Origin of the sequence: Priestia sp. 179-F W1.4 NHS (assembly GCF_045369295.1) — a bacterium.
Classification (GTDB): domain Bacteria; phylum Bacillota; class Bacilli; order Bacillales; family Bacillaceae_H; genus Priestia; species Priestia zanthoxyli.
Genome location: NZ_JBIQFF010000001.1, coordinates 1 through 115,343 on the forward strand (window position 1 = coordinate 1; position 115,343 = coordinate 115,343).

113 protein-coding genes, 1 tRNA gene, 2 riboswitches and 2 other annotated features (1 of these 118 running past the window's edge) are annotated in these 115,343 nt (G+C 38.5%); of the genes, 80 read left to right on the forward strand and 34 right to left on the reverse strand.

Going from position 1 to position 115,343, the window contains the following annotated elements; all coding sequences use genetic code 11:
- The first annotated feature begins 97 nt into the window (after window positions 1–97).
- The 6 genes from ACH0CI_RS00005 (at window position 98) to ACH0CI_RS00030 (ending at window position 8,427) form a co-directional block, all read left to right on the forward strand.
- Window positions 98–169 (forward strand) — tRNA-Glu (locus ACH0CI_RS00005).
- Between the two features lie 294 nt (window positions 170–463).
- Window positions 464–2,425: a 1,4-alpha-glucan branching protein GlgB gene (glgB, locus tag ACH0CI_RS00010; RefSeq protein WP_033579577.1), complete on the forward strand. Its 1,962-nt coding sequence runs from the start codon at window positions 464–466 to the stop codon at window positions 2,423–2,425.
- Window positions 2,376–3,527, forward strand: coding sequence for a glucose-1-phosphate adenylyltransferase (locus tag ACH0CI_RS00015; RefSeq protein WP_016765788.1), 1,152 nt, complete (start codon window positions 2,376–2,378; stop codon window positions 3,525–3,527). The genes glgB and ACH0CI_RS00015 overlap by 50 nt, the downstream gene beginning before the upstream one ends.
- A 22-nt stretch (window positions 3,528–3,549) precedes the next feature.
- The gene (locus ACH0CI_RS00020) at window positions 3,550–4,575 is read left to right on the forward strand and encodes a glucose-1-phosphate adenylyltransferase family protein (RefSeq protein WP_257042256.1); all 1,026 of its coding nucleotides are present in this window, start codon (window positions 3,550–3,552) and stop codon (window positions 4,573–4,575) included.
- Entirely contained in the window at window positions 4,572–6,002 is a 1,431-nt protein-coding gene (gene glgA, locus ACH0CI_RS00025; RefSeq protein ID WP_033579578.1) for a glycogen synthase GlgA, read from the forward strand. Before ACH0CI_RS00020 ends, glgA begins: the two co-directional genes overlap by 4 nt.
- A gap of 13 nt (window positions 6,003–6,015) precedes the next feature.
- Window positions 6,016–8,427 (forward strand): glycogen/starch/alpha-glucan phosphorylase, encoded by a 2,412-nt coding sequence (locus ACH0CI_RS00030; RefSeq protein ID WP_028411871.1) that lies wholly within the window; start codon window positions 6,016–6,018, stop codon window positions 8,425–8,427.
- A gap of 38 nt (window positions 8,428–8,465) precedes the next feature.
- On the opposite strand, the gene ACH0CI_RS00035 is transcribed toward ACH0CI_RS00030, so the two are convergent.
- Complete coding sequence (locus tag ACH0CI_RS00035) at window positions 8,466–9,263, reverse strand: TIGR00266 family protein (protein ID WP_013059569.1); 798 nt, start codon at window positions 9,261–9,263, stop codon at window positions 8,466–8,468.
- 94 nt (window positions 9,264–9,357) lie between these two features.
- Window positions 9,358–10,110, reverse strand: a complete 753-nt coding sequence (locus tag ACH0CI_RS00040) for a TraR/DksA C4-type zinc finger protein (RefSeq protein ID WP_406900736.1) — start codon at window positions 10,108–10,110, stop codon at window positions 9,358–9,360.
- Window positions 10,111–10,463: 353 nt separating this feature from the next.
- Here ACH0CI_RS00040 and ACH0CI_RS00045 point away from each other — a divergent pair, with 353 nt between their 5' ends.
- The 8 genes from ACH0CI_RS00045 (at window position 10,464) to ACH0CI_RS00080 (ending at window position 21,828) form a co-directional block, all read left to right on the forward strand.
- Window positions 10,464–11,885, forward strand: coding sequence for an isochorismate synthase (locus tag ACH0CI_RS00045; RefSeq protein WP_047749710.1), 1,422 nt, complete (start codon window positions 10,464–10,466; stop codon window positions 11,883–11,885).
- Complete coding sequence (gene menD, locus ACH0CI_RS00050) at window positions 11,872–13,626, forward strand: 2-succinyl-5-enolpyruvyl-6-hydroxy-3-cyclohexene-1-carboxylic-acid synthase (protein WP_033579580.1); 1,755 nt, start codon at window positions 11,872–11,874, stop codon at window positions 13,624–13,626. The genes ACH0CI_RS00045 and menD overlap by 14 nt, the downstream gene beginning before the upstream one ends.
- Before the next feature lie 3 nt (window positions 13,627–13,629).
- On the forward strand, window positions 13,630–14,439 hold the full coding sequence (menH, locus tag ACH0CI_RS00055) for a 2-succinyl-6-hydroxy-2,4-cyclohexadiene-1-carboxylate synthase (RefSeq protein WP_406900738.1): 810 nt from the start codon (window positions 13,630–13,632) through the stop codon (window positions 14,437–14,439).
- A 16-nt stretch (window positions 14,440–14,455) separates the two neighbouring features.
- The gene (menB, locus tag ACH0CI_RS00060) at window positions 14,456–15,274 is read left to right on the forward strand and encodes a 1,4-dihydroxy-2-naphthoyl-CoA synthase (RefSeq protein WP_013085280.1); all 819 of its coding nucleotides are present in this window, start codon (window positions 14,456–14,458) and stop codon (window positions 15,272–15,274) included.
- 82 nt (window positions 15,275–15,356) lie between these two features.
- Window positions 15,357–16,820, forward strand: a complete 1,464-nt coding sequence (locus tag ACH0CI_RS00065; RefSeq protein WP_335707169.1) for an o-succinylbenzoate--CoA ligase — start codon at window positions 15,357–15,359, stop codon at window positions 16,818–16,820.
- A 3-nt stretch (window positions 16,821–16,823) separates the two neighbouring features.
- Window positions 16,824–17,927: an o-succinylbenzoate synthase gene (menC, locus tag ACH0CI_RS00070; protein WP_406900740.1), complete on the forward strand. Its 1,104-nt coding sequence runs from the start codon at window positions 16,824–16,826 to the stop codon at window positions 17,925–17,927.
- A 278-nt stretch (window positions 17,928–18,205) separates the two neighbouring features.
- Window positions 18,206–18,391, forward strand: a riboswitch (cobalamin riboswitch).
- Window positions 18,392–18,524: 133 nt separating this feature from the next.
- Window positions 18,525–20,768: a ribonucleoside-diphosphate reductase subunit alpha gene (locus tag ACH0CI_RS00075; protein ID WP_028411864.1), complete on the forward strand. Its 2,244-nt coding sequence runs from the start codon at window positions 18,525–18,527 to the stop codon at window positions 20,766–20,768.
- A gap of 16 nt (window positions 20,769–20,784) precedes the next feature.
- The gene (locus tag ACH0CI_RS00080) at window positions 20,785–21,828 is read left to right on the forward strand and encodes a ribonucleotide-diphosphate reductase subunit beta (protein ID WP_013059560.1); all 1,044 of its coding nucleotides are present in this window, start codon (window positions 20,785–20,787) and stop codon (window positions 21,826–21,828) included.
- 29 nt (window positions 21,829–21,857) lie between these two features.
- Here the strand turns inward: ACH0CI_RS00080 and ACH0CI_RS00085 are convergent, their stop codons facing one another.
- Window positions 21,858–22,061 (reverse strand): hypothetical protein, encoded by a 204-nt coding sequence (locus tag ACH0CI_RS00085; protein WP_013059559.1) that lies wholly within the window; start codon window positions 22,059–22,061, stop codon window positions 21,858–21,860.
- Window positions 22,062–22,127: 66 nt separating this feature from the next.
- Window positions 22,128–22,286, reverse strand: coding sequence for a DUF1540 domain-containing protein (locus ACH0CI_RS00090; RefSeq protein ID WP_013059558.1), 159 nt, complete (start codon window positions 22,284–22,286; stop codon window positions 22,128–22,130).
- 207 nt (window positions 22,287–22,493) lie between these two features.
- On the opposite strand from ACH0CI_RS00090, the gene ACH0CI_RS00095 reads away from it, so the two are divergent.
- Genes ACH0CI_RS00095 through ACH0CI_RS00105 form a run of 3 tightly spaced genes read left to right on the forward strand, consistent with a single transcriptional unit; the run spans window position 22,494 to window position 24,059 of the window.
- Window positions 22,494–22,775: a DUF2325 domain-containing protein gene (locus ACH0CI_RS00095; protein WP_028411863.1), complete on the forward strand. Its 282-nt coding sequence runs from the start codon at window positions 22,494–22,496 to the stop codon at window positions 22,773–22,775.
- Between the two features lie 54 nt (window positions 22,776–22,829).
- Window positions 22,830–23,585 carry a hypothetical protein gene (locus tag ACH0CI_RS00100; RefSeq protein WP_406900741.1) on the forward strand — a complete coding sequence of 252 codons (756 nt, stop codon included), beginning with the start codon at window positions 22,830–22,832 and terminating at the stop codon, window positions 23,583–23,585.
- 15 nt (window positions 23,586–23,600) lie between these two features.
- Window positions 23,601–24,059: a flavodoxin gene (locus ACH0CI_RS00105; RefSeq protein ID WP_034271367.1), complete on the forward strand. Its 459-nt coding sequence runs from the start codon at window positions 23,601–23,603 to the stop codon at window positions 24,057–24,059.
- Between the two features lie 29 nt (window positions 24,060–24,088).
- On the opposite strand, the gene ACH0CI_RS00110 is transcribed toward ACH0CI_RS00105, so the two are convergent.
- Window positions 24,089–25,126, reverse strand: coding sequence for a cytochrome d ubiquinol oxidase subunit II (locus tag ACH0CI_RS00110; protein WP_028411860.1), 1,038 nt, complete (start codon window positions 25,124–25,126; stop codon window positions 24,089–24,091).
- 15 nt (window positions 25,127–25,141) lie between these two features.
- Entirely contained in the window at window positions 25,142–26,476 is a 1,335-nt protein-coding gene (locus ACH0CI_RS00115) for a cytochrome ubiquinol oxidase subunit I (RefSeq protein WP_028411859.1), read from the reverse strand.
- A gap of 152 nt (window positions 26,477–26,628) precedes the next feature.
- Here ACH0CI_RS00115 and ACH0CI_RS00120 point away from each other — a divergent pair, with 152 nt between their 5' ends.
- Window positions 26,629–26,874, forward strand: a complete 246-nt coding sequence (locus ACH0CI_RS00120; RefSeq protein WP_013059552.1) for a type B 50S ribosomal protein L31 — start codon at window positions 26,629–26,631, stop codon at window positions 26,872–26,874.
- A 29-nt stretch (window positions 26,875–26,903) separates the two neighbouring features.
- Here ACH0CI_RS00120 and ACH0CI_RS00125 read toward each other — a convergent pair whose 3' ends face one another.
- Both ACH0CI_RS00125 and ACH0CI_RS00130 read right to left on the reverse strand, forming a co-directional pair.
- The gene (locus tag ACH0CI_RS00125) at window positions 26,904–27,863 is read right to left on the reverse strand and encodes a metal ABC transporter solute-binding protein, Zn/Mn family (RefSeq protein WP_028411857.1); all 960 of its coding nucleotides are present in this window, start codon (window positions 27,861–27,863) and stop codon (window positions 26,904–26,906) included.
- Window positions 27,864–27,946: 83 nt separating this feature from the next.
- Window positions 27,947–29,134 carry a GTP-binding protein gene (locus ACH0CI_RS00130; RefSeq protein WP_406900743.1) on the reverse strand — a complete coding sequence of 396 codons (1,188 nt, stop codon included), beginning with the start codon at window positions 29,132–29,134 and terminating at the stop codon, window positions 27,947–27,949.
- A gap of 119 nt (window positions 29,135–29,253) precedes the next feature.
- Here ACH0CI_RS00130 and ACH0CI_RS00135 point away from each other — a divergent pair, with 119 nt between their 5' ends.
- Window positions 29,254–29,826, forward strand: a complete 573-nt coding sequence (locus ACH0CI_RS00135; RefSeq protein ID WP_028411855.1) for a beta-class carbonic anhydrase — start codon at window positions 29,254–29,256, stop codon at window positions 29,824–29,826.
- Between the two features lie 3 nt (window positions 29,827–29,829).
- Here ACH0CI_RS00135 and yidD read toward each other — a convergent pair whose 3' ends face one another.
- Window positions 29,830–30,057, reverse strand: coding sequence for a membrane protein insertion efficiency factor YidD (yidD, locus tag ACH0CI_RS00140; protein WP_080754454.1), 228 nt, complete (start codon window positions 30,055–30,057; stop codon window positions 29,830–29,832).
- Window positions 30,058–30,207: 150 nt separating this feature from the next.
- On the opposite strand from yidD, the gene ACH0CI_RS00145 reads away from it, so the two are divergent.
- The 5 genes from ACH0CI_RS00145 (at window position 30,208) to ytkD (ending at window position 32,762) form a co-directional block, all read left to right on the forward strand.
- Complete coding sequence (locus ACH0CI_RS00145; protein WP_013059547.1) at window positions 30,208–30,681, forward strand: S-ribosylhomocysteine lyase; 474 nt, start codon at window positions 30,208–30,210, stop codon at window positions 30,679–30,681.
- Window positions 30,682–30,844: 163 nt separating this feature from the next.
- Window positions 30,845–31,285: a Dps family protein gene (locus ACH0CI_RS00150; protein ID WP_013059546.1), complete on the forward strand. Its 441-nt coding sequence runs from the start codon at window positions 30,845–30,847 to the stop codon at window positions 31,283–31,285.
- A gap of 81 nt (window positions 31,286–31,366) precedes the next feature.
- Window positions 31,367–31,792 (forward strand): phage holin family protein, encoded by a 426-nt coding sequence (locus ACH0CI_RS00155; protein ID WP_014457957.1) that lies wholly within the window; start codon window positions 31,367–31,369, stop codon window positions 31,790–31,792.
- 74 nt (window positions 31,793–31,866) lie between these two features.
- On the forward strand, window positions 31,867–32,187 hold the full coding sequence (locus ACH0CI_RS00160) for a hypothetical protein (protein WP_033579584.1): 321 nt from the start codon (window positions 31,867–31,869) through the stop codon (window positions 32,185–32,187).
- 104 nt (window positions 32,188–32,291) lie between these two features.
- The gene (ytkD, locus tag ACH0CI_RS00165; protein ID WP_034271379.1) at window positions 32,292–32,762 is read left to right on the forward strand and encodes an RNA deprotection pyrophosphohydrolase; all 471 of its coding nucleotides are present in this window, start codon (window positions 32,292–32,294) and stop codon (window positions 32,760–32,762) included.
- Between the two features lie 46 nt (window positions 32,763–32,808).
- Here ytkD and ACH0CI_RS00170 read toward each other — a convergent pair whose 3' ends face one another.
- From ACH0CI_RS00170 to ACH0CI_RS00180, 3 genes are read right to left on the reverse strand one after another with little or no spacing between them, the layout of a single operon-like run.
- Complete coding sequence (locus tag ACH0CI_RS00170; RefSeq protein ID WP_033579585.1) at window positions 32,809–33,615, reverse strand: ABC transporter permease; 807 nt, start codon at window positions 33,613–33,615, stop codon at window positions 32,809–32,811.
- On the reverse strand, window positions 33,602–34,372 hold the full coding sequence (locus ACH0CI_RS00175) for an ABC transporter ATP-binding protein (RefSeq protein WP_025750714.1): 771 nt from the start codon (window positions 34,370–34,372) through the stop codon (window positions 33,602–33,604). The genes ACH0CI_RS00170 and ACH0CI_RS00175 overlap by 14 nt, the downstream gene beginning before the upstream one ends.
- A gap of 1 nt (window position 34,373) precedes the next feature.
- Window positions 34,374–35,372: an ABC transporter substrate-binding protein gene (locus ACH0CI_RS00180; RefSeq protein ID WP_028411851.1), complete on the reverse strand. Its 999-nt coding sequence runs from the start codon at window positions 35,370–35,372 to the stop codon at window positions 34,374–34,376.
- Between the two features lie 172 nt (window positions 35,373–35,544).
- Between ACH0CI_RS00180 and ACH0CI_RS00185 the strand changes: the two genes are divergently transcribed.
- Both ACH0CI_RS00185 and ACH0CI_RS00190 read left to right on the forward strand, forming a co-directional pair.
- A complete protein-coding gene (locus tag ACH0CI_RS00185; protein WP_028411850.1) occupies window positions 35,545–36,327 on the forward strand; it encodes an alpha/beta hydrolase family protein in 783 nt (260 codons plus the stop codon).
- A gap of 54 nt (window positions 36,328–36,381) precedes the next feature.
- Entirely contained in the window at window positions 36,382–36,624 is a 243-nt protein-coding gene (locus ACH0CI_RS00190; protein WP_028411849.1) for a DUF2584 domain-containing protein, read from the forward strand.
- A gap of 34 nt (window positions 36,625–36,658) precedes the next feature.
- On the opposite strand, the gene pckA is transcribed toward ACH0CI_RS00190, so the two are convergent.
- Window positions 36,659–38,248 (reverse strand): phosphoenolpyruvate carboxykinase (ATP), encoded by a 1,590-nt coding sequence (gene pckA, locus ACH0CI_RS00195; RefSeq protein WP_028411848.1) that lies wholly within the window; start codon window positions 38,246–38,248, stop codon window positions 36,659–36,661.
- Between the two features lie 374 nt (window positions 38,249–38,622).
- Window positions 38,623–38,740, forward strand: a riboswitch (SAM riboswitch).
- Between the two features lie 132 nt (window positions 38,741–38,872).
- On the opposite strand from pckA, the gene metK reads away from it, so the two are divergent.
- Window positions 38,873–40,075 carry a methionine adenosyltransferase gene (gene metK / locus ACH0CI_RS00200; RefSeq protein ID WP_013059536.1) on the forward strand — a complete coding sequence of 401 codons (1,203 nt, stop codon included), beginning with the start codon at window positions 38,873–38,875 and terminating at the stop codon, window positions 40,073–40,075.
- A 33-nt stretch (window positions 40,076–40,108) separates the two neighbouring features.
- On the opposite strand, the gene ACH0CI_RS00205 is transcribed toward metK, so the two are convergent.
- From ACH0CI_RS00205 to ACH0CI_RS00215, 3 genes are all read right to left on the reverse strand, one after another.
- Window positions 40,109–41,254, reverse strand: a complete 1,146-nt coding sequence (locus ACH0CI_RS00205; RefSeq protein WP_406900744.1) for a glycosyltransferase family 4 protein — start codon at window positions 41,252–41,254, stop codon at window positions 40,109–40,111.
- Between the two features lie 18 nt (window positions 41,255–41,272).
- A complete protein-coding gene (locus ACH0CI_RS00210; RefSeq protein ID WP_028411846.1) occupies window positions 41,273–41,797 on the reverse strand; it encodes a phosphatase PAP2 family protein in 525 nt (174 codons plus the stop codon).
- A 191-nt stretch (window positions 41,798–41,988) separates the two neighbouring features.
- Window positions 41,989–42,516, reverse strand: a complete 528-nt coding sequence (locus ACH0CI_RS00215) for a gamma carbonic anhydrase (RefSeq protein WP_028411845.1) — start codon at window positions 42,514–42,516, stop codon at window positions 41,989–41,991.
- Between the two features lie 107 nt (window positions 42,517–42,623).
- Between ACH0CI_RS00215 and ACH0CI_RS00220 the strand changes: the two genes are divergently transcribed.
- Complete coding sequence (locus ACH0CI_RS00220) at window positions 42,624–43,400, forward strand: alpha/beta fold hydrolase (protein ID WP_013059532.1); 777 nt, start codon at window positions 42,624–42,626, stop codon at window positions 43,398–43,400.
- Window positions 43,401–43,431: 31 nt separating this feature from the next.
- Window positions 43,432–44,490 (forward strand): tetraprenyl-beta-curcumene synthase family protein, encoded by a 1,059-nt coding sequence (locus tag ACH0CI_RS00225; RefSeq protein ID WP_028411844.1) that lies wholly within the window; start codon window positions 43,432–43,434, stop codon window positions 44,488–44,490.
- Between the two features lie 12 nt (window positions 44,491–44,502).
- Here the strand turns inward: ACH0CI_RS00225 and mnmM are convergent, their stop codons facing one another.
- Both mnmM and mnmL read right to left on the reverse strand, forming a co-directional pair.
- Window positions 44,503–45,072 (reverse strand): tRNA 5-(aminomethyl)-2-thiouridylate-methyltransferase MnmM, encoded by a 570-nt coding sequence (gene mnmM / locus ACH0CI_RS00230; protein ID WP_406900745.1) that lies wholly within the window; start codon window positions 45,070–45,072, stop codon window positions 44,503–44,505.
- Window positions 45,069–46,031: a tRNA modification radical SAM protein MnmL/YtqA gene (gene mnmL, locus ACH0CI_RS00235; protein ID WP_406900746.1), complete on the reverse strand. Its 963-nt coding sequence runs from the start codon at window positions 46,029–46,031 to the stop codon at window positions 45,069–45,071. Before mnmL ends, mnmM begins: the two co-directional genes overlap by 4 nt.
- 169 nt (window positions 46,032–46,200) lie before the next feature.
- On the opposite strand from mnmL, the gene ACH0CI_RS00240 reads away from it, so the two are divergent.
- From ACH0CI_RS00240 to ACH0CI_RS00270, 7 genes are all read left to right on the forward strand, one after another.
- Window positions 46,201–46,464 (forward strand): YtzC family protein, encoded by a 264-nt coding sequence (locus ACH0CI_RS00240; RefSeq protein ID WP_013059528.1) that lies wholly within the window; start codon window positions 46,201–46,203, stop codon window positions 46,462–46,464.
- A 12-nt stretch (window positions 46,465–46,476) separates the two neighbouring features.
- On the forward strand, window positions 46,477–46,632 hold the full coding sequence (locus ACH0CI_RS00245; RefSeq protein ID WP_013059527.1) for a hypothetical protein: 156 nt from the start codon (window positions 46,477–46,479) through the stop codon (window positions 46,630–46,632).
- Window positions 46,633–46,790: 158 nt separating this feature from the next.
- A complete protein-coding gene (locus ACH0CI_RS00250; protein ID WP_221831915.1) occupies window positions 46,791–47,978 on the forward strand; it encodes an MDR family MFS transporter in 1,188 nt (395 codons plus the stop codon).
- Between the two features lie 157 nt (window positions 47,979–48,135).
- A complete protein-coding gene (locus tag ACH0CI_RS00255; RefSeq protein ID WP_406900747.1) occupies window positions 48,136–49,458 on the forward strand; it encodes a GntP family permease in 1,323 nt (440 codons plus the stop codon).
- A 411-nt stretch (window positions 49,459–49,869) separates the two neighbouring features.
- Window positions 49,870–50,088: a binding site (T-box leader), on the forward strand.
- A gap of 64 nt (window positions 50,089–50,152) precedes the next feature.
- Window positions 50,153–52,567, forward strand: a complete 2,415-nt coding sequence (gene leuS, locus ACH0CI_RS00260; RefSeq protein ID WP_028411839.1) for a leucine--tRNA ligase — start codon at window positions 50,153–50,155, stop codon at window positions 52,565–52,567.
- Between the two features lie 239 nt (window positions 52,568–52,806).
- Complete coding sequence (locus ACH0CI_RS00265; RefSeq protein ID WP_028411838.1) at window positions 52,807–53,118, forward strand: rhodanese-like domain-containing protein; 312 nt, start codon at window positions 52,807–52,809, stop codon at window positions 53,116–53,118.
- A 214-nt stretch (window positions 53,119–53,332) separates the two neighbouring features.
- The gene (locus ACH0CI_RS00270) at window positions 53,333–53,512 is read left to right on the forward strand and encodes a sporulation protein Cse60 (RefSeq protein WP_013059521.1); all 180 of its coding nucleotides are present in this window, start codon (window positions 53,333–53,335) and stop codon (window positions 53,510–53,512) included.
- Between the two features lie 4 nt (window positions 53,513–53,516).
- Here the strand turns inward: ACH0CI_RS00270 and ACH0CI_RS00275 are convergent, their stop codons facing one another.
- Entirely contained in the window at window positions 53,517–54,788 is a 1,272-nt protein-coding gene (locus ACH0CI_RS00275; protein WP_033579591.1) for a BaiN/RdsA family NAD(P)/FAD-dependent oxidoreductase, read from the reverse strand.
- Window positions 54,789–54,998: 210 nt separating this feature from the next.
- On the opposite strand from ACH0CI_RS00275, the gene ACH0CI_RS00280 reads away from it, so the two are divergent.
- Complete coding sequence (locus ACH0CI_RS00280; protein WP_028411836.1) at window positions 54,999–56,642, forward strand: putative polysaccharide biosynthesis protein; 1,644 nt, start codon at window positions 54,999–55,001, stop codon at window positions 56,640–56,642.
- Between the two features lie 50 nt (window positions 56,643–56,692).
- The gene (locus tag ACH0CI_RS00285) at window positions 56,693–57,409 is read left to right on the forward strand and encodes a pseudouridine synthase (protein ID WP_221831918.1); all 717 of its coding nucleotides are present in this window, start codon (window positions 56,693–56,695) and stop codon (window positions 57,407–57,409) included.
- 222 nt (window positions 57,410–57,631) lie between these two features.
- Here ACH0CI_RS00285 and ACH0CI_RS00290 read toward each other — a convergent pair whose 3' ends face one another.
- Window positions 57,632–57,853 (reverse strand): DeoR family transcriptional regulator, encoded by a 222-nt coding sequence (locus ACH0CI_RS00290; RefSeq protein ID WP_013059517.1) that lies wholly within the window; start codon window positions 57,851–57,853, stop codon window positions 57,632–57,634.
- A gap of 408 nt (window positions 57,854–58,261) precedes the next feature.
- On the opposite strand from ACH0CI_RS00290, the gene pepV reads away from it, so the two are divergent.
- Complete coding sequence (pepV, locus tag ACH0CI_RS00295; RefSeq protein ID WP_406900748.1) at window positions 58,262–59,665, forward strand: dipeptidase PepV; 1,404 nt, start codon at window positions 58,262–58,264, stop codon at window positions 59,663–59,665.
- Here the strand turns inward: pepV and ACH0CI_RS00300 are convergent.
- Both ACH0CI_RS00300 and cysK read right to left on the reverse strand, forming a co-directional pair.
- Window positions 59,658–59,873, reverse strand: a complete 216-nt coding sequence (locus ACH0CI_RS00300; RefSeq protein WP_165635093.1) for a hypothetical protein — start codon at window positions 59,871–59,873, stop codon at window positions 59,658–59,660. The genes pepV and ACH0CI_RS00300 overlap by 8 nt on opposite strands.
- A 126-nt stretch (window positions 59,874–59,999) precedes the next feature.
- Window positions 60,000–60,932 carry a cysteine synthase A gene (gene cysK, locus ACH0CI_RS00305; protein WP_168761351.1) on the reverse strand — a complete coding sequence of 311 codons (933 nt, stop codon included), beginning with the start codon at window positions 60,930–60,932 and terminating at the stop codon, window positions 60,000–60,002.
- Between the two features lie 189 nt (window positions 60,933–61,121).
- Here cysK and thpR point away from each other — a divergent pair, with 189 nt between their 5' ends.
- The 4 genes from thpR (at window position 61,122) to ACH0CI_RS00325 (ending at window position 65,958) form a co-directional block, all read left to right on the forward strand.
- The gene (thpR, locus tag ACH0CI_RS00310) at window positions 61,122–61,676 is read left to right on the forward strand and encodes an RNA 2',3'-cyclic phosphodiesterase (RefSeq protein WP_257042281.1); all 555 of its coding nucleotides are present in this window, start codon (window positions 61,122–61,124) and stop codon (window positions 61,674–61,676) included.
- Between the two features lie 135 nt (window positions 61,677–61,811).
- Window positions 61,812–62,738 carry a hypothetical protein gene (locus tag ACH0CI_RS00315; RefSeq protein ID WP_028411831.1) on the forward strand — a complete coding sequence of 309 codons (927 nt, stop codon included), beginning with the start codon at window positions 61,812–61,814 and terminating at the stop codon, window positions 62,736–62,738.
- A 92-nt stretch (window positions 62,739–62,830) separates the two neighbouring features.
- Window positions 62,831–64,972: a type I pullulanase gene (gene pulA / locus ACH0CI_RS00320; RefSeq protein WP_033579596.1), complete on the forward strand. Its 2,142-nt coding sequence runs from the start codon at window positions 62,831–62,833 to the stop codon at window positions 64,970–64,972.
- Window positions 64,973–65,133: 161 nt separating this feature from the next.
- Window positions 65,134–65,958: a phosphotransferase family protein gene (locus ACH0CI_RS00325; RefSeq protein WP_176344694.1), complete on the forward strand. Its 825-nt coding sequence runs from the start codon at window positions 65,134–65,136 to the stop codon at window positions 65,956–65,958.
- A 6-nt stretch (window positions 65,959–65,964) separates the two neighbouring features.
- On the opposite strand, the gene ACH0CI_RS00330 is transcribed toward ACH0CI_RS00325, so the two are convergent.
- Entirely contained in the window at window positions 65,965–66,243 is a 279-nt protein-coding gene (locus tag ACH0CI_RS00330) for a YtzH-like family protein (protein WP_028411828.1), read from the reverse strand.
- A 127-nt stretch (window positions 66,244–66,370) separates the two neighbouring features.
- Between ACH0CI_RS00330 and trmB the strand changes: the two genes are divergently transcribed.
- Window positions 66,371–67,021, forward strand: a complete 651-nt coding sequence (gene trmB, locus ACH0CI_RS00335) for a tRNA (guanosine(46)-N7)-methyltransferase TrmB (protein WP_028411827.1) — start codon at window positions 66,371–66,373, stop codon at window positions 67,019–67,021.
- A gap of 75 nt (window positions 67,022–67,096) precedes the next feature.
- Window positions 67,097–67,954, forward strand: coding sequence for a YtnP family quorum-quenching lactonase (locus ACH0CI_RS00340; protein ID WP_028411826.1), 858 nt, complete (start codon window positions 67,097–67,099; stop codon window positions 67,952–67,954).
- Here the strand turns inward: ACH0CI_RS00340 and ACH0CI_RS00345 are convergent.
- Entirely contained in the window at window positions 67,923–68,234 is a 312-nt protein-coding gene (locus tag ACH0CI_RS00345; protein WP_335707161.1) for a PepSY domain-containing protein, read from the reverse strand. The two genes, ACH0CI_RS00340 and ACH0CI_RS00345, sit on opposite strands and share 32 nt — an antisense overlap.
- Before the next feature lie 152 nt (window positions 68,235–68,386).
- Between ACH0CI_RS00345 and ACH0CI_RS00350 the strand changes: the two genes are divergently transcribed.
- The 8 genes from ACH0CI_RS00350 to murC all read left to right on the forward strand — a co-directional run bounded on the left by ACH0CI_RS00350 (window position 68,387) and on the right by murC (window position 78,019).
- Window positions 68,387–69,460 (forward strand): M42 family metallopeptidase, encoded by a 1,074-nt coding sequence (locus ACH0CI_RS00350; protein ID WP_013059506.1) that lies wholly within the window; start codon window positions 68,387–68,389, stop codon window positions 69,458–69,460.
- 58 nt (window positions 69,461–69,518) lie between these two features.
- Complete coding sequence (locus ACH0CI_RS00355) at window positions 69,519–70,043, forward strand: DUF84 family protein (RefSeq protein ID WP_034271430.1); 525 nt, start codon at window positions 69,519–69,521, stop codon at window positions 70,041–70,043.
- Between the two features lie 153 nt (window positions 70,044–70,196).
- Window positions 70,197–70,514: a thioredoxin family protein gene (locus ACH0CI_RS00360; RefSeq protein WP_406900749.1), complete on the forward strand. Its 318-nt coding sequence runs from the start codon at window positions 70,197–70,199 to the stop codon at window positions 70,512–70,514.
- Between the two features lie 72 nt (window positions 70,515–70,586).
- Window positions 70,587–71,399 carry a DUF1444 domain-containing protein gene (locus ACH0CI_RS00365; RefSeq protein WP_014457994.1) on the forward strand — a complete coding sequence of 271 codons (813 nt, stop codon included), beginning with the start codon at window positions 70,587–70,589 and terminating at the stop codon, window positions 71,397–71,399.
- 2 nt (window positions 71,400–71,401) lie between these two features.
- Entirely contained in the window at window positions 71,402–72,007 is a 606-nt protein-coding gene (gene ytpR, locus ACH0CI_RS00370; protein WP_028411821.1) for a YtpR family tRNA-binding protein, read from the forward strand.
- Window positions 72,008–72,436: 429 nt separating this feature from the next.
- Window positions 72,437–75,538, forward strand: coding sequence for a DNA translocase FtsK (locus tag ACH0CI_RS00375; protein WP_406900750.1), 3,102 nt, complete (start codon window positions 72,437–72,439; stop codon window positions 75,536–75,538).
- Between the two features lie 340 nt (window positions 75,539–75,878).
- The gene (locus tag ACH0CI_RS00380) at window positions 75,879–76,532 is read left to right on the forward strand and encodes a nicotinate phosphoribosyltransferase (protein WP_406900751.1); all 654 of its coding nucleotides are present in this window, start codon (window positions 75,879–75,881) and stop codon (window positions 76,530–76,532) included.
- Window positions 76,533–76,717: 185 nt separating this feature from the next.
- Window positions 76,718–78,019 carry a UDP-N-acetylmuramate--L-alanine ligase gene (murC, locus tag ACH0CI_RS00385; protein WP_013059499.1) on the forward strand — a complete coding sequence of 434 codons (1,302 nt, stop codon included), beginning with the start codon at window positions 76,718–76,720 and terminating at the stop codon, window positions 78,017–78,019.
- Between the two features lie 42 nt (window positions 78,020–78,061).
- Here the strand turns inward: murC and ACH0CI_RS00390 are convergent, their stop codons facing one another.
- Window positions 78,062–79,177, reverse strand: a complete 1,116-nt coding sequence (locus tag ACH0CI_RS00390; protein WP_406900752.1) for an aminopeptidase — start codon at window positions 79,175–79,177, stop codon at window positions 78,062–78,064.
- Window positions 79,178–79,459: 282 nt separating this feature from the next.
- On the opposite strand from ACH0CI_RS00390, the gene ACH0CI_RS00395 reads away from it, so the two are divergent.
- The 7 genes from ACH0CI_RS00395 to motS all read left to right on the forward strand — a co-directional run bounded on the left by ACH0CI_RS00395 (window position 79,460) and on the right by motS (window position 85,367).
- Window positions 79,460–79,945 (forward strand): DUF948 domain-containing protein, encoded by a 486-nt coding sequence (locus tag ACH0CI_RS00395; protein ID WP_071270272.1) that lies wholly within the window; start codon window positions 79,460–79,462, stop codon window positions 79,943–79,945.
- A gap of 27 nt (window positions 79,946–79,972) precedes the next feature.
- Window positions 79,973–80,428: a YtxH domain-containing protein gene (locus tag ACH0CI_RS00400; RefSeq protein ID WP_071270275.1), complete on the forward strand. Its 456-nt coding sequence runs from the start codon at window positions 79,973–79,975 to the stop codon at window positions 80,426–80,428.
- A gap of 250 nt (window positions 80,429–80,678) precedes the next feature.
- Window positions 80,679–81,002, forward strand: coding sequence for a bacillithiol system redox-active protein YtxJ (ytxJ, locus tag ACH0CI_RS00405; protein ID WP_028411816.1), 324 nt, complete (start codon window positions 80,679–80,681; stop codon window positions 81,000–81,002).
- A 227-nt stretch (window positions 81,003–81,229) separates the two neighbouring features.
- On the forward strand, window positions 81,230–82,306 hold the full coding sequence (locus ACH0CI_RS00410; RefSeq protein WP_033579601.1) for a bifunctional 3-deoxy-7-phosphoheptulonate synthase/chorismate mutase: 1,077 nt from the start codon (window positions 81,230–81,232) through the stop codon (window positions 82,304–82,306).
- A 559-nt stretch (window positions 82,307–82,865) separates the two neighbouring features.
- Complete coding sequence (gene ccpA / locus ACH0CI_RS00415; RefSeq protein ID WP_013059493.1) at window positions 82,866–83,864, forward strand: catabolite control protein A; 999 nt, start codon at window positions 82,866–82,868, stop codon at window positions 83,862–83,864.
- A 53-nt stretch (window positions 83,865–83,917) separates the two neighbouring features.
- Window positions 83,918–84,721, forward strand: coding sequence for a flagellar motor protein MotP (gene motP / locus ACH0CI_RS00420; RefSeq protein WP_335707158.1), 804 nt, complete (start codon window positions 83,918–83,920; stop codon window positions 84,719–84,721).
- Window positions 84,711–85,367, forward strand: a complete 657-nt coding sequence (motS, locus tag ACH0CI_RS00425) for a flagellar motor protein MotS (protein WP_028411813.1) — start codon at window positions 84,711–84,713, stop codon at window positions 85,365–85,367. The genes motP and motS overlap by 11 nt, the downstream gene beginning before the upstream one ends.
- Before the next feature lie 29 nt (window positions 85,368–85,396).
- On the opposite strand, the gene ACH0CI_RS00430 is transcribed toward motS, so the two are convergent.
- Genes ACH0CI_RS00430 through ACH0CI_RS00440 form a run of 3 tightly spaced genes read right to left on the reverse strand, consistent with a single transcriptional unit; the run spans window position 85,397 to window position 87,864 of the window.
- Window positions 85,397–86,560 carry an acetoin utilization protein AcuC gene (locus ACH0CI_RS00430; protein ID WP_028411812.1) on the reverse strand — a complete coding sequence of 388 codons (1,164 nt, stop codon included), beginning with the start codon at window positions 86,558–86,560 and terminating at the stop codon, window positions 85,397–85,399.
- Window positions 86,560–87,201 (reverse strand): acetoin utilization AcuB family protein, encoded by a 642-nt coding sequence (locus ACH0CI_RS00435; protein ID WP_028411811.1) that lies wholly within the window; start codon window positions 87,199–87,201, stop codon window positions 86,560–86,562. The genes ACH0CI_RS00430 and ACH0CI_RS00435 overlap by 1 nt, the downstream gene beginning before the upstream one ends.
- Before the next feature lie 30 nt (window positions 87,202–87,231).
- Window positions 87,232–87,864 (reverse strand): N-acetyltransferase, encoded by a 633-nt coding sequence (locus ACH0CI_RS00440; protein ID WP_406900753.1) that lies wholly within the window; start codon window positions 87,862–87,864, stop codon window positions 87,232–87,234.
- 284 nt (window positions 87,865–88,148) lie between these two features.
- Here ACH0CI_RS00440 and acsA point away from each other — a divergent pair, with 284 nt between their 5' ends.
- A complete protein-coding gene (acsA, locus tag ACH0CI_RS00445; protein ID WP_028411809.1) occupies window positions 88,149–89,864 on the forward strand; it encodes an acetate--CoA ligase in 1,716 nt (571 codons plus the stop codon).
- A 139-nt stretch (window positions 89,865–90,003) separates the two neighbouring features.
- Window positions 90,004–90,214 (forward strand) — a binding site (T-box leader).
- A gap of 73 nt (window positions 90,215–90,287) precedes the next feature.
- On the forward strand, window positions 90,288–91,547 hold the full coding sequence (gene tyrS, locus ACH0CI_RS00450; RefSeq protein WP_028411808.1) for a tyrosine--tRNA ligase: 1,260 nt from the start codon (window positions 90,288–90,290) through the stop codon (window positions 91,545–91,547).
- Window positions 91,548–91,619: 72 nt separating this feature from the next.
- On the opposite strand, the gene rpsD is transcribed toward tyrS, so the two are convergent.
- Both rpsD and ACH0CI_RS00460 read right to left on the reverse strand, forming a co-directional pair.
- Window positions 91,620–92,222 carry a 30S ribosomal protein S4 gene (rpsD, locus tag ACH0CI_RS00455; protein ID WP_013059485.1) on the reverse strand — a complete coding sequence of 201 codons (603 nt, stop codon included), beginning with the start codon at window positions 92,220–92,222 and terminating at the stop codon, window positions 91,620–91,622.
- Between the two features lie 416 nt (window positions 92,223–92,638).
- Entirely contained in the window at window positions 92,639–93,118 is a 480-nt protein-coding gene (locus tag ACH0CI_RS00460; protein ID WP_014458011.1) for a GAF domain-containing protein, read from the reverse strand.
- 217 nt (window positions 93,119–93,335) lie between these two features.
- Here ACH0CI_RS00460 and refZ point away from each other — a divergent pair, with 217 nt between their 5' ends.
- Window positions 93,336–93,983 (forward strand): forespore capture DNA-binding protein RefZ, encoded by a 648-nt coding sequence (refZ, locus tag ACH0CI_RS00465; protein WP_013059482.1) that lies wholly within the window; start codon window positions 93,336–93,338, stop codon window positions 93,981–93,983.
- Here refZ and hisJ read toward each other — a convergent pair.
- Entirely contained in the window at window positions 93,975–94,769 is a 795-nt protein-coding gene (gene hisJ, locus ACH0CI_RS00470; protein ID WP_047749742.1) for a histidinol-phosphatase HisJ, read from the reverse strand. The two genes, refZ and hisJ, sit on opposite strands and share 9 nt — an antisense overlap.
- A gap of 213 nt (window positions 94,770–94,982) precedes the next feature.
- Between hisJ and ezrA the strand changes: the two genes are divergently transcribed.
- Window positions 94,983–96,674, forward strand: a complete 1,692-nt coding sequence (gene ezrA, locus ACH0CI_RS00475; protein WP_335707040.1) for a septation ring formation regulator EzrA — start codon at window positions 94,983–94,985, stop codon at window positions 96,672–96,674.
- A 30-nt stretch (window positions 96,675–96,704) separates the two neighbouring features.
- On the opposite strand, the gene brnQ is transcribed toward ezrA, so the two are convergent.
- Window positions 96,705–98,060, reverse strand: a complete 1,356-nt coding sequence (gene brnQ / locus ACH0CI_RS00480) for a branched-chain amino acid transport system II carrier protein (protein ID WP_033579604.1) — start codon at window positions 98,058–98,060, stop codon at window positions 96,705–96,707.
- 222 nt (window positions 98,061–98,282) lie between these two features.
- Between brnQ and ACH0CI_RS00485 the strand changes: the two genes are divergently transcribed.
- The 4 genes from ACH0CI_RS00485 to ACH0CI_RS00500 all read left to right on the forward strand — a co-directional run bounded on the left by ACH0CI_RS00485 (window position 98,283) and on the right by ACH0CI_RS00500 (window position 102,637).
- Window positions 98,283–99,425, forward strand: a complete 1,143-nt coding sequence (locus tag ACH0CI_RS00485) for a cysteine desulfurase family protein (protein WP_028411806.1) — start codon at window positions 98,283–98,285, stop codon at window positions 99,423–99,425.
- 6 nt (window positions 99,426–99,431) lie between these two features.
- Window positions 99,432–100,643, forward strand: coding sequence for a tRNA uracil 4-sulfurtransferase ThiI (gene thiI / locus ACH0CI_RS00490; RefSeq protein WP_028411805.1), 1,212 nt, complete (start codon window positions 99,432–99,434; stop codon window positions 100,641–100,643).
- Window positions 100,644–100,732: 89 nt separating this feature from the next.
- Window positions 100,733–100,921, forward strand: a complete 189-nt coding sequence (locus ACH0CI_RS00495; protein WP_013059477.1) for an alpha/beta-type small acid-soluble spore protein — start codon at window positions 100,733–100,735, stop codon at window positions 100,919–100,921.
- Window positions 100,922–101,044: 123 nt separating this feature from the next.
- Window positions 101,045–102,637, forward strand: coding sequence for an amidohydrolase (locus ACH0CI_RS00500; RefSeq protein ID WP_406900754.1), 1,593 nt, complete (start codon window positions 101,045–101,047; stop codon window positions 102,635–102,637).
- 23 nt (window positions 102,638–102,660) lie between these two features.
- Here ACH0CI_RS00500 and ACH0CI_RS00505 read toward each other — a convergent pair whose 3' ends face one another.
- Entirely contained in the window at window positions 102,661–103,461 is an 801-nt protein-coding gene (locus ACH0CI_RS00505) for an NAD kinase (RefSeq protein WP_406900756.1), read from the reverse strand.
- 149 nt (window positions 103,462–103,610) lie between these two features.
- Between ACH0CI_RS00505 and sppA the strand changes: the two genes are divergently transcribed.
- The 8 genes from sppA to ACH0CI_RS00545 all read left to right on the forward strand — a co-directional run bounded on the left by sppA (window position 103,611) and on the right by ACH0CI_RS00545 (window position 110,823).
- Complete coding sequence (sppA, locus tag ACH0CI_RS00510) at window positions 103,611–104,621, forward strand: signal peptide peptidase SppA (RefSeq protein ID WP_406900758.1); 1,011 nt, start codon at window positions 103,611–103,613, stop codon at window positions 104,619–104,621.
- A 10-nt stretch (window positions 104,622–104,631) separates the two neighbouring features.
- Entirely contained in the window at window positions 104,632–105,135 is a 504-nt protein-coding gene (locus ACH0CI_RS00515) for an RDD family protein (RefSeq protein WP_335707035.1), read from the forward strand.
- Between the two features lie 235 nt (window positions 105,136–105,370).
- A complete protein-coding gene (locus ACH0CI_RS00520) occupies window positions 105,371–106,069 on the forward strand; it encodes a DUF2953 domain-containing protein (RefSeq protein WP_028411799.1) in 699 nt (232 codons plus the stop codon).
- A gap of 13 nt (window positions 106,070–106,082) precedes the next feature.
- Complete coding sequence (gene ytfJ, locus ACH0CI_RS00525) at window positions 106,083–106,550, forward strand: GerW family sporulation protein (protein ID WP_028411798.1); 468 nt, start codon at window positions 106,083–106,085, stop codon at window positions 106,548–106,550.
- A gap of 138 nt (window positions 106,551–106,688) precedes the next feature.
- A complete protein-coding gene (gene tpx, locus ACH0CI_RS00530; protein WP_045291207.1) occupies window positions 106,689–107,222 on the forward strand; it encodes a thiol peroxidase in 534 nt (177 codons plus the stop codon).
- 147 nt (window positions 107,223–107,369) lie between these two features.
- Window positions 107,370–108,362, forward strand: coding sequence for a class I SAM-dependent methyltransferase (locus ACH0CI_RS00535; protein ID WP_048019688.1), 993 nt, complete (start codon window positions 107,370–107,372; stop codon window positions 108,360–108,362).
- Between the two features lie 196 nt (window positions 108,363–108,558).
- Window positions 108,559–109,749, forward strand: coding sequence for an acetate kinase (locus ACH0CI_RS00540; protein ID WP_013059468.1), 1,191 nt, complete (start codon window positions 108,559–108,561; stop codon window positions 109,747–109,749).
- A 231-nt stretch (window positions 109,750–109,980) separates the two neighbouring features.
- Window positions 109,981–110,823 (forward strand): EcsC family protein, encoded by an 843-nt coding sequence (locus ACH0CI_RS00545; protein ID WP_335707034.1) that lies wholly within the window; start codon window positions 109,981–109,983, stop codon window positions 110,821–110,823.
- A gap of 25 nt (window positions 110,824–110,848) precedes the next feature.
- Here the strand turns inward: ACH0CI_RS00545 and ACH0CI_RS00550 are convergent, their stop codons facing one another.
- Entirely contained in the window at window positions 110,849–111,163 is a 315-nt protein-coding gene (locus ACH0CI_RS00550; protein WP_099331323.1) for a hypothetical protein, read from the reverse strand.
- Window positions 111,164–111,477: 314 nt separating this feature from the next.
- On the opposite strand from ACH0CI_RS00550, the gene ACH0CI_RS00555 reads away from it, so the two are divergent.
- The 4 genes from ACH0CI_RS00555 to ald form a co-directional block, all read left to right on the forward strand.
- Window positions 111,478–112,686 (forward strand): argininosuccinate synthase, encoded by a 1,209-nt coding sequence (locus tag ACH0CI_RS00555; RefSeq protein ID WP_406900759.1) that lies wholly within the window; start codon window positions 111,478–111,480, stop codon window positions 112,684–112,686.
- Window positions 112,683–114,071, forward strand: coding sequence for an argininosuccinate lyase (gene argH, locus ACH0CI_RS00560; RefSeq protein ID WP_014458026.1), 1,389 nt, complete (start codon window positions 112,683–112,685; stop codon window positions 114,069–114,071). Before ACH0CI_RS00555 ends, argH begins: the two co-directional genes overlap by 4 nt.
- A gap of 164 nt (window positions 114,072–114,235) precedes the next feature.
- Complete coding sequence (locus ACH0CI_RS00565; protein WP_013059463.1) at window positions 114,236–114,403, forward strand: hypothetical protein; 168 nt, start codon at window positions 114,236–114,238, stop codon at window positions 114,401–114,403.
- A gap of 150 nt (window positions 114,404–114,553) precedes the next feature.
- Window positions 114,554–115,343 carry the 5' portion of an alanine dehydrogenase gene (ald, locus tag ACH0CI_RS00570; protein ID WP_406900761.1) on the forward strand. It continues 332 nt past the right edge of the window, so 790 of the gene's 1,122 nt are visible here — the first part of the coding sequence; it begins with the start codon at window positions 114,554–114,556; its stop codon lies off the right edge, out of view.

Below are 115,343 nucleotides of genomic sequence, written 5' to 3' on the forward strand. Positions count from 1 at the left end.
GTGGCTGAAGAGGCGCCCCTGCTAAGGGTGTAGGTCGTGTAAGCGGCGCGAGGGTTCAAATCCCTCCTTCTCCGCCAGTCGTTTTAAATTTAAATATGGCCCGTTGGTCAAGCGGTTAAGACACCGCCCTTTCACGGCGGTAACACGGGTTCGAATCCCGTACGGGTCATCTTAAAAAGGTTTGCATATATGCAAACCTTTTTTTATTTGCGCTTTTTTAAAGATTAAGTAAACAGGAATAATAGTTAGGAATAATTACCATGAATTTTCAGAATAAAAAGTAAGTTTTAAGCAGGATTTTCCCTATATCATATGGAATTATTCATAAAGTAATAAAGTATGAAGAGTATGGAATAAAGAGTAATTTTAAAGAACATTTATTCTATTATATTTGTAGAAAAGGTTTATGTTTTTACTATAAAAGGGAATGAGTGGTAAGAAGCGTATATTATGTGCGTATATTATGTTTGAAGTTAAAGGGGTGGCAAAAGTGAATCTAGCGGTTCAGCCTACTGAATTTGATGTTCATTTGTATCACGAAGGAAACTTATTTCGCAGTTACTCTATTTTCGGTGCGCATCAGGTAACGGTAGAAGGAATTGAAGGCGTACGATTTTGCGTGTGGGCACCTCATGCAAAGGGTGTAAGCGTTGTAGGTGATTTTAATAAATGGAACGGTTTTCAACATTCAATGGTTAAAGTTAATGAAGAAGGTATTTGGATGACATTTATCCCTGAATTAGAACAAGGGACTATTTATAAATATGAAATCATCACACAAAGCAATCAAAAAAAATTAAAAGCAGATCCATACGCTTTCTTCAGTGAAGTTCGTCCAAACACTGCGTCTATTGTTTACTCATTGGATGGGTACAAATGGAACGACCAATATTGGCGTAGAAAGAAAAAACAGCAAAATATATATGAAAGACCACTGTGTATTTACGAGCTGCATGCAGGGTCTTGGAGGACTCATGAAGATGGCAGCCTTTATACATACAGTGAATTAGCACAGGAGCTTATTCCTTATATTGCTGAACAAGGTTTTACACATATTGAGTTATTACCAGTCATTGAGCATCCGCTCGACCGATCCTGGGGATATCAAGGAACTGGATACTATTCTGCTACCAGTCGATACGGTACACCTAAAGAGTTGATGAACTTTATAGATGAGTGTCATCAAAATAATATAGGCGTTCTTTTAGACTGGGTACCCGGGCATTTTTGTAAGGATGAACATGGTCTGTATATGTTCGATGGAGAACCTACTTATGAATACAAAAAAGAACCCGACCGTGAAAACTATGTTTGGGGAACAGCTAATTTCGATTTAGGCAAGCCTGAAGTACAAAGTTTTCTCATTTCGAACGCTTTGTTTTGGTTGGAGTACTTCCACATAGATGGATTTCGAGTAGATGCTGTAGCTAATATGCTTTATTGGCAAAATTCTTCTGGAAAAGCAGTAAATGATGGAGCTGTCAGCTTCTTAAAAAAATTGAATGAAGCTGTTTTTAAATCTGATGAAACGATATTAATGATGGCAGAAGATTCAACGGATTGGCCCCTTGTTACAGCACCTACGTATGAGGGCGGTTTAGGCTTTAATTATAAGTGGAACATGGGATGGATGAATGACGTTTTAACGTACATGGAAGCTGGAGTGGAAAGACGTCCCTATCTTCACGATAAAATGACCTTTTCACTAATGTATGCGTTTAACGAAAACTTTATTTTGCCGCTTTCTCATGATGAAGTCGTACATGGGAAAAAATCATTGCTTAATAAGATGCCAGGTGATTACTGGCGCAAGTTTGCACAGCTTCGACTGCTATATGGATATTTCTTTGCACACCCTGGAAAAAAGCTTTTATTTATGGGCGGAGAGTTTGGCCAATTTGATGAGTGGAAAGATTTAGAAGAGTTAGACTGGATGCTTTATGACTTTGACATGCATCGCAATCTTAACGGATATATGAAGGATCTCATCAAGATTTATAAAAGAAGCAAGCCTTTATATGAATTAGACCATAATCCAGATGGATTTGAATGGATTGATGTTAACAATCATCATCAACAAATTTTCTCCTTTATTCGCAAGTCGAAAGAAAATCAGGAGATTTTTATAGTTGTTAGCAATTTTTCTGAGCATCCATATCATTCTTACAAAGTTGGAGTTCCAGTTGAGACAGAGTACATTGAAGTTATTAACAGTGATGACGAAGTGTACGGCGGTTCAGGCATTGTAAATAAAAAGGCATTAAAATCAGTGGATGAATCGTTTCACGGTCAACCTTTTTGCATTGAAATGAATATTCCGCCGTTTGGCATTAGTATACTACGAGCAAAGAGAAAACGAGGGGAGAGAAAACAACATGTTAAAAAAGAAATGCGTAGCGATGTTATTGGCAGGAGGAAAAGGTAGTCGGCTAAGTTCGCTTACAAAAAATCTAGCAAAGCCAGCTGTACCATTTGGTGGTAAGTATCGAATTATTGATTTTGCTTTAAGTAATTGTACAAATTCAGGTATTGAAACAGTGGGTGTATTAACACAATATCAACCGCTAGTTCTCAATTCATACATTGGAATTGGAAGCGCTTGGGATTTGGACCGACGGAATGGTGGCGTCACAGTATTGCCTCCATACGCGGAGTCAGATGGAGTAAAGTGGTATAAAGGCACGGCTAGCGCTATTTATGAAAACTTAAACTATTTGACACAATATGATCCTGAGTACGTACTGATTCTATCAGGTGATCACATTTATAAAATGAACTATGAAAATATGCTTGATTATCATATAAACAAAGAAGCAGATGTAACGATTTCTGTTATTGAAGTACCTTGGGAAGAAGCGAGCCGTTTTGGTATTTTAAATACAAATAGTGACCTAGATGTAATGGAGTTCGATGAAAAGCCACAGCGTCCTAAAAATAATCTAGCGTCCATGGGGATTTATATTTTTAAATGGAGTATTTTAAAAGAATATTTAGAAATGGATGCACGCAATCCATACTCAAGCCATGATTTTGGTAAAGATGTTATTCCGCTTTTACTAGATGAAAAGAAAAAGCTAATTGCATATCCATTCCAAGGTTATTGGAAAGATGTAGGAACTGTAAAAAGCTTATGGGAAGCGAATATGGATTTGTTATGTGATAAAGACGAGCTTAATTTATTTGACTCTTCATGGAAAGTATACTCTGTTAACCCTAATCAGCCTCCTCAATATATTGCGCCAAACGCCTGCGTGGTGGAGTCATTAGTAAATGAAGGGTGCGTTGTCGAAGGAAACGTAGAGCAGTCCGTGTTATTTCCAGGTGTACAAATCGGTTCAGGCTCTGAAGTTAAGAAAACGGTTGTCATGCCTACTGCAAAGATAGGCTCTAACGTATATATTGAAAACGCAATTGTTCCATCGGACATTGAAGTTCCAGACGGTACTATCATTCGACCGACCAAAGGAAGCGAAGAAGTAATTCTTGTTACTCAAGAATTGATTGAATCAGTTGCTAAATGCATTTAACGAACAGAGAGGATGAACGACATTGAATAATCAAATGCTTGGTATTATTGATGCTTGTACAAACACAACAGCGCTGCAGCCTTTAACCTTTTATAGATCGATTGCTGCCATTCCTTTTGCAGGGCGCTATCGATTAATCGATTTTACGCTTTCTAATATGGTGAACTCTGGAATTTCGAGCGTTGCCATTTTTCCTCGTGATCGCTATCGCGCATTGATGGATCATATAGGTTCAGGAAAAGAATGGGATTTGGATCGGAAGCGAGATGGATTGTTTATCTTCCCTCCTATGACAAGTGATTTACACTTAGAGAGTCCATCACTATTCACGCAGTTCCGTTATCATATTGATTATTTCTTAAGAAGTAAGCAGGAATACGTATTAATTGCTAATAGTTATACGATATGTACAGTTGACTTTGAGCACGTGCTGCAGCGTCATATTGCTTCAAATGCAGATATTACTGAAATGAAGCAGGATGATAAATCGCTTAATATGTATATTATTAATAAATCTATTCTAGTTAATATTTTGCAAAATGAATCGCATGATTTTTATACGATTAAAGAAATGGTTCGATATATGGCACAATCTCATCGTGTAGAAAAGTACGAGCACCATGGATATACGGCTGAGATTTCTAGCTTAGATGCCTACTATAAAACAAGTATGGAAATTTTATCTCCAGATGTTTGGAAGCAGTTATTTATCAACGAACGTCCTGTTTTCACTAAAGTAAAAGATGAACCGCCTACTCGTTACGCAAAAAAAGCGGTTGTGAAAAACTCAATGATCGCAAACGGGTGCGTGATTGAAGGACATGTGGAAAATAGTATTATCTTCCGAGGCGTTAAAATTGGAAAAGGTACTGTCGTTAAGAATAGCATTGTGATGCAAAAAGGCGTTATTTTAGAAAATAGTGTATTAGAAAATGTTGTTTTAGACAAAGATGTGAAAATAGGAAGTAATGAAACGTTGCTAGGTGAGTCAGGTCTACCTAGAGTCATTGCTAAAGGAACAACTCAAGGAGCGTTGATGAAGTCGTGAATGTATTATTTGCTGTATCAGAATGTGTACCTTTTATTAAAACAGGAGGATTAGCAGACGTAGCAGGTGCCCTGCCTAAAGAATTAAAAAAGTTAGGAACGAACGTATGTGTAGTCATGCCAAAGTACGGAACCATTCCTCAACATTATCAAGATGAAATGGTGCTTGAGAAAGTTATTCATGTGCAGGTTGGGTGGAGAAGACAGTACTGCGGGATTGAATCGTTAACGATGGATGGCGTTAAATATATTTTCATTGATAATGAATATTATTTTAAAAGAGATAGCTTATATGGGCACTACGATGACGCTGAACGATTTGCTTTCTTCAGCAGAGCTGTGCTTGAAGCTATCCCATTTTTAGAGAATGAGCCTGATATTATTCATTGTCACGATTGGCATACGGCTATGATTCCATTTTTACTTCGTGCTAATTATGATATGTATGATCATATCCAGACGGTCTTTACGATTCATAACTTGCAATTCCAAGGAATTTTCCCTAAAAGCAATTTATATGAGTTATTAAATTTAAATGATTATTATTTTACTACAAGCCAGCTCGAGTTTTATGGGAATATTAATTTTATGAAAGCGGCTCTTGTATCAGCTGATAAAATTACCACGGTAAGTCCTACATATCGAGATGAAATTCAAATGCCCTATTACGGAGAAAGTTTAGATGGATTATTGCGTCAGCGAAATCAAGATTTAATTGGGATTGTAAATGGAATCGATGAAGAAGCTTATAGCCCAGACGCAGATCAGCTTATATCTTATCCTTATTCGGTAGAAGAGATTGAAGGGAAATATAAAAATAAAAAAGAGCTCCAGCGCTATCTTGAATTAGAAGAAAATAAGGATGTTCCAATTATTTCGATGGTTACAAGGTTAACCCAGCAGAAGGGATTGGATTTAGTTAAGCACGTTTTCCATGAGACGGTTAACTTAGGAGCCCAAATTGTTATTTTAGGAACTGGCGAACACGAGTTTGAGCAGTTTTTCCGTGAGATGGAAGATACGTACCCGCAACAAGTAAAAGCCATTATTGGTTTTAATGAGGAACTTGCTCATAAAGTTTATGCCGGTACGGATTTATTTTTAATGCCTTCCCGTTTTGAGCCTTGCGGACTCGGACAATTAATAGCCTTAAAGTATGGAACCATTCCAGTCGTGCGTGAAACGGGCGGCCTGAATGACACGGTTAAAGCTTATAATGAATATAGTGGAGAGGGAAATGGCTTCTCTTTTAAGAATTATAATGCTCATGACATGCTTCATACGTTAGAAAGAGCTGTTTCATTTTATCACCAGAAAGATGTATGGAAAAAATTAATGATGGATGCTATGAGTCAGGATTATAGCTGGGGGCAATCGGCATTTAAATATAATCAATTGTATTCAAATTTGACATCTACTCCATCGTGAAAGGGTGAGCAGATTGTTCTCTGATAAAAAAAGCTTTCAAGAGGCTTTTTTAAAAAAGCTGGAAATGACATATGGAAAGAGCTTTAAAGAATCTACTGTTCAAGATCACTATCATACATTAGGAAATATGGTGCGAGAGTATATTAGCAGCGATTGGATTTCAACCAATGAAATTCACAGGTCTTCACATACAAAGCAAGTGTATTATCTTTCTATCGAATTTTTGTTAGGCAGACTGTTGGGTCAAAATCTGTTGAACTTAGGAATTCGGGAAGTTGTAAAAGAAGGATTAAGTGATCTGAATATTTCACTTGAAAATATTGAGGAAATCGAAGTAGACGCAGGATTAGGAAACGGGGGATTAGGTAGGCTTGCTGCTTGTTTTTTAGATTCTCTTGCTTCACTTAATCTTCCTGGTCACGGTTATGGGATTCGCTATAAACACGGTTTGTTTGATCAAAAGATTGTAAATGGCTTTCAAATTGAGCTCCCAGAACAATGGTTAAGGCATGGGAATTCATGGGAAGTACGCAAGTTAGATCAAGCAATCGAAGTGAACTTTTGGGGCGAAGTTGAAATGGTGCAGGAAGACGGAACATTCTCTTTTCGTCATGTAAAAGGAGAACCCGTCTCTGCTGTTCCTTATGACATCCCGGTTATCGGGTATAAAACAGATACAGTGAATACACTTCGCCTTTGGAATGCGGAGCCTTCATCATTTCCAGTACATAAAGATGTGATGGAGTATAAGCGTCAAACAGAGGCTGTATCAGAATTTTTATATCCGGATGATACACATGAAGATGGTAAAATATTAAGGTTGAAACAGCAATATTTTCTTGTGTCAGCTAGCTTACAAAGTATTATCAGAGCACATCGAAATACCTATCAAACACTTACAAACTTTCACGAAAAAGTAGCCATTCATATTAACGATACGCATCCTGTACTTGCGATTCCTGAGCTAATGAGAATTTTACTGGATGAAGAAAAAATGGAATGGGAAGATGCATGGCATATTACGTCCAATACCATTTCATACACAAACCATACGACTCTTTCTGAAGCCCTTGAGAAATGGCCGATTGATTTATTTCAACCCTTGCTTCCACGCGTGTATATGATTATTGAAGAAATTAATGAGCGCTTTTGTAAAGAATTATGGGAAGCATATCCAGGAGACTGGCAGCGGATTGAAAATATGGCTATTTTAGCGCACGGGCTAGTAAAGATGGCTCATTTAGCAATTGTAGGAAGTTATAAAGTAAACGGCGTGGCAAAGATTCATACTGATATTTTAAAAGAACGAGAAATGAAAGATTTTTATCAGTTTTATCCTGCTAAATTTAACAATAAAACGAATGGAATTACCCATCGGCGCTGGTTGTTAAAAGCTAACCCGCAGCTTTCCTCTCTTATTACCGAGGTGATAGGAGATAAATGGATTAAACAGCCGCATTCTCTTATAAAGCTCCAAGAGTATGTGGAAGATCCAAGCTTTTTACAAGGACTAAAAACAGTAAAACAACAGCGTAAAAAGCTGCTTGCCGATATTATTCAAGAGCAAACGGGAATTAAAATAGATTCACATTCTATTTTTGATGTACAGGTTAAAAGGCTTCATGCTTATAAAAGACAGCTTTTAAATGTACTGCACATTATGTATTTGTACAATCGATTAAAAGAAGACCCTAATTTTCAAATCGTGCCTCGTACATTTATTTTTGGTGCGAAAGCTTCTCCCGGCTATTATTATGCAAAAAAAGTCATCAAGCTAATTAATTCTGTAGCTGATGTTGTCAATCATGATCCACAAACATCACCGTTTTTAAAAGTCGTTTTCTTAGAAAACTATCGAGTGTCACTTGCTGAGTATATCTTTCCTGCAGCGGATGTCAGCGAACAGATTTCAACCGCCAGCAAAGAAGCTTCGGGAACGGGAAATATGAAATTCATGATGAATGGAGCGTTAACTCTTGGTACGATGGACGGAGCGAACGTCGAAATTAGCGAGGCAGTAGGAAAAGATAATGTCTTTATTTTTGGGTTGAAAGCCGAAGAAGTATTGAGCTATCAGCAAAATGGAGGATACCGTGCCTATGATTATTACCATCATGATAAGCGGATTCGACAAGTGCTCGAGCAGCTCACAAACGGCTTCTTACCTGACACATATGACTTATTCGAGCCTATATATGATTCATTATTAATGCAAAATGATGAATACTACGTACTCCGTGACTTTGACTCATACGTTACGGCACAGCAAAAAGTAAACGAAGCTTATGGAAATGAAAATAAATGGCTTCAAATGAGTGCGACGAACATTGCACATTCCGGCTTTTTTTCTAGTGACCGAACGATTGAGGAATATGCATCTGATATTTGGGGAATTCATTCCACTAAAAATTTATTAAATCAATAAATAAAAAAGGTGTAGTCAACGACTACACCTTTTTTATTTTATCTGTTGTCACCGTTTAAGAAATCACCTAAAGAACCAAGGATACTGCCTTCACCTTTACCTCCCGTTGGTGAAACTGCACTTGATAAAACGCGATCGGCTAGTCGACTAAAAGGAAGAGATTGAATCCAAACTGTTCCCGGTCCTGACAGAGTAGCAAAAAACATGCCTTCTCCTCCAAACAGAGCTGTTTTAATTTTTCCTACATATTCGATGTTGTAATTTACATCACGGGTCATGGCCACTAAACAGCCAGTATCCACACGAAGGCGTTCACCCGGCTGCAGCTGTCTCTTATGAATGGTGCCGCCTGCATGCAAAAATGCGAGGCCATTGCCTTCTAATTTTTGCATAATAAAACCTTCACCGCCAAAGAAGCCAGTTCCTAGTTTTTTTTGAAAGTCAATACCAACGGATACGCCTTTGGCAGCGCATAAAAAGGAGCTTTTTTGACAAATAATTTTATGATCGAGCTGCTCTAAATCGACAGGAATAATTTTACCTGGAAAAGGTGAAGCGAAAGATACTTTTCGCTTGTGATATCCGTTATTTGTATATACCGTCATAAATAAACTTTCACCAGTTAATACGCGTTTCCCAGCACCTTTTAGTTTATTAAAAAGTCCGCTGCTGTTGGAGGAAGAACCGTCACCAAAAATGGTTTCCATCTCAATATCATCTTCCATCATCATCATTCCTCCAGCTTCTGCTATCACACTTTCTGAAGGATCTAATTCAATTTCAACAAACTGCATGTCATCTCCATACAATTTATAATCAATTTCATGTGCATTCATTATTTTCACCTCATTATTAATTCTAATCTCCTATTCATTCGATGTCATCTCCCATAGCTCCTACTAAAAATAGAAAAAAGAGTAGTATGAAGAACTACTCCTTTTCAGTGTATGGATCTTTCTCATAGGCCGGTAAATCTCCAAATATGGTCATCGTACCTTCTTCATCCAGTGCATTTTCATATCGCTCATGCTCTTTTGAAGGGTAAATAGCAAGAGGCTGTCCATATAAATCGGTAGCGGCAAAGTTTTCATAATCTTCAACGTACCCGATAGCTTCATCCGCCTCAATATAGGTTTCACTATAGTTAGACGTATCTTCTATAAAATCAGAAGGAGATTCAGACGTCCCGTAACGCGCAACGTCTTGCCAAGAATCTTCTGCGTCGTATCCTGTCGTCTCGGTATCGTCATAGTCGTATTGACCAAATGGGTGATGGAGAACATTTTCTTCTACAGGTCTGTGCTTTGGAATATCCTGTGATGGGCTATGTTCTTTACAGTATAAAGTAGTTGGTACAGCCTGAAGTCTTTCAAACGAGATATCTGCTCCACATACTTTGCATGTTCCATACGTGCTGTGAGCGATTGCCTGCAGTGCTTCTTCTATTTCATGTAGCTCTTGTTTTGCATGTTCATTTAGTGCAAGGTCTTTTTCACGCTCGTATGTTTCTGTGGCTGTGTCACCAGGGTGGTTATCGTAGCTTGAAAGTTCTCCTACAGCATCGTGAGCGTCGCTTCGAGTTAGACCAAAATGATCATTTTGATCAAAGTGCGATTGAATATCAGCCTGCTGCTGCTGTAAATTTTGTTTTAACTGACTGATTTCTTGTTTTGAAAGTGTCATGAAGCTCCCCCTTAAAAATTTAGTGTGCTTTTGTAGTATGTGTTAAAAATTCAAAAAAACACGATTCATATTAGGAGGATTTGGGGTATTCATGAAGCTAAGAGAGAAATGGAGTGGAAAATTAAAGAAAGGTAAAGGTTATAGAAAAGGGTATGATAAAAATAACGTTCTTGAGGGCTAAAGAGTACTAAATAGATCATAAAGATTTTTTTATTGGTTTACTGAAAAGGCGTAATTTAGACAAGCGAAATTAATTTTTGCTCATGAATCGCAATGCTAGATTTTTTTGAACTGAAAGTTTATAATAAGTTAGTTACAGACTTAAGAAAAAAAGATGAACGGGGGGACGTAGTGTGATTGCAACGACCGAACAGTTAGTACAAGAATACATTAAAGATGCGATTGAGTGTGCAAAAAATGAAAATCAGCCAAAATTGGTCAGTTTAGTGAAAAAAGTAAGACCTATTGACCCCCTTATTTTTTATGCGAACGGACATGACCAGTTTTATAAAGAACGCTTTTTTTGGAAAGATCCCAACAGTTATTATACATTTGTTGGATTAGGATATGCGCATACTATTTGCACCAATGCGGCAAAAGAACGTTATTTCCACATTGAAAATGAATGGAAGCGCTTTATAAAAGAAGACTTTTATAAAAATAACCAAATTTCCCCTGATGGGACAGGTCCTCTTTTATTTGGAGGATTTTCATTTGACCCAAATCAGTATCGAGAAAACTATTGGAGTGATTTCCCGAGTTCAAAATTTATGATTCCAACTGTGTTATATACCCAGGTAAATAAAGAAGGATATCTTACCGTTAATATGATGGTTAAAGGACAAGATTCTGTAAAAGAGCACATCAATTATTTCGAAGAGGTCCAAAAACTTGTTCTTTGTGAAGAGTACGACGGGGAATCTCATATTTCACCTTTGCTGTTGGAAAAAGAAGAAATTGGGGTAGAGAAATTTAAAGGAAATATTGAAAGAGCTACTACTTTAATTAAGCAACAGGTTATAGAGAAAGTGGTTCTTGCTCGCCAATTAAAAGTAAAATTTAATGAAGATATTTCTACTGAATACGTGCTTCAGCGTCTGTTAAAGGAACAGCCAACTAGCTACACATATATTTTAGAGGGAGAGCATCAGCATTTTATCGGCGCTTCCCCAGAAAGACTAGTACAAAAGCAAGGAGATTACGTGTTTTCCACTTGTTTAGCGGGTTCGATTCCAAGAGGAAAGACAAGGCAGGAAGATCACGAACTAGGTGAGGAATTGCTTCAGGATCCTAAGAACTTAATTGAGCACGATGTTGTTGTTCATATGATTAAAGAAGCGATGAATTCTTATTGTTATGAAGTAGAAATTCCAAGTAAGCCAAGTTTATATAAAACAAAGCATATTCAACATTTGTATACACCTGTGAAAGGGCGTATAAAGGAAGATGTGACGCTATTTTCATTTATTCAAAAGCTCCATCCAACACCAGCGTTAGGAGGATATCCTCAACAGGAGGCCTTGCCTATTATTCGAAAGCTAGAATCCTTTGACCGAGGGTGGTACGCAGCTCCTTTAGGATGGATGGATATCAATGGAAACGGTGAATTTATAGTAGGAATCCGCTCGGCTGTTATTCAGCAAAAAGAAGCTGTTTTATTTGCGGGCTGTGGAATTGTAGCAGATTCTACGCCTGAAAGTGAATATGAAGAAACAAAAATTAAATTCAACCCGATGCTTTCAGCTTTAGGAGGGATTATGCGTGGAACACATTAAATCATTAACAACGTATATTGCGTCATTCGTGGATGAATTAGTAGAAGCAAATGTTGAAGAAGTAGTGGTCAGTCCAGGGTCACGTTCAACGCCTATTGCGATGCTTATGGCTGAGCACCCTGATATTCATGTGCACTTAAACATTGATGAACGTTCTGCCGGCTTTTTTGCTCTAGGAATAGCAAAAGCAAAGAAAAAACCAGTGGCGCTTGTATGTACATCTGGAACAGCTGCAGCGAATTATTATCCTGCAGTAATTGAAGCTCACTACTCACGCATTCCTTTAGTCGTTATCACAGCCGATCGGCCGCACGAGTTAAGGGATATAGGTGCCCCGCAGGCGATTAATCAGAATCATCTTTTCGGTCAGTATGCGAAGTGGTTTGTAGATACAGCTTTACCAGAAGAAAGTGCAGATATGAATCGTTATATTCGAACAGTAGCTTCAAGGGCTGTTCATACAGCTCAAGCTATACCGAGCGGTCCTGTACACATTAACGTACCTTTACGTGAACCGATTGTACCAGATTTGTCTATTGAAGATTTATGGAGTCAGGGGAAACGCGGTAAATCATATGTGGCTGCTATTCATGGAGAAGCATCTCTATCTGAAAAAGGATTCGAAGAAATTGCGAAGCGCCTAGAGGGAACAACAAAAGGACTTATTATATGCGGAGATCAAATGTCTTTAAAAGCAGTAGACAGCGTATGCCGTTTAGCTGACGCTTTAAGCTTTCCGGTGCTCGCAGATCCGTTATCACAATTAAGAAGCGGCAAGCATTCAAAAGAAAATGTAATAGAGACATATGATACATTTTTAAAAAGTGATAAGGTTGATGAGCGTTTTTACCCCGAAGTTGTCATTCGTTTTGGCGCGATGCCGGTATCGAAACCGCTATTGCAATTTTTAAAAGCACACGAGCCGAAAGAAATGTTTGTAGTTGACCAAGGTAAAGGCTGGAGAGATCCTACTTTGCGTTCAACAGTGATGATTGAAGCCAATGAAACATTATTTTGTGAAGAACTGATCAAGCGCCTTTCAGCGAATCAAGAGGAGTCTACTTCATGGCTGAGTCTATGGAAAAAGATTAATGCTCAAACTGCACAGGCTCTCAAAACATTAACTTCTGGCCAGGAATGGTTCGAAGGACAAGTAGTTCAAGAAATTGTGGATGTAGTACCTGAAGGCACGGCTTTGTTTGTTGGAAATTCAATGCCTGTTCGAGATATTGATTCTTTCTTCTTAAATACGGAGAAAGATATTCCACTTTTTGTAAACCGAGGAGCAAATGGAATTGATGGTGTGGTTTCGTCTGCTCTAGGCGTAAGCACGGCTTACGATCACACCGTTTTATTTATTGGTGACCTATCTTTTTATCACGATTTAAATGGTCTGCTGGCAGCTAAGATGCATAATTTAAATTTAACCGTTGTGCTAGTTAACAATGACGGCGGAGGAATTTTTTCATTTTTACCGCAGTCAAAACAAGAAAAGCACTTTGAATTTTTATTCGGTACGCCAACTGGATTGAATTTTGAGCATGCCACTCGTCTGTATGATGGCACATTTTCTTCAGCAAGCAGCTGGGAAGAATTTCGACATGCAATGAACCATGCTTTCACAAAAGGCGGGTTACATGTTGTAGAGATTCGCACAACTCGTACAGAAAATGTAGAGACTCATCGCAGTTTGTGGAAACTTGTTTCCGAGGAAATAAATTTGTCAAACGGTGAGGAATAAGCAATGATGTATCAATTAAATGGTGTATCTTACTATGTGCACACCGAGGGAAAAGGAGAGCCGCTGCTGCTTCTTCACGGCTTTACCGGTTCTTCTCAAACCTGGAGTACCTTTATGAAGAAATTCGTTAAAGACTATCAAGTGATTGCTGTTGATATTATTGGTCATGGCCAATCAGCAGCTCCGAAAGAAATCAAACCATATTCAATGGAAGCAGTTGTTGAAGCACTGCATGAGCTGCTTCAACAGCTATCTCTATCACAGGTGAATGTAATTGGATATTCGATGGGAGGAAGGCTTGCTCTCTCATTTGCTCAGCGATATCCACACCTTGTGAAAAAGTTGGTATTAGAAAGCGCATCGCCTGGTTTAAAAACGCGAGAAGAACAAAAGCTAAGAAAAGAAAAAGATGAGCAGATGGCGAGCCGTATTGTGAAAAATGGAATTGAAGAATTTGTGAACTTTTGGGAGGAAATCCCTCTTTTTCGTTCTCAAAAGCAATTGCCTAGCTATGTTCAAGAAGCGGTGCGTCAAGAAAGACTTTCGCATACAGAAATCGGCCTTTCCAACAGTTTGAAAGGAATGGGAACAGGAGTCCAGCCGTCCCTTTGGGAGAAGCTGGACGATCTGTTGATGCCGGTTTTGCTTATTACAGGAGAAGTAGATCAAAAGTTTTGTTTAATTTCCAAAGAAATGCAAACATTAATACCAAATGCTACTTCTAAAATTATTTTAGGGACAGGCCATGCAATTCACGTGGAACAACCCGAGATTTTTGGTAGAATAGTAAGTGAGTTCTTAGCTACTACATAATTAGGAGGAAATAAAGATGACAGTTGAATGGACATCAGTACGTCAATATGAAGACATTTTATACGAAACATATAACGGAATCGCTAAAATTACGATTAACCGTCCGGAAGTGCACAATGCATTCCGTCCAAAAACAGTAATGGAATTGATCGATGCATTTGCTTATGCTCGTGACGATGCAAGCGTTGGAGTAATTGTATTAGCAGGTGCTGGGGATAAAGCATTTTGCTCAGGCGGAGACCAAAGAGTTCGCGGTCACGGCGGCTATGTAGGAGAAGATGAAATTCCACGTCTAAACGTTCTAGATTTACAGCGTTTAATTCGCGTAATTCCAAAGCCGGTTGTTGCAATGGTATCAGGCTATGCAATTGGTGGAGGCCACGTTCTTCACGTTGTATGTGACTTAACAATTGCAGCGGATAACGCAGTCTTTGGACAAACAGGTCCTAAAGTTGGAAGCTTCGATGCAGGATATGGCTCTGGTTACTTAGCTCGCATCGTAGGCCATAAGAAAGCACGTGAGATCTGGTTCTTATGCCGTCAGTACAACGCTCAAGAAGCACTAGACATGGGATTAGTAAACACGGTCGTTCCATTAGAGCAGCTTGAAGCTGAAACAATTCAATGGTGTGAAGAGATGTTAGAAAAAAGTCCAACCGCTCTTCGTTTCTTAAAAGCAGCATTTAATGCTGATACGGACGGCTTAGCTGGTATCCAGCAATTTGCGGGTGACGCAACGCTTCTTTATTACACAACGGACGAGGCAAAAGAAGGTCGCGATGCATTTAAGGAAAAACGCAATCCAGACTTCCAACAGTTCCCACGTTTCCCTTAAACAGCTGAAACAGCTTGGTGATTATCATCAGGCTGTTTTTTCAATTTGATTTAGTTAATTAGTATAAAAAGGAGAGAAATTTATGAGTGGCCAAACGATTCCTAATGGGCTTATGCAAAGAGCATATTTGACGCCAAACCGAGTGGCGGTAGAAACACTGCAAACGTCGCTTACTTTTCAAGAGCTTCATAAGCGTGTTCAAAAAGTAGCGCAGCAGCTTTCGTTTAACGGTGTAAAGCAAGGTGATACCATTGCTTTATGCATGAAAAACAGCGTGGAGTTTATTGAGATTTTACATGCGGTTTCTTATATTGGCGCTCGGGTGCTGCTCGTCAATACGCGTTTGACAAATGAAGAAATCAATTATCAGCTAACAGATGCAAACGTGTCGTTGCTTATTACGGATGAAGCATTTTTAACGAGAGAGTTCCAAAGTTCCATTACTCAGCTTCCTTTATCTTCTTTAAAAAGTTCTCCAGAAACAGAAACGTATTTTCAGAAAACGTGGAATCTCGAGGAGACGTTCACCATTATGTATACGTCTGGAACAACAGGTAATCCAAAAGGAGTGCTGCAGACATATGGAAATCACTGGTGGAGTTCCATTGGTTCAGCTCTTAATTTAGGATTAAATGAAAAAGACTGCTGGCTTATAGCGGTTCCTTTGTTTCATATTAGCGGATTATCCATTTTAATGCGGAGCGTCTTTTACGGAATGAAAATCATTTTAGAAGAACGATTTAAAGCAAGAGCGGTGAATGAAGCCATTGAAAACAAAGGAGTAACAATTATTTCGGTTGTCACTTCCATGCTATCGAATATGCTGGATGAATTAGCTGAACGTAAATACCCAAATACATTTCGCTGTATGCTTTTAGGAGGAGGACCCGCACCGCTTACTATTTTAGAGGCTTGTGTGAATAAAGAAATTCCTGTTTATCAAACGTATGGAATGACAGAAACATCTTCACAGTTCGTTACGCTTTCACCTGAAGATAGTTTGCGAAAACTGGGATCAGCAGGTAAACCATTATTTCCGTGTGCAATGAAAATTGTAGATGAGAATGGAAATGAAACACGTGAAGCAGGAGAAATCATTGTTAAAGGTCCAAATGTTACAAAAGGATATTTAAATAAACCTGAAGCTACTAAAAAAGCCCTTCAACAAGGCTGGTTCTATACAGGAGATATCGGGAAAGTGGATGAAGAAGGTTTTCTATATGTATTAGACAGACGTTCGGACCTTATTATTTCAGGTGGAGAAAATGTATATCCAGCTGAAATTGAAAATGTTTTGTTGAAGCATCCCGCTGTTAAAGAGGCCGGTGTAACGGGAGTAGCCGATGGAAAATGGGGACAAGTTCCTGCAGCATGCATTGTTATAAACGAAGACGTTTCAGATGAAGAGTTATCTTTACACATTCAACAATTTTTAGCAAAGTACAAACTTCCAAAGTATTTCGTTCGAGTAGAGGAGCTGCCGCGAACGGCCTCTAATAAAATCATACGCCGGAAGCTATCATCGTTCATACAGAAAGGAATTTAATCGATGATTATCAAAAAAGTACATCTTTATAAAATTGACATGAAGCTTCTTTCTCCTTTTTCAACAAGCTATGGTACGGTCCAGGATCGAGAATTGATTTTGCTTGAAGTAGAAGATGAAAAAGGATTTACAGGATGGGGAGAAGTCGTTGCTTTTTCATCTCCTTGGTATACGGAAGAAACGATTCAGACATGTTTTCATATGTTAGACGATTTTTTAATTCCTTCGCTTCTTCACCAGCAGCTTCAAAAACCAGAGGATGTTCAAAAGTTATTCAAACCTCTAAAGCGGAACAACATGGCTAAAGCAGCTTTGGACTGTGCTGTATGGGATTTGTATGCAAAGCGCCAAAATAAGCCCTTAGCTGAAGTAATTGGCGGAGTAAGGCCTGCTGTAGAAGCTGGAGTGGTAGTTGGCTTAAACGATATTTCCATCATGAAAGAACAAATAAAGACTTATATGAAAGATGGTTATAAGCGCTTTAAAGTGAAAATTAAGCCAGGCGCTGACTATGAGCTACTGAAACAAATTCGAGATGAATTTCCAAGCATTCCTCTTATGGCTGATGCCAATTCAGCCTATACGTTAAGCGATAGTGATTCATTGAAAAAACTAGATGAATTGAATTTAATGATGATCGAACAGCCGTTAAGTTCGGATGATATCCTTGATCATCGATTATTACAAAAGCAAATGAAGACGCCGATTTGCTTAGATGAAAGCATTGTGAGCTATGAAGATGCACGTCATGCAATCGAACAAAAAAGCTGCAAGATTATCAATGTGAAAATCGGTCGAGTTGGCGGAATGTCTGTAGCAAAAAAAATTCATGATTTATGCTCCCTACACGGTGTAAGGCTTTGGGTTGGCGGAATGTTAGAAGCCGGGATTTCACGAGCTCATAACATCGCCCTTGCCACACTGCCTTCTTTCACGATACCAGGTGACATTTCTGCGTCGTCTCGCTATTGGGAAAAAGATATTATTAAGCCCGAAGTAGAGGTAGAAGCCGGAGTAATAAAGGTGAAGGAAAAACCGGGGATCGGATACGATATTGATAAAAAGTTTATCAAAACAATCACAGCATTTGAAAAAGAATACAAATAATTAAAAACCGTTTTTTATGAAAAACGGTTTTTTTATTGATGTTGGCAATGTTTAGTAGAAAAATAGGACAAATTTTTTAAAAAGAGCACATTGTTCCATCAAGCGTGTCAAAACATGTTATGATGGAGTAGTTTGATGAAAAAAGTCGAAGGATTTTATCGTAAAAAACAAAATTATTTTTGAAAATAGGTTGATAGTTTTCTAAGTTGTCCTATATAATGTGTTTATAACATAACACAATATGTTGTTTGTTAAACAATAATAAAATACTATATTTTGTGTTTTCCAGTGAAAAAGGTGTCTGATAAAAAGACTTAAAAGGGAATTTGGTGAAAATCCAAAGCTGTCCCCGCAACTGTGAATGCTGATGAAATAAGGAGATCCACTGTGAGTAAACATCATGGGAAGGCCTTAAAGTAAAAAGAAGCATAAGTCAGGAGACCTGCCTTTTTTATGTCGTTTTATCTTCTTCGGGAGGTGAGAGGGTAGAGCGAGGATTGAGAAAAGACTTAGTGTCTTCTTCTATCTTCGTTCTATTCGCTCACCGAGGTACGGTGAGCGATTTTTTATTTTGAAGTGAAGAGAGGAGCCATATTTATGGTGAATACATTAAAGCCTACAATTCTACATGAATTAACTGCATATATTGAACGTTTAAAAAAAGAATTTACGCAGCTTGATTTTTCTTTGTATGAGGAAAAGGTTATTCAAACTGTTACAGTAAAGGAAAATATGACGGACGAAAAGGTTGCAAACGTACTAATTTTGGCAGCCCTAGAGCGTATTTCAATGGAAGAACCAGATTGGACGTACGTGGCGGCAGACGTCTACTTAAACGAACTATATCGAAAAGCAGCGGACAACCGAGGTTATGATAAAAAAGAGAAGTACGGTTCGTTTTATCAGCTTATTCAAGAACTAACAAAAATCGGCATTTATAATAAACAGCTATTAAAAACATATACAGAAGAAGAAATTAATGAAATTGCTTCAGTCATTATTCCTGAACGCGATCGTTTATTTACATACATTGGATTGCTGACATTAGCAGATCGCTATTTAGCGACATCACATGATAAGCGTGTATACGAATTACCGCAAGAACGTTTTCTTATCATTGCTATGACGCTGATGTCTCAAGAAAAGAAAGAAAATCGAACAGCATTAGTAAAAGAAGCGTACTGGGCGCTTTCTAGTCTATATATGACGGTTGCCACACCAACACTCTCAAACGCAGGAAAGAGCTACGGACAGCTATCTAGCTGCTTTATTGATACGATTGATGACAGCTTACGCGGTATTTATGATAGCAATACAGATTTGGCCACGCTTAGTAAAAATGGAGGCGGAATTGGTGTCTACCTCGGTCATATTAGAAGCCGAGGAAGTGATATAAAAGGTTTTAAAGGCGTATCATCAGGAACAATTCCATGGATGAAACAGCTAAATAATACGGCTGTAAGTGTCGATCAGCTAGGTCAACGACAAGGAGCTATTGCCGTATATTTAGACGTTTGGCATAAAGACATTTTTTCATTCTTAGACGCGCGTTTGAACAATGGTGATGAACGCCAGCGCACGCATGATTTATTCACTGGCGTATGTTTGCCAGATTTGTTTATGGAAAAAGTAGAAGCACGTGAAGACTGGCACTTATTCGATCCTCACGAAGTTCGTACGCTGATGGGCTACTCGTTAGAAGATTTTTATGATGAAGAAGAAGGCAGCGGTTCGTTCCGCACTCGTTACGCTGAGTGTGTAAACAATGAACAGCTTTCAAGAGAAACAGTGCCTGCTATTGAGATCTTCAAGCGCATTATGCTTTCGCAGCTTGAAACCGGAACTCCTTATATGTTCTATCGTGATACGGTTAACCGAGCTAATCAAAACCGACACGCGGGCATGATTTACTGCAGTAACTTATGTACAGAAATCACGCAAAACCAAAGTACAACGGTCGTAACAGAGGAAATTACGGAAGACGGAAAAATTATTATTACAAAGAATCCGGGCGATTTTGTTGTATGTAATCTTTCTTCTATTAACTTAGCGAGAGCCGTAACTGAAGATGTACTTGAACGTTTAATTCCAATTCAAGTACGCATGCTTGATAATGTTATTGAGTTAAATGATTTGCCGGTACTTCAAGCAAAGCTAACGAATCAAAAGTACCGCGCAGTAGGGCTTGGCACATTTGGCTGGAACCATTTGCTTGCCTTAAAGAAAATAGCATGGGAGACAGATGAAGCGGTAGCATATTGCGATGAATTGTATGAACAAATTTCTTACTTAACCGTGCAGGCAAGCATGAACTTAGCTAAAGAAAAAGGCGCATATCCATTATTTAAAGGCTCAGATTTTGAGTCAGGCGCTTATTTTGAAACACGTGAATACACGAGCGAAGCGTGGAGTGAACTGCGTAGCGAAGTTCAAAGCAATGGGATAAGAAATGGATATTTAATGGCTGTAGCACCTAATTCATCAACATCTATTATCGCGGGTTCTACGGCAAGTATTGATCCGATTTTCCGTAAGTTTTATTCAGAGGAAAAGAAAAACTATAAAATCCCAGTGACGGCACCAGATTTATCGCCAGCAACAAACTGGTATTATAAGTCCGTTTATTTAATTGATCAGCACTGGAGCATTAAGCAAAACGCCAAGCGCCAGCGTCATATTGATCAATCTATTTCATTCAATTTATATGTACAAAATGATATCCGAGCAAAAGAGCTGCTGGATCTTCATATGACGGCATGGAAAGAAAAATTAAAAACGACCTATTACGTACGTTCAACATCAAGTGAAGTCATTGAAGAATGTGAAAGCTGTCATAGTTAAAAGGAGTGAATAATTGATGACAAGCATGTTAAAACGAGAATTAATGAACGAAACAGCTCCGAACCGTTCGACAGGAATCATCAACGGCAAGAGCTCCAATATTCTAAACTGGGATGACGTCCGATTTTCATGGGCGTTCCCTAAATACAAGCGTATGCTAGCTAATTTCTGGACGCCGTTTGAAATTAATATGGGGCAAGATATTAAACAGTTCCCTCAGTTAACCGCTGACGAACAAGAGAGCTTTCTAAAAATTATTGGCCTGCTGGCGCTACTGGACAGTATTCAATCAGATTATGCTAGCAAAGTAGCTGACTATGTAACCGATTCTTCGATTAACGCTCTAATGATTATTTTAGCGCAGCAAGAAGTGGTTCATAATCATTCGTATTCATATGTTTTATCAAGTCTTGTACCAAAAGGAAAACAAGATGAAGTATTTGAATACTGGCGTACAGACGAAAAGCTTCGCGCACGAAATGACTTTATTACAAACGGATATAAAGCATTTAGCGAAGAAGCAACGGTTGAAAACTTTTTGAAGTCTATGGTATATGATGTTATTTTAGAAGGACTTTTCTTCTATAGCGGATTTGCGTTCTTCTATAATCTTGCGAGAAATCAAAAGATGGTGGCGACATCTACGATGATTAATTATATCAATCGTGATGAACAGCTTCACGTTGGGTTATTTGAAAAGATTTTCAAGGAAGTACTAAATGAAAATCCAGCTTATCGTACGGAGGAGCTAGAAACGTTTGTAGTTGAAACGTTCCAAGAGGCAGCTCGTCTTGAAATTGAATGGGCGGAATCTGTTATTGGAGAAAAATTCGACGGCATTACGATGAAAGAACTGCAGCAGTACATTGAATATATGGCGAATAAACGCTGTAATCAGTTAGGCTTCGGTCGAGCTGCTTTCCCAGAAGCACCGATTGAAAATCCTCTTCGTTGGATTATTGCTTATCAAGAGGTAGATTTAGGGAAAACCGATTTCTTTGAACAGAAATCACGACAATATACAAAAGCATCAGATGCAAATGGATTTGATGATCTATAAACACAAAAGCTGACTAATTTCCTTATTGATTAGTCAGCTTTTTTTAAGTGAATAAGTCCAAGTTCTAACGCACGTGTGGTAATTAAGTCATCAATTTCTTCTGGAATGTTTTCAAGTGTTCCCCATTTGTATGTCCATAAATGAGTAAATGATTGTACATAGATTGGAAAGGTTTGTTCATTTGCTTTTATGGCTTCTTCTTTAAAAAAATGAATCAGTTGTTCAGTCTTCATACTAGTCTCCTTTTTTATAATCTTGAAGAGAGAAAAAAGACAACCCAGAGGCTGTCCTTTTGCGGGTTACGCTTCAGTTGGCTTGAACGTTTTACAGTCTGTTTCATAGCTGCTTGCTGCATGTTTTCCGCTATGACTTACTACGTAAATTTCTTCTGCACTGCAGTGATTTCCATTTTTCCAAAAGTGACAGTTGTTTACTTCACAAAGAATGTTTTGTTCCAACGTTAACCCTCCTTTGTATGTGATAGCTATAGTATGGTCAAAATTCAACTAACTTATAAGAAAGGTGGTAGACTTTCATTTTAATTGAGAATTTTTATCAATTAAACATTGACAAAGAGAATCATTCTCAATTAAACTGTATATATAGTAAAGAATACAGGTTGTTGTCAAATCATTAAATGAATAATTAATTGGGAGGGAACAAACATGTCATCAGTCATGGTTGTAGGAGGAGACAGGTTAAAGCATATTACAGATCGTCTAGCGGGAGAAGGGTTTAATGAAGTAATTCATTTAGATGGCCGTAAAAGCAATATGGTGAAGCGAGAAATTCCCGAACATATTGGGTTTGTATTAGTTATTACGGATTTTATTAATCACAATATGGCAAAAGTCATTAAAGAGAAAGCAAAAAAACAGCAAAAACCAATTTATTTCGTCAAACATTCATGGAGTGCTATTCGTAAAGTGATTGAGCAAATTTCATGATTTAATTTTTGATCATTATTGAGAATGAATTTCAATTATGGTGGTGAGACATAGATGGAACCGATGAAAGTGCATATAAAGACACTCTCCAATAACCACATCGAACAATTTATTCGATGTCCGTACAAATTTTATCAGCAGCAGCTTCTTTTGAAAAAGACATCTATAGATTGGAAACAGCATGTTCAAGTAACCGTCCATCAAATCATTAAAACATACTATAGCAAGCCAGTTGAGTATCGCTCAAACCTCTATGTTTTACAGCTTATTGAAAAATATTGGCGTCTAAAGCCAAATATGTTTTCATCACCCATTCACTATTACGATGTGTTAGCTAAAGTAAGTGATTATTTACTGAGGTTTTTAGGCGAGAAAACACATGTGGAGCTACCACTTTTTGTGTTTGAGAAATACAGCGTTTATGTAGAAGAAATTCAAAGCAACCTTTCTCTGACCATTGATTTTGCTGCATGGACAGAGAAGTCTTATACGGTAACAAAATTCATTCTAGATGACCATGAAGAAGTAAAGAACGCAATGAAAGACTTTATTATCGTTTTTTCGAAACAAGCTTTTAAAAAGGTTCCTGAACAAATTCGTTTTTATTCATTATTAACCGGAGAAACAACAACTTATTATATTGCAACAGGCGATTATGAAAAAGCCATACTTCAACTACATATTGTCAAAAGTGTGTTAATGGAACCAAAACATTTTCAAAAGAACTATGCATCCAGTGAGTGTGAAAACTGTCCTCTTAAGCAAGAATGTGATGAAGAAGGGGATGTGCGGTCCACACTGCTGGTGTAAAGGAGCGTCATTTACATGAAGGAAATCTTACTAGCTTATGCGAGTATGTCAGGCAACACAGAAGCAATAGCCGATTTGATCGAAGAAGAATTAGTCAAGCATGGATTGCATGTGAAACGAGCAGAAGTATATGACATTGATGCTTCGGACCTTGTATTGGCAGAATCTATTATCTTTGGAGCTTATACGTGGGGAGATGGAGAGCTGCCAGATGATTTTTTAGATCTTTATGATGAAATGGATGATATAGATCTCAGTCAAAAGCAGATGGCTGTATTTGGTTCAGGTGATTCATCATATGATGTTTTTTGCGGAGCAGTTGATTTAATTGAAGAAAAAATAAAGGGACGCAACGGAAATATAGCTGTTCCTGGTTTGAAAATCGAGCTTTCTCCCTTTGGAGAAGATGTAGAAAAATGTAAGGTATTTGCTAAAGACTTTGCTGAAGTAGTGGCAAAATCTGCTGCTTCATAAGAAAACCCGGTCAAGTGCTGACCGGGTTTTTAATATGGCTTCTTTTTGCTGTATTCTTTATTATCTTTCATAAATAGACGCCAGAAATAAAAGAAGCCAGGAAATAAAATCGCAAAGCCAACAATATACACAATAAATAACGAATGGAACGCATCGGGATGTGTAAATCCATTCTCAATCGTTACGTTTGGATACACGACATACGGTAAATGACTTCGTCCGTATACGTAACTTGCTAAGAAATATTGGAGGACGATTGATACCACGGCTAAACGAGGCATTCCTTTTCCTTTTTGAGAAGGCAGCAGCAGAGCAATACCAGCTACTACAAATAGACCTACAGACCCGTAAAGAAGAGGCTTAAACTGCATCATTTTATCATATAACCAGCTGGCTTCTGATTGCATTGTAATCATAATAAAGATAGCCATTAGCAGTGAAAGAGGTCCTGTAATGAGCGCATCGCGCCGATAGACCGCATAAGCTTCCATTTCGTCAGATGACTTCGAGTAATCTGCTAATAAAAGAGACGACAGAAACAGGGAAGAGGTAATGGCAAAACCAATAAATGAATAGACGTGCGGACTTGAAAACACTCTTGCTAAATTTAATCGCTGCGTTCCGTCAATTACATCAATAAATCCACCTTGACTTACGGGCAGTACGGCGATTAAAAAAGCAGGAATTAATACGCCAGATATACCAGATACATAAACCAACGCTCTCCGATATTTGAAACTGCCAGCATAGTGTGAAAACACTAAAAATCCGCTTCGAATAGATAAGAGAAGTAAAATGATACTCCCCGGTACTAGTAGCACTGTTCCAAGCGTAAATGTAGCTCGCGGAAAAAAGCTAAACAGCGCAACAACAATCGCAACGATAAATACATTGGTTACTTCCCAAGTAGGCGATAGATATCTGTTTGCTACATCTGTAGCATTTGTTTTCGTACGGTTAATATAGACCATCGACCAAAAACCAGCTCCAAAGTCCATCGTTCCCATTACAGCATAGATAAAAATGAAGCCCCATATTACAGTAATTGCTAGTAATGAATCACCCATATTCTCACATCCTTTTTAATCTGCTTGCGCAGCAAGCTCTTTAGAAAGCGGATTTCGTCTAAAATAAAACACCAGTACAAGGGCGACTGCGGCCACGAGTACGATATAAACAAGCAAAAACAAGAAAAATAAAATATGCAAATTAGCAGAAGTAGTAACGGCTTCTGATGTACGCATGATGCGGTAAATGACCCAGGGTTGTCTGCCTGTACATGCGAAAATCCATCCGAATTCAATGCCCATGATCGCGAGAGGGCCCGTTGCGACAAAAGCCCACATGAAAACTTTAGGGAAGCTTTTCTTCTTTAAAAACTTGTACCAAACAACGCCCACTAGCGCCACTAAAATTAAAATCGATCCGATAATGACCATACCGTTAAACAAGGTATGCACAAAAAGCGGCGGCCAATAATCTCTAGGGAAGTCATTGAGTCCAGTAATCACTGTATTAAAGCTATTACCCGACAAGAAGCTGAGCATCCATGGAAACTCAATGCCATACTTGACTCGCTGTTCTTTTTCATCTGTAAATCCGCCTAAAGCTAATGGCGCATGATCTTGCGTTTCAAATAGACCTTCAGCTGCTGCAAGTTTTTCGGGTTGATATTCGTATACTTTTTGCATCGATTCATGTCCATTCAAAGCTGTTACAAAAGAAAAAATCCCGCCGATTACTAATCCCATCATCAATGCTTTATGATGGAATTTATATTCTCTTGGGTTATGTTTTCGCGCACGAAGCATTTTAAAGGCAGCGACTGAAGCAATGACAAAGCCTCCGGTTGTATAAGCAGAAACGGCTACGTGACCGGACGTTACAAAGAAACTCGGATTAAAGAAAGCTGCCCAAGGATCTACGCTTACAATTTCGCCATTTAAAATTCGAAAGCCAGCAGGTGTTCCTTCAAATGCGTGCACGTTTGTAATTAAAACGGCAGAGGCAAGAGCGCCTATTGCTACTAAAATGAGACTGATAATCCTCATTTTTCGAGAAATACGGTCCGCTGCGTATACGTAAATAGAGAGAAAAAGAGCCTCAATAAAGAAAGCATAAATTTCAATTTGAAAAGGAAGAGCCATCACTTTTCCTACGATTTCCATAAAACCCGGCCAAAGCAACGCTAATTGCACACCAGCAATCGTTCCCGTAGGAATAGCGACTCCAAGCAGGACAGCAGCTCCTTTTGTCCAGCGCTGTGCCATAAGTTCATAATCTTTATCTTTTGTTTTGTAGTAAAGAATTTCAGCCAATAAAATCATGAGAGGAATGCCGACGCCAAGAGTGGCAAAAATGATATGTACTCCCATGTTCAGACCAAACATTGAACGTGCAGTAACTAAATGATCCATTCATTTTTCAACCTTTCCAGTAAAGTATTGATAAACCTTATTGTCCACTTTTTACCACGCTTTATGCATCAGAATTGGTAAAACATATAACTTGAAAATAGTAATCATTACGATTATAATAAGTATATATTGTTTTAAAGGAGAGATATTTAATGAAAACAAATATTCATCCAGACTATCGTAAAGTTGTATTTATGGATACAAATAGCGGAACATCATTTTTATCAGGATCTACAAAACAATCAAATGAGACCGTTCAATGGGAAGATGGCAACACATATCCGCTCTTAAAAGTTGAAATTAGTTCGGATACACATCCATTTTATACAGGAAAACAAAAATTTGCTGATAAAGGCGGCCGTGTGGAACGCTTTAAGCAAAAATATAAATTACAATAAAAAAACTAGCCGAGAGGCTAGTTTTTTTATTAATATAATGCTTTTTTCAACGTATCAATGTTGTGTTGCATAATGGAGAAATAATCTTCTTTATTTTTAACATCGTTTTTCGTTAATGACTCTAAGTTATGAAGTGTTAAAGCTTGAGCTCCCACTTCATTTTTTACAAGCGTAGACACTTTAGGCTTTAAATTTTGGTCAAAGATAAAGTATTTGATATGGTCTTTTTTTGCTTGTTTTACGATGTTTTCTAATTGTTTTTGAGACGGCTCATTTGTAGGAGATAAACCCGCTACGCTAATTTGCTTTAATCCGTATCGTTTTTCCCAGTAGCCGTAGGCTGCATGTGATACTAAAATTTCTTTATGAGGTGCGTCGCCAATCGTTGTTTTTAACTCTTGGTTCACATCTTCAAGCTGAGTCTTTAAGGATTGGAAGTTCTTTTCAAATTCTGCTTTTTTATCCGGTTTTAATTCAACAAGTTCATTTTTAATATTTTCTGCTAATTGAATAGCTAAAATAGGATCAAGCCAAACGTGAGGGTCTGTATCTCCGTGGTGATGCTCTTCTTCATGTGCATGTTCGTCCTCGTGGGCATGCTCATCTTCAGAACTCTTTGCTAGTTCAATTCCTTTTGCAGCTTCTACTAAAGCGACATCTTCATTCTTTAGCGTAGACTGTGCTTTATCTGCAAAGCCTTCAAGCCCAATTCCTGAGTAAACGAATGCGTCCGCGTTTGCGATTTTGACCATTGTTTTTGTGGTAGGTTCAAATGAGTGAGCATCTACACCGGTTGGTAAAATGCTTTTAGCTTCTACATATTTTCCACCGATTTTTTCAGTGAAATCCTGTAAAGGGTAAATTGTTGTGTAAACTTCTAATTTTTTATTTTTATTATCAGATGCGTTATTTGCACTGCTTGAACTGCACCCTGCAAGGGCTGTTCCAATTCCTAATGCCAGCACCATTAAAAGTGGTTTGAATTTCATTATGTTGCTCCTTCCGTTCGTATCGTAACCATTTATGACCTATGTTATTATATCGTAATTATTACGATTTGAAAACTAAAAATTTACGCACTTACTGTAAACTTAGGAAGGGGGTCTTTGAAAGTAGCCCAATCTTGATTCATTTCCTCATTTGTCAGCAAACAGTGGTCTAAAGTTTCAATTATTTCAGCTTTGTTCATATCAATACCAATCAATACAAGCTCGTTAATACGGTCTCCAAATTGTTCATCCCATTTTGCTCGTAATTCAGGTTCTTCCTTTAAGGTTTGTTCCCTTTCCTCTGCTGTGTACGTTGCGACCCATTCACCCGCTCCTTGAATCATAATGGACGTACCTGCTTGAGAAAGAAGTCCTGCCATATGGTTACGTGAAGCAAGCCAGAAAAATCCTTTTGCACGTACAATATCAACCGGCCAGTCCTCTAACCATTTCATAAAGCGTTCAGGATGAAGGGGACGATTCCTTTTATATACAAAAGAAGAAATACCAAACTCTTCTGTTTCAGGCGTATGGTGTTCTTCATTTAATTCTTTAATCCACCCGGCTCCTTGACTAGCTTTTTCAAAGTCGAATAAGTCGGTATGAAGTATGGCTTCAAGTTTTACCTCACTATTAATTGTTTGAATAACAGTGGCCTCTGAGTTTAATTTGTGAAGAACAGCCTGCAGCTCATCTGCATCATCTTTTGTTAACAAATCAACTTTGTTTAATAAAATGACGTTTGCAAATTCAATTTGATCGATTAATAAATCAACCACTTCTCTTTTATCGTTTTCATCCGTTCCTTCTTTGCGGTCTAATAAGCTTTCGCCGGATGAAAAGTCTTCCCAAAAGCGATTAGCATCTACTACAGTGACCATCGTATCTAATGAACATTTCTGAGTTAAATCAATGCCAAGCTCTTCATCAATATAAGTAAATGTTTGAGCAACAGGGATAGGTTCGCTGATTCCGGAAGATTCAATGACAATATAATCAATATCATCATTGTCAGCGAGGCGTTCTACCTCTTTCATTAAATCATCTCGAAGCGTACAGCAAATACAGCCATTTTGCATTTCAACAAGTTTTTCTTCTGTTCGAGAAAATCCGCCTTGTTTAACTAAGTCTGCATCAATATTTACTTCGCTCATGTCATTGACAATGACCGCGACCTTTAAACCTTCTTTATTTTTTAAAATATGGTTCAAAAGAGTTGTTTTACCTGACCCAAGGTATCCGCTTAAAACGGTAACGGGAATTTTTTTCACTGTTATAACCTACTTTCTTGTCTTTAAATAATAATGATTACGATTTAACACTTTTCATCTTATAGGAAAAAGTATTATAATACAAGAAAGAATTTTTTTTATGAAGGAGAAGACAGCAAATGAGCTTATTACAAGATGTTTTAGAATTCAACAAAAAATTTGTAGAAGAAAAGAAGTATGAACTTTACGAAACAAGCAAATTCCCTAATAAAAAAATGGTTATTTTATCGTGTATGGACACAAGATTGGTAGAACTGCTTCCGCACGCTTTAAATCTGCGTAACGGAGACGTGAAAATTGTTAAAAATGCAGGAGCACTTGTTTCACATCCATTTGGAAGTATTATGCGAAGCATTTTAGTAGCTGTGTACGAGCTACAAGCTGATGAGGTATGTGTAATTGGTCACCATGACTGCGGAGCAGGTAAACTTCAGGCGGAACCTTTTTTAGAGAAAGTAAGAGCAAAAGGCATCTCAGATGAAGTGATTAATACCATTGAATATTCTATGGACTTGAAAAAATGGTTAACGGGTTTTGATTCAGTAGAAGAGACTGTTCAGCATAGTGTAGAGACAATTCGTAATCATCCTCTATTTTCAAAAGATACTCCTGTACATGGACTAGTTATTGATCCAAATACAGGAAAGCTAGATGTTGTTGTAAATGGGTATGAAGCAATCGAAAACAACTAAAGCTTAGTGTGATTTTTTCTCAGGTACTTCATCGATGCCACCCGGATGGAACGGGTGGCATTTTAAAATGCGTTTTATAGTCAAATAAGATCCCTTTACGGCACCAAAGCGTTTAATGGATTCAACTCCGTACTGGGAGCAAGTAGGGTAAAACCGGCACCTTGCCGGAAGAAAAGGCGAAATTCCTTTTTGATATCCTTTTATAAGTAAAAGCAAAAGCTTTGCAATCATTTATTATCACGTTCTTTCTTTCGTGTTTGCTCATACTATAAGGGATAGAAGGAATAAAAAGCAACTAAAAGAAATAAAGGTTATTAAATGGATGAAATATATCGGAATTGCATGTTATGATAGGTGAAAGAAGAAAAAAGGAGTGGTATTATGCCATCAGTAGAAAGTTTTGAGCTAGATCATAATGCGGTTAAAGCACCTTACGTAAGACACTGCGGTGTTCACAAAGTGGGAAGCGACGGCGTTGTAAATAAATTCGATATTCGTTTTTGCCAACCAAACAAACAAGCAATGAAGCCGGACGTTATTCATACGTTAGAGCATTTATTAGCTTTTAATATTCGTACTCATGTAGAAAAATACGATCACTTTGATATTATTGATATTTCGCCTATGGGATGTCAAACGGGATACTACTTAGTAGTGAGCGGGGAGCCGACTGTACGTGAAATTATTGATTTGTTGGACGATACGCTAAAAGATGCAATTAACATTACTGAAATTCCAGCAGCAAATGAAAAACAGTGCGGTCAAGCAAAACTTCACGATTTAGAAGGAGCAAAACGCTTGATGAAGTTCTGGTTAGAACAGGACAAAGAAGATTTAGAAAAAGTATTTGGCTAAAAATAAGCAGTCCGCTGGGCTGCTTATTTTATTTGGAAAAAGATGAAGACGTTTCTCTGAGTCTAAAGAAAGGGAAATGTCTCTTTTTATGAAAAAAATGTTTTAATCAACTAAAAAAGGGTACAACTATACTATATAAAGAGTTCATAAAGGAGCGAATAATATGGCAGCAAATGTAAATGAAATTGTTAATAAACAAGTGGCAAACTTTAGTGTAATGTACATAAAACTTCATAATTTTCATTGGTACGTGAAAGGTGAACAATTCTTCACTCTTCATGAAAAGTTTGAAGAGCTGTATACGGAAACAGCTACAATTATTGATGACCTTGCAGAACGCCTTTTAGCACTAGAAGGAAAACCTGTGGCAACAATGAAAGAATCGTTAGAGCTTTCTTCTATTAAAGAAGCGGATGGAAGCGAAACGGCTAAAGACATGGTTGCTTCTTTAGTAAGCGATTTTGATACGCTAACTGCTGAATTAAAAGAAGGAATGGATGCAGCCGGTGAAGCGGGCGATGAAACAACAGGAGACATGCTGTTAGCTATTCATCAAAGCTTAGAAAAACATACGTGGATGTTAAAGTCATTCCTAGGCAAGTAAGTAAAACCTGCGAGCAATCGCAGGTTTTTTTATGATAAGATGGACGAACACTTTTTTTTCACCGGCATATACTGTAGGGATATGACTGCTGAAAGGGTGAAAAAAGTGGATATGCAGAAGCTTTCTGTCTTGATAATTTCAAGTTTAGGTTCACTGGCTTTTTTTTTATTTGGAGAGTGGGACTATTTACTAATGGCTTTAGTAGCATTAGTGGCAATGGATTACTTGACAGGCACGATTGCAGCTTTTATAAATAAACGTTTATCTAGCAAAGTAGGTTTTAAAGGAATTGCCAAAAAAATTTTTATTTTTGCCATGATTGCTGTAGCAAACTTTATCGATTCTGTATTTTGGGAAAACGGTCATATTATTCGAGATGGAGCTATTTTGTTCTATATTTTAAACGAAATGATTTCAATTACAGAAAACGCAAGAATTGTAGGGGTTCCAATTCCAGAGCCGTTAAAAAAAGCAATAGCGATTTTAAAAGACCGCTTTAAATCGTAGAGTGTATAAAAAAAGAATAAGATACACATAAGAAAGATAAGTTGGCACTAGAAAGAAGGAGCTGAATATCTTTCATGACAAAAAAATATTATGTATCTCTGAGTTCAGGGGAAATCAATCAGTCAAATACTGCTTCAGATTGGAATTATGCGATTGAAGCAACAGATGAAGAAGTGGAGCAGCTGAGAACCTATTTAGATCAGCGCGCTTCAAGCGATTGGTCAAGCTTTTGGCGATCCCATATTCCGTATCTGGAATATCATCATGATTCTCAAAATGATATGTACGATAAAACAACAGTTGACATATATGCCATGCTTTATCAGCTGGGAGACGATGAAACAAAATCACATATCAAACAGATGAATATTTTATCTTCAGATAGAACGGAATAAGGGGTAAAATGCAAAGAAAAAAAGTACGAGCATACTTTTCTTATCAGGTATGGCCGTAATGTATGATAAAATAAGGGAAAAATCAAATGGAGTTTGAGTCGACCATGTACACATTTAAGGATGCATATCATAATCAAGTATTTTTATCATTTGAAAAAAATCCATTCTCGAAAACTCCACGTCATGTTTGGGTCGTATGCAGGTATGAAAATCAATGGTTGCTAACGAATCACTCAAAACGAGGTTTAGAATTTCCCGGAGGAAAACTAGAAGGCAATGAAATACCAGAAGAAGCAGCGGTTCGAGAAGTGTTTGAAGAAACAGGCGGAGAAGTCTCTTCTTTAACTTATATTGGTCAATATAAAGTAGTAAGTAAAGGAAAGACCATTATTAAAAATATTTATTTTGCTACGATTGGAAATGTAATTAAAAAAGAAGACTACATGGAAACAGATGGTCCCGTAATGATTGACGAACTACCTTCGGGCATTCAACAAGATGATGCGTACAGCTTCATTATGAAAGATAATGTTTTGCAGTATGTAATGAAATATGTAAAGCGAACATTTTTGTAAAAGCATCATATCAACGAAAATACCCCCGTTTGTACGGGGGTATTTTTTATGAGCGTCGGATCAATTTCTTTTCTAGATAAGCCACGCCTTGGTACATAATCGTAGCGAAAATGGCAATTAATAATAAGCTGAGAAGAACAAGAGTAAAGTTGAAGACTTGGAAACCATAAATAATCATATATCCAAGCCCTTTTGAAGAAACTAAAAATTCTCCTACGATGACGCCTACCCAAGATAAACCGACGTTTACTTTAAATGTGGAAATAATGGCAGGCATGGAAGCTGGAAGAATTGCTTCTTTAAAACAGCGGGTTTTCGTTGCCCCGAAGCTTTTTAGTAATTTAATATAGTTTGGATCCACTTCTTTAAAGGCTGTGTAAACGACGATGGATGTAATGATAACGGATATAATCGCTCCCATCGTTAAAATTGAGAAAAATCCTGGCCCAATTGCTACAATTAAAATAGGGCCCAGCGCTACTTTAGGCATGGCGTTTAAAATAACGAGGTAAGGGTCTAATATATGTGCAAGCCTAGTTGAATACCAAAGGGCCGTTGCAAGTAAAATACCTAGCACTGTGCCTAAAATGAAGCCAAGAACTGTTTCGAATAACGTAAAACCAATATGTTCTGCCAGCGAGCCGTCGGCAAGTTTAATTAAAAATAAATGCCATACTTTAGTAGGGGAACTGAAGATTAAAGGGTCAATCCACTTTAAACGAGAAGCCAGTTCCCAGAAGCTAAAAAAGGCTAAGAAAATGACCAGCTGTACGCTCAGTACTAATCGTTTTTCGCCCCGAACCTTGCGAAGGTAGCTTTCGTGAAGAGTATCTAGGGAGCTAGTGGGTTTCAAGTTGATCAAGCTCCTTCCATATGTCCATAAATAAATCGTTATAGACAGGATGCTGTCGTGCTTCAAACGGAGAGAGGGTTCGTAAAATAGAAGGAACCGTGAATGTTTTTGCGATTTTTCCTGGCTTGGCTGAGAATAAAAAGATTCGGCTGCTCATAGCAATGGCTTCGCCGATATCGTGCGTGACCAAAACGGCCGTTTTTTGATAAGTCATCAGTGTTTTGGAGACAAGTTCTTCAAGCTTGAGTTTTGTTTGAAAATCAAGTGCTGAAAAAGGTTCATCCAAGAGTAAAATAGCGGGGTCAATGGCAAGTGTTCGGACTAAAGCGACGCGTTGTCTCATGCCTCCGGATAACTGGTGTGGATATAGGTCATCTACGCCTTGTAGACCAATTTCTTTTAGGAGCAGCAGTGCTTTACTCTCCGTTTTGTCTGTTAGCTGTCCGCGAATTTCAAGCCCAAGTAAAATATTTTCTTTAATGGTTTTCCACGGAAACAAATAATCTTGTTGAAGCATATAACCGATGTTTGGAACTGATGTTCCGATATTTTCACCGTCTATTGTGACAGAGCCTGACGTTGGTTCAATCAAGCCTGCAATAATCGATAGAAGCGTCGTTTTTCCACATCCGCTTGGGCCGAGAAAGGAAACGAATTCTCCTTCTTCAATAGACAAATTAATATGTTCAAGTGCAGTGGTAGCAGACTTTGTCGTAAGGTACATATGTTGAACATCTTGAATGTGAAGTTTTGTCATATTACTCCCTCATTGCATCTTTTGCGAATTTTGTGTTGACTAGCTTGCTGTGATCAATGTGTCTTGGAAGTTCTCCAGATTCGTCCATGATTGTTTGTAAATGATCCCACTCTTTCTCATCTAATAAAGGGTTAGTTGCAAAGGATTTTTGCGATTTATAGCGGTCAATAACAGTTTTTAGCGTGTCTTTAGGTGTATCTTCAAAATACGGTGCAACCACTTCAGCAATTTCATCTGTGCTATGTGTATTCACCCATTTTTGTGCTTTGTAAATAGCTCGAGTAAATTTAGCTGCTGCTTCAGGGTTATCTTTTAAATAGCTTTCTTTGGCCATAAATGTTGTATAAGGAACTGTTCCTGATTCTTTTCCGAAGGAAGCAACGATATGTCCTTTTCCTTGTTTCTCTAAAATACTAGCCGTTGGCTCAAATAATTGAACGTAATCTCCAGTACCAGAAGCAAAAGCATTCGCAACGTTAGCAAAATCAATGTTCTGAACGAGTTTTACATCTTTTTTAGGATCAATATTATGCTGTTTTAACACATATTCCCCTACCATTTGCGGCATGCCGCCTTTGCGTTGACCAAGAAACGTTTTGCCTTTAAGCTGATCCCATGAAAATTGATCGACCTTTTTACGTGCTACTAGAAATGTTCCGTCGGTTTGGGTTAGCTGTGCAAAGTTGATGACGGGATCACTAGACCCTTGTGCATATACGTAGATTGACGTTTCCGAGCCGACTAAGGCGACGTCGATGCCATCAGATAAAAGTGACGTCATTGTCTTATCTCCGCCCCAAGTTGTTTTTAAATCTACCTTTAGTCCTTCTTCTTCAAAAAAGCCTTTTGAAATAGCGACGTACTGGGGAGCATAAAAGATAGAGCGAGTTACTTCGCCGACACGAACCGTTTGTACAGATGTTGTTTTGCTGCAGCTAATTAGTGGAATGAGTAAAATCATAATAGCAAGCAAAGAAAAAAGCCATTTAATTGGTTTCATAAAGCAAGCCTCCTTAAAGTAATAAAATATTTTATGATAATGTATGTAAAGAAGTGGAAGAAGGTGAGTGCCTATATAACTATGTGGAAAATCAAAGAAGTAGTAGTCAACGACTGAAAGTAAACCTTAGCGGAAGAAAGTAGGCTAGTTATATAAAGAATGGAGGAAAAAAATGAAAGATGGAACAATTCTTCATAAACAGCGTTTCCCATCATCAAATCCTCGCGTGACGCTGTGGGTGATTACATATGCATGTCAAGGGCTTAAGATTAAAGGAATGCTTGCAGAGCCAAAAGAAAAAGGAATGTATGACGGCTTTTTATACTTAAGAGGAGGTATTAAGAACGTAGGAACGGTTCGCCCTGCTCGACTCATTCAATTTGCTTCACAAGGTTTTATTGTGATGGCTCCGTTCTATAGGGGAAATCAAGGAGGCGAAGGAAACGAAGATTTTGCAGGAGATGATCGTTACGATGCTTTTGCTGCTTACGATTTACTGAAACAGCTCCCTAACGTCCACCATGACCGCATTCATATTTTTGGGTTTTCACGAGGGGGAGTGATGGCTTTACTCACAGCCATTGAAAAAAAAGACAGCCGTTCTCTTGTGCTATGGGGAGGCGTCACGGATATGGTGCTGACATATGAAGAAAGAGAAGATTTAAGAAGAATGATGAAGCGGGTGATTGGAGGAACTCCTTCTAAATATCCTGAAAGATACGAATGGAGGACACCTTTGCATCGTGCTCATCTCGTCGAGCCGCCGGTCTTGCTTATTCATGGTTTAGAAGATAAAAACGTCTCAATTGATCATTCCTATCAGCTCGAATCTAAACTAAAGAAGTCCAATAAAAAAGTTACCAGCTGGTATTTTGAAAACTTTCCACATGCTTTTCCACCAAAAGAAAACCGAGAAACGGTAAAGAAGTTAACGAAGTGGATGAAAGCGCAATAAAAGATATGCTACGATAGAAAAAACAAGTAGAATAACAGTGAGGAGTGAGAGAAAATGGGGATGCCGCTAGAATTAAATACAATGATTGTGACAAAAGGCAACGAAAAGCGTGTAACAGATAACATTTTTCAAGTTGAGAAAAAAGGATATCGTTTGTATCCGTTGGATATTCCATTAAACATTCACAAAACGAAAAATGGAGAATGTATTGGAACTGCTGTTGTGCGTAAGGTAGAAATGGAGCAGGAAAAAACCATTGTCACATATGAACTGACAAAATTACATTCGACTAACTAAAAAACCGATCGTCTATAAGACGATCGGTTTTTTATTAGACTCTAGGTCCGCCTAATGTTGAAATGTCCGATGCTACATCATTAAAACGCTTGAAGTTCGCTTTGAATTTAGCGGCAAGTTCAGTTGCTTTTTGGTTATAAGCTGTTGCATCGTTCCATGCTTTAGAAGGCTGAAGCACTTCATCAGGAACTCCCGGAACATGAGTTGGAATCGATAAACCAAAAATAGCATCTGTTACTGTTTCGGTATTAGCTAGTTCTCCTTCAAGAGCTGCTTGAACCATAGCTCGAGTGTAACTTAACTTCATTCGTTCACCCACGCCGTATTCACCGCCGGTCCATCCAGTGTTTACAAGGTAGACATTTACGTTATGTTCATCGATTTTCTTTCCTAGCATTTCTGCATAAGTTGTTGGAGCAAGAGGTAAGAAAGGCTCACCAAAGCATGTAGAGAAAGTAGCCTGTGGCGATGTTACGCCGCGCTCTGTTCCAGCTAACTTACTAGTGTATCCGCTCAGAAAATGGTACATCGCTTGTTCTTTTGTAAGCTTGCTGATTGGAGGTAAGACGCCGAAGGCATCAGCAGTTAAAAAGACAATAGCTGTAGGGTGCCCAGCAACGCTTGGCAATACCGTATTATCAATAGAGTCAATTGAATAAGCGGCACGAGTATTCTCTGTTAAACTATTATCATTGTAATCTGCTACTTTCGTATTTTGATTCAACACTACATTTTCCAGTACTGCGCCGAAGCGAATTGCATTAAAAATTTGCGGTTCTTTTTCTTCGGAAAGCTGAATGCACTTCGCGTAGCAGCCTCCTTCAATATTAAATACACCAGAGCTTGACCAACCGTGCTCGTCATCTCCGATTAAACGACGGTTTGCATCAGCAGAAAGCGTTGTTTTACCCGTTCCAGATAAACCAAAGAATAATGCAACGTCACCTTCTTCTCCTACGTTAGCAGAACAGTGCATGGATAGAATATTGTTTTGAGGAAGCAAGAAGTTCATCACTGAAAAAATAGATTTTTTCATTTCACCAGCGTATTCAGTTCCTCCAATTAGCACAATGCGTCGCTCTAATGAAAGAATAATGAAGGTTTCAGAATTCGTCCCGTCTGTTTCAGGATCAGCTTTGAACGTTGGAGCTGCTACAATTGTAAACGGCTTCACATCATCATTTGTTTTTTGTTCAGCTGAAGGGCGAATGAATAACTGCTGAGCGAATAGGTTGTGCCATGCAAATTCATTAACTACTTGAATTGGTAACTGATACTTTTTATCAGCTCCAGCATATCCATTAAAAACAAAAAGTTCATCCTGCTTCTTTAAGTGGGTTAAGACTTTTTTGTATAGCGCATCGAATCGCTGAGCAGAAATTGGCTGATTGACGGGTCCCCATTCAACCGTTTTTGAAGATACAGCATCGCTTACAATAAATTTATCCAAAGGAGAGCGGCCTGTATATTTTCCGGTTTCGACTGACACAGCACCTGTAGAAGTCAGCGTTCCTTCGCGTCGAGCTAGAATTTTTTCAACAAGTTGTGGAACAGATAATTGGTGTTTTGTTGTTTTTAATTGAAGCAAACCATTTAATTCGATAGACATATCAACAGTACTCATGTGCACTACCTTCCTTTTTTAGCTATTATTTATTCATTAATGTTTGAAATTTATAATTAGTATAACACATTTATTTAATTATTCTATACTATTTAACTAAAAATGTTTGTGCATTATAAAAAAATGTACGTTATACCTATTTTAGACACATGTATATGTGCTAGAAGCGAAAAAAGTGAAGCTATTTCAAGTGAAAGCCTTTTTTTGGTCTGTCTTGTTAACCAAACTTCGTGTTCACTCTTAATAAGGTATACTATTTTTAAATTTGAGTATGTTACATTAAAACAGATTCAAACATAAAGAGATGATTTCCATTTGAATGTTGTTGACAGTGAAGCGCTTTTTCATGTATTATATGTCCTTGAACGGATACTCTCTTATCCCGAGCTGGTGGAGGGACAGGCCCTGTGAAACCCAGCAACCATCGTCATTTTTTTGTGTAGACGATAAGGTGCTAACCTGATGCAAGGGCACAACCTTGATCGATAAGAGTGAAAGGCTTATGTAGAATTTGATACCTTTCCTCGATACAAGGAAAGGTTTTTTTATATTTTTTAACGTGTAATGAAAATAAGGGAATGAGTACCGTATCACAATGTATCGTATTTATAAGGAGGAAAACTGATGTCAACACAACGTCGTCTGTTCACGTCAGAATCTGTTACAGAGGGACATCCCGATAAAATTTGTGACCAAATTTCTGACTCAATTCTTGATGCTATCCTAGCAAAGGATCCAAATGCTCGTGTTGCTTGTGAAACAAGCGTAACAACTGGTTTAGTTTTAGTAAGCGGTGAAATTACAACTTCTACTTACGTGGATATTCCTAAAACAGTTCGTGAAACAATTAAAGGAATTGGCTATACTCGTGCAAAATACGGATTTGATGCTGAAACTTGTGCAGTATTAACATCTATCGACGAGCAGTCAGCTGATATCGCTGCTGGTGTAGACCAAGCGTTAGAAGCACGTGAAGGTCAAATGTCCGATGAAGAAATCGAAGCAATCGGAGCTGGAGACCAAGGGTTAATGTTTGGTTATGCATGTAACGAAACAAAAGAATTAATGCCTCTTCCAATTTCATTAGCTCATAAACTTGCTCGCCGTCTAACAGAAGTACGTAAAGAAGAAATTCTTCCTTACCTTCGCCCGGATGGTAAAACACAAGTAACAGTTGAATATGATGAAAACAACAAACCTGTTCGCATCGATACAATTGTTATTTCAACTCAGCATCACCCAGAAGTAACGTTAGAGCAAATTCAACGTAACTTAAAAGAATATGTAATTAATCCAGTTGTTCCAAATGAGTTAATTGATGAAAATACAAAATATTTCATTAACCCAACAGGACGTTTCGTAATCGGCGGCCCTCAAGGAGATGCTGGTTTAACTGGTCGTAAAATTATCGTTGATACTTACGGCGGATATGCTCGTCACGGCGGCGGTGCATTCTCTGGTAAGGACGCAACAAAAGTAGACCGTTCAGCAGCTTATGCAGCTCGTTATGTTGCGAAAAACATTGTAGCAGCTGATCTTGCTGATAAATGTGAAGTACAACTAGCATATGCAATTGGTGTTGCACAGCCAGTATCTATTTCAATTGATACATTCGGTACAGGAAAAGTTTCTGAAGAAGTACTAGTAGATGTAGTACGCAAAAACTTTGACCTACGTCCAGCAGGCATCATTAAAATGCTTGATTTACGTCGCCCGATTTATAAGCAAACAGCAGCTTACGGTCACTTTGGTCGTACAGATGTGGAGCTTCCTTGGGAGTTCACAGACAAAGCTGAAGCATTAAAAACTCAAGCTTTAGCTAAATAATAAAAAAAATCTCCGTGAAAACGGAGATTTTTTTTATGCCCATTGAATACCTTCAGCAGATTTTTCTACGACATCTTCATATTCTGAAAGCAAATGCTGAAAAATGGCGTCCCATGATTGAGTAAGAGCATAGTGTCTCGCTGCATGGCTAAAGTGAAACCGCTGGTGCAAATCATCAAGTAAACCTGTAATAGCCGAACTGAATTCTTCTAAGGAGTGAGGTTTGCAAAGGTAGCCGTTTCGCCCGTGCTGAACCATCTGCTTAACTCCTCCTGCATTTGCTGCCACCACGGGAGTTCCAGAAGCAAGAGACTCCAGTACGACATTTCCGAACGTTTCTGTTTCTGAAGGGAAAACAAACAAATCAGATGAAGAATAGATATGAGCAAGTTGCTTACCTTCAAGAAAGCCTGTAAATGTCATATGCTCAGATGCTTGCTGTTGCATTTGTTCTTTTAAAGGACCATCTCCCACAATAAGCCAGTGAACTTGGTGGCGGATATGATCAGGTAAAGATCGGGCAATTTTTAGTAAAAAATCAGCGTTCTTTTCTTTAGCTAACCTTCCTACATACGTTAAGATGTAGGGTTTTTTTATATTATATTTAATACGAATATCAAAGCGGTCATAGTGGGGATGGAACAATTTATGATTTACCCCTCGCGACCAAATAGCTACGTTGTGAAACCCTTGTTTTTCTAGCTGCTGTTTGGTCACTTCGGAGGGAGCGAATAATTTTTGTACAGGTTTATAAAACCATTTCATATATTTTTGCAGTGGTACACGCATTTTTTCAAGTTCATAGTGAGATAAATAATCATCAAAATTGGTATGATAAGAGCCGACAAGAGGAATACCTAATCTTTTCCCGTAATAGGAGCCGCAAAGCCCCATCGTAAAAGGAGTGGCCAAATGAATAAGAGAAGGGTTGAATTCCTGCAGCTGCTTTTTAATTTTTAGAACGTTTGGCAATGAAAAGCGGCTGTTTGGATAAAGGAAAAACGGCATGCTAGGCGAGCGGTGAACATACGTTGAAAACGACCGATTATGAGCAAATTCAGGAGCAAATACCTGGATGGGAATTTGCTTTGATTTGACATACTGAGTAAATTGATAAAGTGTTTTAGCAGCTCCGTTAACTTCCGGAGCAAATGTATCTGTAAATAAAGCAATTCTCATGAGTACTCCTCCTATCAATTAGACTAAAAATATGTTCAGTGAAACAGCACCTGAAAAGATGCCGAGTATCAGGCCTACCATGACATCCGTCGGATAGTGCAGACCGAGATAAATTCTTGAAATGCCTACCGTTACTGCAAGCGGCAAAAGAACGGCAGCGAAGGCTGGGTAAGTAATCATCAGAGGGGTAACTAACGAAAAAATAGCCGTTGTATGCCCCGATGGAAATGAATGATCTTTTAATGGATTTTCTAATACTTTTGTATGCTTTAGTTGAATATAAGGCCGTTGTCTCGGATATAGCTTCTTAGCAATGGCAACAGGAATATGGCTAACGGCTAGAGAAAACGCACAGGCGTAAGCGACGGATGAAGGATGCAGAAATAGCAGCAAGCACGCTATCACAATGGTAAACGTGGCTCCGCCGGCATGAGTTAGTAAACGTAAAAATCTATTTAAGTGCTTTCGATCAAAATGTTGATTTACACTTTTGAATAATCGGCATTCGGCATCGTATACATACTGAATTAACTTGGCTTTCATAGAGTCGCTCCCTTTTTAATAAATACGTCTTTATTATTCAGTTTAATCTTTAATTGTGGAGGCAGTACTAAAACGATGTAAATTAATATGGAAATTTCTTTACAATTGTGGAGAGAATAGAACATGATTAGAGAGTTTGTGGAGATACTAAAAAAATTCCCTCAGTATGACTTTCTGAGGGAACGTTTCCTTTATAATGAAGAATCAGATTTCTTAATAGACTTATAATACTGCCCTTTTTCTACATATTCTGTACGAATGCGCTGCATATCTTTTAAATCCTCCTCAGTCAGAGTGCGGATTACTTTAGCAGGTCGACCGAGTGCGAGAGTATTAGGTGGTATTTTTTTACCGGGAGGCACTAAACTTCCTGCACCGATAAAAGCACCTTCACCAATTTCCGCACCGTCTAAAATAATAGAGCCCATGCCAATGAGCGCGCGTTTGCGGATGATGGAGCTGTGTAAAATAACTTGATGTCCTACTGTCACATCATCCTCAATAAGCAAAGGAGCATTTGGGCTTTGATGGAGTGTTGATTGATCTTGTATATTTACTCGTTTCCCGATAATAGTAGGCGAAACATCTCCTCTAATAACGGTGTTAAACCAAATGCTGCTTTCTTCACCAATGGTGACATCTCCAGTAATCGTGACATAGTCTGCGAGGAAGCAGCTGGGTGCAATATTAGGCATTTTTTCTTTATACGGATAAATCATCAAATCATCTCCCTTTATTAGTTGAAAAAAAGTAGTAAATCTTCTAATGTAAGTGTACAAAGGTTTTTAAAGCAGGTAAACAAAAAAAGGAAGAAGGAGTAACTCAAATGCATAAATGGGAAGCAGTAAATCCAAAAGGCGTTATTGTCATGGTCCATGGAGCAGCGGAGCATCACGGGCGCTATCGCTGGCTGATTGAGATGTGGCGTTCGGTTGGAATGCACGTAATCATGGGAGACCTTCCTGGCCAAGGCTTAACAACGAGAAGAAGAGGACATATCCTATCCTTTGATGAATATGTATATGAAGTGGAAGAATGGGTACGTGAAGCGCAAAAATATGATTTGCCTATTTTCCTGTTAGGACATAGTATGGGAGGACTGGCGGTTATTCGTACGCTGCAGACAAAAAATCTTCCTATATGGGGTGCGATTCTTTCCTCACCTTGTCTAGGATTAAAAGAGCAAGTACCAGCTTACTTAGATATGTTATCTAAAGGATTAAATAAAGTCATGCCGAACAAACTTTTTGATTTGGGTCTTACTGTTGAAAAAGCAACAAGAAATCAAGAAGTTCGAGATGAAGATGAAAACGACTCACTGTACGTTACAAAAGTTTCTGTAAGATGGTACCGAGAATTGATTCAAGCTGTTAACTTAGCTTTTAAAGATATCGATCGTTTGCCGGATGTTCCGCTTCTTGTGATGCAGGCAGGAGAAGATAAAATTATTGAAAAGTTGATTGTTAGACAGTGGTTTGATGAAATAGAGCTAAGTGAAAAAATCTACAAAGAATGGTCTCAGCTGTATCACGAAATCTTTAATGAGCCTGAAAGAGAATACGTTTTTACATACGCGAAAAGCTTTGTTGATCTTCACATTTAATGAGTGCTGTCAGAAATTGAGGTGAAAATAAATGAAGATTCCGTCTCGTCCTATTTCATTAATGAGAAAAATTTATCGAGAAGTGTTTCCCGTCGTTCATCATGAGCTTAACCATTGGCGGGAACGGGCAAAAGAGATTCCTAATAAAGAATTACGCACTCAAGCATTGGCAAGTATCGATACAAAAACTTTTCATTGTGAAGGAGGCGGCATCCTATCGATTTTAGCGAAAGAAAACATGATTGAATGCGTAAAATTTATCGTTGCCTACCAAACAATCAGCGATTACTTAGATAACTTATGTGACCGCAGCAATTCGCTCGATCCTAAAGATTTTGCAGCCTTACATGAATCGATGCCAGATGCGTTGACTCCTCATGCACCTCTTGGGGATTACTATCGTTTTCGAACGGATAAAGACGATGGAGGATATTTAGCGGAACTTGTCCAGACTTGTCAGCAGTCCTTGCGAAAAGCCTGTAATTACCATATCGTCTCTTCACATTTATTAGAACTAGCTACTTATTATTGTGATTTGCAAATACATAAGCATGTTGAAATCAAGGAAAGAGTTCCACGATTAGAGAATTGGTTTGATGCTCACCGGCACAGTGTTCCTGAAATGGAGTGGTATGAATTTTCAGCGTGCTCTGGTTCAACGTTAGGCATTTTTTGTTTGGCCGCTTACAGTTTTCAAGAAGAGATGACCAAAGAAATGACGGAGAAAATAAAAGCGGGATATTTTCCTTATATTCAAGGTTTACATATTTTACTCGATTATTTAATTGACCAAGAAGAAGATAAAGCAGGAGGAGATTTGAACTTTTGTTTTTATTATCCTCACTATCAGCAAATGATGGACCGCTTTTTGCATTTTGTTGTAAAAGCGGACGAATATGCTAAAAAACTGCCGGATTATCACTTTCACTGCTTTATCTATAAGGGACTCCTAGGCGTTTATTTGTCCGATCAAAAAGTGAGGGCACAAAAACATGTTCATGTGAATGCACGTCGATTAATCAAAGCGGGGGGAGCACTCAGCTACTTTTTCTATATCAACGGACGCTTGTACCGAATGTTAAAAAGATAAGCCATATGCGGCTTATCTTTTTTCAATAGCAATGATGAACGGAGGATTGTTTTGCTGATTCATGAAGCGGTATTGTAAAACATGGACGTCTTTTTGATCCAGATTTTGGACGTACGTTAGTAAATCGTCTCTTTCTTGTTTCCCTTGTTCGTGTCCGTGATAAATAACGAGCACAATCACTCCTTCAGGTGCTAGCAAATCAAGTAACTGCTCAATTGCAGAAATTGTTGTTTCAGAAGTGGTGACGATTTCTTTATCTCCACCTGGTAAATAACCTAAATTAAAGACAGCGCCCGTCACTCGTCCATTAATAGAGTGGGGAAGCATGCTTATATTGCTATGGCTTTCTTGGATAAGCGTGACTCGTTTTTCTACATGATGTTCTGTCAATCGCTGCTGAGTTGCTTGAATGGCTTGGGGCTGAATGTCAAATCCATATACATGACCTGTATCTCCGACTAAGTTGGCTAAGAACAATGTATCATGTCCATTTCCTGCTGTAGCATCAATCGCGACATCTCCTTCGGCCACAGCATTAGTGAGCAACGTGCGGGCAAAAGGCAGGATACGTTCTATTTTCATCTTTCCATCAACTCTTTTTCGTAATATTTTCCTTGATAGCTTTGGCGACGTTCGAGCTCTTGATCAATGGCATTTAATACGCTCCACTTATTTACGCTCCACATCGGTCCGATCATGAGGTCTATCGGTCCATCACCGGTAATACGATGAACAATCATCTCAGAAGGGATTACTTCGAGCTGATCGCATACAAGCTTTACATATTCTTCAAATGAAAGAAATTCAACAAGGCCCTTTTCATACTGTTTGACCATAGGAGTTCCTTTTAGTAAATGAAGCAGATGAATCTTAATTCCTTGAACGTCTAATTTTGCTACTTCCCGTACCGTTTCCATCATCATCTCAGGTGTTTCTAAAGGCAAACCATTAATGATGTGAGAACAAACGCGAATACCGTGTTTTCGAAGCTTTGCTACACCATCTACATAGCATTGATGATCGTGTGCCCGGTTGATAAGCAGTGAAGTTCGTTCATGAACAGTTTGCAGTCCAAGTTCTACCCATAGATAAGTTCGTTCATTTAATTCAGCCAAGTACTCCACCACATCGTCGGGGAGACAGTCAGGGCGCGTGGCGATAGAAAGCCCAACAACTCCGGGAAGCTTTAAGACCGCTTCATATTTTTCACGAAGCTCCTCAACAGGAGCGTGAGTGTTAGTGAATGCTTGAAAGTAAGCAACGTATTTTCCGTCTTTCCATTTATGATGCATTTTTTCACGGATTTCGTTAAATTGTGTCACAAGATCATCCGCTCTGTTTCCAGCGAAATCTCCTGAACCGGCAGCGCTGCAAAACGTACAGCCGCCGTGAGCTACCGTGCCGTCTCTGTTTGGACAATCAAATCCTCCATCTAAGGCTACTTTAAATACCTTATGGCCAAAGTGGTTACGTAAGTAATAATTCCAGGTATGATAACGTTTGTTTTCAGATTTATACGGAAATGGGTTTGTCTGATTCAAATCAGCAACCTCCTTTTTACATGCAATATACATCAACAAATTGTATCAAAAACGTGAAAAAGTGCCAAACAAATTTAAGGATGCTTATATTTAACAGGTTCTTCTTGTCGTAAAGGAGAGTAAAGTTGCGCAAAATAAGACAGAAATGAACGAATAGGAGGAATAGACAATGACAACTCGTCAAGCAGTGGATCAACTTATGCAGCAGTGTGAAGATGCTATTCGCTTTGGACAAGGTCAGTTACAGGAAGGCATGAAACAAGAACATTACAATGACACTGAATATACAAAAGCACAGGAAAAATTAGAAAATGCTTATAAAGAAATTGAAGAGTTTTCTCACAGTGCAAATGCACAGCAAAGAGAGCAGCTATATCGCATGCGCCTGCAAGTTCAGCAGCTGCAAAATAAATTGATTACAACTCAGCATTAAGGAGAGGATTTTATGGCAACTCGTTCAAATCAAAATAACCCGGAACAAAAAACAAAAAACGGGATCAACAGCAATGATATTGAGCTAGGAAAAGATTTTGATCCTGTAAAAGAATTAAAAGCACGGAACAGCAAGCGTGCCCAGCCGGTTCGTTCGAAGCAAAAATAAGCGGTAAAAAGGTGATTTTGCATGATATTGTCATGTGAAATCACCTTTTTAAATAGTCAGCGAATTTCAAATAAATTGTCTATATGTAAAAGCATTGCGAACCCTTTAAGAAAAGACTAGAATGTACGTTGGCATTCGAATAGATAGGGGGGAGATCAATGCCCAAGTCACTTTGGTTTTTGATTATTGGTATGCTTGTAAACGTAACGGGAGCTTCGTTTTTATGGCCTCTCAATACAATTTATATAAATGAACATTTAGGAAAGTCGTTATCCGTTGCAGGAGTGGTTCTTATGCTGAACTCTGCTGCAAGCGTAGTGGGTAATTTACTAGGGGGAACGCTTTTTGACAAAATTGGAGGATATAAATCCATTTTATCAGGAATTATTATTACCCTTGTTGCATTAGTGGGACTGGTGTTTTTCCATGGTTGGCCTACATACGTTGTTCTCTTGGTTATTGTAGGATTTGGATCTGGTATTGTGTTTCCATCTATGTATGCAATGGCAGGCTCAGTCTGGCCACAAGGCGGAAGAAAAGCATTTAATGCGATGTACGTTGCTCAAAATGCAGGAGTGGCTATTGGCGCAGCGGTAGGGGGCGTTGTAGCATCCTATTCATTTACGTATATTTTCTTAGCTAATACAATTTTATACGTTATTTTTCTTCTTATTGCTATTTTTTCATACCGTCATATTTCGGTTACAGTTGGGCAAACGAATGTCCTCAATGAAGCCGGTAGTATTCAGCACAAAACGAAACTGACGGCCCTTCTTATTTTATGTACAGGATACGTATTATGCTGGGTCGCGTATGTTCAGTGGCAAACAACGATTGCTACGCATACGCGTGAGTTGAATATACCTCTTTCTAGCTACAGTTTGCTTTGGACGATTAACGGCATTTTAATTGTAGTCGGTCAGCCTTTGATTGTGCCTATCATTCAAAAAGTAGCAAAGACATTAAAAGTACAGGTTCTAATTGGAACGGTTATTTTTGTGGCTTCTTTCATCATCGTGGTGAATGCCACAACATTTTCGCAGTTCTTAACAGCAATGATTGTGTTAACAGTTGGAGAAATGTTTGTTTGGCCAGCAATTCCAGCTGTCGCAAGTCAGTTAGCTCCATCAGGAAAAGAAGGGTTTTATCAAGGCGTAGTCAACAGTATGGCTACTGCAGGTAAAATGATTGGCCCTCTCTTTGGAGGCGTTATTTTCGATGCGTTTAATATGTCTACCCTGTGCTATTTATTAATTGCATTATTGTTATTGAGCATGTGTACAACATGGATATACGATTATAAATTAAAAGAAAAACGTCAGCGTTCACTAACCATCTCTAAATAAATAGAGGTGGTTTTATTTTTGACTGTTCAATAAACGTAGGAATGTCTTCAGTATTCCTTTAATAATATAGTAAGGGTCGTGACAAGCAAAGAAAGGAGTATATACCTTTAAAAATGTAAGCGTTTTCTAATTATATGACTTCTTGGGGGGCTAGAATATGCTTAGTATGATTGGATTAATTGGAGGATTATTGCTGCTCATTGTATTAACGATGAGAGGCATGAATTTATTTATAGCAGGTCCGCTTAGTGCTTTAGTTGTTGCGTTAACAAGCGGAATGCCTTTATTTCCACAGCTGGTGAAAGAAGGAGAAGCAAATTTTGTTGGGAATTATATGTCTGGTTTCACAGGGTTTATTGCTTCTTGGTATTTAATGTTTCTATTGGGCGCCGTTTTTGGAAAAGTGATGGAAGACAGCGGGGCCGCTGATAGTGTTTCTCGCTGGATTGTCAGTAAGCTAGGAATGAAAAGAGCAGTGTTGGCGATTGTACTTGCCTGTGCGGTCTTAACATATGGAGGAGTCAGTCTGTTTGTAGTAGCATTCTCTGTCTATCCAATGGCTTTAAGCTTATTCAAACAAGCTGATTTGCCGAGGCGGTTTATCCCTGCTGCTTTAGCATTCGGTTCCGTTACGTTTACGATGACCTCGGCTGGATCGCCTGAAATCCAAAACTGGATTCCAATTGAATATTTAAAGACTAGTCCGTATGCAGGATGGGAAGTCAGTTTAGTTGTAGCGGTAGTGATGGCTGTATTCGGCTACTGGTGGTTAAAGCGCTTGATTTCAAAAGCAGTTAAAAATGGAGAGCGTTTTATATCACGCGAGAAAGATCCAGCAGTAACGGAAAATCAGTCTCTTCCTAATCCGTTATTAAGTTTGCTTCCGCTTGTGGTCGTGCTCATTATTTCTTTTGCACTTCATAAGCCGCTTCAGCAATCTGCGTTGATTGTCGCACTTTTAAGCGGTATCATTGTCACATACATTGTGAACCAAAAACACTTTAAAGGATTTTGGAATGCAGCATCAGAAGGGACGCTTGGAGCGTTAATTGCAATTGGGAATACAGCTGCTGTCGTAGGTTTTGGAGGGGTTGCTAAGGCTGTTCCCGCGTTTGGAGTGGCTGTAGATGCCATGACGCATATTCCAGGCAGTCCGTTGATAGGGGGAGCTATTGCGGTGAGTGTTATCGCGGGGATGACAGGTTCGGCTTCAGGAGGTCAGGCGATTGCTTTGCCAATTTTAGCCCCTCACTATCTAGATGCTGGTGTAAATCCAGAAGCTCTCCATCGTGTAGTAGCTATATCTTCTGGCGTATTAGATTCCTTGCCTCATAATGGTTATGTCGTCACCACAATTAATTCTATTTGCGGAGAAACTCATAAAGATGCGTATGGATCAGTTGCAGCGATGACGGTAATTGTTCCGCTTGTTGGTCTCGTACTTGCGATTATCCTGTTTTCTTTTGGATTTGGTATTTAATAATAGCTGTTAAAGAAAGTAGAGGCGGGGACAAAAGTATTTTAGCTGAAGGAAGATCCGAACGATAAATCGTTCGGATCTTTTCATTATTATGGTGAACTCGGCTTTTATGTGTTTAGTTGCTTTAAGCTGTTGATTGGAGCGCAAGATGAAGCCTTGCACGGAAATGAACAGTTTTGTAGCAAGGAGTCCAGATATCCTATTTATTCAGCTTTAGATAGGATTAACTTAATTATGTCTAAATCTCTTTGTTTGGCGTTGTATGTATGTTTTTGGGAGAAGTTGTTCATATATAAGAATGAAAGAGGGGATTTAGCAACAAAGCAGTGAGGCAGTGTAGAAACTTTTACAAAATCCGTTGAACAACTTGCAGTTTGCGAACATATTATTTACAATACAAGGTAGTATGATGTAAAAACTATGATAAGGAATAGTAGTGAACGAAGCGAGCTAAGAGAGCTGACGGGTGGTGCGAGTCAGCAAACGGGCGTTCATGAACTCACCTTGGAGTTGTAAATGTGAAGTAAAGTAACATTTACCGTCTATCCGCGTTAAGGAAAATGAGTGAGTACATAATTGTGCTAATTTGGGTGGTACCGCGGGAAGTTTATTCAACCTCTCGTCCCTTTGTTTGAGGGATGAGGGGTTTTTTAGTTTAATTAAATACAGCTGGAGCGTACAAGGAGGATTATGTATGGCTTTTAATCATGAAAAGATAGAACAAAAATGGCAAAAAGTTTGGGAAGAAAATAAAACATTTAGAACAACAGAAGATGAAGGAAAGCGTAAGTTTTACGCATTAGATATGTTCCCTTATCCATCTGGGGCGGGTTTACACGTTGGGCATCCAGAAGGTTATACAGCAACGGACATTTTATCTCGTATGAAGCGTATGCAAGGATACAATGTACTTCATCCAATGGGATGGGATGCATTCGGACTACCTGCTGAGCAGTATGCATTAGATACAGGAAACGATCCGGCTGAGTTCACTGAACTTAACATTAATAATTTCCGTCGTCAAATCAAATCGTTAGGTTTCTCTTACGATTGGGAGCGTGAAATTAATACAACTGATCCTAACTACTACAAATGGACGCAGTGGATTTTCTTACAGCTATATAAAAAAGGCTTAGCTTATGTGGATGAAGTAGCTGTTAACTGGTGTCCTGCGTTGGGAACAGTACTTGCAAACGAAGAAGTTATAGATGGCAAAAGTGAGCGCGGTGGGCATCCGGTTGAGCGTCGTCCAATGAAGCAGTGGATGCTTAAAATCACAGCTTATGCAGATCGTTTACTAGAAGATTTAGATGATCTTGATTGGCCAGAAAGTATTAAAGAAATGCAGCGAAACTGGATTGGCCGCTCTGAAGGAGCTCACGTTCACTTCACAATTGATGGATATGACGAAACATTTACTGTGTTCACAACGCGTCCTGATACGCTGTTTGGGGCAACGTATGCCGTTTTAGCACCTGAACATCCGTTTGTGGATAAAATTACGACAGCCGAACAAAAAGAAGCGGTAGAAGCGTATTTAGATCAAATTAAAAGCAAAAGCGATTTAGAGCGTACAGACTTAGCTAAAGACAAAACGGGCGTATTCACAGGTGCTTATGCAATTAACCCTGTAAACGGTGAGAGAATGCCAATTTGGATTGCTGACTATGTTCTAATGAGCTATGGTACAGGTGCAATTATGGCTGTTCCTGCTCATGATGAGCGTGATTATGAGTTTGCTGTTAAATTTGAACTGCCGATTAAAGAAGTAGTAGCGGGTGGAGACGTTTCAAAAGAAGCTTATACAGGCGACGGCGAGCACGTTAATTCAGACTTCTTAAATGGTCTAGACAAAGAAGAAGCAATTTCAAATATGATTCAGTGGCTTCAAGCAAATGAAAAAGGTGAAAAACAAGTAACATACCGTCTGCGTGACTGGTTATTCAGCCGTCAGCGCTACTGGGGTGAACCGATTCCTGTTATTCACTGGGAAGATGGCACAACAACTGCAGTTCCTGAAGATCAGCTTCCGCTTGTTTTACCAAAAACAACTGAAATCAAGCCGTCAGGTACAGGTGAATCTCCATTAGCAAACATTGATGACTGGGTGAACGTTGTAGATCCGGAAACGGGCAAAAAAGGGCGCCGCGAAACAAATACAATGCCTCAATGGGCAGGCAGCTGCTGGTATTACTTACGCTACATTGATCCAACGAACAGCGAAGCATTAGCAGATGCAGACAAATTAAAAGAATGGTTGCCGGTTGATATTTATATCGGTGGAGCTGAACACGCTGTTCTTCATCTATTGTATGCTCGTTTCTGGCATAAATTTTTATATGATATCGGCGTAGTTCCAACAAAAGAGCCGTTCCAAAAACTGTTTAACCAAGGTATGATTCTTGGAGAAAACAATGAAAAAATGAGTAAGTCAAAAGGTAACGTTGTAAACCCAGACGAAATCGTAGAAAGCCACGGTGCAGATACGCTTCGCCTTTACGAAATGTTTATGGGACCGTTAGATGCATCCATTGCTTGGTCAACAAAAGGGCTTGATGGTGCACGCCGTTTCTTAGATCGTGTATGGCGTTTACTTATCGAGGATAATGGTGAATTAAGCAGCAAGGTTCAAGAAAGCAATGATACTACACTTGAACGCGTATATCACCAAACGGTGAAAAAAGTAACGGAAGATTACGAAGGTCTTCGTTTTAATACAGGTATCTCTCAACTTATGGTATTCATCAACGACGCATACAAAGTTGATGTGCTGCCAAAGCAATACGTAGAAGGATTTGTGAAGCTATTAGCACCAATTTGTCCTCATACAACTGAGGAATTATGGAGCAAACTAGGCCACGAAGATACGATTTCATATGAAGCTTGGCCTGCGTTTGATGAAGCGAAACTTGTAGATGATGAAGTGGAAATTGTCGTTCAAATTAACGGTAAAGTACGTGCAAAATTAAACGTACCTGCTGAGGCATCTCGTGAAGAGCTTCAAGATATTGCAATGGCTAATGAAGATGTTCAAGAGTTCATTGAAGGTAAGACAGTACGCAAAGTGATTGCTGTGCCTGGTAAATTAGTAAACATCGTAGCTAATTAAGTATTGATGTAGAACAGCCCCCCTGACTAAAGAGCAGTCAGGGGGGCTGTTTTAGACCTAAGCGTCTGATGTCCCCCTTTCGGGGGTGACATCAGGCCCTTAGTTAAACCTTTAACTACGATTGGAAAAGCTTAGGTAGGCTGCTGCTTAAGCTTTTCTTATTTAGTGGCATAAAGGTATTTGAATTTGCTACAATAGCGATAGCAAGCTGAATGAAAGAATAGAGAGGAATGACGAAGATGGAAGAAGTAAAAGTGATTACGCCTGAAGAGCTTCAAAAACGCGTTGAAAATGGAGAAGAGCTTCATTTAGTTGATGTTCGCGAAGATGAGGAAGTAGCAGAAGGAATGATTCCAACTGCTAAACACATTCGTATGAATGATATTCCAACTAATGTGGATTATTTCGATAAAGAAAAAGAATATATTTTCATTTGCCGTTCTGGACGCCGCAGTGAAAACGTATGTTACTACCTTCAAGAACAAGGTTATAAAGTAACAAATATGGTTGGCGGTATGTTAGAGTGGGAAGGAAAAACGGTTAATAAATAAGAAAAAGCGCCTTTGACAGGCGCTTTTTTCTTTTGGAATGAAACTTCTACCATTCGACTAAAATGATAGTAGCAAAACAAATGATGACTAAATCTATAAAAGTCTTCATAAAAATAGAGGTAGGAAGAAGTTAAAAATCAGTACGAAAGCCATCATTGAGAGAAGCAGTCCATTCTGATTGAAACAAATTTGATAGGACAAGGTGGTAGAAGCTATGATACAGGTGAAAATGTTTGATAAAGAGCATGAAAAAGATTTAGAGTTTGCGGTGAACCGATTTTTACGCAAATTAGAAGATGAAGACGTCGTGGATATTAAGTACCAAGTCACAGTGGATGTTGATCGTGATGAGCAGGTGTACTGTTTTTCAGCCATGGTTATGTATAAAGCCTAGCATATTATGCTAGGCTTGTTGCAAATTCTCCTGCATTACTGCCAGCCAAACGGCCTGTTACAAGGGCAGAAGTAATATTGTATCCTCCAGTATATCCGTGGATATCAAGAATTTCCCCGCAGAAGTAAAGTCCTTGCATAAATTTAGAAGACATTTCTTTTGGGTGAATTTCTTTAACGGATACTCCGCCTCCTGTGACGAAGGCTTTCTCTAAAGAAAGTGTGCCGTTTACAGCAAATTCAAATCGTTTGCACATTCTCGAGAATTCTCTCAGTTTTTCATGCTGAAGCTGTCCCGCTAGCGCTTGGCTATCAATGTCTGCTTGCTCGAGTAAAAATAATAGATAGCGTTCAGATACAAAACCTTTTAAAACATTTTTAATCACTTTTTTCGGCTCTTCTTTTGTTGTTTTGACTAATTGTTGAAAAATCTCTTCTTCGTTTTGGCTAGGAAATAAATCAAGAGACATTTGAACAGTGTTGCTTTTTTGTTTCTTTAACTCTTTAACAACATATTGGCTGCAACGAAGAGCGGCAGGGCCAGAGATGCCAAAGTGAGTGAAAATCATATCCATCTGATGAGTGATGACAGGTTTGCCTTTTTTATTAAGTACGCTTAGTCCTACGTTGCGAAGCGATAGACCTTGAAGCGTTTTTGTTTTAATAAAGTGTTCGCTAGATGTAATAGGAACTTCTGTTGGGTAAAGTTCAGTAATTTTATGACCTGCATCTTTTGCCCATTGATAACCGTCTCCTGTCGAACCCGTATGAGGCACTGATTTTCCGCCTACTGCAATCACAACGCTTTTCGTTTGGATTGCTTCTCCGTTTTGAAGCACAACTTCTTTCACGGTGTTGTTTTCATAGTTTACGCGTTTAACGGCTGTGTTTGTGCGAATTGTTACACGAAGACGGTGAAGTTCACTAATTAATGCATCAACAACAGATTGTGCTTTATTGCTAACCGGAAACATACGCCCGTGATCTTCTTCTTTTAATTTAATTCCAAGGCCTTCAAAATAGGAGATGATATCTTCGTTATTAAAAACAGAAAACGCACTGTATAAAAAGCGTCCGTTTCCTGGAATGTGTTTAATAAGTTCATCAATCGGAAGGCGGTTTGTTACATTACAGCGGCCCCCTCCAGAAATGGCAAGCTTTCGTCCAAGTTTATTGCCTTTATCAATTAATAATACGTTTGCACCTGACTCACCAGCTGCAATCGATGCCATCAAACCAGAAGGTCCTCCTCCGATTACGACTACATCATATATCATACTTTCACCAACCTGTCTATTCTTAAAAAATTTTAGTTTGTTCACTGACAAATCTCTCAACATTGGATAAAATGGGCTATAGTCTTTGTTTTTTAGCTTGTTGACGAGTGTGAGTGAGTATAAGACCTTTCTTAGTGTATACTCTCACTTGCTTCTTTTCAATTCTATCATTATTATCAGTATGTAACATTAAGTATCGGAGGCAAACGTATGTCTGATTCAAAATTGTTAAGAGGGACCTTTGTGCTAACGCTTGGCACTTATGTATCCCGAATTCTGGGAATGATTTATTTATTTCCATTTGCGATCCTTGTTGGAACCGTAGGGGGAGCACTGTTTGGTTATGGATATAACCAATATGCTATTTATTTAAGTATTGCTACAGCCGGTATGCCAATGGCCGTATCGAAATTTGTATCAAAATATAATGCACTCGGTGATTATTATACGAGTAGAAGAATGTATCGGGCCGGCATGAAATTAATGCTTGTCACAGGAATACTTGCATTTTTACTTTTATATTCGTTAGCGCCTGTTATGTCTAGAATTACACTTGGAGGTTCTGATTTAAATAACTCCTTAGAAGATGTAGTAATGGTTATGCGAATGGTTAGTGTTGCGTTAATTGTAGTACCGATGATGAGTTTAATGCGAGGATTTTTCCAAGGTCACCAGTCTATGGGACCCACAGCTGTTTCACAAGTAGTTGAACAACTTGTGCGGGTTGTCTTTTTATTAGCATCCACTTATATCGTCATCAAAGTTGTACATGGGAGTCTTGCGCTAGCCGTTGGATTTGCTACAATGGGTGCTTTTGTAGGAGCTCTTGCTGGACTTGCCGTATTAATTTGGTACTGGAAAAAACGAAAGCCTCATCTCGATAAAATGGTGAACGAGCAGACGGTAACGCCTACGCGTATTTCTACCGTATCCATTTTTAAAGAGCTGCTTACGTATTCATTGCCCTATGTATTTGTCAGCTTAGCTATTCCGCTTTATCAGTATGTGGATCAATTCACATTTAACCGTGCGATGGTAGCGGCTGGACAAAAAGAAATAGCGGAGTCCATGAACGGAATTGTTCAGTCTTATGTTCCAAAGCTTGTGATGATTCCTGTTTCATTAGCTACTGCATTCGGTTTGACTCTTGTACCAACGATTACACGTTCATTTGTGAATAAAGATTATAATGTATTGCAAAAGCAAATTGATCAAACATATCAAACGATTATGTTTCTTGTGCTGCCAGCATCTGTAGGGTTAATGGCTTTAGCTGGTCCAGCATATACGTTTTTCTTTGGAACAGATGCATCGGATGCGGGTGGAAATGTCTTGCTTTATTATGCACCCGTAGCTTTATTGTTCTCGTTTTTCACGGTTAATGGAGCTATTTTACAAGGGATCAACAAACAAAAATATGCTGTTTTAAGTCTATTATTTGGATTGATTGTGAAAATTGTCGTGAACGTGCCATTTATTCTTATGTTCCACGAGATCGGTTCAGTTTTAGCGACAGCACTAGGCTATATCGTATCTCTTGTTTATATGTTTGCGCTTATTCAAAAACACGCAAAATATAACTACAGTGAGTTTATAAAACGCTCTGTGCTCATTCTCATTTTTGTTGCGATTATGGGAATCAGCGTAAAAATTGTTTCAGTAGTAATTGGTCTGTTTACAACCCCAGGACGATTCTCTGCCACGGTTATTACGATTATAGGAGCAGCAGTAGGCGGCCTTATTTACTTTATTATTACCTATCGTTCAAGCCTGCTTGAAAAAGTAATGGGAGCGAGGGTAACAGGTGCAATTGAACGAAAGATACTGCGCCGAAATAAACAGCGCAGTGCATAAGAAGATGACTCGTTAGAGTCATCTTCTTTTCAAAAAAAGGAGGATATTACATGCGTTTGGATAAATTGCTTTCTACCATTGGGTACGGAAGCCGAAAAGAAGTTAAAGGTCTTTTAAAGACTGGAGCTGTTAAGGTAGACGGTACAGCGGTTAAAGATGCTAAGGTACATGTTAATCCAGATGAACAAGAAATAACTGTGCATGGCGAAGCCGTTTCTTACCGAGAATTTGTTTACTTTATGCTGCATAAGCCGCAAGGTGTCATATCAGCGACGGAAGATTCTCTTCATGAAACAGTTTTGGACTTATTGGAAATTGACGATGCTGTGTATGACCCATTTCCGGTAGGGCGTTTAGACAAAGATACAGAAGGGCTCTTGCTGCTGACAAATGACGGTCAGCTTGCACATCAGCTGCTATCTCCTAAAAAGCACGTTCCTAAAACGTATTTTGCAAAAATTAATGCGCCGGTGACTGAAGAAGATGCTAAAGCATTTAGACAGGGTGTCACTCTTGATGATGGATACGTAACAAAATCAGCAGAGTTAAAGGTACTAACAAGCGGTGTGGAATCAGAAATTGAATTAACGATCGTTGAAGGGAAATTTCATCAAGTGAAGCGTATGTTTGAAGCAAGAGGAAAAAAAGTAACGTATTTAAAACGTTTATCTATGGGAGCTTTGCTATTAGACGAGTCGTTAGATTTAGGAGAGTACAGGGAGTTAACGGAAGAAGAACTAGCTTTATTACAAAAATCAAATGCCTAAGAAGAGGCGAAAGAAAAAGGAACCTAAGTCTAAAATGGTTCCTTTTTTTGTCCACTTTGTTAGACAAGTGAAACATTTCACGTTAAAGCACTTAAACGAGTACCAACTCTGCTTGACGTGCAAATGGAGCGGGGGACTATGCACTCGTCCAAGTCTTGACTTTCTACTGCGTAGAATTTTATCTCTATATATAAATCACTTACTACCCTTGAAATAAACTTACTAGGATGACATCTTGACCTTCTTTTGCGTAGTCGTCCATGTACCGCGACTTGGGCTGCGAACTAAATCATTATATGCTAACACATTCAAGTCACGCTGAATGGTTCTCGGTGTAATACCAAATTCGTCTACGAGCTCTTGCGTTGTAACTGTTCCATTTTTACAAATGAACATATAGACCGATTTGATACGAGTTAGCATTCGATTAGTTGAAGGTTTCAAAAAACCACTTCCTTATTCGTTTTTCGTAAGGCACAACTTCTTTATAACTCTGAGATGTCAAGCACTATTTCAGTCCTTATCCTTATTGTACACAAAATCGACAGAAAAATAAAAGAGAAAACGCAAATTAACACAATATTTACAAAAAATGATATAAATATGTAATCCTTTCGTAACATCTCCTTCCTCTATTTGCACATTTTTTATAGTATATGTAAACAATAAACAAATAGAATCCGTTTTTATCGATTGTGCCTACAAATTATTTCCCGGAATTTTGACTCTGTAAACCTTTGATATGAAAGGAAAGAGACAATTATTTCTTTCTATATAAAGGTATGATAAAGTTAAATTTACCAATAGTAATGATAGATACAATCTGTAAAAGCAGGCAAAGGAGGCACACAGATGACAGCAATTAATTGGAAAGAGGAAGTGCAAAAAAGAGAAGCTGAAATTCTAGCTGAGACGCAGCGCTTTTTGCAAATTAAAAGTGTTTTGACAAGCACAGAAAAAAAAGAAGAGCCATTTGGACCTGGAGTTGCTCAAGCGCTTCACTTTCTTTTAAACAAAGGAAAAAATGACGGGTTTTCCGTCAAGAACGTAGACGGATATGCTGGTCATATTGAAGCGGGAGAAGGAAAAGACCTTCTTGGCATTTTGTGTCACGTAGACGTCGTTCCTGAAGGAGACGGGTGGTCGGTTGATCCATACGGCGGTGAAATAAAAGACGGGAAAATTTTTGCTAGAGGAGCAATCGACGATAAGGGCCCGACGATGGCTGCTTATTATGCGATGAAAATTGTGAAAGATTTAGGGCTTCCTCTATCTAAGCGGGTTCGAATGATTATTGGAACGGATGAAGAAAGTGACTGGAGATGTGTGGACCACTACTTCAATCATGAAGAGATGCCAACGATGGGATTTGCGCCGGATGCGGATTTTCCTATCATTTATGCTGAAAAAGGCATTACAGATGTAGAAATTCGCCAGCAGCCCATTGAAGGAACAAAGGGAAGCGTCCAGCTTACATCATTTGTCTCTGGGCGACGCTACAATATGGTTCCTGATCTTGCAACAGCTGTTCTTGAATTCCATAGTGAAACGGATATTAAAAATAAATATGATCAATTTTTAAAAGATCAGTCTTTAAAAGGTTCAATAACCGAAAAGAGCGGTGCGTATACACTTACTCTAGAAGGAGTTTCAGCACATGGAAGCGTGCCTGATAAAGGGAAAAATGCTGGGCTTACACTTCTTCGCTTTTTACACACATTAGAACTTGATGAACAAGCTAATCAGTTTGTAGGTTATGCAAATGCGTATTTAGTCCAAGATGCACTAGGAGAAAAAATGGGCTTAAATCGCAAAGATGAGGTCACGGGTGATTTAACGATAAATGTGGGAATCATGTCTTATAATCAAGAAGCAGCGGGGCACTTTGGCTTAAATATTCGCTATCCTGTATCAGCTCATATTGACGATATTATTGATACGATTAAAGAAAAAAGTGAATCTTATCAAATGACTATCAAACATTTTACAGATTCTAAACCACATCACGTCGATCAAAAACATGAGCTTATTCAAACGCTTCAAAAGGTTTACCAAGAACAAACAAATGAAGAACCTACGCTTATTTCAATTGGAGGAGGAACATATGCCAGAGCATTAGAAGCGGGTGTGGCATTTGGACCTCTTTTCCCAGGCCGTGAAGAAGTAGCGCACGAAAAAGACGAGTACATGGTAATTGAAGATTTGCTTCGTGCAACAGCTATTTATGCACAGGCTATTTACGAATTGGCTAAATAAAAAGAGGTTGAGACATAACGAAACGAATCCAATTTAAAGGTGAATAACTAGGATACATGAGCTGGACTGTTTGTGACACCGCAGTTGATTTCCATGCAAGGCTTCGCTTTCCGCGGGCGGCCGCTGAGTCTCCTCGTCGCCTGGGCTCCTGCGGGGTCTCACCTGTTCCGCTTTTCCCGCAGGAGTCTTCGCCTTGCCCTCCAATCAACTGCTAGAAGTAACGAAACCGATGAACCTACATTCACCATCACAAAAAAACGAACCATGAATCAAACATGTTGATCAATGGTTCGTTTTGCATTTGGGCTAAAATCCTTTTGTTCCAGCCTCTTTATTATTCAAATGAGAAGAGGTCGCTTGATAAATAACGTTCACCTGTATCGCAAGCAATACATACGACCACTTGATCAGGAGATAATTTTTTGGCTACCTCGATAGCAGCATAGCAGGCAGCGCCAGATGAAGGACCGACTAAAATTCCTTCTTCAGAAGCCAGGCGTCGCGTAATATCGTAGGCTTGTTCATCTTTAATTTTTAAAATTTCGTCGTAAACCTCTATGTTAAGCGTATCAGGAATAAATCCAGGGCTTGTTCCTACAAGCTTGTGCTTTCCAGGTCTTCCTCCAGATAATACAGGAGACCCAGCTGGTTCCACAACATGAACGGTCATATTTGGGTAGTTTTCTCTTAGGACTTCACCTGTGCCCGTGATCGTTCCGCCTGTTCCAGCAGTAGCAACAAAAGCAGATAGGTCTTTTCCTAAATCGTTCATTGCCTCAATAATTTCCTTAGCAGTCGTTTTTCGATGTGCGTCAGGATTTGCATTATTTTCAAACTGCATGGGCATAAATGCATTTGGAATTTCTTTTGTAAGCTCTTCTGCCTTGCGGATTGCGCCAGGCATTTTTTCATCGCCAGGTGTTAGAACAACTTCAGCACCATATGCTTTTAACAAGTTAATTCGTTCTTGAGTCATCGTATCGGGCATGACTAAAATAGAACGATATCCTCTTGCTGCTGCATTCATAGCTAAGCCAATACCTGTATTTCCGCTCGTTGGTTCAATAATGGTGGAATTTTCATTGAGCAAGCCTGCTTTTTCAGCTTCCACGATCATATTAAAAGCAGCACGGTCTTTTACACTACGGCTCGGATTAAAAAATTCTAGTTTTAAGTAAACGGATGCTCCATCTGCTGGTTGAAGACGATTCAATTTAACAAGAGGTGTCTCGCCAATCAAATCAGCCATATTGTTAACAACTTTCATTTTTCTCATCCTTTTCTTATAAAAATTCTCTGTATTATTTCTATGATAACACAATTTCTTATTTTTTAAGCACATGACAAATTTTCAGAAAAACCTCTCTATTTGATCCAGAAAACCTTTAAAATAAATCTAGCTCTTTTTGAACATGACAAATTGGGGAAAGATAATGAAAAGAAAAGGAGGGATTTGATGAAAAGTGATCAACACTATTTTATTGGAATCAACGTGCCAGTCTCCATTGCATATCAGGCAGAAAATTGGGCAAAAGAATTAACACCTTTTCCTTTTAAACAATGGACATACCCTGACGATTATCATATAACACTACAATTCTTAGGATTTGTAGATAACAAAAAGGAAAAGCTGATTAACCGCTTAAAAGAAGTAGCCTCCCGTCATTCAAGTTTTTCACTGCAGACCGGTCAGTACGATGTGTTCGGTGCGTATAACAAGCCTAGAGTGCTTTATGTAAGCCTTAAGCCAAATGATAAGCTTGTGAATCTACAAAGGGATATACAAGCTGTATGGGGAGACCTAAGCGGCTTATACGAAAAACGTCCTTATCGTCCTCATATTACGATTGCAAAGAAGTGGGGAGGGGAAGCCGGGCTTTCGGAAGAGCAGTTAAAGCAAACGTCGGTTGAAGAACAGTTTCAAGTAAGTTCATTTGCCCTTTTTGAAGTTCATCCTGCTAGCAAACCTAAATATAAAAAAATACTATCTTTTTCATTGCAGTCACAGTAGCATATGAACATACAAGCATGGGGAGAGGTTATTTAAAGATCACTCTTATTAAAGGAAAGAAAACGCCGATGATAATAGAGAAACAATCGGTGAACCAAGTGTTAGAGGAATTTTAATTAGGGGATTGATGTAAACGTGGCGCAGCTACTTAAGGTGCAAGATTATATTTCCCGTTATGAAAAAGACGTTTATCACTACACGTCTCAGTTTAATCATTTAAAAAAACATAATTGGAAGAAAGCAAAGCAATTGTTTGAACAAGGGCTATTACATGGCCCTCCTGTAAAAGAAGAAACAAAAGCTCAACGTTCATTTTTGCAAAAAGCAAAAGAACGGTTTACAAGGAAAAAAGAAACGCTTGAAGTGGAAGAAGCGTTCTCTAGCGATAGCGTGGAAAATCAAGAGCTATTGAGGTTTACAACTCTTCCACAAACAGCGGAAGATTTGAAAATATTGTTTTTAGAAAATGTATTTGATCTTCAAATGAAATGGGCTACATCCACTTTATTTGAGTTCTCGCAAGCAGATCGTAAATATTACCATGATGAAGCTCTCCGTTATTTTATTCAGCGCTTTCCTGATACGTATCTCGTGATGTACAAGCCTGTTTTCCTGATTAATAAAGCTCCGGTAGAAGGGGATATCATTATTGTTACTCCAACGGAAACCCTCTGTATTTGTTTAATAGAAACATATAAAAGCGCTGTTTTTCAGTATTCAAAAGAAAATTTTTGGACAGAGTTAAGAGGAAGAGATCAAAAAAAGATATTAAATCCGTTAATTGGGTTAAATCGAATGGAGCAAATTGTCCGAAGTATCTATCGTACTCACGATATTGAACATAGCGTAAAGAAAATATTACTAAGCAGAAATGGATACATTGACTACGCTGCGGAGCCTTATCAGGTGGAATTTGTAGATGCTAGAAAGTATGAAGAATGGTTTTATGAACTTAGGAAATCTAAAGCGCCTTTAAAGTTTAAACAGATGAAAGCAGCTCAGGTACTGCTCGAACACAGCCAGAGTATTTATTTTGACCGGGAATTCGAAGCAGGTGAATAATCCGAACATTCATGCTATGAAAGTGCTTTCGTTTTTGCGTTTGCTACATATAATGCTACTAAAGAGGTAATTGGCATAAGGAGGAGAAAAGGATGACTGGTGATAATAAGTTTCAGGCTTATTTAGATCAAATAGATCGTATTACTGTTTTAGTTCCAACTTCTTATCATGAAGGTCAAATTGATTTTTTTGTGATTAAAGGTGCACAAATGCATGAGACCATCTCTATTGAAAACGTACATGAATTAGAAGGTTTTATCAAATATGAAGGTAAGGTTGAAGAGAGCATAGAAATTGGACATTCGTACGTTATCTGTGATAATCACGGGGAGAAAGTTCCGTTGCAGGTAGGGGCTGTTATACGAACAAAAGAGTTTGATGAAAGATTTTATTATAATCAAAATGATTTGGGTGCAGCCTTTTATTCAGATCATATTATGATAAAAGTCTGGGCCCCGACTGCATCAGCAGTGGTTTTAAAATTAATACATGCAAATAGCGGAGAAGAAGAACTGTACGTTATGACTCGTCAAAGAAAAGGCGTATGGGAAAAGGAACTTCCCTTAGATAAAGAAGGGTATTATTATCGATTTTTAATAGATGTAAACGGTCGGACAAATGAAGCGGTGGACCCTTATGCCGTTGCAGCTACAGCAAATAGTGAATACGGAGTTCTGATAAATCTTCATACAGCCTATGTTCATCCCCATGAAAAGCCGCCTTTCCTTCAGCCAACGGATGCCGTTATTTACGAAATGCATGTTCGAGACTTTTCTATTCATCCTTCAAGCGGGATAGAAAAAAAAGGTACGTACCTAGCTGTTACTGAATCAAGCGGTCAGCCAGGCAAACCAACAGGCCTCCATTATTTAAAAGAGCTAGGAGTGACCCATCTTGAATTTCTTCCTATTAACGACTTTGGCGGAGTAGATGAATTAAATCCTCATGCTTCTTATAATTGGGGGTATAATCCATTGTTGTTTAATGTGCCGGAAGGAAGCTACTCTGCTGACCCTTCAAATCCCACCACTCGTATTGTTGAAGTGAAGCAATTAATATCAACGCTTCATCAACAGGGATTCCGTGTTATTATAGATGTAGTTTATAATCACGTATTTGTACGAGAAGAATCACCTTTTGAAAAAATTGTTCCGGGCTATTATTTTCGACATGATGAGTTTGGGATGCCTTCGAACGGGACGGGAGTAGGAAATGATTTTGCTTCTGAACGGAAAATGGCGCAAAAGTTTATTATCGATTCAGTATTATTTTGGATAAAAGAGTACGATGTTGATGGTTTTCGTTTTGACCTCATGGGGATTTTAGATATAGAAACGATGAAAATCATTCGGGAAAAAATAAATGAAATTGATTCTACTATTTTGGTGTTTGGCGAAGGCTGGGATTTAAATACGCCTCTTCCCCACACTCAAAAAGCAATGATGGCGAATGCCCGCCAAACACCTCAAATCGGCTATTTTAATGACCGCTTTCGAGATTCTGTAAAAGGAAGCACGTTCGATGTGTATGAAAAAGGTTTTATCAGCGGGAATATTCATCAAAAAGAAGCAGTGCAATCTGTGATAGCGGGTAGCATTCTGGATAAAGAAGACAGTCCCGCTTTATTTATAAATCCAGCACAGTCAATTAATTATGTTGAATCACATGATAATCATACGCTGTGGGATAAGTTAACGAATTCAAACGGAGAAGAAGACGAAGACACTCGTAGAAGTCGTCATCGCCTTGCTACTGCTATTGTGCTTCTTTCACAAGGCATACCGTTTCTTCATAGTGGTCAAGAGTTTTACCGCACTAAAAAAGGCGTAGAGAACAGCTATAATTCACCCGATGATATTAATGCACTCGATTGGAATCGAAGAAGGGAATTTTCTTCTGATGTGAATTGGGTTCAAGAGCTGATTCGTATTCGCAAACAGCACGATGCATTTCGCTTGGGGGATGCTTCAGCGATTAGGCAGCATGTCTCTTTTCTAAACACGCCGAAATCCGTTATTGGCTATTGCTTATCAAACGTATTGGCTTACGGTCCGTGGAAGAATATTATTGTGTTTTTTAATCAAGGCCTAATGGAAGAAAAAGTAGTTTTGCCAGAAGGACCATGGAAAATAGCACTTGATCATTGTAAAGTATATAAAAATGGGTATCCTACTATAGAGGATAATGCTATAAATGTTCCAAAGCTTAGCGTTCTTATTTTATTTCAAACGTAATTATTGTCTTCAACCACTTGACGAAAAAAGTGTGATGGAGATAATATTTATAAAGGATGGCTATTGATACATATCCTCAATAGCCGTCTTTTTTATTTACTAAGAAAATAACGTCATGATGTCTTAATAGATTGCTTTATTGAGTGAAATTTTTAAACGAAATGTGTGTGTTGAAATTGAAGGTGAATTGGTTGGAAGATATATTAGGAAGCGAATGGGAAATTACTCCTGCTGGCGGAGCGACAGGAGAAGCTTATTTTGCAAAATTTCAAGACCGAAAGCTTTTTTTAAAGCGTAATTCATCACCTTTTTTAGCAGTATTGTCAGCTGAAGGAATTGTACCGAAGCTCGTGTGGACAAGACGAATGGAAAATGGAGATGTGATCACAGCTCAGCACTGGCTAGATGGTCGAGAATTAAAACCAAAAGATATGAATTCGAGTCGAGTGACAGAATTGCTTAGTAAAATTCATCATTCAAACGAGTTATTAGATATGTTGAAAAGGTTAGGGAAAACACCGCTTCTTCCCGGAGACGTGCTAGCCGATATTCTAGAGAACGTGGACGAGCGACTTCAAAAAGAGAGTATTGTAGAGCAGGGAATCAGCTATTTACAAGCAGAGCTTCCGTCCATTCAGACAGATAAATATGTGGTATGTCACTGTGATGTGAACCACAATAACTGGATGCTTGGAGAGAATACGCAGCTATATTTAATCGATTGGGACGGAGCGATGATTGCAGATCCTGCTATTGATTTAGGTTTATTGCTTTATTGGTACATCAATCCATCTCAGTGGGAAGAATGGCTTGAGCATTATGGGGTTGAACTAACTGAGAACTTGAAAACGAGAATGAAGTGGTATGTGATAAGTCAAACCATTTTATTCATTGAATGGCATCGTTCGAAAAATGAACATTCTGAAATGAATTACTGGCTTGAATATCTTCGGATGTTGCTCGTCAACGACATTCAAGCACAGTAGCAAAGGTTATGACAAGGTAGATAGTTCTTGGACCCATTGTGATAAATTTTGTTGATTGGTTTGAATATGTTCGTCTAAATGAGCAGCACTTTTTGCATCTTGCGTGTATTTATAAACGTTTTGTAGTGTTGCTTGTACGTCTGTGCTAGCATATCCTTTTGCTAACATTGATTGAATTAAACGTTCAACCTGTTCACATTCCGCAACCGTTCCGCAGCAATCACTTTGATGATTAGATAAAATATCTTTTACTATATTCATTTGGTGTTCGGCATTTAAAGGCATTAAGCATCATCCTTTCTCGTATGATGCTCTTATTTTTTTCTATCTAAACACAATTATGCATGAGAATGTCGGTTGTTTCGAATAACCGACATTTTCAATGCGTCAAAATAAATTAAAGAGGTGCAACATGAGATTACGAAACAAACCTTGGGCAAAAGATAAAATTGCTGAAAATCCCCAATACGTGGTTCCAAATCCAGCGGAGTATAAAGGAAACTGGAAAGAAGTTTTTGGAAATGAAAATCCTCTTCATATTGAAGTAGGAACAGGAAAAGGCCAATTTTTAGTAGGGATGGCTAAACAAAATCCGCATATCAACTATATTGGAATTGAAATGTATGAAAGTGTCATCTTAAGTGCTCTAGAACGATTGATTGAAGAAGAGCTTCCAAATTTAAAGTTGTTGAATGTAGATGCTAACCATCTTAGTGAGTTTTTTGCAAAAAATGATGTGGGTCGCGTTTATCTCAATTTCTCTGATCCATGGCCAAAAAAGAGACATGCCAAGCGCCGCTTAACATACAAAACGTTCTTAAGCATGTATGAAAATCTGCTGGTTGATGGTGGAGAAATTCACTTTAAAACAGATAATCAAGGGCTATTTGAGTATTCATTGACAAGCTTTTCAGAATATGGACTTCTTCTCAAGTACATTAGCTTAGATTTGCATAAAAGCGATTTTGAAGGCAATGTTATGACGGAATATGAAGAGAAATTTTCACAAAAAGGCAGCCGCATTTACCGCTGTGAAGTAAAATACCTGAACGAAAAAGACTGAGTTCCTCAGTCTTTTTTTGTTCAAAAAGAGAAGGGGATAGTGATAAAATAAAAAGGAATATAATGGAGGTGTAAAATGGAAACGTTAACAATAGGCGAATTAAAAGTGACATGGCTTCGTGGAGGGAATAATCATTTAGATGGAGGGGCAATGTTTGGTGTTGTTCCAAAAGAGCTTTGGACAAAAAAATATCCTATTTCAGACGGGAATCGAATTCCCATGAGGACTGATCCTTTGCTCGTTCAAACTGAAAAACACCTCATGTTAATTGATGCAGGTATAGGAAATGGGATGTTGGATGAGAAAAAAAAGCGTCATTTTGGCGTAACGGAAGAATCATTTATTGCTGAAGACTTACAAAAGTTAGGGTTCACGTGCGAAGATATTACTCATATCATTATGACGCATCTCCACTTTGATCATGTGTCAGGCTTAACAAAATGTATCAACGGAAACTTTTCCTCTGCTTTTCCAAATGCAAGAATTTTTGTTAGTGACATCGAGTGGAATGAAATGAGGAATCCTAATATACGTTCTAAAAATACGTATTGGAAACAAAATTGGGAATTTATTCAGCATCAAGTAATAACATTTAGCGACAAAGATGAAATTGTGCCTGGAGTAACGGTTCATCATACCGGCGGTCACAGCGATGGTCATGCTGTAGTTATATTAAAAGGAAACAATGACATCTTAGTGCATATGGGCGATCTTTTGCCAACACATGCACATCAAAATGTCTTATGGGTAATGGCATATGATGACTATCCAATGACTTCGATTGAACAAAAGCAGCAGTGGTTAGCTTATGCCTATGAGCATCAAGCTTGGCTAAGTTTTTATCATGATGCTTTTTATCGAGCTGTAAAATGGGATAACAAAGGAGAAATAGTTGACGAAATTAAACGGGTGTATTCAGCGTCAATTCAATAATAGCACCGCTTTTTTTATCAATGAAAAACTCGTAATGTTCCTGTTTTGCATCACGTGTTCTGATAATTCCACCTGTATAACCATAAAAAGAGAGACCATGCTTTTGAATGACCTTAGTCGTCGTTTCAATCCATGAGCCGTCGATTGCCCCATTTTGTTTAAAAGCGCTTTTAACAATCGTAAGGGCTTCCGATGAGGAAATTGACGACGTTCTTTTTTGAATAATATAAGCGCTTGCAAATCCGACTGCAGCTCCTGCTATTAGTTGATTCCATTTCACGTTATTCACCTGCTTTTTAAGGATATGTTTTCATCATTATATCAAATTGTCGAATGCTTTGTTAAGTTGAGTCATAGAAGAGAAGGACGGAACTAGCAACTATTTCCGGTTTTCGATACAATAAAGAAAATGATACATAAAGGAGAGTATATATGAACAATGAAACGCTATCTCTATTTAAAACATTAACGGAGTTACCAGGTGCCGCTGGAAACGAACATCAAGTACGTTCATTTATGCGCTCGCAAATTGAACCCCTTGTAGATGAAGTCATTCAAGATGGGTTAGGAAGTTTATTCGGCGTTCGCTATAATGAAGAAAAAGGTCCTAAAGTAATGGTAGCAGGACATATGGACGAAGTAGGATTTATGGTTACGTCTGTAACTGATAAAGGAATGCTTCGTTTTCAAACTCTAGGAGGATGGTGGAGTCAAGTACTTCTAGCTCAACGCGTCCATGTTGTGACAAAAAAAGGTCCTATCACCGGCGTAATTGCTTCTATCCCTCCCCATTTATTAGACGAATCACAGCGCAACAAGCCAATGGCCATTAAAAATATGATGATTGATGTGGGCGCAGATAGCAAGCAGGAAGTAGCAGAAATGGGCATTCGTCCTGGCGATCAAATTGTACCGATTTGTCCGTTTACGCCAATGGCAAATGAAAAGAAAATACTGGCAAAAGCATGGGATAACCGCTATGGGTGCGGACTTGCGATTGAATTATTAAAAGAAGTAAAAAATGAAAAATTGCCAAATATCTTATATTCTGGAGCTACTGTTCAAGAAGAAGTAGGACTTCGCGGTGCTCAATCAGCTGCGAATATGATTAAACCGGATTTGTTTTATGCACTAGATGCTAGTCCTGCTAACGATACGTCAGGCGATAAAAATGCATTTGGACAATTAGGAAAAGGCGTATTACTTCGTATCTTTGACCGTACGATGGTCACACATAGAGGAATGAGAGAATTTATTTTAGATACAGCGGAGACAAACAGCATCCCTTATCAATACTTCGTTTCTCCAGGAGGTACGGATGCAGGGCGCGTTCATACTTCTAATAACGGAGTTCCTTCTGCAGTGATCGGCGTATGTTCACGTTATATTCATACCCATGCATCTATGATTCATGTGGATGACTATGCAGCTGCAAAAGAATTATTAGTCAAACTTGTACGCTCTACAGACCAAACAACGCTTGATACGATTAAACAAAACGGATAAAGAAGAACAAAGCAGCTGCTTTTGCGGTTGCTTTGTTTCATCATGACAGGAGAAAAAAATGAAAATTGCAATCGGAACGAAGAACCCAACAAAAGTAAATGCAGTAAAAAAAGTATTTGGAGATACTTTTACATATGTAGAGGTAGACGTGCAGTCCGGGGTGTCACCACAGCCTTTTTCTGATGAAGAAACCATCCAAGGAGCGATTAACCGCGCGCGTGCTGCTGTCAAAGAGACAGGTGCTGATATTGGCATTGGACTTGAAGGAGGGGTACAGGAAACGCCTCATGGCTTATTCCTTTGCAACTGGGGAAGTCTTGTTACCTCTAAGGACCTTGAACCGATTTTAGGTGGAGGAGCTCGTATTCGGCTTCCTGAAGCGGTAGCCGATATGCTTCGTCATGATAAAAAAGAATTAGCCGAAGCTATGGAAGTGTATACAAACCAAAAAAATATTCGAAAAAAAGAAGGAGCAATCGGCATTTTCACCAATGGAAATTTAGATCGGACCGCTATGTTTTATCAGGTTGTTTTAATGCTAAAAGGACAGCTGGATTTTAGGACAAATCAAGCTGTTCAATAGGAAATTTCTTTGTAACCCTTTATAATAGAAAAGCATCAGTGTATGATAGTTGCAACAACTCATATACTATGTTTTGATGTAGAAGGATTAAAAAATGTATGGGGCTTTAGCCGTTTAAATACGAAAGTAAAAGAAAAAGTGGAGGAAAGAAAAATGGAAAAAATGCAAACAATTGAACAATACAAAGAAATTATTAAAGAAGGAAAACATATCATGATGTTTTCAGCAGACTGGTGCCCAGATTGCCGAGTAATCGAGCCTGTGCTTCCAGAAATTGAGGCGAATCATAGCGAGTATACATTTCATTATGTCGACCGCGACGACTTTATCGATCTTTGTGCAGAATTAAGCATCTTTGGCATTCCAAGCTTTGTCGGTTACAGCAACGGAGAAGAAACAGGGCGTTTTGTCAGCAAAGACCGTAAAACAAAAGAAGAAATTGAAGAGTTTATTAAAGGCTTAAATGCATAAATCAAGTGAAGACTGATAGCGATAAATTGCTATCAGTCTTCATACATAAAAATGAGAAAAGGAGGCGTAAATATGGCGAAAATGAATAGTCAAAAGATGAGAAAACTACTAGAAGAGCGATTAACGGGTGCGGATTGGTCATTTTTATTTGATCGTGAAAAAGATACGCTGCGCGTTGAACATCAGGAAACGAAAAAAGGTGTAACCATTTCTTTACCCGGGCTAATTGCAAAATGGGAAGAAAAAAAGGAAGCGGCTCTAGATGAAATGGTATATTATATAAAAGAAGCTCTTCGTGTTATGAACGATGAACAGCAGGTAACGGGAAAAGAAAAGCGCATTTATCCAGTTATTCGCTCAACGTCTTTTCCGGATAAATCGAATGAAGACGTGCCGTTGATTTATGATGAACATACAGCTGAAACACGCATTTATTATGCGCTTGATTTAGGCAATACATATCGTCTATTAGATGAGAAACTAATTCGTAAGGAAAATTTAGATCTATCCGCAGTGCGGGAAATGGCTAAATTTAATCTTCGCTCTTTGCCGATTTCACATAAAAAAGATACGGTAGCAGGCAATGACTTTTATTTTGTAAATCAGAACGATGGATACGATGCAAGCCGAATTCTTAACGAGGCATTTTTGCAAGATTTTGCTTCTAGTGTTTCGGGCACAATGGCTGTAGCAGTACCTCATCAAGATGTGCTGATTCTAGCTGATATCCAAAACGAAACGGGTTATGATATTCTTGCGCAAATGACCATGAGCTTTTTTGCAAGTGGACGTGTACCCATCACAGCTCTTTCATTTTTATACGAAAACGGTGAGCTAGAACCTATTTTTATTCTAGGAAAAAATCGCAGTAAAGGACGGGACTAATTATGAATCTTTTTTATAATAAAGAAGGTATCGGCGATACGTTAATCGTCAAGCTAGAAGATATTGCAATTGAAAATCGCACGTTTGAAACAAAAAGCGACGTTGTGCGTATCTTTGATCAAAAATCAAATACAACGGCTGGCTATAACATCTTTCATGCTTCTTCTAAGTTAAAAGTAGAGGGAAATGGTTCTCTTGAATTAACAGAAGAAATGGTGGAAGAAGTAAATCGTGTACTTAGCGAAAGCGGTTTTGAAGGTAAACTTGAAGTGGATTTATCTCCTAAGTTTGTAGTTGGATATGTTCAAGAAAAAGAAAAGCATCCAAATGCAGATAAGCTAAACATCTGTAAAGTAGATGTTGGCACAGAAACACTTCAAATTGTATGTGGAGCACCAAATGTAGACGCAGGTCAAAAAGTCGTCGTAGCAAAAGTAGGAGCGGTTATGCCAAGCGGTATGATCATTAAAGATGCAGAGCTGCGCGGTGTACCTTCTTCAGGCATGATTTGCTCTGCTAAAGAGCTGGCGCTTCCGAACGCTCCTCAAGAAAAAGGGATTTTAGTACTTGAAGACAAATATGAAGTAGGTCAGCCTTTTCAAGCATAAAAGCAGAGTGTGATACTAATTTATAGGGCAAAAGCAGGATGTTTTTTTACACGTATATTTCAAAGCGTTACAGTTGCTGAAAAGCAATTGTCAATTCTTAAAAAGGTTTGATAAAATTAAAAGCCACTAGTATAGACTAGTGGCTTTTTTCGCGTTTAATTATGAGTGCTAATTAAACATGAAAAAATATTTTTGCAAAGAGGAATTTTACTGTATAAATAAGGGAAGCAAAATAGTAGATTTTATAGTAAGAGTTCAAGCATACGTGATAGAATGATAAATGAAAAGATAGTATATATATCCATCTCAGAGAATACTTTGAGGCCAAAGGTAAATAAAGGATGCATGGATAGCTTTTTGTAGATGTCGCAGCACTGCGATATAAGAGGCTAAACGAAGTAAGATAGTCTGATAGAAAGAGTGATAAAAATGGGTTTTGTACGAAAAGTAATGGATTATTTACTAGGATACGAAGTGAAAGAAATCGTTGTAGACGAACATGGAAATACAACGGAAGAATACCCTTTAAATAGAGAAAAAACAATTCCTAAAAAGAAGGCTACTAAGCCTAAACAAATGCAGTCAGTTCATCAAAAGCCAGTGATGAAAGCAGCGCCAAAACCTTCTGTTCCACACTCGGCCAGAACGCAAAAGCGGAATTACAGTGAAGAGCAGCAAGATGTTCATACAAAAGTAGCTTATCAATACCCAAAAGGAACGTTTCGTTTCCCTTTAATTGATGATACGGGAGAAGCAAAAAAGGCAGCAGCTCCTAAAAATGAACCAAGGCCTGTAGCAAAAAAGGCACCGGCTCCGTTTTATCAAGAGCCTGTTCGCAAGTCGGCGCTAACGCAGCCTAAGTCAGTATCTCAGCCGTTAAAAGCGGTATCTGAAAAGAAAGAAGCGATTCCGCAAGTAAGAAAACGTCCGTTCCGTCCGACTGAAATCCCTTCACCTGTTTATGGGTTTAATAAGCGGCCTTCTAATGTTGTACAAAACGGAAGTGAGGAAGTAGTAGAATATGAGCTTCCGAGTACACAGTTATCAAAAGCAGCGTTTGAAGATGAAATTTACCGACGAGCGATGAATACGTCTGTTGTAGAGCCGTTAAGAAAACCAGTTTCTAAGCCTATAGCGGAAGAAGCCCAGATTCAAGAAACGGAAGAAATGATGCAACTGTCTTCTCAGCGTTTTGCTCAGTGGAAGCAATATGAGGAAAATCAAAAAGAGAAGATATCATTTCCTGAAGAAAAGCCAAGTTCTTCAGTAGCCGTAAAAGAACAGGAAGAGGTTCCAACTTTTGAAGAATCACATGCGATCGAACCGTTAGTGGCAAAAGAGAAAGCTACCGACTGGGATTTGGCGGAAGAAACAGCAGTAGCTGAAGAGGCTCCAATTTCAAAGGAAACGCCTCCGTTTGAATCATCCGTTTCTTTCCAACAAGAGATCGGAAATGAAGCTGAAGAGGCAGAAGCAGAAACGTTGATGGAAGAAAGCCCAGCGTTTTTACAAGCAGAAGAAGTAGAAGCACTAAAGCCTAGAAAGAGAGAAGAAGTTCCAGCCGCTGAAAAAGAAAGTCACGTCATTCTAGAAGAGCCAACAAACAGTGTTCATGTTGAAGCAGAACATGAGCTGAATTCTGAAAGTTTACATCCATCGCAACCCGCAGCTGATGAATGGCAACCAGAAGCGGTATCCGCTGTTGTGCACCGAGAGCTTGAAAACTCAGTGATAAAAGAGGAAGAGAGCAGGATGCAAGAAAGTCAAGAGTTACAAGGACAAGTACAGCAAGAGTCAGCTGTAGAACCTCTTGTACCTGCAGAACAGCCAGGGAATGCTGAACGAGCTCGCGGTAAGCGATTAGTGCCTTTTAACGTAATGATGCTGAAAAAAGACCGCACAAAGATGGATAACAGCGCTCGAGAAAAAAGTCAGCCGTCCCAAGGTTCATACCAAACGCCGAAGGCAGAAGCTCTGCAAAAAAAAACGGAAGTAAGTAGGCAAGAAGAAGTTCACGGTGAAAAAACCGAAGAAGCGGTTCCGCAGGCTTCATTAAAATCTGAAGAACCTGTAAATGTAAAAGCTTTTTCTCCTTATACATTTCCTGGAATGAACTTGCTTAACATTCCTCCAGCTGCTATTGAAGAAGATAATCAATGGGCGGATGAGCAGCGTGAGCTTTTGGATATGACATTAAAAAACTTTAACGTTCGAGCTAAGGTCGTAAACGTCACGCAAGGTCCTACCGTAACCAGATTTGAAGTACATCCTGAGCCCGGTGTGAAAGTGAACAAAATTACGAATTTAACAGATGATATTAAACTGAGCCTAGCCGCGCGTGATATTCGAATTGAAGCGCCAATTCCAGGGAAAAATACGATTGGAATTGAAGTGCCAAATCGTCAAAGTAAGCCGGTGTTAATTCGCGAAATTTTGAGGCATCCTTCTTTTAGAAAAGATAACTCTCCTTTAACGGTGGCGTTAGGGTTAGATATTTCAGGAACGCCGGTTGTGACTGACTTGAACAAAATGCCTCACGGTTTAATTGCTGGAGCGACGGGGTCTGGTAAAAGTGTGTGTATTAATACCATTATCGTCAGCTTGCTTTATAAAGCTGCGCCACACGAAGTCAAGCTTATGTTAATTGACCCTAAAATGGTTGAGCTAGCTCCTTACAACGGCATTCCGCATTTAGTCAGCCCGGTTATCACGGATGCGAAAGCAGCTACTACAGCTTTAAAGTGGGCAGTAGAGGAAATGGAGCGCCGTTACGAACTGTTCGCACATGCGGGCGTACGTGATATTACAAAATACAACGAACGTGTAAAAGAACATAATGAAAAAAGCGGGGAGCTGCCGTATCTAGTTATTATTATTGATGAACTTGCCGACTTGATGATGGTATCTCCAGGGGAAGTAGAGGAAGCTATTTGCCGTATTGCACAAAAGGCAAGAGCGTGTGGCATTCACTTATTGCTTGCAACGCAGCGTCCTTCCGTAGATGTTATTACAGGCTTAATTAAAGCAAATGTGCCAACGCGTATCGCATTTTCTGTTTCTTCGCAAGTTGATTCACGTACAATTATCGACACAGGAGGAGCAGAGAAGCTATTAGGTAAAGGTGATATGCTGCTTCTTGAAAACGGATCTTCTAAAAGCGTTCGAATTCAAGGGAACTTTGTTTCAGATGAAGAAATTGATCGCGTTGTAGATCATGTCAAAAAGCAAATGAAGCCAACATACTTATTTGATCAAGAAGATTTGTTGAAAAAGCAGCAAAGCTTTGCTTCAAATGAAGAAGATGAGCTTTTCTATGAAGCATGCGAGTTTGTGCTAGACCAAGGCGGTGCATCTACTTCCAGTCTGCAAAGACGCTTCAGAATGGGGTACAATCGCGCAGCGCGCCTAATTGATATGATGGAGCAGCAAGGAATTATTTCAGAAGCAAGAGGAAGCAAGCCGAGAGATGTGCTCATTACCGAAAACGAGCTTCAGGAAATGGAAAGTCAAACAGCCACTTCTACATTTTAAGCTGTTTTTCTGCATGTAGGTTAAAAAAAGAGGCTATGCAAAATCAGCAGGATACAGCTTTATGTGAGCTAACGCTCTGTCACTGTATCCGCCGCCTCTTTTTTTCCTGCTTTAAGTTCGTTTATACAGAATTTGAGTAGGGATTTTGGAAGAAATCCATCAGGAAAAAAAGGAAAAGGTTTGTCAGAACTAGTAAAATGATTTACTATATGTAAGGATAATGTGTGTTTTGCTTTTTTAGCATGTGATAGTTTGCTATCATTTCTCACCAGCTGAAACATATGAGCTGAAGGCGTTTAAAGAGGACAAACCAAAATAATTAGAGTACGAGTGAAGAGTAATGACAGAAGAAAATCATGAACTGATTAACTTTAATGAAATTCGTGAACAAAAGCAGCTTCAGTCTGATAATGCTATTTGCGACTTTTACAATCAATATTTCTTTTTTGTGAACCGCTATACGAATATACGAGAAAAAGTGCGGGCTTCACATCTATTTAAAGAGTTAGTAAACTTGCCTCATGAGGCGGCTCTATCTGATTCCCATGAACAATTATTTTTTCAGTGGTTTGCATTTGAATATGTAACCATTCAGGGGAAAACCCTGCTGCAGCTGTTTTTAGCTGATCAGGCGAAGCAGAAAACAGAGTCGTTTTTAATTCAAGGAGCCTTTTTTTTGACGAGTGTACTAGAGCCAATTATTGTGTCTAAAGTACCTAATTCGTTTTTCTTAAAAGGATATACCCCATTGACAAATGAGCAGGTTATCATCAAAGATGTAAGAGGAAGATTTGCAAATTTAGAGGAACAACAAGTAATTTGGATTCGAAAAATAAAATCAATCGGATATGACGTGTTAATTGACTCTTTCTTTTTAGGACATAAACAATGCATTGAACAGTTAGTAACCCAATATAATGACAAAAAAAATGCAATGACATGGCGATCGTTTTTAAAACAGCAGGCTATATACTATGTGATGAAGCCAAAATAAAAGGCCGTTTCGCAAGGGAAGAGAGTAGAAATGGAGTCATGGAGTTATGTTATAAGAAGTGATATAATGTACGAATGTTATCGTGAAATCAGCAATCAAACGACATTTATATACGTTTGTAAGAGCAATTCTAGATAACCGTCATATACTGTCTTACAGATAGACGAATGTTGGAGGTTCTTTATATGACAGTTTACCATTTTGTAGGTATTAAAGGAACAGGAATGAGTGCGCTTGCGCAAATCCTAAACGATATGGGCTTTCAAGTTCAAGGATCGGATATTGAAAAAGAAATTTTTACGCAAAAAGCACTAGAACAGCAGGGAATTCCTGTTTTACCATTTGATAAAAATAATATTAAAGACGGCATGACTGTAATTGCAGGAAATGCTTTTCCTGATACGCATGAAGAAATTGCAGAAGCAGCTTCAAAAGAAGGAGTCAAGCTTGTACGCTATCACCGTTTCTTAGGTGACTTTATGAAACAGTATACGAGTGTAGCCGTAACAGGAGCACACGGAAAAACATCCACAACGGGTATGTTAGCGCATGTGATTCAAGGAGCTGAACCTACTTCATATTTAATTGGAGACGGTACGGGTAAAGGTGTAAAAGACAGCAAGTATTTTGCGTTTGAGGCATGTGAGTATCGCCGCCACTTCTTATCTTATACGCCAGACTATGCAATTATGACGAATATTGATTTTGATCACCCTGATTATTTTGCCAATATCGATGATGTATTCAGCGCGTTCCAAGAGATGGCACTTCAAGTCAAAAAAGGAATTATTGCCTGTGGTGACGATGAACATCTTCAGCAAATTCAAGCGAAGGTACCTGTTCTTTATTACGGATTAGGCGAAGAAAATGATTTCCAAGCACGTAATATCGTAAAAAGCACAACAGGCACAACATTTGACGTGTTCGTTCGAAATACATTCCACGCATCATTTGAGATTCCAGGGTATGGCGACCATAACATCTTAAATGCACTTTCCGTTATTGCACTTTGTCATTATGAAGAAATTGACGTTGCTGTGCTGCAAGAGCGTTTTAAAACATATCAAGGTGTAAAGCGTCGTTTCAGCGAAAAGAACGTTGGCAAACAAGTGCTAATCGATGATTATGCACACCATCCAACGGAAATTAATGCAACGATTTCAGCTGCTCGTCAAAAGTATCCAAACCGTGAAGTTGTGGCTGTTTTCCAACCGCATACGTTTACGCGTACACAAACGTTCTTAGAGGACTTTGCAGCAAGCTTACAGCACGCTGATAAAGTATATCTATGTGACATTTTTGGATCAGCCCGTGAGCATCAAGGTAAATTATCAATTGAAGATCTACGAAGCAAAATCAGCGGAGCTGAATTAATTAATGAAGAAACAATTGAATCGTTAAAAGACCATAATGAAGCTGTATTAGTATTTATGGGTGCTGGAGACATTCAAAAGTTTGAAAAACTATATCAGCAGACCGTATCATAAAAAAGAGGCACTCTCCTGAGTGCCTTTTTTTTATTTCAAAACTCATTTTAAATTTTCAGGGTTTAACGCTTTTAATTCTTCAATGACAAATAGCCCGTCTTTACGAATCAACACGTCATCGAAATAAATCTCACCGCCACCGTATTCTGGGCGCTGAATCATCACCATATCCCAGTGAATATTTGACTTGTTTCCGTTATACGCATCTTCGTAGCACTCGCCAGGAGTGAAGTGGAAGCTTCCGTCAATTTTTTCATCAAATAAAATGTCTTGCATTGGATGTTGAATATACGGATTTACGCCAATCGCAAATTCGCCAACAAAACGAGCGCCTTCATCTGTATCAAAAATGCCGTTGATGCGTTCTGTATCATTAGCGGTTGCTTCAACAATTTTACCGTTTTTAAATGTTAAGGATACATTCTCAAACGTAAAGCCTTGATAGTTAGAAGGAGTGTTGTAAGAAATTGTTCCGTTTACAGAATCACGTACAGGAGCCGTGTATACTTCACCGTCCGGAATATTCATTTCTCCGGCACACTTCACTGCAGGAATATCTTTAATAGAGAACGCTAAGTCTGTATTCTCACCCGTTAAACGCACTTTGTCCGTACGGTTCATGAGCTCAACTAAAGCATCCATCGCTTTGCTCATTTTGCCATAGTCTAAGTTGCATACATCGAAATAAAAATCTTCAAATGCTTCTGTACTCATTTTAGCAAGCTGCGCCATTGAATCGTTTGGGTAGCGAAGAACGACCCATTTTGTTTTTGGAACGCGAATTTCTCTATGTACTTTTTTACCGATCGTATTCCCTTGGATTTTCATTTTATCTGCCGGAACATCTGATTGTTCAAAAATGTTTGAACCAGAACGTAAGCCAATATAAGCATCCATTTCTTTCATCACATTTGCTTCGAAGTCTGCCATCATATTGTACTGCTCTTCTTGTGCACCGTTTAAAAGAGCTCGGTCTACCGAATGATCTTTTAGCAGTACAAACGGGTAGCCACCGGCCTTGTACGCTTCATCTACAAGTGCTGTCACAAGCTCGCGCTGAAGTCCAAAGTTTTCGATTAATACTTTTTCTCCTTTTTGAAGGCGAACAGAATAATTAATTAAATTTTTAGCTAATGTTGCAATTCTAGGGTCTTTCATAAATAGTGCCTCCTTAAAATAACAATGATTGATGATTCACTTTCTATTGTACCCCACTGAGCTTATTTTGTTTGTTTTTATGCTTTAAAATCCTTTTTTTCTTTAGGGAGGGAAATAACTCATATATCGCGAAATAATGTAGCAATCTTCCCTTTTTATGAATAAATGCAGAGAGAATATGGTAAAGTTAAAGAGTCTATAGGGAATAGAAGGTTTAATTGTTTATAAAATTGGGAAAGTAGTTATAACAAGAGAGATGAAAATAGGAGGTGCCTTGCACAGATGGTTATTATTCTTTATTTAAGCGCTGCTATTGTTGCCATTGCGATTTTTTACCTGGTGGTTTCCGTGTCAAAAACATTGAAATCCGTTCAGCACACATTAAATTCAGTGGCAGGTACTTTAGACGGTGTAGAAAAGCAAATGACAGGAATCACAGCTGAAACAACTGCACTTTTACATAAGACTAATCTGTTAGCTGAAGATATTCAGCGTAAATCCGAAGCGCTGAACACAGTCGTGGATTCTGTTAAAGGCGTAGGTGACTCAATCCAAGACCTAAATAAGTCGATTAAAAGCGTATCATCAAGCGTTTCAGAGAAAGTAGAAGAAAATAAAGAAACTGTTGCTCAAGTCGTTCAATGGAGCAATGTTGCATTAGACGTATGGGAACGTATAAAATTAAGAAAACAGAAAAAAGTTGACGTGGAGCCTGTACCTGTTGAAGTAAAAGAAAAAGCGGTTCAACGCTCACGCTCATTTTCATAAGGATGAACTTTAAAGGAGGAGACGCATATGTCAAACAAACCAAATAAACCAAACAACACTTCAAATAAAGGCTTTTTAGTAGGAACAGTGATTGGAGGAGTTGTAGGAGCTGCAACGGCATTACTACTTGCTCCAAAATCAGGTAAAGAGTTCCGTTCTGATTTAAATGAGCAGGCAGCTTACGTTCGTTTAAAAACGGAGCAAGCGAAAAACAGCGCTGTTGAAAAAGGACAAGGGTTTGCTCAAACGGCTAAAGAAAAAACGGCTGGTTTATCGCAAACACTGTCTGAGCAATCTTCACAAGTAGTGGACAAGGTGAAAAACTTCCGTAAAGTAGATCCTGAACACGAAGCATTACCGCCAACAAGCTTAGAAGTGCTTGCTGATGAAGTGGAGTCTCAAAGCAACGAAGAAGTTCAGCAGAAGCTAACAGAAGCTCAAAAAGCATTAGATGAAGTGGAAAGCACAGTGCCACGACCATAATAAAGAATCAAAAGCGTTTACCCTATAGGGTGAACGCTTTTTTTGTATGTAATTTAGGTTGGGTAACGGCAAGTAAATGTTAGTTTCATCAGAGGGATTTTAATTTAACCAGTTCTTTTCTTTCTATGCCGAAAATAACTTCACCTTATAAATAAATTCATTAGCATTATACATAAAGCTGAGCACTCTTTTTGTATGGAAACGGTCAAACCATGTAAACTTAAGAGTAAGTACAGAAAGGGTGAAAAAAATGAAAAAGATTTCAACAGTTGAAGAGTTCGAACAAGTTATTAAGGAAAACCATCGCTTTTTATTTTTAAAGCACAGCACGACGTGTCCAATTAGTGCAGCTGGTCATGAGGCATTTTCAGCGTTTGCTTCTAGTCATGAAGACATTCCTTCTTATTATCTTCATGTGCAAGATTCACGAGACGTATCCAACTATATTGCTGAAACGTATGAAGTGAAGCATGAATCACCTCAAGCGCTTCTGTTTGAAGATGGAAAAGTGAAGTGGCACGCTTCTCACTGGAACATTAACGAAGAAGAATTAGCGAAAAATGTAGCTCATTAATTGAAAGAGGCTGGGACAAAAGCAGTTTAGGTGAAGGAAGATCCGAACGATTAATCGTTCGGTTTTTTTTGTAAGCTGATTGCGGTTTCATCCACTTTTTCGTACAATAGATGTAGTTTAGCACATAAAAGCAGAGAAGCCCCTTACATATATCCTCCATCACCTATCATCTTATGTAGTAACCCTGCTAAACGGATTTTTTTAAATCAGTGAAAGGGTGGACGTACATGACGAATTCAGATCTTCAGCATTTGCGATCTCAAATTGACGAAGTAAATATGAAACTGTTAAAGCTTATTAATGAGCGAGGCGAGCTTGTTCAAGAAATAGGAAAATTAAAAGGAATGCAGTCAACCAAACGGTTTGACCCTGTTCGTGAACGAGCAATGCTTGATGCGATTTTAAGCAAGAATGAAGGACCGTTTCAAACATCTACGCTTCAACATATTTTCAAAGAGATTTTCAAAGCTCATTTAGAGCTTCAAGAAGATGATCATCGTAAAGCACTTCTTGTATCCCGTAAAAAGAAGCCGGAAAATACAATCGTTACGGTAAAAGGAGAAACAATTGGTGACGGACTTCAGCGTTTTGTAGCAGGACCTTGTTCCGTTGAAAGCTATGAGCAAGTAGCAGCCGTAGCAAAAGCCGTAAAGCAGCAGGGTGTGCGGATGCTTAGAGGCGGAGCCTACAAGCCAAGAACATCTCCTTATGATTTTCAAGGCCTTGGCTTAGAAGGACTGCAAATTTTAAAAAGAGTAGCTGACGAATATGATTTAGCCGTTATTAGTGAAATTGTCGACCCCGCTGATATTGAAACAGCTGTAGAATATGTAGATGTGATTCAAATTGGTGCTCGTAATATGCAAAATTTTGAGCTGTTAAAAGAAGCGGGTGCGGTGAAGAAGCCTGTCTTATTAAAGCGGGGCTTAGCTGCTACGATTGATGAGTTTATTAATGCTGCTGAATACATTGTATCAAAAGGAAATGATCAGCTGATTTTGTGTGAACGAGGAATTCGTACGTATGAGCGAGCAACGCGAAATACGCTGGATATTTCAGCCGTTCCCATTTTAAAACAAGAAACTCATTTACCTGTTTTAGTCGACGTTACGCATTCAACAGGAAGACGAGATTTGCTTGTTCCAACGGCTAAAGCGGCTCTTGCCATTGGTGCGGATGGAATTATGGCAGAAGTTCATCCAGATCCGGCGGTAGCACTTTCTGACTCAGCTCAGCAAATGGATATTCCACAATTTACAGAATTTATGAAGCAGCTAAAACCTATATGTAACTTAAATTTATAAAAAAACGTAAAAAAGAAAAATTCGTATACTTTTATGACAAGTTTGAGGCACTTAATGGTTTCAAGCTTGTTTGCCTTTCGTTATAATAAAGATAAGCGAAATTATCACGTATTTTGAAAACAGTCGATAACTTTTGTCAAAATAGGAAAGAATAAGTGCAAATCCAAAAAACAAGAATTTATGAAATTCTCGTGAAACTTGTCGGAAAAAGGCGGTAAATACGTTGCGGTGAAGCACATAGTATCGTATAGTAGTTACAGATATTCGCTATCATTCTGTGAGTGCATATGATATAAATTCGCGATTCACTTTTTTTATTTACTTACTATACACCGTCTTTTACATTGTTACATATAAACTGGTAAAATTGTCTTTGCACACGTAATAATAAGGGCATAACAGGAATGATTTAGATGCATACAGGGTATCTAAGCTGTATGTAAGAGTGAAGGAGCTAGAAATAGCCATTCTATAAAGGAAGATGGATTTATATACGTAAATACAAGAAATGAAATAAGGATAAAATAAACGAAATGTTTTTCGATAAGGAGTGTTTGTTGTGAACGTAACAATTTATGATGTAGCAAGGGAAGCAAGCGTGTCGATGGCAACGGTTTCTCGTGTGGTAAACGGAAATCCAAATGTAAAACCATCAACTAGAAAAAAAGTATTAGAAACAATTGAAAGACTAGGCTATCGTCCGAACGCAGTAGCGCGTGGATTAGCCAGTAAGAAAACAACGACAGTAGGAGTTATCATTCCTGATATTTCAAATATTTTCTATGCAGAGTTAGCGCGTGGAATCGAAGATATTGCAACAATGTACAAGTATAATATCATCTTAAGTAACTCCGACCAAAATCAAGATAAAGAACTTCATCTTTTAAATAACATGCTTGGTAAACAAGTAGACGGAATCATCTTCATGAGTGGGAATGTAACGGAAGAACACGTAGAAGAGTTAAAAAAATCACCGGTTCCAGTTGTACTTGCAGCATCAATCGAATCAACTAACCAAATCCCATCTGTAACTATTGATTATGAACAAGCAGCTTTTGATGCAGTGCAATCACTAATTGACAGCGGTCATAAAAATATTGCATTCGTTTCAGGTACGCTAGAAGAACCGATCAATCATGCGAAAAAAGTAAAAGGGTACAAGCGTGCTCTTACTGAAAGCGGATTGCCTGTACGCGATTCTTATATTGTAGAAGGAGACTACACGTACGATTCAGGTATTGAAGCAGTTGAAAAACTATTAGAAGAAGATGAAAAGCCAACTGCTATTTTCGTTGGAACGGATGAAATGGCATTAGGCGTTATTCACGGGGCACAAGATCGCGGGTTGAATGTACCAAACGATCTAGAAGTTATCGGTTTTGATAACACAAGACTTTCAACAATGGTTCGTCCTCAGTTAACATCTGTTGTACAGCCAATGTATGATATTGGTGCAGTAGCGATGCGTCTCTTAACGAAATACATGAACAAAGAAACGGTAGACAGCAGCATTGTACAGCTTCCTCACCGCATCGAGTTCAGACAATCAACAAAATAATACCTGTGAATGAATAAGAACGAATCCAAAGTTCAGACACGGGGAGATAGAATATGAAAAAAATTGATATGCTCACACCTATAGGGATACTAATTGGTATCTCTATGGTTGTGTTTGGGGTTATTTCAAGTGGAGGAATGAGCGGTTTTTTAGCTTTTATTGATGTGCCATCGATTTTAATTGTACTGGGAGGCGTTTTTGGTACGCTGTGCGTGAGCTTTCCGTTAAAACAATTAAAAAATATGGGAAGAGTAGGGAAACAAGCGTTTCAATCGAAAGAAATAAACGTAGAAGAAATTGTAGGAACATTTGTACATTTATCGGAAAAAGCGCGTCGAGAAGGGCTTCTATCGTTAGAAGCAGAGCTTGAACAAATCGATGATTTATTTGTGAAAAAAGGTATTTTGCTAGCCATTGATGGAGTAGAACCAGAAATGATTCGAGAGCTGCTTGAAGCTGAAATAGCTGCAGTAGAAGAAAGACATACGAGAGGTCGAAGTATGTTTGAAAAAGCAGGCGATTATGCCCCCGCTTGGGGAATGATTGGGACGCTCGTTGGGCTAGTGCTAATGCTTAAAAGCCTTAATACCCCTTCATCGCTTGGGCCTAACATGGCAATTGCTCTTTTAACGACTTTCTACGGGGCGCTGCTTTCAAACTTGTTTTTTCAGCCAATCGCAGCTAAATTAGCTGGTAAAACGGAGCATGAGCTTTTTGTTAAAGAAGTGATTATTGAAGGTGTCATCGGCTTGCAGGCGGGGCAAAATTCTCGCTTTGTGCAAGCAAAGCTAAAAGTATTTGCCCCTGTTGAAAAACGAAAGCTGGAAGAAAAGAGAGAACACGTTCGTGAAGCGTAGAAGAAAAAGGTATTCGGCACAGTCGCCAAAATGGATGGTAACATTTGCTGATTTGGTGACGTTAATATTAGTTTTTTTTATTTTACTATTTTCAATGTCTAGCGTTGATAATCAAAAGTTTCAGACCGTTGTCAATTCGCTTACAAGCGGTGGCTCATTAGCTTCTGTAGAAAAGAGCCAGCAGTCTCAAAAGCTGGATAACATTTTAGCGAAAGTGCAAAATTACCTGAAGGAAAATAAGCTTCAGAATGTTATTACTGCTAAGCGAGATGAACGCGGAGTTGTGCTTATTTTACAAGAACAGGTGCTGTTTGAAACAGGACAGGCAGACATTTTGAAGAAAGGTACCCCTTTCCTGGATGAATTAGGAAGGTTATTCAGTACTATTCCAAATGATATTAAAGTAGAAGGTCATACCGATAATCGACCTATTCACACCTATCGTTATCCATCTAATTGGGAACTATCGGCAGCGCGTGCCAGCGGTGTCATACGCTATTTAACGAACCACTTTTCTCTTTCTGCTAACCGCTTTGAAGCACTTGGATACGGAGATACAAAGCCGCTTGTTCCGAACACGTCTAATGACAATTTACAAAAAAATAGACGCGTCGAAATTATTATTTCAGATCCCGAAGCACAGTGAAAAAGGCCATACGTTTGTATAGCCTTTTTTTAAGAATGAGATGTATGAGAACGAATAGGATAAAGAGCGCGCTCAAGAGTTTGAGCGTTTTTTTCTGTTATTTCTGGTTTTCTTGGAATTGGCTGATAGATATTAGGTTCATCATCCCACTGTGTGCAAATGGGGTGAGGCGATACTTTTGTCCATTTTTCAAGCCATGATAGAGGAAGCATGCCTTCTGCCTTTCGTTCAATCATTTCAAGCCAAATGAATGACCAAGCCCGAGGAACAACCCGCCAAATATCATAACCTCCTCCGCCAACCGCAATCCATCTTCCCTGACAGTATTCATGGGCAATTTCATGAGCAATTTTAGGAATCTCACGGTATATTTTCGTGGTGCCGCATAAATGAGTGAGCGGGTCGTAATAATGAGAATCGGCTCCATTTTGTGTCAAGATAACATCTGGTTTAAAAAAAGCAGCTACTTCTTTTAAAGAGGTCTTATAAACGTCGAGCCAAGACTCATCTTCCGTATAAGCATCAACAGGCACATTAAATGAATAACCATAGCCTTCACTGTGCCCGCGTTCATTAACGTTTCCCGTGCCTGGAAACAAGTAGCGTCCCGTTTCATGAATGGAAAGAGTACAAACGGAAGGATCGTCATAAAATGTCCATTGCACGCCGTCACCATGGTGAGCATCTGTATCGACATAGAGGACGCGCGCGTTGTACTTTTGCTGCATATATTTGATGGCTACCGCGCTATCGTTATAAATACAGAAGCCGGAAGCTTTTCCTCGAAAGCCATGGTGCAATCCTCCTCCTAAATTTAGAGCATGCTTAGCTTTTCCAGTCATCACATAATCTACAGCCGTAAGTGTACCCCCAACTAAAAACGCACTGGCTTCATGCATGTTGGGAAACATAGGTGTATCTTCTGTTCCAAGACCAAAATCTGCTGCTTTTTCAACAGAAAGCTCGCCGCTTCCTGCTAATTTTACCGCTTGAATATAGCTAGTATCATGGACAAGCTGAAGTTCTTCATCAGATGCCATCCGCGGTAATACAATATCTTGATTGCCTAAAGCGCCAAATTCCCGTAACAGTTCATATGTTAGTTGAACACGAAGCTGGTTAAACGGATGATTATTGCTGAATTTGTACGAAAGAATATCATCTGAATAAATAAATACAGCATTACTAGTCATTACGTCATCTCCGGTAATTTAGGCCATAGCACCTCATAGCCGTTTTCTTTTAATGTATTTATACTAATCAATGGATTAATAGCTTGAATGCGAAGCACAAGGATTTTATATCGTTCATCTACATCAGGGTAGACAAGTACGCTTAAGATGTTTGTTCTCTTTGAACCAAAGAGGGATGTAACTTCAGCGAGCACGCCAGCCTTATTTTCTACTTTTATTTCAATTTGTGAACCTGGCTTATTAGTGCCAGTAAGCTGAATAAACGTATGTAGTAGATCTCTTTCGGTAACAACTCCTACTAACCGCTTGTTTTTTGTGACGGGAATACAACCGATTTGGTGTTCATAAAAAATGCTTGCAATTTCTTCAACAAAATCAAGAGGGTGAGCTGTAATGACTTCTGTTTTCATAATCATCCGCACGGGTTCGGATAGAAGAGCAGATGTATAAGTATTATCTAAAATAGATGGACTTGCATCTCTTACGTCTCGATCAGAAATGATGCCAACTACGTGATGAAGGTCATTAACGATAGGAATATGTCTAATCTTATGTGTATCTAAAAGTTTCATAGCTTCAGCAATCGTATGGTCGGGGGTTAAGGTAACGAGATCGGTTTTCATCATCTCTTCAACAATCATCAGACACAGCTCCTTTTCTTAAAGGTCAGCTCAATACATAAAGCGATTTTGAAAGCGCAGGCTATCAAATTCTTGTATGCTTTCTTGAGGGACTCTGCTCCCGATTCTTACCATCAAACAATTAGCAGGGTGGGAGCTAATCTCCGGATCATCTGTGGCAAACCACGTCAGTCCGCCTTTATTCATCATTTTCTCCATAATTTTGCGGTAATCCCACACATTTAGCCCTGTTCCTTTTAAATCCCAATGCCAGTAGTATTCTGTCGTAATGACAATATAATCTTCCATTGCATCATCCATCATAGATACGATAAGCAAGTTTTTTCCAACAGCGTAGCTGCGAAACGGGGCAGCTACCTCTATAGCTCCTAATTCGATTAAATTCTCCATATTTCCTTCCGACCATCGTTCTAGAGGATCGGGATATAAAAAGGTGACATAACCAATGATTGTATGATGATGACGAGCAATAATGATTCTACCTTCAGGCAAGTTGGCAATCTCGATCAATGCTTCTTTTTGCTGTTCAGGTGGACGAAAGGCCGTTAGTTGCTCATGAAAATCAAGTTGTTGCAAGGTTTGTGAGGAGACAGGTCCTTCAATAACAATTGCTCCAACCGCTGTTTTTAGTTCTTTCATATTGTATGTTTCGGAATGTTTCACATGAATCACCACCTTCAAGCAGTCTTATCTGTATTATAATACAAAAAAAACTCTACATTAAAGCGTTTTCAAAAAATTAAATAAAAGAAAAGGAGTTTTTTCAAAAACATAGAATAGGAAATTAAAAGAGATTCTTGTTAATTCGACACTTATATAACAAAGGTTGTCATATAACAAGGGAGACTATTATCCCAATTCCGACAAATAATTTTTATAAAATTGTGAAAAGTCTATTTTTGTTATATAATAGGTTTGTAAATTTTATACATAAGGGGGAGTTTGTGATGAAAGTGGAAGCGCTTCCTGTAATTGAAGGGGTATACAACTTACAGGACTACGATAAAACGTATCAAACCTTTGACTGGTCACAAGTGGAGAAGGAATTTTCATGGCATGAAACAGGTAAATTAAATGCAGCTTATGAAGCAATTGATAAGCACGCAAACTCTACGCGTAAAAATAAAGTTGCGCTTTATTATCGAGATGCGCAGCGCAATGAAAAATATACATTCAAAGAAATGAAAGAATGGTCAAACAAAGCCGCAAACGTGCTAAAACAAGCAGACGTAGAGAAGGGAGATCGTGTGTTTATCTTTATGCCTCGCTCTCCGGAACTTTATTTTGCATTGTTAGGCGCGGTGAAGCTTGGCGCTATTGTTGGGCCTTTGTTTGAAGCATTCATGGAAGGTGCAGTAAAAGATCGTTTGCAAGACAGTGATGCAAAAGTGTTAATTACAACGCCTGAACTGCTGAGCCGCGTTCCGGTGAAGGATTTGCCAGCTTTAAAACACATTCTCCTTGTAGGGGAAAATGTAGCAGAAGAAGGCATTCAACTAGATTTTCTGAAGCGATTAGAAGCGGCGAATAAAGAGGTGGAGATTGAGTGGGTAGATAGAACAGATGGTATGCTGCTTCATTATACATCAGGTTCAACTGGAAAACCAAAAGGGGTGCTTCACGTTCATAATGCAATGCTTCAGCATTATCAAACTGCTAAGTGGGTGCTCGACTTAAAAGATGACGATGTGTATTGGTGTACAGCAGATCCGGGTTGGGTAACGGGAACTTCCTACGGAATTTTTGGTCCTTGGCTTGCTGGAGCAACAAATGTGATTGTAGGAGGACGCTTTAGTCCAGATGCATGGTATCAAGCACTTGAAGATTTTGGCGTAACGGTTTGGTACAGTGCGCCTACAGCATTTCGTATGCTAATGGGTGCTGGCGATGACTTAGTTAAACGCTATGATTTAAGCAGCCTCAGACATGTATTAAGCGTGGGAGAACCATTAAATCCTGAAGTGGTACGCTGGGGAATGAAGGTTTTCCAAAAACGTATTCATGACACGTGGTGGATGACTGAAACTGGAGGTCAGACGATTTGTAATTACCCGTCTATGAAAATTAAACCAGGATCTATGGGAAAACCTATTCCGGGTGTACAAGCAGCAATCGTTGACGATCAAGGACAAGAGCTTCCACCTTATCGAATGGGTAACTTAGCAATTAAAAAAGGCTGGCCATCTATGATGCATGCAATTTGGAACAACAAGGAAAAGTATGAGTCATACTTTATGCCAGGCGACTGGTACGTATCAGGTGATTCCGCGTATATGGATGAAGACGGTTATTTTTGGTTCCAAGGCCGAATTGATGACGTTATTATGACCGCAGGAGAACGAGTTGGTCCATTTGAAGTAGAAAGTAAGCTTGTTGAACACCCTGCTGTAGCAGAAGCGGGTGTCATTGGTAAGCCTGATCCTGTGCGTGGGGAAATTATTAAAGCGTTTATCGCACTTAGAGATGGGTATGAATCTTCAGATGAACTGATTGAAGATATTCGTCAATTTGTGAAAAAAGGGTTAGCTGCTCATGCAGCTCCACGTGAAATCGAGTTTAAAGATAAGCTACCTAAAACACGAAGCGGTAAAATTATGCGTCGCGTTTTAAAAGCGTGGGAATTAGATTTGCCAACGGGCGATTTGTCGACGATGGAAGACTAAGGAGTAAACGTTTCAATCTTTGTATGGAAAATAAGTGATTTTTATAAAGTTCAAACAGCCAGCTGTTTGAACTTTTTTTTGGACTTGAATTTTAAAATGAAATCATTCATAATTGTGGGGTGTAAACTTTTAAATAAAATAAACTGCAGTGATAGGAAGAAGTAATACTTGTCTCCCTGTTTAAGAGAGCTGATGGTTGCTGAAAATCAGTACATAGACAAATATGAAATACGTCCTTGAGCATCTTTTGTGAACTTACAGTAGCAAAAGACGGGTAGACCGTTACATCATTTAAGTGGGAAATAATTTATTTCCAAATAGGGTGGTACCGCGATATTTTCGTCCCTTCTTTTTTAAGAAGGGGCGTTTTTTATGTTGTTCAACAAATTGTAACGAGCAATTAGATAAAGGAGAGAATATAACATGGATATTTTACAAGATCTTGAGTTTCGAGGGCTCATTAATCAACAAACGGATGAAAAAGGTTTAAATGAACTTTTGAGTAAAGAGTCTGTTCGTTTGTACTGTGGATTCGATCCAACAGCCGACAGCCTTCACATCGGCCACATGCTTCCTGTTTTAATTTTGCGTCGCTTTCAACAAGCTGGACACCAACCGATTGCATTAGTTGGTGGAGGTACGGGTCTTATTGGAGATCCAAGCGGTAAAAAAGCAGAGCGTACGTTAAATGAAAAAGAAACGGTTGCTATGTTTAGTGAGCGTATTAAAGGTCAGCTTTCACGCTTCTTAGATTTTGAAGAAGGTGAAAATGCAGCGGTTATTGCGAATAACTATGACTGGATTGGCACGTTAGATGTTATTACATTCCTACGAGATATCGGTAAAAACTTTGGTATTAACTACATGATGGCAAAGGATTCTGTTCAATCTCGTATCGAATCAGGCATCTCATTTACGGAATTCAGCTACATGATTTTACAATCATATGATTTCTTGAACTTATACCAAACGTATAACTGTAAGCTTCAAATTGGCGGCAGCGACCAATGGGGAAATATTACAGCTGGCTTAGAATTAATTCGTAAATCAGAAGAAGATGCAAAAGCATTTGGATTAACAGTTCCGCTTGTAACAAAAGCAGACGGCACGAAGTTCGGTAAAACAGAAGGCGGAGCAATTTGGTTAGACGCTGAAAAAACAAGTCCGTATGAATTCTACCAGTTCTGGATCAATACAGATGATCGTGATGTTATAAAATATTTAAAATACTTTACATTCTTATCACATGAAGAAATTAATGAATTAGCAGCATCTGCAAAAGAAGCGCCTGAAAAACGCGAAGCACAAAAAGCACTAGCAGCGGCGATGACTACGCTTGTACACGGTGAAGAAGCTCTTGAGCAAGCCATTCGTATTTCGCAAGCTTTATTTAACGGAAGTATTTCAGAGTTAACAGCAGAAGAAATTAAGCAAGGATTCAAGGATGTTCCTTCTTACACGCATACAGGTGAAGATATTGGTTTAATCGATTTACTTGTAGAAAGTAAAATCTCTCCTTCTAAACGTCAAGCGCGTGAAGATATTTCAAACGGTGCGATTTACTTAAACGGTGAGCGTGAGCAAGATTTGCAAAAAACAGTAGGAGCAGAAGACCGTATTGAAGGTCAATTTACAGTAATTCGTCGAGGCAAGAAAAAATATACGCTTATTCAATACGCATAAAAAAAGGCCGAAAGGCCTTTTTTTGTATAAAGAAAGTAAAAAAGCCGCTCCATAGGGAACGGCTTTTTACTATTAACGAGAGTAGAACTCTACGATTAGTGCTTCGTTGATTTCAGCAGATAATTCAGAACGCTCAGGTAAGCGAGTGAATGTACCTTCTAATTTCTCAGCGTCTACTGTTAAGTAGTCTGGTACGAAGTTGTTAACTTCAAGCGCTTCTTTCACGATTGAAAGGTTGCGAGATTTTTCGCGAACACCGATCACTTGACCAGGTTGTACACGGTAAGATGGGATGTCAACGCGTTTACCGTCAACTAAAACGTGACCGTGGTTAACTAATTGACGAGCTTGACGACGAGTGCGTGCAAGACCCATACGGTATACTAAGTTATCAAGACGAGCTTCTAAAAGAATCATGAAGTTCTCACCGTGCTTACCAGTTAATTTACCAGCAGCAACGAATAAGTTACGGAATTGACGCTCAGTTACACCATACATGTGGCGTAATTTTTGCTTTTCTTGTAATTGTAAACCGTACTCAGAAATTTTCTTACGTTGACCTGGGCCGTGTGGACCTGGAGCGTAAGGGCGTTTTTCTAATTCTTTACCTGTACCACTTAGAGAAAGACCTAAGCGACGAGAGATTTTCCAACTTGGACCTGTATAACGAGCCATGATGACTCCTCCTTGTTTGTGTTTTTATTTTATGCAAAACAAAAACAGACACATTCTAGCGATATGCTCATTTTGTTTTCATGTACCATCGCTCTAGCAGCAGAGAGTTACACGATACACCATCTTTTTAAAAGAATTGCTACTTCTGTAAAACAACCTTTTAATGAGGAACAAAATGAAAAAACATAAAGAAGATTGTATAAGCTGCAATATTTCACACAACGAGTATTATAGGTGTTTCCTCGTATAAAGTCAAGGAAGATTGAAGATTAACAGAATGTAAAAGAAAGGATATATTCATTTGAAGTATGAAAAGAGAAGAAAGAACGTAAGAAAACGGTGGTGATGGCTAATCAAACGTTTGTTTAATAAGCAAAAACCGCTGATTTGCAGCGGTTTTTTTTGCTTATTCATATTTAAAGAAAAGAAGTGAGTTCTTTGACGAATTCTTCAAGATACTGTTGATCGATTTCATCAAAGCGATTTTTGATTGGACTGTCAATATCAAGAACACCTAAAAGCTGACCGTCTTTTACAATTGGTACAACGATTTCAGATTGAGAAGCGGCATCACATGCAATGTGGCCAGGGAAGGCGTGAACATCTTCAATTCGCTCTGTTTTTTGATTTTGAGCTGCTGTACCGCATACGCCTTTTCCAAGTGGAATACGAACGCAAGCCGGCAGTCCCTGGAAAGGTCCAAGCACTAACTCCCCGTCTTCCATTAAATAAAAACCTACCCAGTTTACTTCATTTAAAAATTGATTTAGCAAAGCTGAAGCATTTGCTAGATTAGCAATCGTATTGCTTTCTCCTTCTAATAAGGCGCGTAATTGCTTAATTACTAATTCATAATCTTTTTGTTTTGAGCCGCTGTAGTTTTCGACATTAAACAATGTATTCTCCTCCATTCAACATAAGATTTAATGAATTTTTATCAGGAAACGTCAGTTTTAACGCTACTTTGTCGATAAAAGATTACAGGAACTAAAAAGCCTATCACGAATTATGTAGAGAGGCTACTAAAATCCTTTTTAAATACTGTAACGATTTCTACACAATTTTGCAATCATATGTGTTTTGTAAAAATAAATCGAAATGAGGTGTAGATAGATGGCTGTACAGTCAAAAACGAAAGAGAAAATTATTGATGCGGCTGTTTCTCTTTTTAACGTAAAAGGTTTTGATGGTACGTCGGTGCGGGAGATTGCAGGAAAAGCGAAAGTGAACGTAGCGAATATTTCATATTATTTTCATAGCAAAGAAGGATTACTTGAAAGTTTAGTGATTTCTTATTTTGAAGGTTATATTGGGGTGCTGGAGCAAGCATTTCAAGAAATGAAAAAGCTGTCTTCAACAGAAAGTATGATCGTAATGATTCGAGCTATCTTACATTACCAGCACGAAAACAGGCATATTGCCCGGCTTGTATATAGAGAAATCTCTCTTGACACGATTTTAATTCGAGAAGTTATGACTACGTATTTAACCAAGGAAAAATACTACTTAAAAACAATCCTTGAAAGAGGGATGAAAGAAAAGGAGTTTCGAAAGCTGCACGTTTCCTTTACAATCATTGAGCTTAAGGGCATGCTCTCTATGCCTTATCTTCATCCTCAGTATCTAAGTGAAGTTCTTCATATATTGCCTCACGAACCGTATTTTGTTCAGCAATATGCGATTGAGCTTGAGCAATGGGTGCACACAACGGTATGTTTGCCATATGAACGGACAAACAAACTGCGCGTTCAATTATCCTAAATGGAGCTCTCCATAGCCTTGGCCTAAATCCTTCGCACAGTGGGCGTCTGACCCATATACGAGAGGGATTTTTTTCTGTTGGGCTGCCTTTACGACAAAGGGAGCTGGATACGCTTCCTTGCACAAAGGTTTAAACAACCCTGCACCATTATAATCCAACGCCAGATCTTTCATTTTTATTTCATCGAGTATTGATAAAATAATAGGGGAAAGTGTGTCTTCATATGGAAAGCGAGTTTGAAATTTATGTACGAGTGTCATATGACCAATGCGCTTAGGTTTATAAACGCCTAAATTGGCCTGTACAGAGCGTAATACCGTGTTGTAATACTTATCATATACTTTGCTTACGCTGCCGAATTTCTGTACAATATGTGCAAATACGTCAGCGCTAAAATCTAGGCAGTCATATTCTTCTTCATATTTTAAGAAGTGAACCGAAAGGATGCTGTCATCAAGATAAGGACCATATTCGTTTAAGAACTCTGTTGTTTCGTGTTCAAATCCTTCAATAAAGTCAACTTCCAATCCGATATTAATACGAATATCGCGCTCAAATTCTTTTTTTACTTGCTGTACGTTTTGGATGTAGCGATCAAGTTTGTCAGGAGCCATTCCGCTGTCTCGATCAGGCGTCGGATCAATGAAGCTTTTTGGTAACGGAGCATGCTCTGTAAACGAAATCTCGCCAAAGTTCAGGGAAATCGCCTGTTCAACATATTGTTGCAATGAATCAGGCGAACCGTGTGGGCAAAATGGAGTATGAATATGTTTGTCAACTTTCATAAAAAATGCCTCCTTTTTTCTTCTTTTTCCATTGTAACGACACAAAGTGACTCCATGCCAATATTTTGTATAAAAAAATTTAATTTTTTGCTCAAAAGTTGGGCTTTACATGGTATCATAAAAACATTGACGCAAAAAAATTTAAAGGATTAAATTCACCCTTTTTATAAATAAGAAACTTGTCATGTAGAACGCACTGTAAGGGGGCTTAGTATGGAATTCATTATAGCACTAATCATACTCATTATCGGATTAGTTGTGTACGGAATGTTTTCACGTAAAAAGATTTATCAAGAAATTGATCGCCTGGAAACGATCAAAGTCGAATTAGCAAATACGCCAGTTGCAGAGGAAATTTCAAAAGTAAAAGAATTGAACATGACAGGTCAAACTGAAGAGCTATTTGAACGTTGGCGTGAGCAGTGGGATGAAATTATATCAACTAATCTCCCCAAAATTGATAAAGAACTGTTTGAAACGGAAGAAGCAGCAGATAAATACCGATTTAAAAAAGCGAAGCAGTTATCTATACATATTGATCAAGCCTTAGAACAAACCAAGATAGATATTGAAAACATACTTACTGAACTTCAAAATTTAATTGGTAGCGAACAAGATAATCGATATGATATTGAGGAATTAAATCAGCTTCACCGCCATGTGAAGAAAAAATTGCTCGCACATCGGTATTCCTATGGAAATGCTGAAAAAACGTTAGAATACGCAATTAATACATCTAAAGAGCAGTTTAAAAAATACGAGGAAGAGACGATTAACGGAAACTATCTTCAAGCACGTGAGATTGTTCTTCAATTAAAAACTGATTTAACAGCTATTGATTCGTATTTAGAACAAATTCCGAAAGTGTTAGTTGAGTGTCAGACCACTCTTCCTGTTCAATTCAATGAGCTGCTTGACGGGTTCCGCGAAATGAGTGAGCAGGGATATGTGTTAGAACATCTGCAAGTAGAAGAAACGGTAGAGCTTTTAAAACAAGAAACTGCTGAAATTATTGCAGATATTGAAGAATTATATGTGGAAGAAGCGATTACAAAACTAGATGATGTTAACGAACGCTTAGAGCAGTTATATGACTCACTTGAGCATGAGGTTTTCTCCTATCATAAAATGAACCGTGAATCTCATACGGTATCTAACTTCCTTCGTATGCTTCAAGAACGAAACCGTGAACTTCGTGAAGAAACGCTATTTGTACAGCAGAGCTATCATTTTAAAGAGCGCGATTTAGACGTATATTACAAAATGGATCGCGAACTAAAACGATTAACTAACTTGTACTATAATATTTCGGACAAGGTAGCGGAGCACAATTTAGCCTACAGTGTGATCCAAGAAGAACTCGAAGACGTTTCCAAACAGCTTAATCAATTAAAAGAATCTCAGGAATCCTATAGCGATATGCTACAAGCTCTTCGCAAAGATGAGCTCTCAGCTAAGGACAAAATAGAAGAACTGAAAGCTCAGTTGATTGAAGCACGACGCCTTATTCAAAAAAGCAACCTTCCCGGTGTTCCTGAAGAATATAAAGTGCAGCTTGAAAAAACGGTTCATATCTTAAATGAAGTAACCGCTAAGCTGAAAGAAAAACCGCTTAATATTCAAGCTGTTCAATCTTTACTTGAAGATGCTGTTGGTTTTGTTCAAGATACATTTGATGAAACAGAGGCGATGTTAGAGGAAGCGCGACTCGTTGAAAGAGTGATTCAATACGGGAACCGTTATAGAAGTACTCATCACTCGATTGCACAGTCTTTAGAAGAAGCAGAAGAAGCATTTCGTCATTATGAATACAAAGAAGCGTTAAAACAGGCATCTGCAGCTATTGAGCAAGTAGACCCTGGTGCGCTTGATCGTATACAGCGTATTGTATCTTCACAGAGTTAAAAAGCTCGTGTCCTTTGGACACGAGCTTTTTTATGATGCTTTTCTTTGTATACTATCCGTGTGATGTGTACCTCTTGCAATGCTAATAATATAGCCTATGAAGGCAGCAGCAACTGTTGGAATAAGCCAGCCAAGGCCTTGGCTATAAAGGGGCAAATAGTTTTTGAAAAAATCGTCTATGCTTGTTAAGATAATTCCTGCTGCTTTTAACCCGTCAAAAATGCTCAGAATCGAGCTAATGATTACGGCTGTCACATATACTTCTCGACCGAACGAAATGGCTCTTTCAATTAATGATAAAGCAATTAGCGTAATGGCAATAGGGTATACAAAGGTCAAAATAGGTATGGAAATAGAAATTAATTGAGTAAGCCCTACATTTGAAATAACAGCACTAAACAGCATTAAAATGACAACAAATGTTTTATATGACATGCTTGGCACCAGCTGCGTGAAAAATCGTGCGCAAGCAGAAGTTAATCCGATGGCTGTCGTTAGACAAGCAAATGTAATAGCAAGTCCTAAAATAATGGTGCCAAACGAACCGAATAATGTTGTAGCTACAGCTGTTAAAATAGCTCCTCCATTTTCTTTCATACCAATTGCTTCTACGCTTGAAGCGCCGACATACGCGAGAGAAAGATAAACGATAGCTAACCCAGCAGCAGCAATCAACCCGGCTTTGATACATACCGAAGCGAGTGTTCGTTCGTCCGTTACGCCTTTTTCCTTAATACTGTTGATAACAACGATGCCAAATACGAGAGCTGCAATTGTATCCATTGTCAAATATCCATCAATAAAGCCGCCCGTAAATGGAGAGGCTATATATTTGGCGTGAGGTTCTTGAAAAGAACCCATAGGTGTCATTAAACTTTTGATAGCTAAAAGAGCTAATACTGCGAGCAGTAAAGGAGTTAGAATTTTTCCTATACGATCAACAATTTTAGTTGGATTCAATGATAAATAAAGTGTTAGGCCAAAGAAAATAACGGTATAGACCATTAAAGGAATCTTGCTTGCAACCGCATTTTCTGATAAAAATGGGGTCACACCGATTTCAAACGCTACCGTATCCGTTCTGGGTATACCAAAAAAAGGGCCAATTGCTAAGTAAAGCAATATAGTAAAAGAAATCCCGAAAATAGGGTGAACTTTTTTAGCTACTTCGGTAAAGTTTCCATTACTTTTAGAAACAGCGATTATTCCCATAAGCGGAAGTCCTACACCTGTAATGAGAAAACCGATAATGGAACTCCAAGTGTGTGTTCCGGCTTGCTGTCCGAGCAAAGGAGGGAAAATCATATTTCCCGCTCCGAAAAAGAGAGCAAACAGCATAAGACCGATGGCAAGTATTTCTTTGTTAGTGAGTGCTTTGGTTTTCATAATGCCTCCTAGTGTTTCTTATGTTGATGATTAAATTTTCTGACTTTTTAAAAACTAAAAGTACGTGATACATACTACCACATTTATGGAATCATATATAGGTTTTTTTGAAAAAATCTAAATAGTTTATTAATAATAAAAGGAACGCCTAATTTAAAAAAATACCAAGGTGTGGTATGATAATACGTTGTTCCGAAAAAATGAAGAAGGGGGCGCGCATCCTTGATTTATTTAGATAATAGCGCTACAACAAAACCCTATAATGAAGTCATAAAATCTTTTACCAAAGTAGCTACAACTTATTATGGCAATCCATCGTCCCTCCATCAATTTGGCGTACAGGCGGAGAATTTGTTGAGCCGTTCACGTGAGCAAGTAGCAGAATTGCTGCACGTATCGTCAAATGAAATTATCTTTACATCAGGAGGAACGGAAGGGAATAATTTAGCTATTAAAGGCGTAGCGATGCAATATAAAAGCCGAGGTCAGCATATTATTACGACAAATATTGAACATGATTCTGTTCATGAACCATTTAAGCAGTTAGAAGCACTAGGGTTTCATGTGACGTATGTTCCGGTAGATTCAAATGGATTTGTTTCACCTGCGGCTATTGAATCAGCTATTACGGATGAAACCATTTTAGTATCCGTTATGCATGTAAATAATGAAATTGGCACCATTCAGCCAATTGAAGAAATTGGACAGATGCTCACGAACTATTCGAAGGTGCTTTTTCATGTCGATCATGTGCAGGGGATTGGAAAAGTTCCGCTTTCTTTAGCAAATCATAAAATTGATTTATGCACATTATCAGGACACAAAATTCACGGCTTAAAAGGAACGGGGATTTTATATAAACGAAATGGAGTTCAGCTTCATCCGTTGCTTAGCGGAGGCTCTCAGGAAATGCAGCATCGATCAGGCACGGAAAATGTTCCGGGAATCGTAGCATTTGCCAAAGCACTTCGTTTAACACTTGAACATGCAGCTCAGAATCAGCAAAAAATGCAGAAAATAAAAGCAGAACTGATGGACAAACTTTCTGCTCACGAAAGAATCACGATTAATACGCCGAATGAGCATTCAGCTCCCCATATTATAAATTTTACAGCGCAAGGTATTAAAGGTGAGGTTTTTGTTCACGCTCTTGAAGAAAAAGGAGTGTTTGTATCAACTACATCTGCCTGCTCATCAAAACGAAAAAAGCCAAGTAAAACGCTTTTAGCTATCGGTAAAAATTACGAAGAAGCCGATCAGTCCATTCGTTTGAGCTTGTCAGGATTAAATGACTATAATGAAGTAACGCCCATTATAAATGCTATTTTCACAGTAATTGAAGATCTAAAGAAAGTAATGAGGTAAATAACTATGATATATAACCATATTTTAATTCGATACGGAGAAATTTCCACTAAAGGACAAAATAGAAAAAAATTTGTTGCGCAGCTAAGAAAAAATATTGTAACGGCTCTTAGTGCATTCCAAAACATTCACGTAAAATACACAAGAGACCGCATGTATATTCACTTAAATGGTGAAAATCACGAGCCTATCATTGAGCGTCTTCAGCAAATCTTTGGTATTCAAAGTTTTAGTTTAGCATTAAAAGTTGAAAATGAACTTGAAGCCATTCAAGAAGCAGCGCTAGAAGCAATGAAAGAATTTGATATAGAAGGAAAAACGTTCAAAGTATCTACTCGAAGAGCGTACAAACAATTTCCTCTTGATACAAACGAATTAAATTATGCAGTAGGAAGTCATATTCTACGAAATACAGAGCATCTACAAGTAAATGTAAAAGAGCCAAGCGTAAATGTACGAGTAGAAGTGAGAAGTGAAGCAACGTATATTACATGTTTTGATTATCGCGGAGCAGGGGGTCTTCCAGTTGGTACGAGTGGAAAAGCGATGCTCATGCTTTCTGGAGGAATCGACAGCCCGGTTGCAGGATACTTAGCTATGAAGCGCGGTTTAGAAATAGAAGCGGTTCATTTTTATAGTCCGCCTTTTACAAGTGAACGTTCTAAGCAAAAAGTAATTGATTTAACGCAAAAATTAACGGCTTATCACGAAAAAGTAAAGCTGCACATTGTACCGTTTACAGCTGTGCAGCAAGCGATTCAAAAACAAATTCCAGAGAATTATACGATGACTTCTACACGTCGTATGATGCTTCGAATTACGGACCTCATTCGTGAAAAAAATGAATCGTTAGCTATCGTAACTGGAGACAGCTTAGGGCAAGTAGCTAGCCAAACTGTTGAGAGCATGTATGCGATTAATGAAGTGACGAATACGCCAATTTTGCGTCCGCTTGTGACAATGGATAAAACGGAGATTGTTGAAATTGCCCGTAAGATTGATACGCATGAAATTTCGAATCGTCCGTATGAAGACTGCTGTACCATTTTTACGCCAAGCTCACCTAAAACGAAGCCAAAGCGTGAAAAAATCAATCGATACGAACAATTTTATGATTTTGAAACATTAATTCAAGAAGCGGTAAATAATGTAGAAACGCTTGAAATGACTGCTTCTTCGGCTACAAATACGGCAGAGAACGTCGAAGATTTGTTTTAAAAGTAAAATTTCATAAAATTACCAAAAGAGATCATGTATGAAGCCATGTGTTTTGACACAATCTATATTCAACAAGGAGGTGAAAACACATGGCAAACACAAACAAATTAGTAGCTCCTGGTTCAGCAGCTGCTATCGACCAAATGAAATACGAAATCGCTTCTGAATTCGGTGTAAATCTTGGACCAGAAGCAACAGCTCGCGCTAACGGATCTGTTGGTGGAGAAATCACTAAACGCTTAGTTCAAATGGCTGAGCAACAACTTGGTGGTAAATAAGTCATATTAATTAAATAATGATGGCTAAAAAGAGTGGGGGAAACCTCACTCTTTTGTCTTGTTTGTTTTGTCACGTATAATAGAGACAAGATCAAGCTTTATAAAGTAAAGGAGATGTTGGCGATGGGGACTTTATTTTACGGCGGCAAAATATATACGATGCTAAAAGAAGGTGAGCATGTAGAAAGCGTATATGTTGAAAAAGGATTCATTGAAGATATAGGCGCAGAAGAAGAGCTAAGAATCAAATGGGGTGCTGAGATTGACAAAGAAGTACACCTCAAAGGACACCCAATGTATCCGGGCTTTGTCGATAGCCATCTTCACTTAATTGGTCACGGTGAAAAGCTTCTTAGGCTTGATTTGTCTCAAGCTACTTCTCGGGAAGAGGTGTTAAGGCTCGTTCGGAAAAAAGTAGAGAGTACGCCAAAAGGAGAATGGGTAATTGGAGAAGGGTGGGATGAAAATCAGTGGGAAGATTCCTCTTTGATTCAGTATCAAGATCTTGATCACCTTTCAACTGAACATCCTATTATGTTGAAGCGAGTCTGTCGTCACGGATTAGTAGTAAACGGAACAGCTCTTAAAATAGCCGGAATTACAGCTGAAACACGTGATCCGGAAGGAGGTATTATCCAGAGAGATGAAGCTGGAAATCCTACCGGTTTTTTGGCTGATCAAGCGCAAGAATTAGTAACGGCTCATATTCCTCAAGTATCAGAAGCATACATTCGACAAGCGCTTTCAGTGGCCATTAAAGATTGTGTTCGGCACGGATTAACGGGTGGACATACGGAAGATTTAAATTATTATGGAGGCTTTCTGCGTACATATCAAGCATTTCAAGACGTTATTCATAAAGAAAAGCAGCTGTTTCGTGCTCATTTACTTGTTCATCATGAAGCTGTAGATGATATGTATACATACTGTGAAGAAAAGAAAGACACATCCGATTTTATCGAAATAGGACCAATGAAGATTTTTGCTGATGGTTCGCTTGGCAGTCAATCTGCGCTTTTAAGCTTTCCCTACAAAAGCGAGCCTTCTACAAGAGGTGTAGCTATTCAATCACTAGATGAATTAAAGCAGCTAGTGAGGAAAGCGAGAGAATTGGACATGACCGTTGCAATTCATGCGATTGGTGATTTAGCGTTTCAATATGTAGTAGAAAGCATCGAGCAATACCCTCCTCAAACAGGGCGAAGAGATCGTATCATTCATGCGCAGATTTTGCGAAAAGATTTAGTTAATCGTGTAAAAAATCTTCCTGTTGTATTGGATATTCAGCCTCGATTTTTAGCCAGTGATTTTCCATGGGTCATTGAAAAAATTGGAGAAGAGCATTTGGATTATTGCTATGCGTGGAAAACGTTATTGGACGAGGGCGTTATGTGTGCAGGGGGATCGGATGCGCCTATTGAACCTATCAATCCAATGTTAACGATTCATGCAGCGGTTTCAAGAAAAACTTCTCCAAACAGCTCGGTCGTTTACATACCTTCTGAGCGACTGACTGTATTTGAAGCTGTTCAGCTGTTTACGTTAGGAAGCGCGCAGGCCATTCATCAAGAGCATAAAAAAGGATACGTTCAAAAGGGTTATGTAGCTGATTTTACCGTATTGGAAAGAGATCTGTTTGAGATACCTGCAGATGATATTCCAGGGGTACGGGTGCAGATGACTGCTATTGATGGAGAAATTGTATATCAAAAATAAAAAGCGCCCAAGGGCGCTTTTTGTTATAGAAATGTACGCTTAACTCGTTGCCAGAAAGAGTTATCTTTCAGCTTAACCGTTTTAATTTGACGGTCGCTTAAACGAATTTGAACTTGATCAACTTGACGTGCATTTAATGCTTCGTTATCTATTCCAATAATTGGATTGTGGTTGTTGTCATTGGATATTTTTAAAGTGAGCGTATGCTCAGCGCTTAGGATGAATGAAGATCCTAATGTACGATAGTTATTATTATTTAACGATGCCAATTCGCTGACTTGCATACAAGGAATTAACGGATCAACTACGGCTCCACTTACCGATTTATTATAAGCCGTACTGCCTATTGGTGTTGAAATAATCATCCCATCCCCACGGAATGTTTCAAAGTGATTTTCGTTAATAAAAACATCTAGACTGAATGTTTTTATAACACCTGATCGAATGGAACATTCATTTAAGCAATAAAAAGAAGTTCCTTGATCAATTTGAGTTTGTAAAACGGGAAATCGACGTACTTCTATATTTTCTGTTGTAATAGCTTCAATCATTTTATCCGTTTCATCAATATGAAAATCGCAGTAAAAGCTTAGCTGATCTGAAGTTGTGACACCAGCATATAAGCAGTCATCTCGAAAGCCAGATTGACGGACAGCCTGCAAGAAAGCTCCGTCACCGCCAATACTTACAATGATGTTAGCGCTATCGAAATGGTCTACTACATGAAAATCATATTGTTTTGCAAGTTCAATAAGTGGACTTACGAGCGCCTTTGTTTCCTGATTTTTTGGATGAAAGAAATAAACGTTGCGACGATTTGGCATAGATAGTTCCCCCTTGTTTGTCTGATATGTAAAATATTAGCGATAAAGTAAACTTTTTAAAAAAAGTTTGTTACAATAATTATAGCATTATTGCTTTAAAAATTAAAAGAATAATCTTTTAATTCTGACACCTAAAAAGGAGGATTTTCATGAACAAAAAAAGGTGGATTGCTCTTTTGATTGCGGCCTGCTTATTCATTTTCTCTACGATTGTTAATGTTGGTTTTTCAGTCAAAGAAGAAAAAGATGACGGTCTGGCAGGCATATTTGGAGGAGACGACAGTGAACTATCAGAAACAGTTATCGAAAAAGGGAATGCAGCTAAGAAAATCGCAGTACTAGAGGTCAATGGAACGATTCAAGATACAGGAAGCGGTTCCTCTTCGCTTATGTCTCAAAATGGTTATAACCACCAATCATTTTTAAAGCAGCTAGAGGCTGCAAAAAATGATAAGGCAGTTAAAGGAGTCATTATTAAGGTGAATTCACCGGGCGGGGGCGTTGTTGAAAGTGCTGAAATACATAAAAAAATTGAAGAGCTGAAGAAAGGCACGAAAAAGCCAGTTTATATTTCAATGGGATCAATGGCTGCTTCAGGAGGCTATTACATTTCAACAGCTGCTACTAAAATCTATGCAATCCCTGACACTTTAACAGGTTCACTAGGTGTAATTATGCAAAGCGTTAACTATGGCAAGCTGGCGGATAAACTAGGAGTAGAATCTGTTGTTATTAAAAGCGGTGCTCATAAAGATATTATGTCTCCAACAAGAGAAATGACCGGAGAAGAAAAAGAAATTATGCAAACACTTGTAGACAACTCGTATGATGGTTTCGTCAATGTTATCTCTGAAGGACGTCACCTTTCTAAAGAAAAAGTGCGTTCTATTGCAGATGGACGAGTGTACGATGGACGTCAGGCTAAAGAGCTGAAGCTGGTCGATCAACTAGGCTATTTTGAAGATACGGTAAAAGGAATGGAGAAAGATTACAAGTTAAAAGGTGCACAAGTAATTCAATACAATCAAGGATTCGGACTGCCTTCTTGGCTTTCAATGAGCATGCAAAAAGTAATTGGTGGAGATGAACAAGTTACCGCAATGTTAAAAACATTTGCGCAGCCAAGCTCTCCGCGCTTGATGTATTTATATGCAGAATAGAGGTGGGAACATGGAAAATCAATCTCATTCAACCGAATCAAACGACACTATAAAACATGAGCCAGCGGTAAGTGCTCCAATAGGTAGTGAATTCCATTATGCAGGCTTTTGGATGCGCTTTTGGGCATATCTTTTGGATCTAGCTGTAGTAGCTAGCTTGAACTCCCTGCTGATCAAACCCATTTTCCATTTAGCAGATATTCCTCAAGGGGAGGGATTTTTTTCTCCCTATACGATTGTGACGGTGATTATCTTTTATGGTTATTTTGTTTTAATGACCAAGTATTTTGGACAAACGCTTGGAAAGATGGTGTTTGGGCTTAAAGTAGTATCACTGAAAGACTCCACTTTAACTTGGCCTGTTGTGCTGTTTCGTGAAGGAATTGGACGTTATATTTCTAAAACAGTTTTTTTACTTGGCTATTTGTTAGTTGCTTTTTTACCTAAAAAGCAAGGAGCGCATGATTACTACGCAGATACAACCGTTATACATGAAGGTACAATAAGCAGATAATAAAAAGAGGCTGGGGCAAAAGTATTTAGACGAATTGAAAAACGAACCATTGATCAAGACTTTTGATTAGTGGTTCTTCTTTTTGGGTTATGGTAAACGCAGGTTTCATTTGTTTAGATTCTTCTAGAAGTTGATTGGATTCATTTCGTTATGTCTCAACCTCTTTTTATTGTTTCCATAAGGTTTAATATTCTGTGTTTTGGAGATAATGTGAAGCTAAGAAGGAGTGAAGGATGTGCTATGGCTTTTATGGATATTGCTAGCACTTTTAATTGTTATTGTACTTATTGTATGGACAAAAATCACGCTATTTGTAGAGCTTCATCATGTCCGAGATAACGATTATTACAGAGTGAGACTCAGGGCTTGGTTTGGTCTTATTCGCTATACATATGAAATTCCGGTAGTGAAAGTAAAAAAAGATTCTCCTCGTTTGCTTGTTGAAAAGAAGAAAGGAATGGGTGATCAAGGAAAAGAAGACGAGAATTCATGGAGTGATTATTCTGTAGAAGACGGGTTAAGCATGTTAGAAAATGCGAAGCAATTCCTTGAACAGGTAGTCGGTTTTCATAAAATTTTTCGTCGTTTCTTACAGAAAGTGACGGTAAGGGATATTAAATGGCACAGCCGTTTCGGCTTAGGTGATGCTGCGTTAACAGGCGTACTTACCGGGGCTGTATGGTCTGCAAAGGGGGGCATAGTTGGTATAATCAGCCGTTATATGAAACTAAAAGATATGCCTGTAATGAGCGTTACCCCTGTATTTCAACATCTTTGGTCAGAAACGGTATTTGAGTGCATAATTTCTTTTCGAGTTGGTCAAGCTATTCTAGTAGGTTTACGGACCTTGAGATACTGGCGGCATACGTCCAAAAAGCGTCGCAAAAGATGGAAGTCGTCAAATAAGAACAAGACACACTCTGTGAAAACATAAGGAGGTTATCTTAATGGCAGAACATCCAATTAAAAGTTTAATGTCGACAGCTATGGAAAATTTAAAGGAAATGATTGATGTTAATACAATCATTGGTGATCCCGTAGAAACACCTGATGGCAGCGTTATTTTAACTGTCTCAAAAGTAGGTTTTGGCTTTGCAGCGGGTGGAAGCGAGTTTGGAGTAGAAGGGCATGCGCCATCTTCTCCAGGGCAGCATCAGCAAGAATCAGGTCATCCATTTGGCGGAGGTAGCGGTGGCGGTGTATCAATTACGCCAATTGCCTTTTTAATTGTGAGTGGAAGCGGAATTAAAATGCTTCACCTTAATGAAAGTACACATTTATATGAAAAGATTTTAGATACAGCACCTCAAGCAATTGAACGCGTGCAGCAAATGTTCAAGCGAAATAACCATCAGCAGGATCATCATAATCAACAAAATCAGCATCATGACGGTGCAAATGATTTTAATTTGTAGGGATAAAATAAAGCTTTGCTTGCTTCTTTGAACGATAAAAGAAGCAAGCAAAGCCTTTTTTTATTGGGCATGTTTTCTAGCATATAGCGTTATAGTATGTATGTCATTTAATTGCAATATAGAGACAGACAAGCTAATATGAACAGTGTACATACTTATTTAAAGGAGGAATTATTCGTGACTAAATTTAAAGGTAACGATGTAACATTATTAGGAAATCAAGTAAAGGTTGGAGACAAGGCGCCAAACTTTACCGTTTTAGCAAATGATTTATCAGAAGTAACGCTTGACAGTACAAAGGGTTCTGTTCGCCTAATCAGTGTAGTTCCTTCTATTGATACTGGAGTTTGTGATGCGCAAACTCGCCGCTTCAACGAAGAAGCAGCTAAATTAGATAACGTAAAAGTATTAACAGTGAGCGTAGATTTACCGTTTGCTCAAAAGCGCTGGTGTGGTGCTAATGGCATTGATAATGTTCAAACATTATCTGACCACCGCGACTTATCTTTCGGCGAAGCATATGGTGTAGCTATTCAAGAATTACGCTTATTGGCTCGTTCAATCTTTGTAGTAGACTCAAATGACAACGTAACGTATGTTGAGTACTTACCAGAAGTAACTGAGCATCCGAACTACGAAGCAGCAATCGAAGCAGCTAAAGCAGCTAAGTAAGATTGTCGATGGCGTTCGGCAGAAGGCGGAAAACAATGTTTTTCGCCTTCTTTGTGTTTTAAGAAGCTTTTATGATAAAATATGATGTTCCAAATAGGACGTTTACTCATTTATATAGATATCATTTCATTACACAGGAGGCAGAATATGAGTCAATTAGCTAGTATGGAAAAGCTATTTGGTGTAATTGATCAAACAGCTATTATTTTAAGAAAAGAACTAAACTGCGTATATTTAGAAGCAGTAGCTGAAACGGGAGAAAACTTGTTTCAAGGAACTATTTTGCAAGAAGAGCTAGATGAGGTAACCAAAAAACGTTTAAAAAAAGAATACGATTCAATCACGCTTGATCATTTTGAAAAAGAAACGATTCGAAAAGCATATCAGCTAGCTATTTTAAAAGGGATGAAAGAAGCAGTTCAGCCTAACCACCAAATGACCCCTGATGCTGTAGGACTATTTGTCAGCTACTTAGTTGGAAAATTCATGGAAGGAAAAGATAAGTATACGCTTTTAGATCCAGCAGTAGGAGCTGGAAACTTATTAACAACCATTTTAAATACACACGCTGCGTCAATTGAACATGTATACGGTGTAGATGTGGATGATTTATTACTTCAACTGACATATGTAAATGCAAACTTACAGAAGCACGGCGTTCAATTATTTAATCAAGACAGCTTACAGCCGCTTTTTATTGATCCTGTTGATTTAGTTGTCTGTGACCTGCCGGTTGGTTATTATCCAAACGATGAAGGGGCAAAAGAGTATAAAGTAAGAGCTGAAGAAGGTCATACCTATGCTCATCACTTATTCATTGAACAAAGCTTGCGCCATGTAAAAGACGGAGGATACGTAGTAGCTCTTATTCCAAATAACTTGTTCGAATCTGAACAGTCTCATTTATTACAGCCGCTGCTAAAAGAGGAAGCAATCGTTCAAGGAATCGTTCAGCTGCCGCTTTCAATGTTCAAACAAGAGCAGGCTGCTAAGAGTATTATCATTCTTCAAAAGCAAGGAGAAGGGGTAACGGCACCTGAGAACGCGCTGCTTGTGAATTTGCCGAAGTTCAGTAATCGAGAAGCAATGAGTGATATTATGGCTCAAATGGACCAATGGTTTCGCGTTAATAAAAAGTAAGTCTTTTTCGAAAATAATGAATATTTGCCGGTAGCGTTTTCATGATGTATAGCTCTTGAAATCTATTGTCGTGAATGATTAAATGAATAAGGATAGAAATCGTGTCGAAATGCATAGAATATTGTAGAGATTACACTTTTATGTTCTGTTCGTTATGTTTATGATGCACGTATAATAAAGAAGGAGCTGTTTTTTTATGTCAAAAATCATGGCAATCAACGCCGGCAGTTCTTCACTTAAGTTTCAATTATTTGAAATGCCAAGTGAGACGGTATTAACAAAAGGTTTAGTAGAACGAATTGGTTTAGATAACGCTGTTTTCACGATCTCGGTAAATGGTGAAAAACAAACGGATATTACAGAAATCCCTGACCATGCTGTTGCAGTTAAAATTTTAGTTGAAAAGTTACTTTCTCAAAACATCATTCAATCATACGATGAAATCACTGGTGTAGGTCACCGTGTCGTACACGGCGGAGAGAAATTTGCTGACTCTGTTTTAATCACAGATGAAACACTAGCGGAAATTGAAGCTTTATCTGATTTAGCACCGCTTCACAACCCAGCAAACATTGTGGGAATTAAAGCGTTCCAAGATATTCTTCCAAATGTTCCAGCTGTAGCAGTCTTCGATACAGCATTCCATCAAACAATGCCAGAAAAATCATTCTTGTACAGCTTACCGTACGAGTACTATGAAAAGTATGGCGTTCGTAAATACGGTTTCCACGGCACATCTCATAAATATGTTTCTGAGCGTGCAGCTGAGCTTCTTGGACGCCCAATTGAACAATTACGCTTAATCTCTTGTCACTTAGGTAACGGTGCAAGTATCGCTGCAATTGAAGGCGGAAAGTCAATTGATACATCAATGGGCTTCACACCATTAGCTGGTGTAGCAATGGGAACTCGCTCAGGTAACATTGACCCTGCATTAATTCCATTTATTATGGAGAAAACAGGAAAAACTGCTGACGAAGTATTAAATGTATTAAATAAAGAAAGTGGTCTTTTAGGTGTATCTGGTATTTCTAGTGACCTACGTGATCTAATCAAAGCAAGCGCTGAAGGCAATGAACGCGCTGAAACAGCACTTGAAGTATTTGCTAGCCGTATTCATAAATATATCGGTTCTTATGCTGCTCGTATGTCTGGTGTAGATGCAATCATCTTCACAGCAGGTATTGGAGAAAACAGTGATGTTGTACGTGCTCGCGTTCTTCGTGGTTTAGAGTTCATGGGCGTTTATTGGGATCCAGCTTTAAATAGTGTACAAGGAGAAGAAGCATTTATTAGCTACCCTCATTCTCCAGTTAAAGTTATGGTTATTCCTACAGACGAAGAAGTTATGATTGCACGTGACGTTACTCGTTTAGCGAATATTTAAGTTCATAAAGTGCCTATTCAATGCATGAATTCTCATAAATTGTCAGGCAAACTAACGAAAAGCTGATTTCCTTGTTAGGAAATCAGCTTTTTTATATAGCGCAAGGAGCTGAAGGTTGAAAGAAGGTTTACAACGTATAGAAGAAAGAAATAATATAGGAAGCAAAATGTAACGGATGCATTATTTGTTATAATAAAAATAAAACTACTTATTTCTTGAAAGGGTGACATGATGATATTAACGAATCGCGAAGAACAGCTTTTAGAAGAAATCTATAAATGGGAAGAGAGCTTACAGAGCGTAGAAGCAACTGAGATGGAGTTATTGTACGAAGAATGGTTAGAAAAAGGGCTTAACTTAATTCCTACTTCTGTTCGTGAGACCTATTTACATAAAATTGATGAGGGACTCTTTCAGTTAACTGCATTAATTCAAGGTACGGAAATGCAAACTCAAGCGACAAAACGAATTATTGAAACCGCCCGTGTATTCAAAGAAGATATCACAGATCTGTCAGAAATGAATTCCCTTCAAGTAGATCAGCTTTCTTATATATGCGAACAGCAAATGGCCAAGCTGCGGTTGTATGCGCTGAGTCAAGGAGCACTTTCAGGAACCGGCCAATTGCTGCTAGTCGGTATTGATATACCCGCTGTTTTATGCATGAATATTCAAGCGGTGCAACAGGCAGCAATGAGCTACGGCTATCATATCCAGACTCCTTCAGAGCTTATGCTAACGCTAAAAGTTTTTCATGCAGCAACGTTACCTAGACACCTTCAGGCTGAGGGGTGGCATCAATTAAAGAGTGAGCTAAGCCAAGAATTTGACCCGTATTTTTATGAAGGTGTTGATCAAATTGTAGATAAGACGTGGCTACAAAAAATTGTTGTGCAAATTGGAAAAACGCTAGCTATATTTGCTGCGAAGCAAAAAGTTTATAATCGTTTGCCAATTGTGAGTATGATGGTTGGCGGAGGGATGAATTATCGAATGGCTAAACAAGTGACAGATTATGCGAAGCGCTTTTACCAATACCGCTATTTGCTGGATAAGAAAAACGAGTCTCATTAATTTTTCATGAGACTCGTTTTTTTGTCTATCCGTGAACTTTTTCTGATATTTCCTCATTTGTTCGATACCAAAGCCACAAATCATTAATAATAGAAGCAAGTTCTCCTATCTCGCTATTTAATTCACAGGAGCGGATAAAATTAGTCTCATCTTCTAACGCCGCTTGTTTTTGATTAATCCTCTTTTCTACAGATTGAATTTTGTCTGGAATTTGCCCTCGAATGGATTCCCATGTTAGGAGGATATCCTGCTGAACTTTTTCAGAATAGAATGTCCATTCTCTTTCAAGAGCAGGAATTTTTATACCGAGTCTGTTGTCATAAGTAAAAAAGCGCTCCATTTTTTCACCTCTTCCCTTCCATTTTATACAATGACAAAAGCCAGAGCTACTTTAAGTGAAAAATAAATCATTTATACTTGATTTATGCATATAAATATACAATACATTTAAGGCAGGAATATTCATTCACTTCTATTTTCACAGTGTTTTAAAAGATTTTATCCTATTAAATTAAAAAAAATGTGAATTTATATACTTTTTTTTGAATAACTATTGAAAATAGATTAAAAAGTTGTTAAAGTAATAGTAGATTAAATGAATAAAAATTAAAACGGTTGTATTAATATATATATAATTTGTAGGAGGAATAGATGATGAGTAATCCAAAAGTTGTTTTAGCATATTCCGGAGGTTTAGATACATCAGTTGCAATTAAATGGTTACAAGAAAAAGGGTACGATGTGGTAGCTTGCTGTTTAGACGTAGGCGAAGGAAAAGATTTAAAATTCGTTAAAGAAAAAGCCTTAACAGTTGGAGCGGTATCGTCATATGTGATTGATGCAAAAGAAGAATATGCTAATACATTTGCATTAGCAGCACTTCAAGCACACACGTTATATGAAGGAAAATATCCATTAGTATCTGCACTATCTAGACCGCTAATCGCTAAAAAGCTTGTAGAAGTAGCAGAACAAGAAAATGCAGTAGCTGTCGCACATGGATGTACGGGAAAAGGAAATGACCAAGTGCGTTTCGAAGTATCAATTAAAGCATTAAATCCACACTTAGAAGTGTTAGCTCCTGTTCGTGACTGGAAATGGTCTCGTGAAGAAGAAATCGAGTATGCAAAAGAAAAGAGTATTCCAATTCCAATTAACTTAGACAGCCCATTTTCAATTGACCAAAACTTATGGGGAAGAAGTAACGAGTGCGGCGTTCTTGAAGATCCTTGGGCAGCTCCACCTGAAGAAGCATATGACCTAACGGCTTCTCTTGAAAATACTCCGGACACAGCCGATGTAGTAGAAATTGAATTCGTTGAAGGTGTTCCAGTAGCATTAAATGGTCAATCTTATACGCTAGCTCAGTTAATTCTAGAATTGAATGAAATTGCAGGTAAGCACGGAGTGGGACGTATTGATCATGTAGAAAACCGTCTTGTGGGAATCAAATCACGTGAAGTATATGAGTGTCCAGCTGCTATGACATTAATTAAAGCACACAAAGAGCTTGAAGATTTAACATTAGTGAAAGAAGTCGCGCACTTCAAACCAGTGATTGAGAAAAAATTAACAGAAGTTATCTATGAGGGTTTATGGTTCTCTCCATTAACAAATTCCCTGCTTGCATTCTTAAAAGACACGCAGCAATATGTGAACGGAACAGTGAGAGTAAAACTATTTAAAGGGCATGCTATCGTAGAGGGACGTAAATCTCCTAATTCTTTATACAATGAAAAACTTGCAACATATACAAAAGAAGATGAATTTGATCACAATGCAGCAGTTGGTTTTATCTCATTATGGGGTCTTCCAACACAAGTGAGCAGCATGGTAAATCAAAAGAAGGTGACAACGGTATGACCAAACTTTGGGGAGGGCGTTTTACGAAACGCCCTGAACAATGGATTGACGAGTTCGGTGCGTCCATTTCATTTGATCAGCATCTTGTAGAAGAAGATATTGAAGGCAGTTTAGCACATGTAACAATGCTTGAGAAATGCAGCATTCTTTCTGGAGATGAAGCGTCACAAATTAAAAAAGGCCTTCAAACACTGCTTGAAAAAGCTAAGAAGAAAGAATTAACATTTTCTGCTCAATATGAAGATATTCATTTGAATTTAGAAAAGCTATTAATTGATGAAATTGGTCCGGTTGGAGGCAAGCTTCATACGGGTCGAAGCCGTAATGATCAAGTTGCTACAGATATGCACTTATATTTAAAAAAGCATGTTCAGCAAATTGTAGGACTGATCGAAAATCTAGAAGATGTGCTGCTTACAAAAGCAGATCAGCATGTCGAAACTATTTTTCCAGGCTACACACATTTACAGCGCGCGCAGCCGGTTTCTTTTGCTCATCATCTAATGGCTTATGTTTCAATGTTTAAGCGTGATGCTGAGCGTTATGCGGAATCACTAAAGCGTATTGATTTATCTCCTTTAGGAGCAGGAGCTTTAGCTGGTACGACATTTCCAATTGATCGTCATTACAGCGCGGAGCTTCTAGGCTTTAATGGAATTTATCAAAACAGTATGGATGCTGTCAGCGACCGTGACTTTATTTTAGAGTTTTTAAGCAACAGTTCTATTTTAATGATGCATTTATCTCGTTTTTGTGAAGAGTTAATTTTATGGTCTAGTCAAGAGTTTCAATTTATTGAAATGGATGATACGTATGCAACCGGCAGCAGTATTATGCCTCAAAAGAAAAATCCTGATATGGCAGAGTTAATTCGTGGTAAAACAGGACGAGTATATGGTCATTTATTTAGCTTGTTGACTGTGTTAAAAGGCACGCCTTTAACATACAACAAAGACTTGCAAGAAGATAAAGAAGGCATGTTCGATACGGTTACAACGATTGAAGGCTGCTTAACAATCTTTGCTGGCATGATTGAAACAATGACAGTAAAAACAAATGTTATGGAAAAAGCTACGAAACAAGATTTTTCAAATGCAACGGAGTTAGCTGACTATCTTGCTGCAAAAGGTATGCCGTTTCGTGAAGCACATGAAGTGGTTGGGAAACTAGTTCTCGTTTGTATTCAGAAAAATATCTACCTAATGGATTTGCCGCTCGAGCAATATAAAGAAGCGTCAGATTTATTTGAGGAAGACATCTACCATGTATTAAGTCCAAAAACAGCTGTTAATCGCCGCAATAGCGCGGGAGGAACAGGGTTTGAACAAGTGAAAAAAGCAATTCAGCTAGCTAAAGATGAATTGCATGAAAAAGCTTCAATATAAAACAGTTTTCAAAACGTCCGCAGAAAATTCTGCGGGCGTTTTTTGATGTGAGATAAATGGTATAACTAGAGCAATTAAGAAGAAAATAGAAAAGATCATGTAAGGGATTATGAAATAAAGTTCACATTCGTAAAGAAAATAGAGTGAAAAAGGAGAAGTGACATATGAAAGACAAAAAACATCCGCAGCATGTATATGAATATGATTTTGAAGGAGAAAAAGAGACATCAAGACAGCTAATGGATTCTTATTCAAGCGGCGTTATTGGCGATGCTATGGCTTCTGTAGTTGAAAATCCAGAAGCACAGAGTGATAACGAACTATATGAATAACTACATGCATATACTGTATATAGACTAAGAAAAGCAGGATTATGCTGAGCTCTATCGAAAGGTAACGTCATAGTAAATCCAGTTTTCTAAAGGATTTGGTGTGGCGTTCTTTTTTCAGTTAATCACTGATATAAGAAAAGAGGGATAAAGGTGAAAATTGGAGTGCCGAAAGAAGTAAAAAATAATGAAAATCGCGTGGCTATTACTCCAGCTGGTGTTACAGCTTTAGTTAACGGTGGGCATGATGTATATATTGAAACACAGGCAGGAGAAGGCTCTGGATTCCATGATGAAGATTACACAAATGCAGGAGCTTCTATTGTAAATACTGCAAAAGAAGCATGGGATGCTGAAATGGTTATGAAAGTAAAAGAACCGATTTCAGAAGAATACGGATATTTTCGTGAAGGACTTATTTTGTTTACGTATTTACATTTGGCAGCTGAAGAAGCGTTAACGAAAGCATTGATTGATAAAAAGGTAGTGGGTATCGCTTATGAAACAGTACAGCTTCCAAATAAAAGCTTGCCTCTGTTAACGCCGATGAGCGAAGTTGCAGGAAGAATGTCTTCTCAAATTGGAGCTCAATTTTTAGAAAAAACCAAAGGTGGCAAAGGGATTTTGTTAAGTGGAGTGCCAGGCGTGCAAAGAGGAAAAGTAACAATTATTGGAGGAGGAGTAGCGGGAACCAACGCTGCTAAAATTGCGGTCGGATTAGGGGCTGATGTCACAATAATTGATTTAAACGCTGATCGCCTTCGCCAGCTGGATGATTTGTTTGGTAAAGAAGTGACAACATTAATGTCAAATCACTACAATATCGCACAATCTGTAAAAGAGTCAGATTTAGTGATAGGAGCGGTCCTCATACCAGGAGCTAAAGCGCCAAAGCTTGTCACCGAGGAAATGATTCAAACGATGTCAAAAGGGTCAGTTGTGG

What these genes read in the sequence shown, in the direction of transcription:
- glgB (WP_033579577.1), top strand. Translation starts at nt 464, where the DNA reads ATGTTTGAAGTTAAAGGGGTGGCAAAAGTGAATCTAGCGGTTCAGCCT.
- ACH0CI_RS00015 (WP_016765788.1), top strand. Translation starts at nt 2,376, where the DNA reads ATGTTAAAAAAGAAATGCGTAGCGATGTTATTGGCAGGAGGAAAAGGT.
- ACH0CI_RS00035 (WP_013059569.1), bottom strand. Translation starts at nt 9,263, where the DNA reads ATGAATGCACATGAAATTGATTATAAATTGTATGGAGATGACATGCAG.
- ACH0CI_RS00040 (WP_406900736.1), bottom strand. Translation starts at nt 10,110, where the DNA reads ATGACACTTTCAAAACAAGAAATCAGTCAGTTAAAACAAAATTTACAG.
- menH (WP_406900738.1), top strand. Translation starts at nt 13,630, where the DNA reads ATGATGTATCAATTAAATGGTGTATCTTACTATGTGCACACCGAGGGA.
- menB (WP_013085280.1), top strand. Translation starts at nt 14,456, where the DNA reads ATGACAGTTGAATGGACATCAGTACGTCAATATGAAGACATTTTATAC.
- ACH0CI_RS00065 (WP_335707169.1), top strand. Translation starts at nt 15,357, where the DNA reads ATGAGTGGCCAAACGATTCCTAATGGGCTTATGCAAAGAGCATATTTG.
- menC (WP_406900740.1), top strand. Translation starts at nt 16,824, where the DNA reads ATGATTATCAAAAAAGTACATCTTTATAAAATTGACATGAAGCTTCTT.
- ACH0CI_RS00075 (WP_028411864.1), top strand. Translation starts at nt 18,525, where the DNA reads ATGGTGAATACATTAAAGCCTACAATTCTACATGAATTAACTGCATAT.
- ACH0CI_RS00080 (WP_013059560.1), top strand. Translation starts at nt 20,785, where the DNA reads ATGACAAGCATGTTAAAACGAGAATTAATGAACGAAACAGCTCCGAAC.
- ACH0CI_RS00085 (WP_013059559.1), bottom strand. Translation starts at nt 22,061, where the DNA reads ATGAAGACTGAACAACTGATTCATTTTTTTAAAGAAGAAGCCATAAAA.
- ACH0CI_RS00095 (WP_028411863.1), top strand. Translation starts at nt 22,494, where the DNA reads ATGTCATCAGTCATGGTTGTAGGAGGAGACAGGTTAAAGCATATTACA.
- ACH0CI_RS00100 (WP_406900741.1), top strand. Translation starts at nt 22,830, where the DNA reads ATGGAACCGATGAAAGTGCATATAAAGACACTCTCCAATAACCACATC.
- ACH0CI_RS00105 (WP_034271367.1), top strand. Translation starts at nt 23,601, where the DNA reads ATGAAGGAAATCTTACTAGCTTATGCGAGTATGTCAGGCAACACAGAA.
- ACH0CI_RS00110 (WP_028411860.1), bottom strand. Translation starts at nt 25,126, where the DNA reads ATGGGTGATTCATTACTAGCAATTACTGTAATATGGGGCTTCATTTTT.
- ACH0CI_RS00115 (WP_028411859.1), bottom strand. Translation starts at nt 26,476, where the DNA reads ATGGATCATTTAGTTACTGCACGTTCAATGTTTGGTCTGAACATGGGA.
- ACH0CI_RS00120 (WP_013059552.1), top strand. Translation starts at nt 26,629, where the DNA reads ATGAAAACAAATATTCATCCAGACTATCGTAAAGTTGTATTTATGGAT.
- ACH0CI_RS00125 (WP_028411857.1), bottom strand. Translation starts at nt 27,863, where the DNA reads ATGAAATTCAAACCACTTTTAATGGTGCTGGCATTAGGAATTGGAACA.
- ACH0CI_RS00135 (WP_028411855.1), top strand. Translation starts at nt 29,254, where the DNA reads ATGAGCTTATTACAAGATGTTTTAGAATTCAACAAAAAATTTGTAGAA.
- yidD (WP_080754454.1), bottom strand. Translation starts at nt 30,057, where the DNA reads ATGATTGCAAAGCTTTTGCTTTTACTTATAAAAGGATATCAAAAAGGA.
- ACH0CI_RS00145 (WP_013059547.1), top strand. Translation starts at nt 30,208, where the DNA reads ATGCCATCAGTAGAAAGTTTTGAGCTAGATCATAATGCGGTTAAAGCA.
- ACH0CI_RS00150 (WP_013059546.1), top strand. Translation starts at nt 30,845, where the DNA reads ATGGCAGCAAATGTAAATGAAATTGTTAATAAACAAGTGGCAAACTTT.
- ACH0CI_RS00155 (WP_014457957.1), top strand. Translation starts at nt 31,367, where the DNA reads ATGACTGCTGAAAGGGTGAAAAAAGTGGATATGCAGAAGCTTTCTGTC.
- ACH0CI_RS00160 (WP_033579584.1), top strand. Translation starts at nt 31,867, where the DNA reads ATGACAAAAAAATATTATGTATCTCTGAGTTCAGGGGAAATCAATCAG.
- ytkD (WP_034271379.1), top strand. Translation starts at nt 32,292, where the DNA reads ATGTACACATTTAAGGATGCATATCATAATCAAGTATTTTTATCATTT.
- ACH0CI_RS00175 (WP_025750714.1), bottom strand. Translation starts at nt 34,372, where the DNA reads ATGACAAAACTTCACATTCAAGATGTTCAACATATGTACCTTACGACA.
- ACH0CI_RS00180 (WP_028411851.1), bottom strand. Translation starts at nt 35,372, where the DNA reads ATGAAACCAATTAAATGGCTTTTTTCTTTGCTTGCTATTATGATTTTA.
- ACH0CI_RS00185 (WP_028411850.1), top strand. Translation starts at nt 35,545, where the DNA reads ATGAAAGATGGAACAATTCTTCATAAACAGCGTTTCCCATCATCAAAT.
- ACH0CI_RS00190 (WP_028411849.1), top strand. Translation starts at nt 36,382, where the DNA reads ATGGGGATGCCGCTAGAATTAAATACAATGATTGTGACAAAAGGCAAC.
- pckA (WP_028411848.1), bottom strand. Translation starts at nt 38,248, where the DNA reads ATGAGTACTGTTGATATGTCTATCGAATTAAATGGTTTGCTTCAATTA.
- metK (WP_013059536.1), top strand. Translation starts at nt 38,873, where the DNA reads ATGTCAACACAACGTCGTCTGTTCACGTCAGAATCTGTTACAGAGGGA.
- ACH0CI_RS00205 (WP_406900744.1), bottom strand. Translation starts at nt 41,254, where the DNA reads ATGAGAATTGCTTTATTTACAGATACATTTGCTCCGGAAGTTAACGGA.
- ACH0CI_RS00210 (WP_028411846.1), bottom strand. Translation starts at nt 41,797, where the DNA reads ATGAAAGCCAAGTTAATTCAGTATGTATACGATGCCGAATGCCGATTA.
- ACH0CI_RS00215 (WP_028411845.1), bottom strand. Translation starts at nt 42,516, where the DNA reads ATGATTTATCCGTATAAAGAAAAAATGCCTAATATTGCACCCAGCTGC.
- ACH0CI_RS00220 (WP_013059532.1), top strand. Translation starts at nt 42,624, where the DNA reads ATGCATAAATGGGAAGCAGTAAATCCAAAAGGCGTTATTGTCATGGTC.
- ACH0CI_RS00225 (WP_028411844.1), top strand. Translation starts at nt 43,432, where the DNA reads ATGAAGATTCCGTCTCGTCCTATTTCATTAATGAGAAAAATTTATCGA.
- mnmM (WP_406900745.1), bottom strand. Translation starts at nt 45,072, where the DNA reads ATGAAAATAGAACGTATCCTGCCTTTTGCCCGCACGTTGCTCACTAAT.
- ACH0CI_RS00240 (WP_013059528.1), top strand. Translation starts at nt 46,201, where the DNA reads ATGACAACTCGTCAAGCAGTGGATCAACTTATGCAGCAGTGTGAAGAT.
- ACH0CI_RS00245 (WP_013059527.1), top strand. Translation starts at nt 46,477, where the DNA reads ATGGCAACTCGTTCAAATCAAAATAACCCGGAACAAAAAACAAAAAAC.
- ACH0CI_RS00250 (WP_221831915.1), top strand. Translation starts at nt 46,791, where the DNA reads ATGCCCAAGTCACTTTGGTTTTTGATTATTGGTATGCTTGTAAACGTA.
- ACH0CI_RS00255 (WP_406900747.1), top strand. Translation starts at nt 48,136, where the DNA reads ATGCTTAGTATGATTGGATTAATTGGAGGATTATTGCTGCTCATTGTA.
- leuS (WP_028411839.1), top strand. Translation starts at nt 50,153, where the DNA reads ATGGCTTTTAATCATGAAAAGATAGAACAAAAATGGCAAAAAGTTTGG.
- ACH0CI_RS00265 (WP_028411838.1), top strand. Translation starts at nt 52,807, where the DNA reads ATGGAAGAAGTAAAAGTGATTACGCCTGAAGAGCTTCAAAAACGCGTT.
- ACH0CI_RS00270 (WP_013059521.1), top strand. Translation starts at nt 53,333, where the DNA reads ATGATACAGGTGAAAATGTTTGATAAAGAGCATGAAAAAGATTTAGAG.
- ACH0CI_RS00275 (WP_033579591.1), bottom strand. Translation starts at nt 54,788, where the DNA reads ATGATATATGATGTAGTCGTAATCGGAGGAGGACCTTCTGGTTTGATG.
- ACH0CI_RS00280 (WP_028411836.1), top strand. Translation starts at nt 54,999, where the DNA reads ATGTCTGATTCAAAATTGTTAAGAGGGACCTTTGTGCTAACGCTTGGC.
- ACH0CI_RS00285 (WP_221831918.1), top strand. Translation starts at nt 56,693, where the DNA reads ATGCGTTTGGATAAATTGCTTTCTACCATTGGGTACGGAAGCCGAAAA.
- pepV (WP_406900748.1), top strand. Translation starts at nt 58,262, where the DNA reads ATGACAGCAATTAATTGGAAAGAGGAAGTGCAAAAAAGAGAAGCTGAA.
- cysK (WP_168761351.1), bottom strand. Translation starts at nt 60,932, where the DNA reads ATGAAAGTTGTTAACAATATGGCTGATTTGATTGGCGAGACACCTCTT.
- thpR (WP_257042281.1), top strand. Translation starts at nt 61,122, where the DNA reads ATGAAAAGTGATCAACACTATTTTATTGGAATCAACGTGCCAGTCTCC.
- pulA (WP_033579596.1), top strand. Translation starts at nt 62,831, where the DNA reads ATGACTGGTGATAATAAGTTTCAGGCTTATTTAGATCAAATAGATCGT.
- ACH0CI_RS00325 (WP_176344694.1), top strand. Translation starts at nt 65,134, where the DNA reads ATGTGTGTGTTGAAATTGAAGGTGAATTGGTTGGAAGATATATTAGGA.
- ACH0CI_RS00330 (WP_028411828.1), bottom strand. Translation starts at nt 66,243, where the DNA reads ATGCCTTTAAATGCCGAACACCAAATGAATATAGTAAAAGATATTTTA.
- trmB (WP_028411827.1), top strand. Translation starts at nt 66,371, where the DNA reads ATGAGATTACGAAACAAACCTTGGGCAAAAGATAAAATTGCTGAAAAT.
- ACH0CI_RS00340 (WP_028411826.1), top strand. Translation starts at nt 67,097, where the DNA reads ATGGAAACGTTAACAATAGGCGAATTAAAAGTGACATGGCTTCGTGGA.
- ACH0CI_RS00350 (WP_013059506.1), top strand. Translation starts at nt 68,387, where the DNA reads ATGAACAATGAAACGCTATCTCTATTTAAAACATTAACGGAGTTACCA.
- ACH0CI_RS00355 (WP_034271430.1), top strand. Translation starts at nt 69,519, where the DNA reads ATGAAAATTGCAATCGGAACGAAGAACCCAACAAAAGTAAATGCAGTA.
- ACH0CI_RS00360 (WP_406900749.1), top strand. Translation starts at nt 70,197, where the DNA reads ATGGAAAAAATGCAAACAATTGAACAATACAAAGAAATTATTAAAGAA.
- ACH0CI_RS00365 (WP_014457994.1), top strand. Translation starts at nt 70,587, where the DNA reads ATGGCGAAAATGAATAGTCAAAAGATGAGAAAACTACTAGAAGAGCGA.
- ytpR (WP_028411821.1), top strand. Translation starts at nt 71,402, where the DNA reads ATGAATCTTTTTTATAATAAAGAAGGTATCGGCGATACGTTAATCGTC.
- ACH0CI_RS00375 (WP_406900750.1), top strand. Translation starts at nt 72,437, where the DNA reads ATGGGTTTTGTACGAAAAGTAATGGATTATTTACTAGGATACGAAGTG.
- ACH0CI_RS00380 (WP_406900751.1), top strand. Translation starts at nt 75,879, where the DNA reads ATGACAGAAGAAAATCATGAACTGATTAACTTTAATGAAATTCGTGAA.
- murC (WP_013059499.1), top strand. Translation starts at nt 76,718, where the DNA reads ATGACAGTTTACCATTTTGTAGGTATTAAAGGAACAGGAATGAGTGCG.
- ACH0CI_RS00390 (WP_406900752.1), bottom strand. Translation starts at nt 79,177, where the DNA reads ATGAAAGACCCTAGAATTGCAACATTAGCTAAAAATTTAATTAATTAT.
- ACH0CI_RS00395 (WP_071270272.1), top strand. Translation starts at nt 79,460, where the DNA reads ATGGTTATTATTCTTTATTTAAGCGCTGCTATTGTTGCCATTGCGATT.
- ACH0CI_RS00400 (WP_071270275.1), top strand. Translation starts at nt 79,973, where the DNA reads ATGTCAAACAAACCAAATAAACCAAACAACACTTCAAATAAAGGCTTT.
- ytxJ (WP_028411816.1), top strand. Translation starts at nt 80,679, where the DNA reads ATGAAAAAGATTTCAACAGTTGAAGAGTTCGAACAAGTTATTAAGGAA.
- ACH0CI_RS00410 (WP_033579601.1), top strand. Translation starts at nt 81,230, where the DNA reads ATGACGAATTCAGATCTTCAGCATTTGCGATCTCAAATTGACGAAGTA.
- motP (WP_335707158.1), top strand. Translation starts at nt 83,918, where the DNA reads ATGAAAAAAATTGATATGCTCACACCTATAGGGATACTAATTGGTATC.
- ACH0CI_RS00430 (WP_028411812.1), bottom strand. Translation starts at nt 86,560, where the DNA reads ATGACTAGTAATGCTGTATTTATTTATTCAGATGATATTCTTTCGTAC.
- ACH0CI_RS00435 (WP_028411811.1), bottom strand. Translation starts at nt 87,201, where the DNA reads ATGATTGTTGAAGAGATGATGAAAACCGATCTCGTTACCTTAACCCCC.
- acsA (WP_028411809.1), top strand. Translation starts at nt 88,149, where the DNA reads ATGAAAGTGGAAGCGCTTCCTGTAATTGAAGGGGTATACAACTTACAG.
- tyrS (WP_028411808.1), top strand. Translation starts at nt 90,288, where the DNA reads ATGGATATTTTACAAGATCTTGAGTTTCGAGGGCTCATTAATCAACAA.
- rpsD (WP_013059485.1), bottom strand. Translation starts at nt 92,222, where the DNA reads ATGGCTCGTTATACAGGTCCAAGTTGGAAAATCTCTCGTCGCTTAGGT.
- refZ (WP_013059482.1), top strand. Translation starts at nt 93,336, where the DNA reads ATGGCTGTACAGTCAAAAACGAAAGAGAAAATTATTGATGCGGCTGTT.
- hisJ (WP_047749742.1), bottom strand. Translation starts at nt 94,769, where the DNA reads ATGAAAGTTGACAAACATATTCATACTCCATTTTGCCCACACGGTTCG.
- ezrA (WP_335707040.1), top strand. Translation starts at nt 94,983, where the DNA reads ATGGAATTCATTATAGCACTAATCATACTCATTATCGGATTAGTTGTG.
- brnQ (WP_033579604.1), bottom strand. Translation starts at nt 98,060, where the DNA reads ATGAAAACCAAAGCACTCACTAACAAAGAAATACTTGCCATCGGTCTT.
- thiI (WP_028411805.1), top strand. Translation starts at nt 99,432, where the DNA reads ATGATATATAACCATATTTTAATTCGATACGGAGAAATTTCCACTAAA.
- ACH0CI_RS00495 (WP_013059477.1), top strand. Translation starts at nt 100,733, where the DNA reads ATGGCAAACACAAACAAATTAGTAGCTCCTGGTTCAGCAGCTGCTATC.
- ACH0CI_RS00500 (WP_406900754.1), top strand. Translation starts at nt 101,045, where the DNA reads ATGGGGACTTTATTTTACGGCGGCAAAATATATACGATGCTAAAAGAA.
- ACH0CI_RS00505 (WP_406900756.1), bottom strand. Translation starts at nt 103,461, where the DNA reads ATGCCAAATCGTCGCAACGTTTATTTCTTTCATCCAAAAAATCAGGAA.
- sppA (WP_406900758.1), top strand. Translation starts at nt 103,611, where the DNA reads ATGAACAAAAAAAGGTGGATTGCTCTTTTGATTGCGGCCTGCTTATTC.
- ACH0CI_RS00515 (WP_335707035.1), top strand. Translation starts at nt 104,632, where the DNA reads ATGGAAAATCAATCTCATTCAACCGAATCAAACGACACTATAAAACAT.
- ytfJ (WP_028411798.1), top strand. Translation starts at nt 106,083, where the DNA reads ATGGCAGAACATCCAATTAAAAGTTTAATGTCGACAGCTATGGAAAAT.
- tpx (WP_045291207.1), top strand. Translation starts at nt 106,689, where the DNA reads ATGAACAGTGTACATACTTATTTAAAGGAGGAATTATTCGTGACTAAA.
- ACH0CI_RS00535 (WP_048019688.1), top strand. Translation starts at nt 107,370, where the DNA reads ATGAGTCAATTAGCTAGTATGGAAAAGCTATTTGGTGTAATTGATCAA.
- ACH0CI_RS00540 (WP_013059468.1), top strand. Translation starts at nt 108,559, where the DNA reads ATGTCAAAAATCATGGCAATCAACGCCGGCAGTTCTTCACTTAAGTTT.
- ACH0CI_RS00545 (WP_335707034.1), top strand. Translation starts at nt 109,981, where the DNA reads ATGATATTAACGAATCGCGAAGAACAGCTTTTAGAAGAAATCTATAAA.
- ACH0CI_RS00550 (WP_099331323.1), bottom strand. Translation starts at nt 111,163, where the DNA reads ATGGAGCGCTTTTTTACTTATGACAACAGACTCGGTATAAAAATTCCT.
- ACH0CI_RS00555 (WP_406900759.1), top strand. Translation starts at nt 111,478, where the DNA reads ATGAGTAATCCAAAAGTTGTTTTAGCATATTCCGGAGGTTTAGATACA.
- argH (WP_014458026.1), top strand. Translation starts at nt 112,683, where the DNA reads ATGACCAAACTTTGGGGAGGGCGTTTTACGAAACGCCCTGAACAATGG.
- ACH0CI_RS00565 (WP_013059463.1), top strand. Translation starts at nt 114,236, where the DNA reads ATGAAAGACAAAAAACATCCGCAGCATGTATATGAATATGATTTTGAA.